Below are 112335 nucleotides of genomic sequence, written 5' to 3' on the forward strand. Positions count from 1 at the left end.
TTGTGGATGATCTGCATCTTCGCCGGCGGCACCGGCGTCCAGAAGAGCGACAGAACCGCGACGCCGACGAGGGCGAGGATGATGACGGCGCCGATGATCAGGTTGGCGCGGCGGAATGCGCGGTAGCGGAAGCGGCGGGTCGGGGAGGGGGCGGCTGTCTCGATCATGGTCATCGGGTGCTCCCGCGAAGCCTGGGGTCGATGACCATGTAGGAAAGGTCGACCAGGAAGTTCACGACGATGACGAGGCCGGCGAAGAACAGCACTACGTCCTGAAGGACGATGATGTCGCGCTGGCTCAATGCTTGATAAGCGAGCCGACCGAGGCCGGGCAGGGTGAAGACGTTTTCGATCAGAACCGCACCGGCGACCAAGAAGGTAAATTGCAGCCCGAGGATGGTCATCACCGGCACCAGCGCATTCGGCACGACATGACCCCAGAGCACTGCGCGGTCAGACAAGCCTTTGGCAACGGCGGTGCGGGCGAAATCCTCATGCAGAATATCGAGCACGGCCGAACGGGTGACCCGCGTCAAAACGCCGGCCTGTGGCAGAGCCAATGCTATCGCCGGCAGGGCGAGCGCCTTCAGCGCCGGCCATACGCCGTTGCTCCAGCCGGGAAAGCCACCGGCGGGCATCCAGCCAAGCGAAGTGGCGAACAGGAGAATGAGGAGCAACCCGACCCAGAAGCCGGGCACCGCAATGCCCATCTGGGAAAACAGCGTGGCAACAATGTCGAAAAAGCCCCCGCGCCGGGCGGCGGCTGCAACACCCAGCGGCACGGCAATGAGCACAGAGAGAACGATGGCGAGGATGGCAAGTGGCAATGTTACGGCCAGCCGCTCGATGATGAGGCCGGCAACCGGCACGCCATAGGTATAGGATTTGCCGAGATCGCCGGTCAGCGCGCCGCCGAGCCATTGGCCGTAGCGAACGATCAATGATTGGTCCAGGCCCATGTCGTGGCGCAGCGCCGCCAAAGTCTCCGGCGTCGCTGACGTGCCGAGTGTAATGGCGGCGGGATCGCCCGGCAGCAGGGCCATCACCGCAAAGACCAGCAACGAAACGGCGATCAGGGTCAGGATGAGACCCATGATCCGACGGGTAAGGAGTACGATCATCGCATGTCCATGGCCGGATCATGTCCGGCATCGAAGCATTTTGCAGCGGGCGAGACGATCCGCCCGGCTGTGTGCGTGGAACTGGTGCATGATCCCGAAAAGTGCGTCGCGGTTTTCGGATAGGATCATGCCCAATCGAATAATTAGCGCGATCAGTCTTCCCAAGAAACGTTGGTCAATACATTCGAGGGGATCGGCTCGTTCTCCCAGAGCCCTTTCAGCTTCTTGTCCCAGACCCCGAGTTTCGGCATGACGAAAAGGAAGAGCGAGGGCACGTCCTCGGCCAGGATCGTCTGCGCCTCGCCATAGAGCTTGTTCTGCGCGGCCGGATCGGCGGTCAGCTGGATCTTCTTCATCAGCTCGTTGAAGGCCGGGTTCTTATAGTTGAAATAGTAGGGGTCGCGCGAATAGATGTCGATGTCCAGTGGCTCGGCATGGGCGACGATGGTCATGTCGTAGTCGCGGCCGGTGAAGACATCCTGCACCCATTTTGCCGGGAATTCTGTCAGCTCGATGTTCATGGTGACGCCGATATCGGCGAACATCGCCTGCATCACCTGGGCGCTGCGCGGCGCATAGGCCATCTGCGGCGTCTTGATGGTGAAGGTGAAGCCGTTGGGATAGCCGGCCTCGGCAAGCAGCGCCTTCGCCTTGGTGGGGTCAAAAGGCAGCGTGCCCGTCAGGTCCTGATATCCAGGGTCGTTCGGTGTGAAGTGGCTGCCGATCGCCGTGCCGAAACCGGACCAAGCGCCCTCGATGATCGTCTTGCGGTCGAGCGCCATCATCAGGGCCTGGCGCACCCGCTTGTCGTCGAAGGGCTTGCGCGTATTGTTCATGCCGGCAACGACCTTGAGCTCGGTATTGCCGATCTTGGTCATCAGCCGCGCATCGCCGTCGAAAGAGCTCATCAGCTCGGGTGCTGCGAATTCGGGAAATGCGTCGAGGTCGCCGGCCTTCAGGGCGGCCGCTTCCGCCTGCGGATCGGAGATGAAGCGGAAGGTCACTTTATCGAGCTTCACGTCGACGGATTTGTTCCAGTAATCCGGGTTCTTTACGAGCTCCACATGGTCGCCCTTGGCCCAGGCCGAGAATTTGAACGGGCCGGTGCCGACAGGCGTCGTCTTGTCGTTGGCGGCAGAATTCGGACCGACCATCACGGAAGAGGGCCAGCCGAGCCAATAGAGCAGACTGCCGGTTGGTGAAGAGAGATGCAGCACCAGCGTTTCGGGATCCGGCGTGTCGATCGAGGCGATGGTCGCGAAGAACCGCTTCTGCGGATTGACGGACTTGGCGTCACGGGCGCGGTCGAGAGCAAACTTCGCCGCCGTCGAATCGAACGCCTCGCCGTCGTGGAATTTGACGCCGGTCTGCAGCTTGAATGTATAGGTGAGGCCGTCGGAAGAAATATTCCAGCTTTTCGCGAGCTGCGGCACGATCTTGCCGCTCTCGTCGATGGCGACCAGCCCTTCGAAGATGTTCTGCCAAGTCACCTGGCCGATGGCGACGGGAGCGGCGATCGTCGGGTCGAGGCCGGTCGGCTCGACGCTCATGCCGATGTTCAGCGTCGTCTTGGCGGCTTCAGCGGGCGTCAGGCCCAGCATCAGCAGCCCGGCCGAGATCGCAGCCCCATAGGCAAGACGGCGAGCAAAATCGCCCAGGCCTGGACGTAAAAACTTGGTCATCTCAGTTCCCTTGCTCCGGCTCGCGGTGCCGGTTTTCCCTCCGGCATACGGCCAATTTTTCAAAATAGTGTCATCTCGCAGGCGCACACACAATTCCGAAAATGTGTGCCCCGTGTAGCTGATATGGCTACACTGAATTTGCTCCGTTGAAATCCTTCATCTCCGGTCAATCGCGTCTTCGCTTGCCGGCGACCTGGTCGCGCATGAAGCGCTCGATGAAATCGAGAAGCTTGCCGGCGGCGAAGGAAAGCTGGCGGTCCGGCGCGACGCAGAGATCGATCGGCGTCCTGACCCCTTTCCCGTCGGCAACCGGCAGGGCGACGAGCTGGCCGGCCTGGATTTCCCGCTGCACGGTCAGCGCCGGCAGCATGGTGATTGCCGCGCCGCGCAACACCAACTCTTTCTGCATCTCCAGCGAACTGGTCTCGAACACCGGATCGAGCACCAGTCCCTCACGCTCGAACAACGCATCGAAGGCCTGGCGCGCGCCGAAGGAGTGGTCGGGTACGGCGAGCGAATGTGTCGCGAGTTCGGCCAGGGAAACGTCCTTGTGCGTCGCCAGCGGATGGCTTGTTGCGGCGATCACGTCATAGACGATTTCAGAGCGCAGCCGGACCTTGGTGCCCGAAAGCGGCGGGGCAAACAACGTAACGGCGATATCGGCTTCGGCGCTGTTGACCGCTTCGATGGCGTTGCGGGCGCTTGTGATGGTCACCTCGAAACGCAGCTTCGGATAGCGCAGGCTGAACTCGGCAAGCGCCGGCGCCAGCAGATTGGCGACGGTGGCGCCATTGGCATAGACGCTGACGCGGCCACGCTGCAGGCCTTTCAGGTCTTCGATGAGCTGGTGCACATGGTCGAGCTCGCGCAGCGTGCGTCCGGCGCGAACCGCCAACAGCTCGCCGGCCGCGGTCAGCTTGACGCCACGGGCGCTGCGTTCGACCAGGGGCGTGCCGAAGTGATATTCGAGATTTTCGATCTGCCGGCTGATCGCCGTCGGCGCGACGTTCAGATTTTCCGCCGCCTGGCGCATGGAGTTGGTGCGCACCAGCTCGTCGAAATAGATCAGCGCCCGGATCTGCATGGATAAATCCCCAGCTAGATCATCCGGTCCGGAAAGCGGTCCCGCCAGGCCGGCAGCGCGCCGTCGACGGGCAGCGCCGTCGCCTCGTAGACGCCGCGCGCAATCGCGCGCGCCATGACGATGGTGGCGAGATGGCAGAGTTCCATAAAGCTTTGCAGGTCGTCTCTTTCGTGTTTGCCGGTGGAGGCAGCAAAAACCGTGTCGCCGTCGAGCGGCAGATGCGCGGGCAAAAGCGCGCGGGCAAGGCCGTCATGGCCGCAGATCGACAGTCGATGCGCTTCCGCCTTGGTCAACGCCGCATCGGTGACGATGGCGCCGATCGTTGTTGCTGTTACATTCGTGCCCTTCAGCCTGAGGCGCGTGTCGATGGTTTTGGGCATGCCAAGGCCGCCGAATTCGCTGCCGACCTCGAAGGGTGCGGCCCAGAAATGCGGTCCCTCGCCGATGGTCGCCGAACCCAGCGCGTTGACGGCAACGATGGCCGCGATCCTATGTCCTCGGCTGCTGACGGCGCTGGCCGAGCCGAGTCCGCCCTTGACCGTTGCTGTCGTCGCACCCGCGCCAGCGCCGGCCGTGCCGAGCGGGAAGGCCCCCTTGCCCGCTGCCTTGAAGGCGGCATAACCCATATCGCGATAGGGCGAATGCAGGCCCCAGTCCTTGTTGCCGCCATTGATGAGATCGAAGAGGATCGCCTGCGGCACCAGCGGCACCCGCGCGGTGCCGACCTGCAGGCCGCGGCCGATGTCGCGCAAGCCCGCCTGCACGCCACCAGCCGCATCGAGCCCGAAGGCCGAGCCGCCCGACAGCACCAGGCCGTCGACCACGCCGACCGTCATCGCCGGATCGAGCAATGCCGTGTCCCGTCCCCCCGGCGCACCGCCGAGCACGGAGCAGGAAGCGACTGCCGGCTCATCGAAGATGATGGCAGTGACGCCGGAGCCTAGCGCAAGATCGGTGCAATGACCGACGGCGACGCCTTCGATATCGGTCAGGAGATTGAGGAGATCAGCCAATGAAAAATCCTTCGCCTTCGAAGCGCGAGGTCGTCATGCCGATAGGATCGCAAAGAGGGGGAAAAGACAAGATGGGTTTGCGGCGATTGATGTTGCCGGGGCCGACCCTTCTGATTCGGGCACCAGCCGTCTGCGCTGTCACTATGTCGGCCGTGCACCTAATCATGAAGGACGGAGCGTGCACGAGCTTTAAGGAACGCTAAATTGATCTGCGGCCTGAGCGACGGGATCAGCCCTCATGGCGAGGTGGCGCGTAGCGCCCTCGAACGACGAGGGCTGGTGATGTGGTCATGTAAGGGAAACGGCTAAGCCGATCCATCAAACGTGGATCGGCTTGGCCTGCTGGCGGATGAGGAGATCGCGGATGGCGAGTTTGACCTCGTCCGTGCTTCTGAAACGCTGTTCGTCCAGATCGTGGACGTGGTACTTCACAGCGATGAACTTCAGCCGGTCTTCATCCGGAACGACGATGCCGACGGGAACGCCAGCATATTCGATGACTTGCTTCTTCATAAAAAATACTCCCTCCGCGCCCTAGCGGCGCAGACATGGCGAATTGACTGTTTGAATCCGATAAGGGGACGAACGTCACATTCGACAGCGCGGGCGGGAGAGCGCGCCCGAGCGGTCATGGCCAAGCACGGACCGCCCAAGGATCGAAGCGATGACTTTAAAATTCAGCATGTCACTTTCCTTAGTTGGCGTTGTACTTGTGTGGGCTCCAATTATGGAGCCCGCGATCCGGTGTGCTATTGTCTATAATCTTGCTAGAGAATAGCAATTCCATCCTCAGAAACATATTCCGAAAGATGTCAAAATATCGACGATCGAGAAAATAAAATTCCGTATCCAACAAGTTGCGAGAAAGGCTGTATCAACTTCCACGCAACCGCCCGTACCGGAACGGCATCGCCGATCACCGACAAACAGATAGGAATAGCCATGAGATTCGACAATGCCCCGAGAGGATTAAAATCGGTTCGTCACCAAATCTTCTCAAAGGTTAACGCTGGAGATGATGGGCCTAGAAGCCATCCTCCAGCGCCTTTTCCAGGGCTTTGACGAAGAAATCCGCGCTATCAGCCGAAAGACAAAGCGGCGGTTTTATCTTCAACACATTAAGGTGATCGCCGGTCGGCTGCATGACGACGCCGAGTTCTAGCAGCCGTTCGCAGATGGCGGCCGTCTCTTCCGTGGCTGGCGTCAGCGTCTCGTGGTCGCGGACGAATTCGACGCCGAGATAGAGGCCCATGCCATGCACCGCACCGATCAGCGGGAAATGCTCCATCAGCGCGATCAATCCTGCCTTCAAATGATCGCCGATGATGCGGGCATTCTCCTGCAGGCCCTCGTCGCTCATGATGTCGAGCACGGTAAGACCGACGACCGAGCTCACCGGACTGCCACCGGCCGACGAGAAGAAATAGCCCTCTTTCTCCAGTGATTCGGCGATCTCCCGCCTGGTAATGACAGCGCCGAGCGGATGGCCATTGCCCATGCCTTTGGCAATGGTGATGACATCCGGCACGACGTCCTGTTGCTCGAAACCCCAGAAGTGGTGGCCGAGCCGGCCGTAACCCACCTGCACCTCGTCGGCGATGCAGACGCCGCCGCGTTTCCGGACGGCAGCGTAGACATCGGCGAGATAGCCGCGCGGCAGGGCGATGCCGCCGGCATTGCCGTAGACAGATTCGGCAATGAAGCCGGCGAGACCCTCGGCCTTCTCGTCGATGGTCTCCAGCAGGGTCGTAACGCCGGCCAGGTAGTCTACCGCTGAATCCGGGCCGCGGAATGGGCCACGATAGGTGTTGGGCGAAACGAGCGGATGCACCCAGTCCGGCCGCGTCGTCAACGCCTGCGGATTGTCGGCGATGGAGGTGGAGACGGCGTCGCTCGCCAGCGTCCAGCCATGATAGGCCTCCAGCAGGCAAAGCATATTTTTCCTGCCGGTATGCGCCCAGGCAAGCCGGATGGCGAGATCATTGGCTTCCGAACCGCTGTTGACAAGGAAGACGCTGTCGAGGCCGTCTGGCGCCAGCGCCGCCAGCCGTTCGGAAAATTCGGCGACGGCGGCATAATGGAAGCGGGAATTGGTGTTAAGCCGCGACCATTGCCGTTCGATGGCGGCCGTCAGCCGCGGATGCGCATGGCCGAGCATGGTCACGTTGTTGACCATGTCGAGATAAGCGCGGCCTTCCGTGTCGAACACGAACTCATGCCAGCCGCGCTCGATCTGCGGCGGGGCGTCGTAATAATGCTTTTGCGGCTTGGCGAAATGCGCTTCGCGCCGCGCCAGAAGTGCGGCACTGTCCAGGCGCGGCGCTTCGCAGGCTTCGCTCAGCAGGATCGCCGGCGAGGGGCATATGGCCGACCAGCCATCGGCCTGATGGGCCGTGGCAAAGAGCGGCGGCACCAGCCCCAGGACGCGGCAGAGCTGCACACGCAGCCCGCCGATGGCGGAGCCCTCGCTGCCGATCGTGCCGATGATCGCGCCTTGCTCGATTCCTGTACCCTCTTCCAGCGCGCACTCGACGCCGTCGAGATGCAGGCTGAGCGCTTCGCCCATCAGCACGAGATGCTGGCCGTGCCATTGGATACGCCCGGCAAATGGGGCAGTGACCGTCGTGCCGGCCGGCAGGCAGACATCGCTATGCAGCGCGAAATTCTGCGGCGGCGTCACGCTTAGGAGATCGGCATGCGACAGGCGGAATTCGCCATACCGAGTCGCAGCCGTGCCGGAAGCTATGGCCGCCTTGGCGAGCAGCCGCCAGTCCATGTCCGGCTTCTGCCAATTGCCGTCGAAAAAATGCGGGCTGGTTGCGGAAAGATCGACAGCGGCAATATGGTCCGGCGCAATGTCCGGCAGCAATGCGGACCAGTGATCGGTAGCGATTGGGGCAATGTCGATGCCGGCGGCCCGGAGGATCGCCGCTTCCATCACTTCCGGCTGCGCGCCGGTGGCGACGTCGAAAATCTCACGCTCGAGTTTGAGATTGCCGCGCACATAGTCGTTGTCGGGGTCGATGGCCAGCTGCTGTTCGCCGCTGGCGGCGAGAATCACCGCACGAGCGACGATCAGTGGCCAGAGCGCCTTCAACTCGGCTTCCTCAAGCGGGTAGACCGCATGATAGGCCTTGATGGCTGGGATGATGTAGAAGGGATCGCCTTCGGCGTGGTGGAGCAGCGAGGCGCAGGTGACGGCGAGGTCGCCCACCAGCCAGCCCTGGATGATGTCGCCGAAATCGATCACCCCATCCGGAATCGGTTGCCCATGCGCATCTGGGTGACTGACGACATTGTCGTCGGTGACGTCGTGATGGACAGGCTGCACGCGAAGCCCGCTCGCAAGCGGCTGGATGCGCTTGACGGCCGCAACCATTGCCTTGGCGATGCGGTCGCGCGCCTCGTGATCGGTGATCGCCGACAGGAGCTGCACGGCGACCGGCCCCGCGCGGCGCAGGTCCCATTGCAGGCTGCGGTGAAGGCCGGGATGGTCGAAATCCGCGAGATCGCGGGCGAGCCGGGCTGAGAGGGCGCCGAGCGCCGAGACCGAGGCGATGGGCAGATGCTTGCGCCGCGTCAGGGATCGACCGGGGAGATAGCTAAGGAGCCGGACGAGATAATCCTGTTCGCGAATGGTAACGGCGAGGATGTCCCGGCCGTTCAGCGAGGGCACGATATTGGGAACGCGCGGCGCATCCGGTTTGGTATGCAGATGGCGGATGGCGGCGTTCTGCGCCTCCAGTTCGACGGTGTCGTATTCCGTCCGGCAGATCTTCAGAACGTAGCTGTTGTCGCCGGCGTCGATGCGGTAGTTGCGGTCCTGCTGGCTGCCGAGTTCGGTGAGCGTTCCGGCCAGACCGTAATGCGTCTGCAAGATCTCCGCCGCCGCTTCCGGCGTGGTATCCGGCCTTGACAGTTGCATGCGATTGACGAGCGCGGCGTCGGTCATGGCACCCCCGAATGGTTCATCTGCGTCGACACTAAACCATTCCGTCCAAAAGAAAATCACCGAAAATAAATTGGGTGATCGAACGATAAGACGAAAGATAGGCCCCCGATTGCAGGTGCCTAGAGCGCCGTGCGTTCAGAACGCACAAAGGTCGCTCTAGCTTTTTTGAATCTTGAGCATCTTATCCGTTTGCAGGTGATTCCACCTGCAAGCGGATGCTCAAGTGCGCTGTGCGTTCATTTGAGAACACCAAGGTCGCTCCAGCTTTTGATCTTGAGCGGACTTTACTCCACCTCGATTGAATAGCTGCAGCCGGCCAACGTTTTACCGGGATGGTAGATATCGGTCGAGACGTCGAGGGCAATGCGCGTATGCAGCACCGTGTCGGAATTCTCCAATTGCTCCTTGTTGGAGAATATCTCCTTTTCGGCAAGGAATTTGTCGAACCTGTCGACCGCGGCGGTGACATCCAGCTCCTTGGCAAGCGGATGCGGGTCGGCCTCGTTGAGCAGGGCAAGTGGACCGGAGGAAGCGAAGGCGATCCTGTCGGTCTGTCGCCCGAAAACGGTGATCGGCTTTGCCAGCTTGAATTCTCGCAGCAGAAGACTGTTCGACGGCTGTTCGGTAATGCCGAACTGCCTCATCGCCTCGGTGCTTTCCGGTCCCGTCAGCCACATGGCAAAGCCGTTAAAGCTGGGCACGTCATACGTCGTGCATTCGATCAGCTTGGCGAGATCGATCTTTGAAGGGTCTTCCTCCGATGTCATCGCGGCAATCGAGACCTGAGTGCTTACAAAGATAGCAAGGGCTGAGAGCGGCAGGACTCTATTCAGATATGATCGCATTTTCCTCCTCCACAACCTTCAAGCGATTCGATATCGGCCGCATTAAATCGCAATTCGGCGGGAAAAGGAAATAGTGGTCCTCCAGACCAAATCGCGCGTTTGCGACGCGGCGTCATCTGGCGACTCGAAACGGTCCGCTAGAGCATCTCGCTTTCAGGATATGTCCTAGGCCGTGTCGCCGGATGCGCCGCGCGCGTCTTACCCCATGCGTTCTGAGGCATAGGAGCCCGGGCTTGCCGGGAAGACGATGGTGCGGTTGCCATTGAGGAAGGTGCGGTAGTGGATATGGGCATGGATGGCCCGGGCCAGCACCTGGCTTTCGACATCGCGGCCGATCGACACATAATCGTCGGCCGACTGCGCATGCGTGATGCGCGCCGTGTCCTGCTCGATGATCGGACCCTCGTCGAGATCGCCGGTGACGTAATGCGCCGTCGCCCCGATCAGCTTGACGCCGCGCTCATAGGCCTGCTTGTAGGGGTTGGCACCCTTGAAGCTCGGCAGGAAGGAATGGTGGATGTTGATGATCCGGCCCGACATCTTCTTGCACAGCGCATCCGACAACACCTGCATGTAGCGGGCGAGCACGATCAGTTCGGTGCCGGTCTGCTCGACAAGCTCCAGCAATTGGGCTTCGGCCTGCGGCTTGTTGTCCTTCGTCACCTTGATGTGGTGGAAGGGGATGTCGTGGTTGACGACCACCTTCTGGTAATCGAAATGGTTGGAGACGACGCCGACGATGTCGATCGGCAGCGCGCCGATCTTCCAGCGGTACAGCAGGTCGTTGAGGCAATGGCCGAAGCGCGACACCATCAGCAGCACCTTCATGCGCGTGTGGGCATCGTAGATCTCGGCCTCCATCTCGAATTTCTTGGCGACCGGCTTGAAGCCGTCGACCAGCGTCTCCTGGCCCACCCCTTCCTCGGAGATGAAGGAGACGCGCATGAAGAACTTGCCGGTATCGAGATCGTCGAACTGGCTGGAGTCGACGATGTTGCAGCCCTGATCGGCCAGATAGTTCGCTATCGCCGCAACGATCCCACGCGTCGATTTGCACGATACCCGTAGAACATAGCTCTTCATGTCTCTTCCCTCGTAACGCGGCTCGTCGTCTCGCCGCTCGCTTATAGCAATCGAAAGGCACGGGAAAGCTCCCCGCCCATTCCTCGCGACAGAGCTTAAGATAGGTGGAGGAAAACTCCGTTCCCATTGCGCCTTTCAGCCGCGTATCCCCGTCGTTCGAAAGGAAAGCCGCAGCAAATCGATGGGCAACGGCTCAGGCGATGGCCGCCTGCTTCTTTTTCCATTTTCCCCAGCGGCTCGGCGTCGTCAGCTCATGGACGATCGCGCCGCCGATCGCCGAGCCGACGATGCAGCAACTAACGAAGACAGGGCCATGCGCCATGATATCGATCTTCAGCACGCCGCAGACGACGCGCAGAAACGCCAGCGTGAAGGCATGGGTGATGTAGATGCTGTAGGAGGCATCGCCGAGATAGCTCAGCCAGCCGATGATGGGCAGCTTGGAGAAATTGATCGAGACCGCCGAGTAGAGAATGACGACGGCCGGAATGCCCCACATATAGGAGCGCATGCTGGCATCGCAAAGCGTCTCGTTGATCAGCAGGAAGGCGAAGCCGACCACCAAGGCAGGCCAGGCCACCGCCTGCGGCAGCAGCAGTTTTTCGAGATAAAGCTTGGCGAGAACGACGCCCGCAAGGAATTCATAGATGATCGGGTCGCCATAAACCGTGGTGGCCGTCGTCGCCACCGGAAACAGCCGGCAGGCGAGGATGATCGCCGTCATCGTGCCGAAGAGGGCATAGAGACGCCATTTTTCGCGCACGACCAGCAACAGGCCGAAAACGAAATAGAAGAACATCTCGTAGTTCAGCGTCCAGCCGGGCACGACGACGGGAGCGATGAGGGCGGGATCGGCGGGATTGCGCCAGGGCAGGAACAGAAGGGAAGCCGCAAGGTGCGGAATGTCGAACACCGTCGATTTCAGGATCGATGGCGCAACGAGAGCGACGGCGGCGGAAAACAATGTCGCCAGCCAATAAAGCGGCACGATGCGCTGGATGCGGCGGCGATAGAAATCGAGCGGGCGCATTTGGCGTCCGGTCGTGGTCAGCCACATGACGAAGCCGCTGAGCACGAAGAAGATATCGACACCGGTCTCGCCGAAGAGATGGAATTGCCAGTCGAAGCCGGAATTGACCTTCGGCACCTGCAGCACCGAATGGAAATAGACGACCATCAGCGCAGCGATGGCGCGCAGATACTGCAATTGAACAAGCATCTCGATCCTCATGCGGCCTTGGCCGACACAATGCAAGGTCAGCCCGGCACTCTGCTGCCATCGACATTTGCCGGCTGTGTCCGGGCAGTGCGCGGCTTTTCAGAAACGCGCATGTAACCGATCAGCAGCCAAAGCAGCCCGGCAATCTTGATGGAAAAGATCGCCGTGCCGCCGATCATCATATTCAGGAAAATGAAAAGAGAGAGTGAATGCGCGCAACGTCTTTGCGCCGCGGTATTGCCTGCAGGGTAGAGACAGATGAACAGCCAGAACACGATCAGGCCCAAAATCGTCGAGCCATAGATCAGGTAGACATAACCGCTGTCGGCAAATTCGCCGATGCGTGTGATATCAAGGCCAATGATCGCCTGAAAATCCAGATCCAACATCTTCTTGATCGTAACGCCGACACGGCCAGTGAAATTGTCACCCACTTCCTCCGGCTTCATGAAATGCACGAAGAAGCCGATGAGAATGATCAATGGCATCAGGATGAGGTCGAAGGCTTTCGGGATTTTCGGGAAGACGAAATAGCCGACCACGCAGGTGCAGGAGAAGATCAACATCGTGCGCGTGTCGTTGGTGAGCAGGATCAGCAGCACAGTCGAAATGCACAAAGTTTTCTCGACGATTCCCAGCTTCGTCCAGAGGGACATGAGATAGATGACGACGACGCCGCAGAAATTGGCAAGCGATACCTGCTCCAGGAAGAGCGACGAGGAGCGGTGATCGATAAGGCCAAAGGAGAAACGGCCTTCGAAGCCAAGCGCATTGGCGAACAGACCGGTATTGTTGAAGCTCGCCTGCTTGATGCCGCGGGTATTCTCGAAATATTCGCCGGGGTGAAAGAGGCTGACATAAAAGGGCGTGCTGACGATCTCGCATATCAGGAATAGCAGCACGAAAAAGCAACCGATGCGGAAGGCGAGCCTCACCGTCCGCTCGCTCGCCCAACTCCCGATGCCGGCAAAACAGACGATGATCAGCACGTTGCGGAACTGGTCGATGAAGGGCACATGGTTCAACACAGTGATGTAGATCGTGATGATCAACGTGAAGATCAGATAAAGGAAGATCGGCAGATCCTCCTCGTAGATGCCTCGTTTCAACAGATAGGCGACGCTGGAAAGCATCATCAGGCCTTCGCAGAGCACGACATGCGAGACGGAAAGCGGCGTGATGTTGTGATTGATATAGGCAAGGATGCAGTTGTAGAGCACTGAAAACAGCGTGATCGCCAGGATCGGGTAATCGATGCGCTGTTTGTCCGTGAGGCTTTTCATGAAATGTCCAGGGCTGCCGCATCCATCGGCCGGCGCAACCATAGCAGCGCCGTGATTCGCGACAAAGCGCTATCCGCCCGTTCGTTTCGGCCTATCAGCCTGCTGGCTTGACGCTGGCGCAGGCCGGCGCAAGTGGCGCCTTCTTGCCGACGGCGGCGGTGACCACCGTCATCTGCGGCCGGTCCTTGCCGCCATGCGGCTGCACGTTCAACGGCTCCTGTGGTGGCCACCAGTCGCCGGCGGCCCAATAGGTCCAGCCGAGCCAGACGTCGCTATTGCCAGCCATGACATCGAAGACCTGCTTCAGCCCATCGAGGCATGGCTCGGTTCCCGGAACGCCGAATTCGCCGAGAAAACCACGCTTACCGTTCTTGCGCAGCCAGGCGGTGACGTCGGTCAGTCCTTGTTTAGCCTGGTCGCTGCCGTCACAGACGGGATGCGTACCGGAACTGTCGGCATCGAGATATTGGTGAAATTCGAATGCATAGAAATCGAGAGGGTCCTTGACGCCGAGCATGACGGTATCGTTCGCGCCGCCGCCGAGTTTGTCGGCAGCCCAGCTCGAGGCGCCGGTCCAATTCGTGCCGGGCACGAGAATGAGGTTACGGGCGCCGACCGTGCGAATGCTGCGGATGGCGGTATTGGCGGCTTCCAGCCAGTCGGGCGCCTTGATATCGTGCGGCTCGTTCATCAGGCCGAAGATCACGCCCTTTTGATTGGCAAATTCGACCGCGAGGCGCGCCCAGAAGTCACCGAAGGCGAGATCGGTTGCAGGCGCCTGCGTGAGCTGGTCCTTGTCGTAATAGCCGAAATTATGCGGATCGAGGACGACGGCCATGCCGTGCTTCTGAATGAGGCCGACGGCATCCTTGAGCCGCTGCAGCTCCCCGTCGTCGAGGGATTGACCCAGCACCGGCTGCAGCCGCTCCCAGCGGAAGGGCAGGCGGACGACGTTCATGCCCTTGCCGGCGAAATATCGCACCGTGTCTTGCGACGGGTAGGTGTAGTTGGTGCCGAGTACGCCGGTGCGGTCGCCATATTCGGCGCCGGAAAGATTGATGCCGCGATAGCAGAGCTGGGATGCGGCAAAGCTGGCATCGGCCTGTGTGGTGAAGGCGAGCAGAACCGTTGCGGCGAGCGATCGGCGCAGCAGTCTCGTCACGAGTCCGGTCATTGCAAGCTCCTGTTCTTCCTCACCGCCAGTGAGCCCGCTTCATAGGAACTTCCCCGTTGAATATTGATGAAGAGAGGGGCTTGGCCGGCTCTCGCCGACGTTTGCCATGGGACTTCCTGGGAACGTCCTTAATGTTCCGTTAGCCAAACATTTCTAAACTCTGGACATCCGCTGCGCAGGATCTGCGCGCGGACCTGTGAAAGTCTGACATGAGCTCATTGGAACGAAGCAAGCGATCGAGCCAACTTCCGGGTTGGCACAGCACCGAGCCGTCCGAAGGACAGCGTGAGGGCTTGCGCCTGCGCAGCCCAGTGGTGCGCCCGCGGGACTTTGTCCATGAAGTTAAGCCACTTGCGACCAAGAAACCGGCCACTTCCGTAGAGCAGTTAATCCACGCCCGCGACGAAGTATATCGCGAGATCGCCCCCAGATCGGACGTCGCGCCACAGCCGATCGTCGAGCCCGTCGCTATCGCGGCACCCCCGGTCATCGAGCCGGCCGTTGTTGTCGCGCCGCAAGTGGTTTCGCCTGCGCCGATGCCTGCGGCCGACACGCCGCTTCTTGACTTGCGCTCCGCCGTCCGATCGATCTGGGCGAAGAAGTTGCTGGTTCTTGCGCTCGCCGCGGTCGGGGCAGTGCTCGGCGCCGGCGTCATCCCGCTGCTGCCGCAGAAATTCACCGCCGAAACCAGCCTCTATTTCGATCCTCGCCAGATGGGAGGCTCCGATTCCTCCCAGTCCGCCACCACGGCGCCGGAACTGATCCTGACGATGATCGACAGTCAGACGCAGATCCTCTCCTCCGGCAAGGTGCTCGGCCGGGTCGTCGATGCGCTGAAGCTTGATCAGGATCCGCAATTCAATGGCGGAGCCTCCGGCGATGCTGCGAAATATGTGGCGACGGTCGTATTGGCGAAAGCTGTGCAGATCGCCCGCGAGGCCAGCACCTATATCGTGTCGCTGAAGGTGACGACGCGCGATCCACAAAAGTCTGCCAAGATCGCCAACCAACTCGTCGCCTCCTTCATGGAAGAAGAAAACAAGGCGGCGGCAAACAGCTATCAGACCAGCAACACCGCGCTGGACGGCAGGCTCGATGATCTCCGTCAACAGGTGCTTACCGCCGAAAAGGCGGTCGAGGCTTACCGCGCCGACAACGACATGGTGGCCGTCGAAGGCAATCTGATTTCCGACAAGCGTCTGACTGCGCTCAACGATATGCTAGTGACCGCTCAGCAAAAGACCATCGAGGCGAAAGCGCGAGCCGATGCGGCGGACAAGCTGAGCTTCGAGGACATCGTTTCGAATGGTCCCTCCGCCAGCGCGACATCCACGTCCACATCACTCAGCAGCCTGCGCCAGCAATATGCAACGCTCGCCGCTAGCGTCGGCAGCTTGCAAAGCCAGCTCGGCGCCCGCCATCCGCGCCTGCTTGCCGCCAAATCCTCGCTCGAAAGCCTCGCCGCCGAAATTCGCAGCGAGCTGCAGCGACAGACGACCTCGGCCCGGGCCGATTACGAGCAGGCGCAGAAGGCCGAGCAGGATATCGCCAAGGAACTGGCGGTGCAGAAGGCATCGCAGGTCAATACATCGGGCAAGCTGGTCGGGCTCAACGAACTGGAGCGCAAGGCAGCCGCTGCGCGAGAGGTTTACGAGGCGCTCTTGAAGCGTTCCGGCCAGACGAGCGACGCACAGGATTTGTCGCAGAGCAATATTCGTGTCATCTCCGAGGCCGAGCCGCCGCTGACGGCGGATGGACCGAGCCGGAAGGTGATGATGGTGGCCGGATTGATCGCCGGCGCCTTGTTCGGTATGGGCCTCGGTGCAGTCTTTGCCATCCTCGCCGGCCTGTTTCGGCACCCCGTGATCCGCGGCTATCTCGGAAAGTGATCTGCGTCGCCATTTTTGCGGCAGGTGGCTCTTTCAAGATCAGGGATGCAATTGCGCGCCGGCTGTTCTAAAAGTGAGTGGATGCAGAGAATGATTGCATTTTGCTAATGAAAGCATAAAGACAATCATTCTGTGTCGTGCAATGCATGGTGGGACAATTTATGCGAGAGAAGCGGTATGCCGTTCCGTTGACTGGCACCGGGGGAAACTGACCCATGGTACCCGCGGATAAGCTCGTCCTGCCGTTCCTGGCGCTGCCGCGTTCGACCAAACGCGCGCTGGCGCTGATTGTCGATTCCAGCCTGTGCGTACTGACCGTCTGGTTTGCCTATTGTCTCCGCTTGGATGACTGGGTGATTCTGGAGGGTGTGGAGTGGCTGCCGGCGATCGTTTCGCTCCTCGTCGCCATCCCGATTTTCATCGTCCTCGGCCTTTATCGCGCTATTTTCCGTTACGCCGGCATGTCGGCCTTCATGACCGTCGTGAAGGCGGTGGCGATCTATGCCCTTGCCTTCATGACCATTTTTACCGCGATCAGCGTGCCCGGCGTCCCGCGTACCGTCGGCATCCTGCAGCCGCTGCTGCTGCTGATCGCCATTGGCCTGTCGCGCATGTGGACGCGCTATTGGCTTGGTAATGCCTATCAGCGGCTGTTGAATCGCAACCAGCTTGCCAAGGTGCTGATCTATGGTGCCGGCGCCTCGGGTCGACAGCTCGCCGGCGCGCTTGCCAACAGCGCCGAACTCAATGTCGTCGGCTATCTCGATGACGACAAGCATCTGCATGGCAGCATCATGGGCGGCCTGCCGATCTACGATCCCACCGATCTGGCGGCGCTGGCGGTCTCGGGCGACATCAAGGGCGTGCTGCTTGCCCTGCCGAACGCGACGCGGCAGCGCCGCAACGAGATCCTGGAAAACATGCGCAAGGCCCGCGTCACTGTGCGCACCATGCCGGACCTGACGGCGCTCGCTCAAGGGCGTGTCGCTGTCTCCGATCTCCGCGAACTCGATATCGAAGACCTGCTCGGTCGCAATGTGATTGCGCCGGATCGCGCGCTGATCGACAAAAATATTCGCGGCAAGGTCGTGATGGTGACCGGTGCGGGTGGTTCGATTGGCAGCGAACTCTGCCGCCAGATCCTGAAGAACGGCCCGTCCTGCCTACTGCTGGTGGATCAGAATGAATTCGGGCTATACGCCATTCATGGCGAGCTGGAAAAATCGGCGGCAACGGCTGGAGACAGCGATATCCGCATCATTCCATTCCTGGCGTCCATCCGTGATGGACAGCGGCTCAGGCAGATCATGGAGGCATGGCGACCGAAGACGGTCTATCATGCGGCCGCCTACAAGCATGTGCCGCTCGTCGAATACAATCCGGTCGAAGGCATTCGCAACAATGTGCTGGGAACGCGGACGACCGCTGAGGTGGCACGCGACTGCGGCGTCGAGGATTTCGTACTGATCAGCACGGACAAGGCCGTGCGTCCCACCAATATCATGGGTGCCAGCAAGCGACTGGCGGAGATGGTGCTGCAGGCCATGGACGCGGACCGCAAGCCCGGTGCCGGCGGCACGAATTTCGCCATGGTTCGCTTCGGCAACGTGCTCGGCTCCTCCGGCTCCGTCGTGCCGCTCTTCCGGCAGCAGATCCGCGACGGCGGCCCGATTACACTGACGCATCCAGATATCACCCGCTATTTCATGACGATCCCGGAGGCGTCGCAACTCGTCATCCAGGCCGGCGCCATGTCCGGCGGCGGCGACGTCTTCCTGCTCGATATGGGTGAACCGGTGCGTATCGCCGACCTCGCCCGTCGCATGGTGGAATTGTCCGGCCTGATCGTCAGAGACGAGGACGAGCCGGAGGGAGACATCGAGCTCGAAATCACCGGCCTGAGGCCGGGCGAAAAACTCTATGAAGAGCTGCTGATCGGCGACAATCCGCAGGCGACGACCCATCCGCGTATCATGCGCGCCAAGGAGGATTTTTTGCCTTGGGCGGAGCTCTCAAAAAGGCTCGCGGCCCTGGAGGCTGCGCTTGATGAAAACGACATACCTCTGGCAAGAACCTTGTTGCAAAAGCTTGTGTCCGGCTACGCGCCCAGTGGTGAGGTGGTGGACCTGGTTTTTCGTGAGCGTGAGGTGGATTTGACAGTCGATGAGCCGGATTTCGGCAGCGTCGCGGGGCTTTAGAGCAATATCAGGAAAAATGTGAATCGGTTTCCATCCGGAATTCTGCGATTCCTTGAAAGCTGAGCCACCCCTGCCTCAGCGTTCGGCGCTTTCCACAACCGACTGGGGCTTGGCCCTGACAGTATAGACCCAGCGACGGAGCTGGTCGCAGGCACGGAACCAGTGCGCCGTGGCCCGCAGCAGAAAATGCCGCTTGACCGCGCGGTAGTGCGCGCGCTTGCCGATCGTCGTATCGGAACGGAATGGACTGAAATCCGCCAGGTTTTCAAGAGTGGAGAAGGTTTCGACCCCTGTTGACCAGCCACGCTCGAGCGCGACATCGTATGGGAGAAGCATCGGTTTCAGCGTGACCAGCAGCTTTTTCGCAGCTTTCCGGTTGACGATGTAGCAGGCGGCCGATCCCTGCGGGCCATGCATGCAGCGGCCGACAATGTCGTTTTCGGCGGTTTCGGATATGGGTCTGAAGCCGACAAGACGATGGTTGACCAGCTTCACCAATCGCGCGCCGCAAACGCTGTCCATGGCGGCGAGCGCACGCGGGATCAGCCGCTGGTTGAGTTCGACATCATCCTCCATGATGATGGCCATCTTGTCGCCGCTGGTAACGAATTGCTGCAGGGCAAGCAGATGGCTGCGATAGCAACCATATTCGCCGGCCAGCAATTTGCGCCCGTTATGATAGACAAATTGCCGCGGCTGGAAATCGACGCGGTCGCCTTCCGGAATCGTGCTGCCGTCGATGGCGGGAATTCGGGTGACGCTCAGCCCATATAAAGTAGCCTGCTCACGCAATCTTTCCCATCGTTCGGGCGAACGGTCGAGATTGATGACGTAGATGCGGACTTGTGATGCCAGACTGTCGACGCTGGGTATCTCCGCACATTGAATGATCCGGTTGGCCCGCTCGAGAATCACATTTACTCCCACAAATAGAAATCCCGACGACTATAAACTAAAGCGACAGTAGTTCCACTATATAACAAGCTCCTCATTATTCGCAAACTCAGATTGCACGCTTGTAGTGTATGCTCAAGTAAAAGCGTTTTCACGAGCGTAATTTGCTGTGAACAGATGCGGTGGGGACCAGCCCCTTTTCCGCGCTCGATTTTCCGACGCAGTCTGTTGGCGCGCCGCACCAGCGTCATTATATCTGGAACATGCGACGCACCGTCATTGCGCCGCGTACTGGAAGGATCCTAGCAATCCATGTGGACGAGACCGAAAATCGTCATTGCTGCTCTGCTTCTCGCAAGCGTTTTGCCCGCACCGAGTTTCGCAGGCAATCCGCTGCTTCCCAAGCCTTATGTCCGTCCGGTCTACCCCTATAAGGACCTTCCCGGGGTGATCGAGCCGAAGATGGCGGCCGACGAAAAATTTCAGTGCCGCACGACCACCGTGCGTATACGCGGTTTCCACGAGGGCATCTTCTACCGCAACTTTCCGCGCCTCGGCTACATCTGCGAACAAAACGGCGTCATCTCCGAAGGCACCAGCAAGCCAAACTATCAGTATTGGCTATATAACGGCCGAGACAGATAGGCTCGGCAAGCCAGAGGAAATAATCGGTAAAGAGGCGAGATCCGATGCAGCCCGCTCGGAAGCGACCATGCATTTCTGCGGGCCAGTCTGAAAATAAATTTCATACTTTGGAGTATTTTCCCGAACCTCGTTGACGAATGCGAAAATTTGTCTCAAGCTGACGAAAATAAATTACGTCGTGGGAACGATACCAGTATGCGAGTGGGGATCATTGGACTCGGATTCCGTCTGGGATATCTGGGTTATGTTTTCAAAGCGATTGATGACAGCTTCGAGATCGCGGGCTATGTCGATCCCGAGCCGGCGGGCCTGCCCAGCTTGAACGAAAAGGGCATTACGGCCGGCAAGGCCTATGCCTCCCCCCAAGACCTGATCGCCAGCGAAAAGCTCGACCTGCTGATGATCGGCTCGCCGAATCACATGCATCTCGACCATATTCGTCTTGGGCTTGAGGCCGGTCTGAAGATCTTCTGCGAAAAGCCGATCGTCTCCACTATCGAGCAAAGCATTGAACTGGCGCATCTGATGGCGAAATATGGTCACGAGCGGCTGATGGTCGGCCTCGTGCTGCGCTATTCGCCGATGTACCGGGACCTTGTGGCCGCCCAGGCCGCGGGAAAGCTGGGTCATATCGTTTCGATCGAAGCCGCCGAGCACATCGAGCCCTACCACGGTGCTTTCTTCATGCGCGATTGGCGCCGCTACGAGCATTATTCCGGCAGTTTCATGCTGGAGAAATGTTGCCATGACCTCGATCTCTACAATGGCATCGTCGGGGCGCGTCCGGAGCGGGTCGCCAGTTTCGGCGGACGAAAAAGTTTCATCCCGGCAAACGATCCTGCAAGGGAAGGGATCAACGACCTTGAACTGTTCCATCGCAAGCCCAGCGGCTGGATGGGTTCGGACAAGGTCTTCGACAGCGATGGCGACATCATCGACTATCAGGTCGCGATTATCGAATACGCCAACGGCGTCGGTATGAATTTTCACACCAATCTCAACGTGCCGGACCAGTTCCGTCGTTTCGCCATCATGGGTTCGCGAGGCATGGCCGAGGGCGATTTTATTCGCGGTTACCTCAATGTTCATGAAATGCTCACAGGCGCCAAGGTGATCGAGAAGAAATACGCGACGCGAACGGTGCTTTCCCAGCACTACGGCGCCGACGAACAGATGGCTGCCGACGTCATAGCGCACGTCAGGTCAGGTCAGGATTTGCCGGTCTCAACCTTGAACGCGCTGGAAGCCGGCATTTTGGCGCTTTCCTTGGACGAGGCACGAATGAAGAGGGCGGTCGTGGACCTGCGCCCGGTCTGGGACAGGTTCGACGAAGCGCTGCATTCGCGAGCCGCATAGAGGGAGGCGCAAGATGGGTGTTCAACGCAGCACAGTCATCTTCGCCTGGATCCTGCTTCTTCCGGCCGTTCTCTACGTCGTCGTCATTGTCGCCTATCCGCTGGTCGACACCGTCATCCTGTCCTTCACCGACGCCTCGCTGAAGAAGCTGACGAACTGGGTCGGCTTCGACAACTATGAGAAGATTTTCAACGCCACCTTCGCCTCGGTGATCGTCCGTACCTTCATCTGGACGTTCTTTTCTGTGTCGATCAAGATGATCATCGGCACCTTCGGCGCGACGATGCTGAATTCGGCGGTTCCCGGTCGCTCGCTGTTCCGCGTGCTGACCATGCCGCCCTGGATCGTGCCCATGGCGATCGGCATCTTCATGTGGGGCTGGATGTATAACGGCCAATTCGGCATGATTTCCGGTGTCCTGCAGAATCTCGGCCTCGTCAGTGGTCCCGTCGCCTTCCTCGCCCATGGCGACACCGCCTTCTGGGCGACGATCATCACCGACGTCTGGATCGGCGTGCCGCTGGTGACGCTCTATATGCTGGCCGCCATGCAGGCGATCCCACAGGATCTCTATGAAGCCGCATGGACCGACGGCGCAGGGCGGGCCTACCGTTTCCGTCGCATCACGTTGCCGCTCCTGGTGCCGTCGTTGATCACCATGTCGATGCTGTCGCTGATTGCCACCTTCAATTCCTTCGACATCATCTGGATCCTGACTCGCGGCGGCCCAAGCGGCGATACGACGACGATGATCATCGATACCTACAACACCGCCATAGGCTCGAAGAAATACGGCGAGGGGGCAGCGCGCGCCGTGCTGATCTGCATCTTCCTCTCGCTGTTCTGCCTCGCCTATTTCCGCACCACCAGCCGTTTTGCCACGGGGGACAAGCGATGAGCCATCCGGCAATGATCAACCGCTACAGATGGTATGAGCTGATCGGCATCTATGCTGGCATCCTGGTGTTCCTGTCCTTCGTGTTGGCGCCCTTCGTCGAGGGCTTCCTGGTGTCGCTGAAGCCGCTCGGGCTGCTTTTCTCGTCGCCCTATCGCTTCTGGCCGGAAAACGGCTCCTTCGAGGCCTACCGCACAATGTGGATCAGCGTACCGGGCTTCGGGCGCTATATCTTCAATTCCTTTTTCATCTCCGTCATCGTCACCGCCGTCGTGCTGGTGCTTGTCGTGCCGGCCGCCTATGCCTTCGCCCGCTTCGAATTCAGAGGTAGCGGCGTGCTGCTCGGCGCCTTTCTGGCGGTCAACATGTTTTCCGGTGCCGTGCTGCTGATCCCGCTCTTCCGGCTGATGCGCAGTATGGGCGTGCTCAACACCTATTTTGCGATGATCGTGCCGGGCGTCGCCTTCCTTATTCCCTCCGCCATCTGGTTGCTGCGCACCTATATGATGCGGATTCCGAAGGAGCTGGACGAGGCCGCTTTCGTCGATGGCGCCAGCCATTTCTACACCCTGCGCCGCGTCATCCTGCCCATCGCCATGCCGGGCATCACTGTCGTCGCCATCACCACTTTCATCGGCTCCTACGCCCAGCAATTCATCTTCGCCCTGACCTTCAATTCCAAGACCGAATACATGCCGCTGCCGGTCGGGCTGTTTGCCTATTTCGGCCGGCAGGAGGTGGTCTGGAATGAGCTGATGGCGGCAAGTTTCGTCGGCATCGCGCCGGCCATGATCCTCATCTTCCTGATGCAACGCTATCTCGTCGCGGGCCTCACCGCCGGCGCCGTGAAACAGTGACTATAACAATGCGCTTCAAAACAAGGGGGACTGAACATGACGAAATTCGCTTCATTGATCGCCGGGAGCGTGGTGCTCCTCGCGAGTACGTCGCTGCCGGCGCTGGCCGCTGACAAGGAGATTAGCTGGATCGTCTGCGGCGATACCATGAACAAGGTCCAGGAGCGGACCATGCATGAATGGGAAGCCGCCAATCCCGGCTACAAGATTGCGCCGGAAGTGGTGGGCTGGGATCAGTGCCAGGACAAGGCGACGACGCTTGCCGCCGCCGGCACGCCGGTGGGCCTGGCCTATGTCGGCTCGCGCACGCTCAAGGAATTCGCCAGCAACGATCTGATCGTGCCGATTCCGATGACGGACGAGGAGAAGAAGGCTTATTATCCGAACGTCGTCGACACCGTGACTTTCCAGGACAAGCAATGGGGCGTACCGGTCGCCTTCTCGACCAAGGCGCTTTACTGGAACAAGGATCTCTTCAAGCAGGCGGGCCTCGATCCGGAAAAGCCGCCGACAACCTGGGCCGAGGAATTGGCCGACGCCAAGCAGATCAAGGAAAAGACCGGCATTGCCGGCTTCGGAGTCGTCGCCAAAACCTTCGACAACACCATGCATCAATTCCTGCATTGGGTTTACACCAACAACGGCTCCGTCATTGACAAGGACGGCAACATCACGCTCGACAGCCCGCAGAATCTGGCGGCGCTGACCGCCCTCAAGGGCATGGTTCCCTATGCCGAGGAAGGTCCGACCGCCTATGAGCAGAACGAAGTGCGCGCCATCTTCCTCGACGGCAAGCTGGGCATGATCCAAGCCTCCGTTGGTGCTGTCGTTCGCCTCGGTGATACCAAGGTCAACTGGGGCGTCACCAACCTGCCGCTCGGTCCGGACGCCAAGGGTCCCGGCACGCTGCTGATCACCGACAGCCTCGCTGTCTTCAGCGGCACCGGCGTCGAGGACAAGGCGATCGACTTTGCCAAGTTCCTGACCGCAGCGAAACCGCAGTTCGAATACGAACTCTCGGAGGGCCTGACCCCGCTGCGTCCGAGCCCGGAGGTCGACAAGCTGGTGGCGGATAAACCGTATTGGAAGCCCTTCATCGATGGCATCTCCTACGGTGGTCCGGAACCGCTCTTCACCGATTACAAGGGATTCCAGAACGCCATGATCGCCATGGTGCAATCCGTGGTGACGGGTCAGGCAGAACCGGCCGCCGCGCTGAAGAAGGCCGCCGGCGATCTCGCCCAGTATAAATAAGCTCGCAGTAACTGGGCCGCGCGCACTTCACGCGCGGCCACTTTTTTTGAGAGCCATGCCTCCCTATAACTGCGCCGCGCGGAGACAGACTTTTGGGACAGCTTCACCTCAACCAGGTCAAGAAATTCTACGGCCACTTCGAAGTCATCAAAGGCGTCGAGCTTGACGTGACGGATGGCGAGTTCGTCGTTTTCGTCGGTCCCTCCGGTTGTGGCAAGTCGACCCTGCTGCGGATGATCGCCGGCCTCGACGACGTCACCAGCGGCGACATCATCATCGACGGCGCGCGCGTCAATGACCTGCCGCCTGTCAAGCGCGGCATCGCCATGGTGTTCCAGTCCTATGCCCTTTATCCGCATATGACGGTGTTCGAGAATATCGCCTTTCCCCTGCGCGTCGAGAAGATGGCGGAAGACAAACTCAAGGCCAGGGTGGAGCACGCCGCCCGCATATTGCATCTCGACCAACGCCTGCAGCAGAAGCCCGGCATGCTGTCGGGCGGCCAGCGTCAGCGCGTCGCCATCGGTCGGGCGATCGTCCGCGAGCCGAAGATCTTCCTGTTCGACGAGCCGCTGTCGAACCTCGACGCGGCCCTGCGCGCCGACATGCGCATCGAGCTTGCCAAGCTGCACCATCAATTGCAGGCGACGATGATCTATGTGACCCACGATCAGATCGAGGCTATGACCATGGCCGACCGGATCGTTGTCCTCAACGCCGGTGAGATCGCCCAGATTGGCGAGCCGCTGGAGCTTTATCATAAGCCGGCAAATAAATTCGTCGCTGGCTTCATCGGCAATCCCAAGATGAATTTCCTGCCGGTGACCTGCAAGAGCGTCACCGAGGCAGGTGTTGAGGTGGATTACAAGGGCCAGACGGCGCTGCTGCCGGTGACACCGCGAGACGGCGTCGTCGGCAGAGAGCTGACGCTTGGCATCCGGCCGGAACATGTGCAGCTCGGCGGCGGCGATATATCCCTGACGATCGTGCCGAGCGTGATCGAGCGCCTGGGCGCGCAGACGGTCGCTTATGCGGCGCTGGAGAGTAACGCCGGCGAGAATTTTTGCGCGACGCTGCCGGGGAGTGTCGCCATCCGCACGGAGATGCCGCTGGTCACCGGCATTCGCATCGCCGATTGCCATCTTTTCGATGAGGAAGGCCTGGCTTTCGAGCGCAGGGTGGAGTTGACGGATATCGATATGGAGCTGTTGAATCCGACTGCGCCTGCCTAGTCCGCCTACCAGACCAGCCCACGTGCTGCGACATCCTCGACGCGGGTCACGATGCCATCGCGGTGAAACACCATGCGGTCGAATAGGTTGGAAACGACGCAGGTGTGGTTGGGGATGATGCGGATCTTGTCGCCGATCCCCGGGCGAGGCCCGGTGCATTTCGAAAGGTCGATCACCCCATGCTCTTCCGAGAGGTTTGTAATGACCGCTTCGGGATAGTCGACCGCGGCGCCGTAGTCCGAAAAGCCGAGGAGATCGGAGGTCAGCGCCTTGGAGCCGGCGTCGATGACGGCGCGGTCCGGCGTGGGGCGCGAGACGACGGTCGCGAGGATATGCATGGCGCAGTCGTCCTCGCCGCAATGGCCTGCACGCACCATCGAGCGGTCGTTGTATATATAGGTGCCGGCCCGATGCTCCGTGGCCGCCGTCACGAGATGCGCCTCGTAGAGGCTCGGCGTACCGCCGCTGCTGACGATAGGACATTCGATGCCGTCACGCTTCAAAAGCGTGATCGTCTCGGCCAGGAGAGCCTGTATGGCGGCAGCGCCGTTCGGCTTTGGATAGGTCATCAGGCCGCCAAAGGTCAGGCGGGGCTTGCCGGCGATATGTCTGGCCAGCGTCGCGGCTTCTCCCGGCGACTGCACGCCACAGCGTCCGCCGCCGGTATCGCATTCCACCAGCACGGTAAGCGGCTTGCGCGTCGCGAAATGGGCTGACAGGCCATCGACCGTAATCGCGCTGTCGGCAACGACTTTCAGTCCGGCGATGCGATCATTGAGGGCGGAGAGGCGGGTAAGCTTTTCGGGGCCGATGATGTTGAAGGTGATGAGGATATCCTCGAAGCCCGCATCGGCGAACACTTCGGCCTCGGTGATCTTCTGGCAGTTGATCCCTTTGGCGCCTGCTGCCACCTGCGCTCTCGCAAGCGCCGGGATCTTGTGGGTCTTGATATGCGGCCGGAAGTTCAGCCCATGCGCGTCCATATAGGATTGCACGCGGGCGATATTCGCTGCCATGCGGCCTTCGTCGATGATCGGGCGCGGCGTCGAGAGATCGTCAATGCGGTCGCCCGGCTTGGGGCTGATGTCCGAGACGATATCATGTGCCATATCAGGCAGCTCCCTCTTATGCCGCGTGCGGGTCGGCAACCATCGGCCAGATGTCCTTCGGCGCGCGGCGATAGGGCGTGCGCGCCGGATTGTTCGGATAGGGCGTTCCCGCCGAACAGTAAAGGATTTCCGACGCGATTTTGGAGAAGGAGGCGTAGAAGTGATTGGTCGACTTGATCACTAGGATCTTCTTGCGCGTGGGGTCGATGCCCATCACCGAAAAAAGGCTCGGATCGAAGCTTTGGGCGCGCGTCGAATTGAGGATGATGTCGATGCCGTCGAGTTCGATATGCGCGGCATCGCCGAAGGGGGCGAAGCTTTCGCCGAAGCGCATTTCGGCATTCGCGACGAGGTGCACAACCTTGACGATCCCGTCGACCGGATTGCCGGTACCCGGCGCCGATTTTGCTCCGAACCGAAGCGGAATTTCCGCGCCTTCGCCGGCGGCCATGCAGATTTGCACCGCCATCGGGTCCCAGATCGTGCCGATCGCCGTGTCGCGCGCGCCTTGAGCCAGCAGCTCTTCGAGGATGACGGTCGCGTCGCCCGCCGTGCCTCCGCCGGGATTGTCCCAGATATCGGCGATGACGACCGGACCCAAATGGGCGGCCATGGCCTCGGCTACTGCCTGCTTTTCGTCGATCTGCGGCATGATGAAGGTGCCGCGCTTGGAAAAGAGCTCCAGGCCAAGGTCTCGGGCGAGGGTAGAACCCTTATCCGGCTTATTATCGCTGACGACCAGCAGTTTCGTGCCCATCTCCGGCACGTCGCCCGCCATGAAACCATGGACGACGGAGATGGACAGGATATCCGCGTCACTTTTCTCGATCGTCATGATCTTGTCGACGAAGGAGCGCATCGGCTCGCGTGAGGTCGGGAAGACGTCGATCATCCGGCAATCGAAGACGGACATGGCAGGTTTTGCGCGTCCCTCGAGCGTATCGACGGCAATGCGCCAGAGGTCTTCGGCGCGATCGACGAAGTCCGTATGCGGGAACTCTTTGAAGTAGACGAAGAAATTCGCCGCCGAGAGGCGCTTTTTCGTCAGATGGCTGTGGGGATCGAGTTCGGCGCAGACAAGGACATCCGGTCCGACGATCTGGCGGACCCGCGAAAGGAAGTCACCCTCGGTGTCCTCATAGCCGTCGGCAACCATCGCGCCATGCAAGCCGAGCACGACGGCGTCGACCGGCATGGCGGCGCGAAGCTGGTCGAGGATTTCGTCGCGCAGATCCTCATAGGTCCTGCGGTTCACCAGGCCTGCCGGGTCGGCCCAGGCAGCGGTGCCTTCGATCAGCTCCCAACCTTTTTCCGCCGTCACCCGCCGACCGACGGTAATCGGCGCGGAACAGAGTGTCGGCGTCTCCGGATGCGTGCCAGGCGGCGCATAAAGAGAAGCCTCGAAGGCGCGCCGATCGACGCAGATCGGAGAAAACGTGTTCGTCTCGGTCGCGAGCACCGCGGTGAAAATGCGCAACGCCGTCGCCTCTATTCCATTGGGTTCGGCAGGTAACCGGTAAAGCCGGAAATCTTCCAGCGGCTTTCGTGCAGGCGGCAATAATAAAGCGTCTGCCATTTCAGCACATCGACGCCACCGTCGGCCTTCTTCAGGCTGCCGTCGAATTTCTTGCGCACCAGCGCCATTTCGCCTTCGATCTCGATGTCTTCCAGCGTCGTCGTGGTGAAGATGGCGGTGCGCGGGTCTTCTGCAAAAGATTGGCCGGCAAAGTCGCGCGCTTGCCGCAACCATTCGTCGCGGTAGGCCGCAAGCGTCGGGAAGGCGAGGCGCCATTTGTCGGGGCTGACTTCGCGGCGGCCATCGATGCCGATAAAGCCGTCTTCCACGAAATCGCCCGATACCAGCGACCAGTCGGCGGCGAGGAAGGCGTCGATGTCGCGCGGCACAAGCATCTCCCAGATCGCGTGCCGGGCAGCATCGTCGGCAGGGAAGGGATTTTTAAAGGGATCACGCATTGTACCAGCCAGTATTGAAATTCTTTTCATAAACTACGATTTTCACTGGCCAAATTCTGCTTTCTATGGTCATTTGTCAACGTATCAAGAAAATATTTTGCAGGATTCAAAAATGTCCATCAAGCGTTATGGCACTGGCCAGACGGGTGCGGGTGGCAAGCCGCTGCCCTTTGCACGCGCCGTCGAAGCCAATGGCTGGCTCCATGTTTCCGGTCAAGTCGCCATGGAAGATGGCGAGATCATCGACGGCGGCATCGTCGCCCAGACCCACAAGGCGATAGGCAATCTCATCGCAATTCTCCATGAGGCCGGCTACGACGTCGAGCACGTTGTCCGTGTCGGCGTCTGGCTCGACGATCCCCGCGATTTCTGGAGCTTCAACAAGATCTATCAGGACTACTTCGGCGCGCATCCGCCGGCGCGTGCCTGCGTGGAGTCGTCGATGATGGTGGATTGCAAGGTGGAGATTGATTGCGTCGCGTATAAGACGCCGGAAGCGTAGGACGGCAAGACCTTTGGGGGAGGCAGCATGATCCCAAAAAATGCGAAGCTGTTTTTGGGCAAGATCATGCGTTGAGAGGAGAAGTCCGTGGATATTTTCACGACCATGCAGGAGGAAAAGGGGCGGTTGTCGCAGTCGGAGAACCGCATCGCCGACATCGTCCTCAACGACTTCGAATTCGCGGTCAACGCCTCCATCATCGAGCTCGCCGGCAAGGCGGATGTTTCGCCGCCGACCGTGACCCGCTTCTGCCGCCGCCTCGGCTGCGAGAGCTTTTCCGACTTCAAGGTGCAGCTCGCTCGCACCGCCTATGTCGGCATGCGCTATATCAAGCCGGAGCCGAAGAGCATCGAGCCGGCGGACGTCGCGCAGGACATCATCACCAAGGCGCAGAATGCCCTGTTCTTGTTGCACCGTGGGCTGGACATCCCCGCTATCGAGCAGGCGTCGAACCGGCTTGCCGGCGCCGAGATGATCTACGCCTTCGGCTCCGGCGGCAATTCTTCGATGATCGCCAGCGAGCTGCAGAACCGGCTTTTCCGCCTCGGCCTGCGCGTCACCGCCAGTTCCGATCACAGCATGCAGTTGATGATGGCGGCCGCCGCCAGACCGACGGATTTGCTGATCGGTTCGTCGCTGTCGGGACGCAATGCCGAGCTGGTGCGGGCCTTCATGCTCGCCCGTGAGACCAAGGTGCCTACAATTGCGCTGACGCAGAGCCACAGTCCGGTGGCGCTCGCCGCCGACATCACCGTGCCGATCGATTTGCCGGAAGGCAACAATATCTATCGTCCGACATCGACGCGCATCGCCTATCTCGCGGTCGTGGATATCCTTGCAAGCCTTGTCGCCTACCGCATCCAGCCGCAAGCGACGGTGACGCTGCGTCGCATCAAGCAGCAGCTCGTTACCCATCGTGACGGCGACGACCGCCAGCTTCTCGGGGACTAAAGCAATTCCAGGAAAAGTGCGCAGCGGTTTTCCGTCCGGAATTGCGAAAGAACAGAAACGCATCAGGGGGCAGAAGCATGACTCGATCCGTCGCCATCGTCACCGGAGCTGCCGGCGATATCGGCCGCGCCATTGCCCGGCGCCTGGCGGATGATCACGATGTCGTCCTGCTGGTCGATATCGATCCGTCCGCCGTTCAAAAAGTAGCGGAAGAACTGGGGCCAGCGGAGCGCTTCGTTGCCCTGAAAACGGATGTCACCCGCGAAACCGACACCGCCGAGATGGCGAAGGCCGCGGCGGGGCTGGGCGTGATCAAGACCCTGGTCAACAATGCGGGCGCGGCCCGCGCGGTCAGCCTGCACGACACCACGCCGGATATCTGGCGCGCCGACAATGCCCTCAATCTAGAAGCCGCCTTCCTCTGCTTTCGCGCCGTCGAGGACATGCTGAAGGCATCGAAGGGATCGCTGATCAACATTGCCTCAGTCAACGGCATGGCTGTCTTCGGCCATCCGGCCTATAGCGCCGCCAAAGCCGGGCTGCTGCATTTTACGCGGTTGGTCGCGGTCGAATACGGAAAGTTCGGCATTCGCGCCAATGCGGTCGCGCCGGGCACGGTGCGAACGCAGGCCTGGGAGGCCCGCGCGAAGGCCAATCCCAATGTCTTCGAAGAGGCTCGCCGCTGGTATCCACTGCAGCGGGTCGTCGATCCCGCCGACGTCGCCAATGCCGTCGCCTTTCTCGCCGGCCCGCTTGCCGCTGCCATCACCGGCGTCTGCCTGCCGGTCGATTGCGGCCTGACGGCGGGACAGGCCGAGCTCGCTCACACATTTTCGCAGTCCGACCATTATTGAACGCTTGTTGTTAAGGGGGAATAGATATGCAGCCGGCTTCCTATCATCTCGAAAACACCTGGTCTCCCGATGGCGGACCGAATGGCCGTCTGACCTTTACGCTGGTCAATCTGTCGGATGCGCCGCTCACGGGTTTCCGCCTCGTCTATACCTCGTTGACACGCGTCATCGATCCCAAGGCCTGCGACAATGCTGTTTTCCTTCGCCGCAACGCCAATTTCCACGAATTCGCCCCGCCTGCCGGCCTCTCCCTCGCGCCGGGCGAAAGCTGGACCTTCAGCGTCAGCGGCCTGAACCGGACGGCGAAGCATTGCACCGATGGTGCAAAATCCGCCTATCTGACACTGTCAGACGGCAGCCACGTCACAGTGTCGGTTTCCGATCTCCTACTCGAGGGCCGTGTCAGCGAGCCGCCGCCGGTATTGTTACCGGAAGGTAAACTCGATCTCCCCTTCGCCATTCAACCCTGGCCAGCGGCGATCGATGCCTGGCCAGGAGAAGGCTTTCCGGTCGTGCTTTATCCCGCCAAGGGAACTGATGGCGCCAGCCTGAAGGCCGTTGCGACAGCGCAGGCGCTCTTCCATCGCCTGTTCCCGGCCAATCACGCACCGTTCAGCCTCATCGCCGCGCCACAGGGCAAGGCTCTTCGCTTCGTCGAGCGGTCGGATCTCGCCAAGGAAGCCTACGAGCTTGCCTTCTCAGCAGACGAGATCGTGCTTGCCTATTCCGCAGACGCCGGCCGTCTTTATGGTTTGACGACGCTGGTGCAGCTTCTGGACGGCGCGCGGCGCGAACCCGGCAAATTCCGTTTCCCGATCGCCGGCACGATTTCCGACCAGCCGCGTTATGGCTGGCGCGGTTGCCATCTCGACGTCTCCCGGCAATTTCACCCCAAGGAGAATGTGAAACGACTGATCGATATCCTCGCCTGGCTGAAGCTCAACATCTTCCATTGGCATCTAACCGACGACGAGGCTTGGCGGCTGGAGATCAAGGCCTATCCGCAGCTAACCTCGACCGGCGTGCTGCGCGGCCCGGACGAACCCTTGCTGCCGCAGCTCGGCAATGGTGCCGAACCGGTCGACGGCTTCTATTCGCAGGACGATGTCAGGGAAATCGTCGCACACGCGCAGACGCTCGGCGTTGAGGTTGTGCCGGAAATCGATATCCCCGGCCACAGCACCGCCGCCCTCGTCGCCCTGCCGGATCTGGCCGACGGCCAAGAGGCGCCGGAGAGCTATCATTCAGTCCAGGGCTATCCCAACAATGCCCTCAACCCGGCCGTGGAGCCGACCTATGAATTCCTTGGGAGAGTGTTCGACGAAATGGTCGAGCTGTTCCCCTCCGATTATATCCATGTCGGCGGCGACGAGGTGGCAAACGGTTCCTGGCTTGCTTCGCCTCTTGCGCGCAAGCTGATGGAGCGGGAAGGCATATCGGGCACTTTCGCGCTGCAGTCCTATTTCCTGAAGCGGGTGAAGGCGATGCTGACGGCGCGCGGCCGCAGGCTCGCCGGTTGGAACGAAGTCGCCCATGGCGGCGGCGTTGCCACGGAAGGCACGCTGCTGATGGCCTGGGAAAAACCCGAGGTCGGCATCGAGCTGGCGCGCGAGGGCTACGATGTGGTGATGACGCCGGGTCAGGCCTACTATCTCGACATGGTGCAGGCGGAAGCCTGGCAGGAGCCGGGCGCGAGCTGGGCCGGCACCGTGCCTCCGGCGCACACCTATGCCTATGAGGCAGAGGGCGAGTTCCCCGAGGAGCTGAAGGATCGGATGAAGGGCGTACAGGCCTGCATCTGGCTCGAGAATTTCCTCTCCCGCGCCTATTTCAATCGCCTCGTCTTTCCCCGGCTGCCGGCTATCGCCGAGGCTGCCTGGACACCCAAGGCCGGCAAGAACTGGGATCGGTTCGCCGCGATCGTGCGGTTGAGTCCGGTTCTATAGCCGTTCCTTGCGAGCACAGTGATTGCGCGGGGTCAGAAATCTCAGGTGGGATCATAGAAGTGGATCGCGCGGAGAACCCCCCCGTGCCACCCTCGATGCATAGGAGCGGCTGATGTGGCGCTCTTGTGACACTGGTGGACCGGAGTGACGGTGGCGGGCTGAGTTCCTCTTGCGGAGCTGGAGTGGTGCTGGTGGACCGGGCTCTGCCTTCGCTCCTTCTGATCATCATGGAAGACCCACACTACAGGCATGGGGTCTTCGGATGCGTAGCCATCGGGCCACACATTGGCCGACCAACGCCCCCACCAATAGTCGACCAATGCGCCCCAAGGGTCACATGCCTAGAGCCGAGGGGATAACTACCTTGACACGTACGTCAGATATTTACAACCACGGTGAACTCTGGTGCACCTGAGCCACCAGGGTCACACCCTGATCAGATCATGATCTTGATACCGATGCCGACAAAAAGGGCTACAAAGAGCAGGGGCCACCATCCGGCCTTACCGCCCCTCAGGCCGCCAAAGGCAACCACAGCCAGCATGGCTATTATGATGAGGTGTCTTTGACACAGAACTGCGCTGTCGGTGGAGGCGAAGCTGACCGCCCAGCGAGCATGCTTTTTTCAGCGAGCGACCTATGAGCGACAGAGCGATGTTTTACCTTTGGCCGGGGCCACCGGGTTGCGGTGCGGAGTTGGCATCTGGGAAAATCCCATCAAATGTACCAACAAAAAATCAGGATGTCAGCAAACGGTCAAGGACAGCGACGGACGCTGAAAACGAAAAAACCCCGGAAATCCGGGGCTCTTCAAGTCATTCAGGGACGTTAGCAAACGTCGGTGAACTTGGGAATGGTGCCCAGAAGAGGACTCGAACCTCCACACCCTTTCGGGTACCAGCACCTGAAGCTGGCGCGTCTACCAATTCCGCCATCTGGGCGACGGACACGCATGTAAGGGGGTGGCTCTCCGGTGTCAACAGGGTTTTTGAAGTTTTCATGGCAATCTCAAAAAAAGCGGTTGAAGCCCGGGTTAGCCCCGGGCTGCCGCCCAGGTGCGGATGAGGCCAAGTCCCTGTTCCAGCAAGGCCTTTGCTTTGTTTTCATCTGCCGCTTCGACATAGCAGCGCATCTCCGGCGCGTTGCCGGAGGGGCGGAAATGGATGATGCGGCCATCGTTCAGCGTCACCCGCAGCCCGTCGATATCGCTCTTTGATGCCACACCCGCGACCGGTGCCAGGAAGGTGGCGAGGTTGGCGTCGGAGGCGCGCAGATAGGCCATCAGCGCCGCGCTGGTTTCGACCGGAAAATTCTCCAGCCGGTCGGCGGCGGCAAAGGGCAGGCGGTAGTTGGCGGCGACTTCCGAGAGCGATTGTTTCGCGCGCGCGGCGGCGTAAAGCGTCGCCAGGATGGGAAGGAAGCTGTCGCGCGTCGGCAGGGCGCGCACCGGCTCGCCTTCGACGATGAAGCGGCTCGCCGTCAGCGTGCCGCCATTGGCCTCGAATCCCATGACATTGGCCTTGCCGGCCGCCAGCGCCTCATCCATGCCTGCGATGACATAGGGCGAGCCGACGCGGGTGCGGGTGACGGAGTAGGAACCGGCGGCCTCGATGCCGGAATTGGAGGTGACCGGCGTCACCACCACCTCCGCTCCGAGGAAATTCGCGGCGATAAGGCCGAGCAGATCGCCGCGCAGCGGCTCGCCGGTTTCATCGGACACAAGTGGCCTGTCGCCATCGCCGTCGGCGGAGACGATCGCATCCAGCCCGTGTTCCGGTGCCCAGCTCTTCAGCAGGAGGATGGTTTCCGCAGAGACCGCTTCGGTATCCACGGGTATGAAGCTTTCGGAGCGGCCGAGCGGCATGACGCGCGCGCCGTAATGCGCCAGCACCAGGCCGAGCAGATCGCGCGCTACCGTGCTGTGCTGATAAACGCCAACAGTGAGGCCGGTGAGGCTGTCGGCGGGCAGCAGGGCTATATTGCGCTCGAAGAACAGGGCCTCGGTTTCCGCCGTCCGGTCTTCGCCGATGCCGGGTGCCCCATCCACGCTGGCTTCGTCGATTGCTACGGCTTCGGCGCTGATCGCCAATTCGTCCTGCTTGTCGATTTCGCCGTCGGGCCGGTAGAATTTGATGCCGTTGCGGTCGGCTGGGATATGCGAGCCGGTGATCATCAGCGACGCGGCCTTGAGCTCAAGTCCGTAAAGCGCCAGCGCCGGAGTCGGTACCGTGCCGCAGTCGACCGGCGTGAGGCCGGCGCGTTTCAGCGCGCCGATACAGGTGGCCGAGATCGACGGGCTGGAATCACGAAAATCGCGGCCGAGCAGGATGAGATCGCCGGGCTGTGCATAGCCGCTTTTCAACAGGTGGCGGGCAAAGGCGGTGGCATAGAGGGCAGACGCCCGTCCCGTGAGGTCGGCGGACAGGCCACGAAGGCCGCTGGTTCCAAATTTCAAGCTGCTCACACGCAATCTCCTCGGACATGTTATGCTCCTTATGGAACAAGCGGAGAAAAGGATCAACTAATCGATAGCAGCCTTGCCCGCACTGGTTTTGCCTCGAGGCAGACCCCAAATATGTCGATGAGCCGTCGGAGCGGTGTTGGGGCGTTTGGACCAACAATAGGAGTCCGTCATGAGTGTTTTCGGCAAAATCGCGCTTGGTTGGGCCTTGTGCCTGGCTTTGCTGGCGTCGCCGGATCTCGCCAATGCAGCCTCGAACAGCCCGACAATCGTCATTCCTCAGCGCAATAGTGGGCCTACGGTTTGCGACGCTCGCGGCTGTTTCGGCTTTGGACCGCAGCAATGGTATCGGCCGCCCGGCTATGCCATTCCGAATCCGCCGCCGCAGCTCAATAACAGGAACCGCTTCGAGCGTCCCCGAGTCTATATCCCGCCGCGCAACAACTATGTCCCGCCGAAAACCAACTATCCCGCGCCGGTCAACAATCGCACCCGCCATCAGATATGGTGCTCCGAACGCTATCGGACCTACAATCCCGGCACCAATCTCTACACCACTCTTCATCATGGGTTCCAGGCGTGCCGCTCACCCTACTATTGAGCAGGAGGCATCTGCGGCCGGCTTCAGCGCGGAGCACATCCATGTGTCATGTCCAGAGGCTGTCGCGAAAATAAATTGCTTGCATTTCGCGCGACTTGGGCAATCCGTAAAGTGTCATCGCTTCCATGTGGTTGCGAGCGAAACAAGGAGCCCAAAATGGCAAAGGGTCAGGTTAGAAGTAATCGTGAGGTGCGAAAACCGAAGAAGGATAAAGCCGCTGCCGCTCCAAAGCCACAGCCGGGTTTTGCAGTCAAGCAGGCAGGCAGCACGGTGAGCCTCGGCAAGAAAGACAAGTGACACGGTGGAGGCGCGCCAGGCAGGCTGCGCCTCCTGTATAGTGTCAGCGGCGCAACGGGAGGTTTCGCCGCCGAGCGGTGCGGTCAGCTTTCCAGCGCTCCGCGGTCCGTATGGCCGAGATCGCGGTCCGGATCGATGACGTCGCGCACCCGCTGCTTCAGTTCCTTCGGGCCGGGAAAGCCCCCGTCGCGCTTGCGCTCCCACAGCAGCTCGCCGTCGATGCGGATTTCGAAGATGCCGCCGGTGCCGGGGATCAGTGCCACTTCGCCCAGGCTGTCGCTAAAGGTTTGCAGCAACTCCTGCGCCATCCAGCCGGCGCGCAGCAGCCAGTTGCATTGCGTGCAATAGAGAATGGTGATCCGCGGCTTATCGGTCATCGTCGGGTTCCTTGTTGTTTGCTGACATTTAGGCTCAACTTTAATCGGCCGCAAGCCGGGCTCTTGCACCGTCGATCGGCTCATGCTCATCTTTGCCCGGATAATTTTTTCGGGAATCATGAGAATGCGGGTCGCAGTCATCGAAAACATGAAAAATACGCCGCTCGGCGCCCTTGGTATCGCGCTGGAAGAAGCGGGAGCGGAGATCGAATGGTTCCGGGCGTGGGACGGCGAGAGGCTTCCGAAGGATGTAACGGCGCATGATGCGCTAGTCGTGCTCGGCGGCGAGCAGAATGCCCGCGACGACGAAACCCACCCCTATCTGCCGGAGCTGGCGCAACTGATGCGTCGGTTCGAAGAGGCCGACAAGGCCGTGCTCGGCATCTGTCTCGGCAGTCAGATTCTGGCGCGCGCCTATGAGGCCGACAACCTTATCGGCACAGCGCATGAATTCGGGTGGAAAACGGTCGGCATCACAGACGACGGCAAGGCCGATCCGCTGCTGTCTGATCTCGCCGACGATTTCACCATCTTCGAATGGCACTCCGACACGTTTTCGCTGCCCACAGGTGCCGTGCGCCTCGCCACCAACACGGTGACCAAAAACCAGGCCTTCCGCATCGGCCGCGCCGCCTACGGCACGCAGTTCCATTTCGAGGCCAATGCCGCCGTAGTCGAAGGCTGGCGGACAGAGTTCAAGGCGACGATCGAACGTAACGAACCCGGCTGGCTGGAGCGCTATCCCGAGATCGCCGCGCAGCATGCGTCTGCGGCTGAGATCGCTGGGCTGGCGATCGCGCGGGCCTGGGTGAGGACGATTGGTGCGGCGGTGGAGCGACACGAGGAGGCCATGCTCTGATGACCGAAAGCCGTCCAACGCCGAGGACCTACGCGTCTGCGTGAGCTGATGTATGCGCGATGGCTCGACGTTAAGCGACCCGGCGCTAAATCTTCGCCAAACGACGATCAGAATCGGAGGAGACGAGATCATGACCCAGCCAGACTTACCCTGGGAAGGCGGATGCCGTTGCCGGCAGGTGCGATTGAAGGTCAGCGCCAAGCCGCTGTTGACCATGGCCTGCCACTGCACCGGCTGCCAGCACATGTCATCCAGCGCCTATTCGTTGAGCGTCGCCATTCCGAGTGAAGGTTTCGAAGTCACCGAGGGCGAACCAGTCATCGGCGGGATGCACGACGAAAACCTGAAGCACTATTTCTGTCCATACTGCATGACCTGGATGTTCACGCGCCTGGAGGGGTTCGACTGGTTCGTGAACCTGCGGCCAACAATGCTCGATGATCCCCGCTGGTTCACGCCTTTCGTCGAGACCTGGACAAACGAGAAATTGCCCTGGGTGACGACGCCAGCCGTTCACAGCTATGCAGCGCTGCCGGCGATGGATGAATATGAGGGGCTGATCAAGGAGTATATGGCGCGGGCATCGTAACTATAGCGATCGGTCCGAAAACCGACCTCACTCATCGCCCATCTTCAGCGCCGCGATAAACGCTTCCTGCGGGATTTCGACCTTGCCGAACTGCCGCATCCGCTTCTTGCCTTCCTTCTGCTTGTCCAGCAGCTTGCGTTTGCGGGTGGCGTCGCCGCCGTAGCACTTGGCGGTCACGTCCTTGCGCAGCGCCTTCACCGTCTCGCGGGCGATGATGCGGCCGCCGATGGCAGCCTGGATCGGGATCTGGAACATATGCTGCGGGATCAGGTCCTTCAGCTTTTCGCACATCACGCGGCCGCGCTTTTCGGCGGCCGAGCGGTGCACCAGCATGGACAGCGCGTCGACCGGCTCGGCATTGACGAGGATCGACATCTTGACGAGATCGCTCTCGCGATAATCTGTCAGGCTGTAGTCGAACGAGGCATAGCCCTTGGAGATCGACTTCAGGCGGTCGTAGAAATCGAAGACGACTTCGTTGAGCGGCAGATCGTAGGTGATCATGGCGCGGTTGCCGACATAGGTCAGCTCGGTCTGGACGCCGCGACGGTCCTGGCAGAGCTTCAGGATCGAGCCGAGATAGTCGTCCGGCGTCAGGATCGTCGCCTTGATCCATGGTTCGCGGAATTCGGAAATCTTGACCACATCGGGCATGTCGGCCGGATTGTGCAGCTCGATCTCGGTGCCGTCGGTCATGGTGAGCTGATAGACGACGGAGGGAGCCGTCGCGATCAGGTCGAGATTGAATTCGCGTTCCAGGCGCTCCTGGATGATTTCCAGATGCAACAGGCCGAGGAAGCCGCAGCGGAAACCAAAGCCGAGTGCGGCTGACGATTCCATCTCGAAGGAGAAGCTGGCGTCGTTGAGGCGCAGCTTGCCCATGGCCGAGCGCAGATCCTCGAATTCCGCGGCATCGACCGGGAAGAGGCCGCAGAACACCACAGGTTGGGCCGGCTTGAAGCCGGGAAGGGCTGCGGCGGTCGGGCGCTTGTCTTCGGTAATCGTGTCGCCGACGCGGGTGTCAGCCACTTCCTTGATCGAAGCCGTGATGAAGCCGATCTCGCCGGGGCCAAGGCTTTCGACGGTCAGCATCTTCGGCGTGAGCACGCCGACGCGCTCGACCTGATATTTCACGTCCGTGCCCATCATGCGGATGGTCTGGCCCTTGGTCATGACGCCGTCGATGATGCGCACGAGAACCATGACGCCGAGGTAGGTGTCGTACCAGCTGTCGACCAGCAGCGCCTTCAGCGGCGCCTTTTCGCCGCCGGGGCTCTTCGGCGCCGGCAGCTTGTGGACGATCGCTTCCAGCACGTCGGGGATGCCAAGGCCGGTCTTGGCCGAGATCAGCACGGCGTCGGAGGCATCGATGCCGATGACTTCCTCGATCTGTTCCTTGATGCGGTCGGGTTCGGCCGCCGGCAGGTCGATCTTGTTGAGGACGGTGACGATCTCGTGGTTGTTGTCGATCGCCTGATAGACGTTGGCGAGCGTCTGAGCTTCGACGCCCTGCGAGGCGTCGACCACCAGCAGCGAGCCTTCGCAGGCCGACAGCGACCGCGAGACTTCATAGGCGAAGTCGACGTGGCCGGGCGTGTCGATCAGGTTGAGGATATAGGTCTCGCCGTTGTTCGCCTTGTAGTGCAGACGCACGGTCTGGGCCTTGATGGTGATGCCGCGCTCGCGCTCGATCTCCATATTGTCCAGCACCTGCTCGGACATCTCGCGCTCGGCAAGGCCGCCCGTCGTCTGGATCAGACGATCGGCCAGTGTCGATTTGCCGTGGTCGATATGGGCCACGATCGAGAAATTGCGGATATGCGAAAGCGGAGTGGTGGAATTGGTGCTCATGCGCGCCATATAGCAGCGCCGCCCCGCGCCGCAAAGCGGTAATTATCCCGCCGTTTACGCTATTTTGCAGTCCGGGAGCGTGCGTTAGACCGGCCACTTCTCCAGCCGCCAGGCTGAATCCCAGAACATCCATTCATATTGGGAGGCACGCACGAAGGCGTTGCTCATCTGCTGGCGCTCTGCCGCCGAAGCTGCACGGGCTGCGATGTCAGTCAAAGCAATGACTTCCCGGGCGCCGGCTGCGAATTGCGGATCCCCATAGGTATTGATCCAGGCCTGGAACACGTTGCCCTCGATCGCCGGCTTGCTTTTGATGCCTTCGCCGACATGCCAGTAGATCCAGAAGCACGGCAGGATCGCCGAAAGCGCAATGGCGTAGGAGCTGTGATAGGCGGTCGCCAAAAGGAAATTTGTATAGGCGAAGCAGGCCGGCGAAGGCTCCGCAGCCGTCACATCCGCGCTCAAAATGCCGAACTGCGTCAGGAAGCCGGCATGCAGGCCCTGCTCGACGGTGATCGCCTTCTGCGCCGACCCGAGGAAACGCAGCACCTGCGCATTGTCGGGGGCCTTGGCGGCGACGATGGCGAGGCAGCGGGCATAGTGCTTCAGATAGATCGCATCCTGCAGGATATAGTGGCGGAAAATCTCTGGCGGCAGCGTGCCGTCCGAAAGCTGTTCCAGTAGCGGCAATCGCTCGATCTCGACCATAATTGGTTTGATCTGGCCCCAGGCGGCGGCCGTGAAGCTTTCCGTCGTCTCAGCGCCCTCCGTGATGCCGTCCATGCTGCTCTCCGCTCTTGAATGCACCGCCATATATCGACGGCGTTATGGTGAAAGCAAGGCTGCTCGCGAGGGCTTGATTCCATCATTAGATCCTGTATTTCTCTTATAGTAGAATTATGGATCGAAAGATGGAACTCGAACAGGCGATCGGCATCCGCATCCGCACGCTGCGGCTGGAAAAGGGCCTCACGCTGGATGATCTCGCCACAGCCTCCGGTGTGAGCCGCGCCATGATCTCCCGCATCGAACGCGCCGAAGCGAGCCCGACAGCTTCGCTTTTGGCGCGGGTCTGCGCATCGCTCGGCCTGTCGCTGTCGGAATTCTTCGCCGAGGAAGGGCAGGAGGCTTCACCGCTTTCGCGCCGGCACGAGCAGCAGGTCTGGCGCGATCCCGAAACCGGCTATATGCGCCGCGCCGTCTCTCCACCGGCTACGGCCTCGGATGTCGATATCGTCGACGTCGAGTTTCCTGCCGGCGCGCGGGTCAGCTTTGCGCCTCATGCGGCGAGCCGCGGCATGACTCAGCACGTCTGGCTCTTCGATGGCGAGTTGGAAATGACTGTCGGCGAAACCTTACACCGCCTGAAGCCCGGTGACTGTCTCTTCATGCCTGTTGGTGACGGCCATGTCTTTCACAATCCGGGCCTCGCGCCGGCACGCTATTGCGTCGTGCTGGATCGTGGCGGCCGTTGAACAATCTAGAGGACCATCATGTCGACTATCCGCCTTCTCTCTGCTCCTGAAGCTCGCGCCGCCATTGCGGATCTCTGCGATGTGCTTGCCGATTGCGTCAACGGCGGCGCTTCCGTCGGCTTCATGCAGCCCTATGGGCCAGCCGATGCAGAGCTTTATTGGCAGAGTGTTGCCGACAGCGTGGAGACCGGGGCGACATTGCTTGTTGTCGCCGAGATAGAAGGCAAAGTGGTCGGCACCGTGCAGATCGGTGCAGCGCAGATGCCGAACCAGCCGCATCGCGGCGATCTGAAGAAATTACTGGTACAGCGCTCTGCCCGCGGCAAGGGGCTTGCGCGGCTGTTGATGACGGCCGCCGAGCGCGAAGCGTCCAGGCGCGGCAAGACCCTGCTGGTGCTCGACACGGCAACCGGTAGCGAAGCTGAAGCCATCTATCCCCGGCTCGGCTGGCAGCGCGTCGGCGTCATTCCTGATTATGCCATGTGGCCGGAGGGCGGCCTTTGCGATACGACGTTGTTCTATAAGCGGACAGTAGCCGACTAACGAAATGGCGCGCTATTTGCGCGCTGCGAACGGAGCGAGCGCGGCGTCGAGCGCAATCTCGCCAGTCCAATGGATCGCTTGCCAGCCAAAGCGCCGCGCGCTCTCGATGTTCTCCTGCACGTCGTCGATGAAGACGATATCGCTTGGGGACGCTTCCGCCCTTTCGCTGGCGAGCGCGTAAAACGCCTCGGAGGGTTTGCGGTGGCCGAGTGCGGCGGAATAGAAAATTCCGTCGACATGCGCCGCCAGACCAAGCTCCTTCATCAGATATGTTGCCCGCATATGCTCCTGGTTCGTCGCCAGGAAGATACGGATGCCAGCGGCGCGATAATGCGCCAGGGCGTCAAGAAAGGCATGGTCGAGACGGGAATCGTTTTCGAACCAATAGGCAGCAAGCGCTTCGGCGCTGAGATGCGGTGCAATTTTGGACAGGACCGATTCCAGTCGCGGCATCAGAGGCTCGCGCCCGACGATGATCTCGCTCCAGTATGGTTTAAAGAATTCCTGCTGAAGACGTTCCGGCGACAGGCCGAGATCACGCTCAAGGAAAGTGAATAGCGGCAGGCCATCCTGCGGGCGTCCGTGAACGAGCACGCCATCGACATCCACCATCAGAACTTTCATGACTCAACCGCTCCGCTGTCTAAAATTTTAGCGAGAATCATGAAGATGCGCCCCGCGTTCAAGAGCTTCTAAACGGCTCTCCCGCTTTCGCATGTGACAGTTCCGTGCAAATCTCGGCCATCGTTGAAATGCAATGAAGAAATCATTCGGGGAGCAGCCATATGCGCGTCATTTATTCGGAAGACCACAAGCTCAGGGATGCCAAGACCGAGTTGCACGACGGTCAGCTTGTGACGCCTTTCGAAGCGCCGTTCCGTGCGGAATGGATTCTGGCGGCGGTGAAGGAAGCAGGTTTTGCCGATGTCGTGTCGCCGGAGGCGCATGGACTGGAAACGGCACGCAAGGTGCATGATCCGGCCTATCTCGATTTCCTGGCAACAGTATGGGAGCGCTGGGTTGCGGCCGGCTATAAGGGGGAGGCGATTGCCAATTCCTTTCCGGTGCGGCGCACCAGCCAGCGCGTGCCGGAAAACATCGTCGGCATGATCGGCCATTATGCCAACGCCGCCGATACCTCGATCACCAAGGGCTCCTACGAAGCGGCGCTCGCGTCGATGCGCTGTGCGCTGACGGGGGCTGATTGGCTCCATGCCGGCAATCGCTATGCCTTCGCGCTCTGCCGCCCGCCCGGTCATCATGCCGGGTTCGATCTCTTCGGCGGCTATTGCTTCATCAACAATGCCGCCGTCGCGGCGCAGCGGCTGCGCGACCACGGTGCGAAGAAAGTAGCGGTGCTCGACGTCGATTTCCATCATGGCAACGGCACGCAGGACATCTTCTATCAGCGCGGCGATGTCTTTACCGCTTCGCTGCATGGTGATCCCATCCATGCTTTCCCCTATTTCCTCGGTCATGCCGACGAGGAGGGAGAAGGCGAGGGGCTTGGGGCGAACCGCAATTATCCGATGCCGCGCGGCACTCCCTGGGAACAATGGTCGGCAGCTCTTGCCGACGCTCTCGCCCGCATTAGAAGCTTCGGTGCTGAGGCGATCGTCCTCTCGCTCGGCGTCGACACGTTCGAGCGTGATCCGATCTCCTTCTTCAAGCTGACCTCGGAGGATTTCATCCGCATGGGCACGCTTGTCGCTGGCGCCGGACTGCCGGTCTTGACCTGCATGGAGGGCGGTTATGGCGTGCCGGAGATCGGCTTGAACGTTACCAACGTGCTGAAGGGCCTGGAAGCCTGAGTTCCTCGAAAGCTGTGGCGAGGGGGTGCCGGTGCATCAACTTGCCTGAACCCAGCATGAAAAGTTTGAATTTGTGTCTCTGCCATCCGCCGCCTAAAAGCCGCTGGGGGACGGGAGCGACCATGGATCAGAAGATTATCGAAAGCGGCACCGATGGCGGCGCGGCGTTGATGCCGCATCCGGATGTGCCAGCGTCTTCCGGCGGCATTGTCGCGGGCGTCGTCATGTGCCTCCTGTCGATGTCCTCCGTGCAATTCGGCGCGGCCCTGTCGTCTTCAGCCATCGCCACCTACGGGCCGGCCGGCGCGACATGGCTCCGGCTCGCATTTGCCGCCATTATTCTGGCGGTCATCGTCCGGCCGAAGGTGACTCGCTACAGCCGTGAGCAATGGATCGGCGCGCTCGTGCTGGGCGCGATGACGGCGATGATGACGCTCTCCTTCTTTTCGGCGATCGAGCGTATCCCGCTTGGCCTTGCCGTCGCCATCGATTTTCTGGGTCCCCTGTCGGTCGCGACACTGGGCTTCGGAATGGGTAGGCAGCTCCTATGGCCGTTGGTCGCCGGTATCGGCGTGCTTCTCCTCGCCTATGACGGTGAAGAGTGGGTCGGCAATCTGCCCGGCGTCCTGTTTGCCTGCGGCGCCGGTGCGGGCTGGGCGTGCTATATCCTGCTGACGAAGAAGGTCGGCAATTCTTTCAAGGGGTTTGAGGGTCTCGCGATGTCGCTCATCGTCGCCGCTATTGTCGCCACACCCTTCGGCTTTGCCTCGGCCGTTCCGCATTTGACGGGCTTCGGCCTGGTCGAAATGGCGGGCCTTGCGCTGCTGGTGCCGCTATTGCCCTATGCTCTGGAAATGGTGGCGCTTCGGCGCATGCCGACATCGTCCTTCGGCATCCTGATGAGCCTGGAGCCGGCGATCGGTGCATTTGCGGGCTTCGTCATCCTGTCGCAACCGATGACCCCGTCGCAGATGTTCGGCACGGCGCTGGTCGTGACGGCCAGTATCGGCGCGACCGTTTTTGCCGCGAAAGGTTAGATCGCCTTCCTCGCGGGATCATCCACCGCCGGATTATAGAACAGCGACAGCGTCAAGCTCTTGGCGATGCGCTCGGCCGTCGCCATGAACCAGGCCTTGGCTTCGTCTGAGGGCGTTATGTCGGCAAGTGTTTCGGAAAACAGCGCCAGCCATTCCGGAAAGAGATCGGGCGCAATGCCTTCGACGCCGAGATGAGCCTGCACCGGCTTGCCGCCATAGGCACCGTTCTTGAAAGCGACCGATGACCAGAAGCGTTTCATCTTCTCCATATGATCCGGCCAGCGGCCGGCAAGACGTCCGTCAAAAACCGGGCCGAGTCGGGGATGTGTCTGAATGCGGCCGTAGAAAGTATCGACAAGCCGATCGATGAAGGCGACATCGATGCCGATGCGCCTCATCTCGGCCTCGGCCTTCTCGCGAATACCGGCCAGATGGGCAGCGCGGCCCTGTATGTCAGTGTTCATGTCATGCTCCTGCCGCCATGCGCAGTACTTTTGTACGCGAACGGGCCATTGTCGGCCCCTATGTATGCCTTTTTGCGACGCAACCAAGGTGTCATGCCGCCGTTGCGGCAATCTGTCAAAGTCACATCGCTTCAGCCGTTTCGCTTCGCGATCCTTCGGTTCGGGATCACGCCTTAGCCCTTGACCCGCGTGATCGTCCACTTTAGATTTAGAATAATTCTAAAGATGGAGATTCTTAATGCTGCTCCGATTTTTCCGCTCGCCGAAACGTTCCTTTACTTCTTTGTCCGAACAGGAAATTCTCGCCGTTGCCATTGCCTCGGAAGAGGACGACGCGCGCATCTATCTCGCCTATGCCGATATTCTAAGGGCTAATTATCCCGACTCCGCCAAGGTGTTCGAGGATATGGCCGAAGTCGAAGATACGCATCGCAAAACGCTGATCGACATGCACCGCGAGCGTTTCGGTGAGCGCATTCCGCTGATCCGGCGCGAGCATGTCAGCGGCTTCTATGAGCGCAAGCCGGATTGGCTGCGTAAGAACCTGTCGCTTGAAGCCATCCGCGATGAGGCCGAGGGCATGGAGCAGCAGGCTTATAATTTCTATGTCGAGGCGGCCAAACAGGTCTCCGACGCGTCGACGCGTCAGCTTCTCGGCGATCTGGCGCTGGCCGAGCAGGGGCATGAAGACATCGCCCGCATGCTGGGCGACAAGCACACGCCGCAATCGGTCAAGGAAGAAGAAGACGCGAGTGCCCGCCGTAAATTCGTGCTGACCTATGTGCAGCCAGGCCTTGCCGGTCTGATGGATGGCTCCGTCTCGACGCTGGCGCCGATCTTTGCGGCCGCCTTCGCGACGCAACAGACGTGGCAGACCTTCCTCGTGGGTCTATCGGCGTCTGTCGGCGCCGGCATTTCCATGGGCTTCACGGAAGCAGCCCATGACGATGGCAAGATTTCCGGCCGCGGTTCGCCGATCAAGCGCGGCCTTGCCTGCGGCATCATGACGGCACTCGGCGGTTTAGGCCATGCGCTTCCCTATCTCATTCCTGATTTCTGGACCGCCACCATCACCGCCGCCGTCGTCGTCTTCTTCGAGCTCTGGGCGATCGCCTTCATCCAGAACAAATATATGGAGACGCCATTTCTCCGCGCCGCCTTCCAGGTCGTCGTCGGCGGTTCCCTGGTACTTGCAGCGGGCATATTGATCGGGAACGGTTAAGCCGGAACGGCTTTAATCATTTTCCGAAAAGCAAAAGGCCGGCAAAATTGCCGGCCTTTTGCTTGGATTCGGTGGTTGTAGCGCTTACTTGACCGCGCCGACCAGGATGTCGTTGCCGTTTTCGATGGTGACCCAGCGGCCGGCATTGTAGCTCGCCTGACGCTTCAGGTAGGAATAGGGGGTCTTGTACCAGACCTTCACCTCGTCCTCGAGATTGTCGAGAATAAAGTCGCCTTGCTTGGTGCGCAGCGTCAGTACGGCGTGGCCTTCGCCATCGGGCTTGCGTACGACGGTCATCAGCAGGTTGGCGGCAGAAATGCCCTTCTGCATCAGAAGTCTGCGCTTCAGAAGCGCGAAATCCTCGCAATCGCCGGCCGTCTTCGGATATTCCCAATATTCTTCCTGGCCATAGACTTCTTCGTCGGTGGCAGGCGTGATGGTCTTGTTGACGCGCAGGTTGATTTGATTGACCAACGCCCAGGTGGTGGCGTTCATATCGAGCGGACCGGCATTGCGCGTCGGGCCGCATTCGTCAGTATGACGCTCGCAAAATTCATAATGCCCGATGGGCTGCGACGTGACGCCGCCGATGGTCATCGAAGCGGTGTTCTGGGGGGCCGGCATTGCCGACGACGACATCGCAACTATAGCTGCGAAGGCAACGAATACGCCCTTAATACGCACGCCCACTCTTCCTTGTATCGTCCTTGCATTTGTTAACAAATTGTTAATGTAAGGGGGTGCGCGAAGTCAATCGTTACTTAAGTGTTAACAGCGGAACCAGCCTTTATGGTTAATTTCAGCGCAATCAAAGAGATAGTTGCCACAATTGCTTGCCTCTTATGATTATGGAGGCGCGCGCAAATTCTACCCGGCGGCGGGGCAATCCGCAGGTTTCACTATAAGCTATCTATCTGTTTTTACGGATGATTATGCAGGGCCAGCGTCTCTGCCGCGCTCAACATGCGCTCGATATCCTGCGGTCGCGACAGCCGGTGGTCGCCATCACGCACAAGTGTTAACACGACATCATCGGCCGGCAAATGTTCGACTAATTTTAACGAATGCGCAAAGGGCACATCCTGGTCCTGCATACCCTGCAGAATATGAACCGGGCAGCCGGTCTCGATGATGCCGGTCAAAACGCGGTTGGCGCGACCGTCCTCGATAAGTGCGCGGGTGAAGATATTCGGTTCGGGGCTATAGTCGGAGGGCTCCTCGAAATAACCGCGTTCGGCAAGCGATCTCCGTTCGACGTCGGAAAGGTTCGGCTCGATGAGGTCGATGGTGAAGTCCGGGGCGGGAGCAATCAGCACCAGGCCTTGGATGACCGTTGTCTTCTTGCTTTTGCGCAGCTCCTGGATGAGCCTGAGCGCGATCCAGCCGCCCATGGACGAGCCGACGAGGACGATGCGCTTCGGCTTGGCATGGTCGATGACCGCGAACGCTTCCTCCAGCCAGCGCGATATCGTGCCGTCGGTGAACGTGCCGCCGGATTGGCCATGGCCCGAATAGTCGAAGCGGATGCAGCCAAGGCCCAGGCGTTCGGCCAGGGCGTCGAGCTCCAGCGCCTTGGTGCCGCTCATGTCGGAACGATAGCCGGAAAGCCAGACGAAGGTCGCACCTTTTGCTCCCTTCCTGGCTGCGCGCAACTGCATAGCAATCTGCCGTTGATCGTCACCGCTGCCAACGGAAAGGAAGATAGGTTCAAGGCTGTCAGCCGCTTCGGACATGAAGAAACTCCTGAATTCTTCCGCCCTATAAAGCAGATTCGCAGGCGCGTTACCCCAAAAATCCTCTCGATTTTTGGGAAAGGTTCACGCGCTATTTTGGGATGTTACTGTGTCCTTTGCGCATCTTACGGCTGCGCGGCACAGTAATGGTACACGGGAGGTGATTTTTTCCTGGCATCATGCTATTGACTTCACCACAGCTTTTACGACATTTCCGTCAGTTGCGCTGACGGGAGCGAGAGGCTGCAGCTATCCGAAACAATTCGTGGAGAGTACGACCATTCGCAGACCCTTTAAAACTGATGCGCCCGTGAAGGATGGGCCACGTTCCAACAGGGAAATTCGCATTCCCAAAGTTCAGCTCATCGCGGCTGACGGCCAGAATATGGGCATCGTCCCGACCGACCAGGCATTGAGAATGGCAGAGGAGGCCGGTCTCGACCTGGTAGAGATTTCCCCCAATGCTGAACCGCCTGTGTGCAAGATCCTCGATCTGGGCAAGCTGAAATACGCGAACCAGAAGAAGGCCGCCGAGGCGCGCAAGAAGCAGAAGGTCGTTGAAGTCAAAGAAATCAAGATGCGCCCGAACATCGACACGCATGATTACGACGTGAAGATGAAGGCGATCGAACGCTTCTTCGAAGAAGGCGACAAGGTGAAGGTGACCCTGAAGTTCCGTGGCCGCGAAATGGCCCACCAGGAACTCGGCATGAAGCTTCTCCAGCAGGTCAAGGAAGATACGCTTGAAATTGCCAAGGTGGAAGCCGAGCCCAAGCTCGAAGGCCGCCAGATGATGATGGTGCTTGCGCCGAAGTGAGGCGCAAGTTGAAGTAAGAGGCCGGAGCCGTCCCATTGGGCGGCTTTTTCCTTTTGTATCGCCGGGTTGATGCCTGTCATCGATCTGCAAAGAATCCCGCGTTGTGCCCGTTGCGCTTATCGGCAACTGCGGTTATAAGCGCGCGTCCGAACTGACCGGCAGGGCATGCCGTGGCAGTTCAGAATGCTGGCGGGGCGGTTCGTCACCGTATCCGCCGTTCAACAACAAACGCTCCGGCACCTTGTTGCAGCCCGGCTTAGCCGGATCTGTGAGAAGGGCTTTTTAACAAAGCGCGCCAGGAAGCATCGAAGGAGTAGCAAAATGCCCAAGATGAAGACGAAGTCCTCTGCCAAGAAGCGGTTCAAGATCACCGCGTCCGGCAAGGTCAAGGCAGCCGCTGCTGGCAAGCGCCACGGCATGATCAAGCGTACCAACAAGTTCATTCGCGACGCCCGCGGCACCATGGTTCTCGCAGAACCGGATGGCCGTAAGGTTATCAAGAACTACTTGCCGAACGGTCTCTAAGACTATTCGTAACGCTATAGACAAGGAGATCATGAAATGGCACGCGTAAAAAGAGGCGTAACCTCGCACGCCAAGCACAAGAAGGTTCTGAAGGCAGCCAAGGGCTTCTACGGCCGCCGCAAGAACACCATCCGTACTGCCAAGGCCGCCGTCGACCGTTCCAAGCAGTACGCTTACCGCGACCGCAAGGTCAACAAGCGCAATTTCCGCGCCCTCTGGATCCAGCGCATCAACGCTGCCGTCCGCGAACACGGCCTGACCTACGGCCGCTTCATCGACGGCCTGACCAAGGCTGGCATCGAAGTCGACCGCAAGGTTCTGTCCGACATGGCTATCCATGAGACGGAAGCTTTCGGCGCGCTCGTCGCCGCCTCGAAGAAGGCTCTGGAATATCTCAAGGACGCCGGTACGAAGAACGAGTTCGAAGCAGCCGTTAACTAACGCCGCTTCGCACGTCTTTCGTAAATTCATTATGAAACCCGCGCTGGCGAAACCGGCGCGGGTTTTGTGTTTTGCAGCATATGCTTTCCATCGTGTCAGGCGGTCCTGTCGGGCGGAACCCCGGAAAACGGATCGCGCATCGGGCGGCAAGTGCCAAGGTCCGCATTCTCCGCGGCTTTTTGTCATTTGCCCGGTTGATTGGCCGCCTGCACATGGGTAGTGATCTGCAACGCTTCATCGTTGCCGCAAGCTTTATGATGCATGCGTTCATCCATTATTCCGCGGACTGAGCGGCGTTCCAAGCCCGCCGCCCGCAAGGCAGGACCAGATGACGGAACTCGTAACACTTGAAACCCAACTCATGGCCGAGGTGGCCGCGGCGACCGACGAGCAGTCGATCGAAGCCGTGAGGGTCGCCGCGCTCGGCAAGAAGGGCTCGGTTTCGGAACTGCTGAAGACGCTGGGCTCGATGTCGCCGGAAGAGCGGCAGACACGGGGGGCGGCGATCAACGCGCTGAAGAACTCCGTCACCGACGCCATCAACGCCCGCAAGGGTGCGTTGAAGGATGCTGCCATCGACGCAAAGCTGAAGGCCGAGACGGTGGACGTCAGCCTGCCGGTGCGCTCTTCTCCGGCAGAACGCGGCCGCATCCATCCGATCAGCCAGATCGTCGACGAGATCACCGCGATCTTCGGCGATATGGGTTTCTCGATCGCCGAAGGCCCCGATGTCGAGACCGACTATTATAATTTCACGGCGCTGAACTTCCCCGAAGGGCATCCGGCCCGCGAGATGCACGACACCTTCTTCTTCCAGCCGGACGAAAAGGGTGAGCGCAAGGTGCTGCGCACGCATACCTCTCCTGTGCAGATCCGTACCATGGAAGCGCAGAAGCCGCCGATCCGCATCATTATTCCCGGCAAGACCTATCGCCAGGACAGTGACGCAACGCACTCGCCGATGTTCCATCAGGTGGAAGGCCTGGTGGTCGACAAGACGGCGAATGTCGCCAATATCCGTTGGGTGCTCGAAGAGTTCTGCAAGACCTTCTTCGAGGTGGACAATGTGACGATGCGTTTCCGCCCGTCGTTCTTCCCCTTCACCGAACCGTCGTTCGAGGTCGATATCCAGTGCGATCGCTCGGGTCCGATCGTCAAGTTCGGCGAAGGCACCGACTGGATGGAGATCCTCGGCTGCGGCATGGTGCATCCGAACGTGCTGCGCTATGGCGGTCTCGATCCGGACGAATATCAGGGCTTTGCCTGGGGCATGGGTCTCGACCGCATCGCCATGTTGAAGTACGGCATGCCGGATCTGCGCGACTTCTTCAACGCCGATGTCCGCTGGATGAACCACTATGGCTTCCGCCCGCTCGACATGCCGACGCTGTTCGGCGGTTTGAGCGCGTAAGCAAGGGATCGATTAGATGAAATTCACACTCTCCTGGCTGAAAGAGCACCTGGAAACGGACGCCACGCTCGATGAGATCTGCGCCCGCCTGACGATGATCGGGCTGGAGGTCGAAGATGTCGATGACAAGGCGATGTTCAAACCTTTCGTCATCGCCAAGGTGCTATCAGCCGAAAAACACCCGCAGGCAGACCGCTTGAAGGTGCTGATGGTCGATACCGGCTCCGGCAAGCCGGTCCAGGTGGTCTGCGGCGCGCCGAATGCCCGCGCCGGTCTCGTCGGCGCGTTTGCCGCTCCCGGCACCTATGTTCCCGGTATCGACGTGACGCTCACGGTCGGCAATATCCGTGGCGTCGAAAGCCACGGCATGATGTGCTCGGAAAAGGAGCTGCAAATCTCCGACAGTCATGACGGCATCATCGATCTGCCGGAAGACGCGCCCGTCGGCACCGGATTTGCAGCCTATGCGGGGCTGGACGATCCGATGATCGAGATCAACCTGACGCCCAACCGTCCGGATTGCACCGGTGTCTATGGCATCGCGCGCGATCTCGCCGCTTCCGGCCTCGGCACTCTGAAGCCGCGTCTGACACCGACCTTCGCCGTTGATGGTGAAACGCCGGTGGATCTGAAAATCGACCTCGACGATATCAGCCTCTGCCCCGGCTTCGCCCTGCGCCTCGTGCGCGGCGTCAAGAACGGCCCGAGCCCCAAATGGATGCAGCAGCGGCTGCTAGCGATCGGCCTTCGTCCGATCAGCGCATTGGTCGACATCACCAACTATATGACCTTCGATCAGGGTCGGCCGATGCACGTCTTCGACGCCGCCAAGGTCAAGGGCAACCTCGTCGTTCGTCGTGCCAGGGATGGCGAGACGGTGTTGGCGCTTGACGAGCGTGAGTACAAGCTCGGCCCGAACAACGTCGTCATCGCCGATGACAACGGCATCGAGTCGATCGGCGGCGTCATGGGCGGCGAGCATTCAGGCTGCGATGAGAACACCGTCGACGTGCTGATCGAATCGGCGCTTTGGGATCCGATGAACATCGCCAAGACCGGCCGCAGTCTCGGTATCATCACCGATGCTCGTTACCGTTTCGAGCGTGGCGTCGATCCGGAATATATGGTTCCCGGCCTCGAGCGCACGACCGAACTGGTGCTTGCCTGCTGCGGCGGCATCGCCGCCAAGGCCAAGGTCGAGGGTTATAAGGGCTATGACGCCAAGATCGTCGATTTCCCGTTCTCCGAGGTCAAGCGTCTGACCGGCCTTGATGTCTCCGTGGAAGAGGGCAGGTCGATCCTGACGAAGCTCGGCTTCTCGGTCTCCGGCTCCGGCGAGCGCGTTTCGGTCGCCGTTCCGTCCTGGCGCCCGGATGTCGACGGCAAGGCGGATCTCGTCGAAGAGATCATGCGCATCCACGGCGTCGACAATATCAAGCCGGCGCCGCTCGCAAGCCACAATGCCGTCAACGGCAAGATTCTGACGACGCTGCAGATCCGCACCCGCACCGCCAAGCGCGCGCTCGCCGCCCGCGGCATGCTGGAAGCCGTCACCTGGTCGTTCATCTCCGAAGATCAGGCCAAGCTCTTCGGCGGTGGTTCCGATGCGCTGAAGCTCGCGAACCCGATCGCCGCCGATATGTCCGACATGCGCCCCTCGCTGTTGCCAGGCCTGCTGTCGGCCACGCAGCGCAATGCCGACAAGGGTTACGGCGACGTCGCGATCTTTGAAGTCTCCGGTACCTATGAAAACGACAGGCCGGAAGGCCAGCGCCGCGTCGCCGGCGGTATCCGCCGCGGCACGGCGACGCTCGTGGGCGCCGGCCGCATGTGGTCGAATGCAGCAACCGGCGCCGGCAAGCCCGTCGATGTCTTCGACGCTAAGGCCGATGCGTTGGCGGTGATCGAGGCCTGCGGCCTGCCGATGGGCAATATCCAGATCGAGCAGGGTGGTCCCGCCTGGTACCATCCGGGCCGCTCCGGAACGATCAAGATGGGTCCGAAAGTCGTGCTTGGCTATTTCGGCGAATTCCATCCGAAGACGCTGGAAGCGCTCGACGTGACCGGTGCGCTTGCCGGCTTCGAAGTCTATGTCGATGCTATGCCGGAGCCGAAGAAGAAGGCGACGCGCACCAAGCCGGCGCTGGAGCTTTCGCCGTTCCAGGCGGTCAAGCGCGATTTTGCCTTCGTGGTCGACAAGACGGTGGAAGCTGGCGCCATCACCCGCGCCGCCGCCGGCGCCGACCGCAAGCTGATTACCGGCGTCAATGTCTTCGATATTTTCGAGGGTGCATCGCTCGGCGACGGCAAGAAGTCGATCGCCATAGAGGTACAGATCCAGCCGGCCGAGCGCACGCTGACCGACGAGGATTTCGAGACGCTGACGCAGAAGATCGTCGCCAACGTAACGAAAACGACGGGTGGCGTACTGCGGGGCTGACGAGGTTCACCTTCTCCCCGTTGGGGCGGAGGTGGAATTCACCGATGCAAATGATAGACCTTATTGACGATGGTCCACCGTCCGTCGATCTTCAGCAATGACAGATAATCCGAAAAGCGCATGCCCGCGAATTCGTCGACGACTTTGACGCTCGCGGCATCGCCCTCGATATCGATCAGCTCGATCTCCATCAGTGGCACCGTACCGGGCGGTGCGCTGCCTTCCTCGACGATCGCAGCGATGAATTCGTCGCGCGTCATCCACTCCACTGCACCTTGATAATTGCCTATGATCGCCACCCGTGGGTGTAGAGCCTTGCGCAGCGCCGGCTCGTTCGCGAATGCCATGCCATCGACATAGAGGTGAACAACCGCGCGGATTGCTTGCTCTTCTGACATCTCGCTATTCCTCGTTTGAGTACTCGGTAAATTAGCACAGGCGCCTATAACTGGCAAAAGATCGACGACGTGATCGCGATGATTTGACGGGTTTTATTCTACGAAAACCCGCACGCTGGCGGCGCGGCCGGCGGCGTCGATGACGGTCAGCGTCGAATAGCCGGCACCATCCGGAACCCACTGATTGGTCCGGCGGCGGGAGAGGTCGGGCAGCGGCTTGCCGTTGGCAAGCCAGCGGAACGGTGCGCGGCCACCCTGTAGCTTCAGTGCCAGCGGCATCAGCGGGCTGGCGCCACCGCGCGCGCCAAGGTCGACGCGCGCGCCTTCCGGCGGATAGACGATCTGCGGCGCCGGCTCGCGGGTCGAGGCCGACAGCAGGCCGGCGGCGGTGACCGAAAAACGCCGCTGGCTGATTGGCAGTTCGGTGGCGGAAATGCGCACCGCACCCATGGGGGCAGGCGGGAACGGCGAGATGGCGACGCCCGACTTGGCGAAACCTTCGAACAGAATGGGTGCGGCTGAGACATAGCCCGCCAGTCCCGGCACTGCGCCATTGTCCGGCCGGCCGACCCAGACGCCGAGCACATGCGCGCCGTCGTAGCCGACGGACCAGGCGTCGCGGTTGCCGTAGCTGGTGCCCGTCTTGTAGGCGATGCCGAGCTGCTTGCTGCCGGCCGGCGCAATGATGTCGGAGAGAATGTCGGTGATGTTCCAGGCCGCCACGGGCTCCATCAGCGGCTCGCCTTCGATCGGTCCCGGCTGATCCTGAATGCCGTCGCCGATCCGCATAGGCTTGCCGCGATTGGCAAGGCCCGCATAGAGCTGCACCAGATCCTTGAGCGTGATGCCGACGCCGCCGAGGCCGATGGCGAGGCCCGGCGCTTCGTTGGGCGGCAATACCGGCTTCACCTCGGCGCGGCGGAAGCGCACCAGTAGCCGCGTCGGCCCGACGGCGTCGAGCAGGCGCACGGCCGGCACATTGAGCGACAATTGCAACGCTTCGCGCACGCTGACATCGCCCTGGTAGGTCATGTCGAAGTTGCGCGGGCGATAGCCGTAGAAATCGGCGGGGCGGTCCTCGATGATGGTTTCCTGGGCAACGTATCCCTCTTCGAAGGCAAGGCCGTAGATGAAAGGCTTCAGGGTCGAGCCGGGCGATCGCAGGACGCGGGTCATGTCGATCCAGCCGGAGCGGCTGGAATCGAAATAGTTGGCCGAGCCGACTTCGCCGACGATGTCGCCGGTATGCGCATCCGCCATCACCATGGCGACCGAGACCTTCGGCCCCAGCCGCTTCGATGCCTCGTCTGCCACGGCTTCCAGGCCCTGCTGGATGTCCCGGCGCAGCGTCGTATGATGCTGGATCACGCCGGGTTCCTTGCGCAGCGCGGCTTCTGCGAGATGCGCAGCATAGGCCGGCAATTGCCGCCGTTTGGCCGGGACGGGGACGAGTGCTGCCCGCTCTGCCTCGCCATCGCCGACGGCAGCCGCAACGGCGGCGCGGTCGAGCACGCGACGGCGGGCTGCTTCGGCGCTCGCGAGATTGCGGTCGGGGCGGCGCTTCTCCGGCAGTTGCGGCAGGGCGACGAGCAGGGCCGCCTGCGCGACCGTCAGATGCCGCGGCTCCTTGCCGAAATAGGCGAGGCTCGCAGCGCGAACGCCCTCTAGATTGCCGCCATAGGGTGCATGCGTCAGGTAGAGGTCGAGGATCTGTTCCTTGCTGAGTCGCCGCTCGATCTGGATGGCACGGGCGATCTGCAGCAGCTTGGCCATCACCGACCGTTCGTTGCGCGGCTCGATCAGGCGCGCCACTTGCATCGACAGTGTCGAGCCGCCGGAGACGATGCGGCCATGGCTGACGAGCTGCAGAAAAGCACGGCCGAGCGCCATCGGGTCGACGCCGTGATGATCGAAGAAGCGCCGGTCCTCATAGGCAACCAGCATGCGCAGGAACTGCGGATCGACATCGGCGACATCGGTCTTCAGCCGCCAGCGTCCCTCCGGCGTGGCGAAGGCGCGGAGCAGCTCGCCATTGGCATCGAGCACTTCGGCCGAAACGATACCGGCCTTGTCCAGCGGCGGCGGAAAGGTATGGTCGGCGGCGTCGAGGCCGAAGGCCAGCGCCACCACCGAGAGGGCGCTCACCCCGACACCAACAGCAATTTTCCACCGCGTCTTCATGTCCTGTTCTTACTGCTGCGCTGCCAGCACCTCCATACGGCCCATCGCCGTGCGGGCCGAGAATTGCGGACGGTACATGTCCTCGACGCTCGCTGCCGGATGATCGTAGGTTCCGGGAGTAACCGCGCGCACGACATAGGCGAAGCTGAGATCGCGGTCGCTGCCCGACGACTGATCGAAGGCGGCGACGAAGCGGTCGTTGCGGAATTCGACATGGGCCGGCTGCACATCGCTCAGCCAGTCGAAGTTCGACAACTGCGCGCTGTTGACGATGCTCGGATTGTCGATCTCGAAGCCGGCCGGCAAGAGGTCGGTGACGAGAATGCGCGACGGCCAGTCGTTGGTCTCCGTGACGTGCAGCACGACCACGTAGCGTTCGTTCTGCTGCGCCTGAGTGATGTTCGCCTCTTCGCCGTCGAGCGTGTAATATTTGCGCTCGATGGTGAAGCCGTCACCGCCGGCCGGCAGCGGTGTCACAGGGGCTGCGACCGTGGTCACGGCAGCCGATAGCGGCTGACGGGTGGTGTTGGTGACGGTCAGCGGATGGCCGATAAGGGCGTCGCCGGTCATCTGAGCCATGTAGGCGCCGGTGTGGGTAGCTCCGTTGACATCGAGCGTCAGGCCGTCATCGCCGTTCTGCAGGGCGCGGGCGGCAAGCAGCATCCAGGTCTGTTCCTGCGTACTGGTGTAGGTCTTGTTCTGCCATTCCTTGGCGACGACACCAGCCAGTTCCGGAATGATCGGCGGCACGGGGCGGCTTTCGGCGGCAAGCGCCAGCACCGCCGCGCCATCGCGCAACGACGAACCGTAGTCGGAACGGACAAAGCTGACCTTCGTCACCGCTGCCTGTTGCGACATCTGCAGCGCATCGACGAAGATGTTACGCGAGCGCTGCGCATCGCCATAAAGCGCTAGGGCCGCCGCCAGATGCGCCTTGGAGAGCGGCGTCGGGAAGTCGTTCAGCATGGTGTCGGCGTAGTAGCGCAGATCGCTGATCGAAGCCTTCTTGTTGCGGGCGAGCACATAGAGCGCATAGGCGATCTCGTTGCCCTGGTCCTTGACGTTGGTGTTGATGCTCAACGAATTCTGCAGGTTTTCCAGCGCTTGCACCATGGCCTGATCCGGCACGATATATTTCTGCTCGCGGGCACGTGTCAGGAAATCGGTGACATAAGCGTCGAGCCAGAGATCGCCGGAGCCCGGACCCCAGAGGCCGAAGCTGCCGGTCGAGGACTGGTAGGACATTTCGCGATAGATCGCGTCCTGAACGCGCTTGTGGATTTCAGTGTCGTCGGCCAGGCCGTTCTTGATTGCCATCTCGCTGAAATAGAGCAGCGGCAGCGCGCTGCTCGCCGTCTGCTCGGCGCAGCCATAGGGATAGCGGCTGAGGCTCATCAGAAGAGCGGGCACGTCGAAGGCGCTGGAACGGCTGACATTGACGCTAACGGAGGCGCCGGGCAGCACGCTGTCCGCGAGCAAGTCGGCATTAACCGTCAGGCTCTTGCCGGGTGCGAGCGTAATCAGCCGCCGTTCGGTCACCGGCAATTGCGCCGGCCGGACCGGGATATCGACCGATTGGTCGAGCGACATTCCCGACGCGTCCGACAGCTTGATCGAGACCGTGCCGGCGCCCGGCTGTCCACCGGTCAGCGGCAGGGTGATATTGTATTTGCCGCCCTGTTGCAGGTTGACCGTCTGCTGCGCGGCGCTGGCATCGACAGTCACGGCCGAATTGCCTGTGACTGCCAGCTTGTAGTCGCCGGCAGGCGCATCGGTGTTGGCGATATCCAGCCGGAGATTGGCCTTGTCCCCCGGAGCGAGGAATTTCGGCAGGCTGGCGGTGACGACGACCGGGTCGCGGATCACGACATCCTGCGTGGCATGGCCGATCCCGGCCTTCGACCAGGCGACCGCCATCAGGCGCGCCGTGCCGTTGAACTGCGGAATGTCGAAGCTGACATTGGCCTTGCCATTGGCGTCTAGCTTGATCGGGCCGGAGAAGAAGGCGATCAGCTTTTCCGTCGGCGGGCTCGCCTGCAAGGCCGCCTGTCCGCCGTCGCCGCCGGTGCGCAACCGCCCGGTCGCGCCGAGCGAGCCGTCGATCAGCCGACCGTAGAGGTCTCGGATTTCAATGCCGAGTTGCCGCTGGCCATAATACCAGTCGTCCGGCGCCGGCGGCTGGTAGCGCGTCAGGTTGAGAATGCCGACATCGACCGCTGCGACCGTTACGTAGGCGTTCTCGTTGGCGCCTGCGCCCGCCACCTGCACGCCGATGTTCAGCGGTTGGCGCGGCAGGGTCTTTTGCGGCGCATCGAGCTTGACCTGCAGCTTGCGTTCGCCGGGATCGACGGTCGCCCATTTGATGCCGATTGCGCGCATCGGCATGCGGCTTTCCTGCGCGTCGCCGGGGCGGAAGAGGGTGGCGGTCACATAGGTGCCGGCGCCCCAATCGGCTGTGACCGGGATATCGACTTCGCCGCCGGTGGCGCCGATGTCGGCGTCGGTCACCGAGATTAGGGTTTCGGAGCCGGCCGTTACCATCAACTGGCCGGCATAACGCGACGTCACTTTCAGCTTGGCCGTGTCGCCGATATGGTAGCTGTCCTTGTCGAGCGCAATTTCCAGCGCATCGGGAGTTTCGGTCGAGGTCGAGGCGACATACCAGCCGGCGTCGAATTCGACGCTGGATTCCGGGCCGTTCGCATCGGCCGTCTCCACCTCCAGCCGGTAACGACCCCAGGTGACCGGCACCGAGATTTCCGCTCCGTCCGTGGTGGCGTTGACCGTACCGGTAGCAACCTGCTTGGTCGAGGTGACCGGCTCGTATTTCCAGCTATTGCCGTCGCGATACCATTGGTAATCGCGCTCGACACCGAGCAGTTTCCAGGTCAGGCCCTGCATGGCCTGCTTCTGACCGTTCTGGTCGACCGCGATGACGTGGAAATTGCCGATCGAATTTTCGCCAAGATTGCCGTCGAATTCCGGCTTGATGCCGATCCGCGGCCCATCCGCTTTGACCGGCAGCGTCAGCGAGCGCTCGACGGCGCGGCCGCCGGCCTCCTGCATGCGCACGGTGACGTTGGCGTTGAGCAACTGCGTCGTCGATGGCGTATCGTTGATGGTGACGTCGAAGGTCGTCTTGCCGTCCTCGTCCAGCGCCTGCAGGTCTTCGAGCGGCACTTGTGAGCTCTCGGCCTTGTTGTCGCTGCTGCTGTCGCTATCGCTGTTGTCCTGCCCGGCGCCCTCGTCGGCGAGGCCGAATTCGTAACCCTTGTAATCGGCGCTTTCACGCGTCGGCTTTAGCGTCACTTCGCCTTCGAGGCTGAGACCGGCGGCCGGCGCGCCATAGAGATAGCGTCCGACGACATTGACCGGTGTCGGCTGGCCGACTTCGATCGCCTTGGCGTCGCTCGTCATGTCGAATTCAATGCGATCCGGCACGAAATCGTCGACGAGGAAGGTCTGCGAGCCGATGGAGGCGCCCTTCGGGTCGGTATAGATGTTCATCGTCCAGGTGCCGCGCATCGCCGTCTGCTGCAGCGGCAGGTCGACATTGTAGCCGCCGAGCTTGCCACCGTCGGTAACGATGCGGCGGTCCTCGACGCCGTCGGGGCGCAGGAAGACGAAGGTGAGCGGCAGGTTCTCGACCGCCATTGAGCTGACGTCGCGGGCAAGAGCCGAGGCATGCACGGTTTCGCCGGCGCGGTAGATGCCGCGTTCGGTCCAGGTAAGCAGATCGATGGCGCCTGGCGCCGTACGGCCAGTGACGCCGCGGTCGGAGAGATCGAAACCAGCGCGGGTCATATCGAGGAAGACGTAGTCCTGATTACCGTTCTGCGCCGTGATGACCGCCGGCGTCATGCCAGCCGTGCCGCGCATCAGGCCGGCGCTGAAGGTGGCGCGGCCATTCGCGTCGGTCTTCGCAGTGCCGAGGATTTCATTGTTCTTGGCGAGCAGTTGCAGTTCGACGCCGGCGATCGGCTTGGCGCTGCCGAGCGAGCGGGTGAAGACGTTCAGGCCGTCGGTGCCGGCATAGGTGGTGACGCCGATATCGGAGACGACGAACCATTGCGTCGCCTGCGGATCCCATTCCTGGCCGCCGCCGTTCGGTGCAACCGCGGTCAGGACGTAGACACCGGGCTTGCGCTGCGGCAGCGCCTCGTCGACCGGGAAGCTGGTGACGACATCCTTGTTCAAGTCCTGCTGGATATCGATCGAGCCCTGCCAGACCAGTTCGCCGCTGCTGTCCTGAATGGTCTGGGCGCTATAGCTGTCCATCTGCGTCAGGAATTGCGAATTGCTGAGCAACTGGGCGATGTTGCGGTCGCCGATGCGGTAGAGCTTCAGGTTGGCGGTGGTGGTGTTGACCGAAACCAAAGGAATGCCGCGCCGCGCCGTCGACGGCAGCACGAAATTATCGCCGGTGAAGCGGATCGAGGCGGTACGGTCCTTGACGTAGACGTCGATGTCCACCTGGGCGGCAAGGTCCTCATCGACGGAGGAGGGCAGGCCGCGGCGCAGCGAAATCTTGTAGTGCTGGCCGAAGTCGAGGCCTTCGACGCAGATCTGGTTGTCCTTGGCATCCACGCCCTTGGGGGCGCCGCCGTTGACGGTGACGAAGGGCGTGTAGTCGACGCCGCTCTTCACCAGCTTTTCGGAGAATTGCAGGCAGGCGCGTGGCGAGGCGTTGTCGTTATCCAGCGTGTTGCCGGTGACACGGAAGCCCTGGCGGGCTCTCAGATCGTCATAGGCGGCCTGTATCGTCGGAGAGCTGACCAGAGCAAGGCTCGCCTTATAGGCGCTGAGCGCCTGGCGATAATTCTGCGCGTTCTGCAGCGAGGTGGCGAGCACGGCGAGCGCATCGGCGCGGCTCCGCGTCGTGCGGGAAAGCTGATAGCCGTTGAGCGCAGCGTAGGCCGCCTGGGTGGCGACGGTGGTGTCGTTTGTTATCGTGTTGGCGGCCCGCGCCATCTCGACCCAGAGATCGCCGTTATCAGGCGCCAGCGACAGCGCGCCTTGGAAGGCGTTCAATGCGTTGTTGACGTTGCCGGAGGTCAGCTCGATGCGGCCGAGTGCTGTCAGGCTTTCGACACCCTGTCCCTTCAGCTCGTTGGCGAGCGTCAGCCTGCTTTTCGCATCGCGTGCGCTTTGCACAAAATTGTCGGAGAGGAAGGGGAGGGCGGGGGCAGCGCCGATATCCGGCTCGTTGGCGGCAGCAGTTTCGACGATTTTGCCGGCGACCGCGCCGGGGAAGCTGTTGAGCTGGTTGAAATCGGACTTCAGGAAGCACCATTTCACCTTGGGATTATAGGTGAAGGCTTTGCAGGATTTATCGCCGATACAGGACGTCGAGCATTGATCCAGCGTTACGTTTTGCTCGGTGCGCAGGTCGAAGCCGAAGTAATCGCCATCCTGCGTGGTGACCACCTGCCGCTTGGCATCGGCGGCGCTCGCCGGCATCAAAGCGGCGAAAGTGGCGAGAAAAAAAGCGGAAAGTCCGATGAACGCGCGCTTAGACATAAGTCCCCCCAACGCTGCCGTTTCGATTGGCCGCACTCTTCAAACTTCGGGCTAATTTGTCAACCGAGCGTCGAGATGTAAACGCAGCGTTTGCGACTATGCCGATCGATCCGGCGCAATCCTTCCGACAAGAAGTCGCTATTTTAGGCCACACTTTCGCAGCTTTCGGAGGCGCGCCTGGCGGCGCTCTTGAAAGCATCCCGGCTGCGTTATCTGGTCGCATGCGTTTGACCGCTCCAAACCCTGCCGTTGTTTCTTTGCAGCCAGCGACGGCTCGATGCTATCGCGTGGTTTCCAACGCATTTTAGCAGATTACGACCAAGGCTTCGCGTTCATCATGCCGACATGAAACCGACACGTTCAGAGGTCCGCACCATTATATCGCACCCGAGGTGGGATTCGTAATACAAATGTCACGTTGAAAAGTATAATTGGAGAGAGCGACATATAATTTGATCGCTCAGTAAATTATAGCGCCGCTATTGGTAGAATAATACAAATATATAACCATACCATCAAGAAAATAGGTTCGCTTCAAAGCATACCTCCTTGATGATTGGTGCGGGAAAATTGGAGACAGCATGCTGAAACTCAGCGCTGTAACAAAGACGTTTGGCTCGTCGACTGCCGTCAATTCTATTGATCTTGAAATCGGCAAAGGACAAATCGTCGGCGTTATTGGCCGATCCGGAGCGGGCAAGTCGACCTTGCTCAGGATCATCAATCGCCTGATCGATCCAAGCAAAGGCGCGATCGAGTTCGACGGCAGAGTCGTCAGCGATCTCAAGGGACGCGAGTTGCGCCTGTGGCGGGCCCGTTGTGCGATGATCTTCCAGCAGTTCAATCTGGTGAACCGGCTCGACGTCTTGACCAACGTTCTCGTCGGCCGCGTCGCCACCAACGGCACGCTGCCGATCCTCTTCAAGCAGTTCTCCGCAGCAGAGCGGACGATGGCGGCAAAGGCGCTTGATCGCCTCAATCTGTTGCCGCAGGCGATGCAGCGCGCCGACACCCTTTCCGGCGGCCAGCAGCAGCGCGTGGCGATCGCCCGCGCTCTGGTGCAGATGCCGGACATCGTACTTGCAGATGAGCCGATCGCCTCGCTCGATCCGCACAATGCCCGCCTGGTCATGGAAGCTCTGAAGACGATCAATCGAGAAGACGGCATCACCGTCATCTGCAATCTGCACACGCTCGATGCGGCGCGCAGCTACTGCGATCGCATCATCGGTCTCGCCAAGGGCGGCATCGTCTTCGATGGCGGTCCGGAGGGCCTGACCAGCGACGTCCTGCAACGGATCTATGGTGGGGATGGCGCTGCGCCCATCGACGAAAGCCTCACCGCCGGCCAGTTCGGGCGCCCCCAGATCATCCCGGAAACCAATCCGGTCTGGGCCGAGCCGCTCCCCACCGTTTGACGGGCGCCTGCCCGTCATATTTTCCGGTCCATTCCACGGAGTTTGTTGTCATATGACCCATTACTTTGCCCGCCGCGTCACTATTGCGAGTTTTATCGCCGGCGCCCTTCTTGTCGCCGCCGTGCCTGCAAGGGCCGATTGGCACGACCAGTACAAGGAGCTGAATTTCGGCATTTCCAGCTCGGAAAACGAGCGCGACGCCGTCGCCCGCTACGATAAGTTCGCCGCCTACATGACCAAGAAGTTCGGCGTTCCCGTCCATATCCTTTGGGGCACGGACTACGCTGCCGTTATCGAGGCTTTGCACTCCAGCAAGATCCAGTTCGCCACCATCGGCGCTGCCAACTATGCACTCGGCCGCAAGGTCATGGGCGACAAGATCACGGCAGTCGCCACCAGCGAAGATAATTTCGGTTCGACGGGCTATCACTCGGTCATCGTCGTCAAGACCGACAGCCCGTACCAGAAGATCGATGATCTCAAGGGCAAGGTTCTGGCCTGGGCCGATCCGAACTCGACCTCCGGCTATGCCGTGCCCCTCTATTTCATGAAGAAGGACGGCATCGATCCTTCGAGCTTCTTCTCCAAGACGCCCTTCTCCGGCAGCCACGAACTGGGCGTCGTCGGCGTCGTCAACGGCACCTTCGATGCGGCCGCCGACGACTGGACCAATCCGCAGAAGAGCAATGCGCTGCGCATGGAATCGAAGGGCATGGTGCCGAAGGGGTCTACCCGCGTCATCTGGACCTCGAATCTGATCCCGAACGGCCCCTACGTCATGCGCACCGACCTGCCGCAGGACCTGCAGGACGCCTACCGCGCCGCCGTCCTCGCCTTCCCGAAGGAAGATCCAGAGGATTTCAAGGCTCAGACCGACGGCACCGAGAAGGACCTCGTGCCGGTCAAGGACTCTGACTACGACGACATCATCGCCATCACCCAGGCGAACGATGCCGACCGCCGCAAGCACTGACGGCCCCATTCGGGCGCAGGCCTTCCGGCCTGCGCCCAGTTTTTTGTCTGCGTGAGCAAAATCCATGACGTTTGAGATCGACGCCGGCCACGCCGCTAGGATCGAAGCTTTCCACCGCTCCTTTGCTATCGAACGGCGCAAGCTGTGGTTTCAGACCGTGATCTATGGCGCGTTGCTCGTCGCGGCGGTGGTCTTCTCAGCTATTTTCAGCGGGTTCAGTTTCGGCGAGCTCATGAGCGGCCTGCCGGATGCTTGGCGCTATATATCGTCCACTTTCCCCGAGCTGCACTACGCCACGCTCGGCCATGACCTCGGCGAATGGTACTGGAATCTGCCGCGCTGGCTGGAACTGCTTGCCGAAACGGCTCTGATGAGCTTCGTCGGCACCATGGCCGGCGGCATTGCGGCGCTGCTTCTCTGCTTTTCCGCCTCGCGCAATCTCATGCGCAACAATACGCTCTATTTCCTGTCGCGCCGTTTCCTTGAACTCGCCCGTACCGTGCCGGACACGGTCTATGCGATGATCTTCGTCTTCGCCTTCGGCATCGGGCCCTTGGCCGGCGTGCTGGCGCTCGCGGTGCATACGACCGGTTCGCTCGGCAAGCTGTTTTCCGAAGTCAACGAAAGCGTCGATACCAAGCCGATCGAAGGCGTTATGGCGTCGGGCGGCAACTGGCCGGTCATCATGCGACTTGCGGTGCTGCCGCAGGTCCTGCCGAATTTCATGAGTTATGCGTTGCTGCGCTTCGAATATAATATCCGCAGTGCCTCCGTGCTCGGCATTGTCGGTGCGGGCGGCATCGGCGAGGAGCTTTATCTTTCCATCCGCCAGTTCGACTATCCCGATATCAGCGCCATCGTCCTCCTGATCATTATCGTCGTCATGGCCGCAGACCTGAGCTGCGAAGCCATCCGCCATCGCATGATCAGCAGCGAATCCCTGCGGTACACGCCATGACCAGCTCGACCCTCATTCCCGAAACCGGTGAAATCGCGGCTTGGCGCTATGCCCATCCGGAGCTTTTCGCCAAATCCTTCGCTGAGCGCTGGCGCACCCGTGGCATCGTACTGCTGCTCGCCGCCGTCTTCATCTTCGGCCTCTGGTGGATCGATGCTACACCGCTGCGCTTCTGGAACGGTGCCGGAAGGTTGGGCTTTCTCATCAGGCTGATGCTGCCGCCCTCGAGCGGCGGCGTGTTCGGCACCTATCTGCAGGCACTGGGCGAAACGCTGGCCATGGCCTTCTTCGGCACATTTCTGTCGACCATCGTCGCTTTTCCGCTCGGCTTCCTCGGCGCGCGCAACATCGTGCCGAACATCTTTCTGCATTTCGGCTTTCGCCGCGTGCTCGACATACTGCGCGGCATCGATATCCTGATCTGGGCGCTGATCTTCGTCAGCGCCGTCGGCATGGGTCCCTTCGCCGGCGTACTCGCCATCGCCTTTTCCGACGTGGCGTTCCTCACCAAGATCTATGCCGAGGCGATCGAGAATGTCGACCGCAAGCCGATAGAGGGCACGCAGGCCGCCGGCGCCAACCGGCTCCAGGCGATCCGCCTGGCCGTCGTGCCGCAGGTGCTGCCCGTCATCCTTTCCAGCGCGCTCTACTTCTTCGAATCCAACGTCCGCGCCGCCACCATCCTCGGCATTGTCGGTGCCGGCGGCATTGGCCTACAACTGTCGCAACAGATCCTGGTCAACAATTGGGATCAGGCCCTGTTCATCATCATCATGATGCTGGTCGCCGTCGCCATCATCGACTTCATCTCGCGCCGGATTCGGTTGAAGATCATCGGCGGCAAATAAAAGCCGGCATTTTCGACGCCGGCCTGTCTACCATCCTTTCGAGTTCCATTAGTAAGTCTGCCGCCCCTCCGTCCATACCGAGCGCACGACCGGCAGGCCTTCGACCATGCTGACACGCACGAGATCCGCGCGTTTGCCTGATGCGATGCTGCCGCGGTCGGTGAGACCGACGGCGGTTGCCGGGTTGAGGGTAACCGTGCGGATCGCATGCGTCAGGTCGTAGCCGATATCCTCCGCGGTCAGTGCGAAGGCGCTTTGCAGCAGGCTGATCGGCACATAGTCCGAGGAAACGATGTCGAGCAAACCACGCCGGGCAAGGGCAGCGGCCCCGACATTGCCGGTATGCGAACCGCCGCGAATGATGTTGGGCGAGCCCATCAGAATCGCCAGACCATGGGCGCGAGCGGATTCCGCCGCTTCGAAGGTCGTCGGGAATTCGCAGATCACCACACCTTCGCCGGAAGCCTGGGTAATGTGATCGGTAGTTTCGTCGTCGTGGCTGGCGAGCGGGATGCCGTTGGCGCGGCCGATCTCGATCAGCGCAGCGCGATTGACAGGGCCGAGCGTGCGCGAGGCTTCTATCAGCTCTTCGATGGCACGGTCGAGTTCTTCCGGCTCGAAAGCGCGATAGGAGAGCTGCTTCTTCTTGTATTTTTCCAGATCCGGCGACTGGCGTTGACCGGGCGAATGATCCATGACCGACATCATCCGCGTCAGTGGGTCGGTGGCGAAGGGCTCGAACATCTCGACCACGCGACCATCGGTGATCTCGCAGCGCATGTGCAACAGATGATCTGCGCGCAGCAGACCGCGGGCGCGGGCGGTGCGAATACCCTCGACCATCGGCATCAGGATTTCGTTGCGCTCGGGATTGCGCAGGCTGGAGCCGATGCAGATGGCGTCGAGCACGGTGGTGATGCCGGACGAAATGATCTGCGCGTCATGTGCCATCGCCGCCAGCACGGTGTTGAAATGCACGCCCGGGCGCGGCATGACATGCTTCTCCAGGCTGTCGGTATGTAGGTCGACAATACCGGGCATCAGATAGTCGCCATTGAAGTCGATCGCGACGGCGGCCGAGCTCGCACCCTCGGCGATATCGTCGATACGGCCATGGGCGATATGGACGGTGCCCTCGACCATCTCTTCGGGAAGGATGATCCTGGCATTGGTCAGGACGAGTGAATCGCTCACGCTGCGCTCCCTTGATAGGCCAGAACTTCGAAGAGGCGGTCGGAGACGGCGTCGCGCACTTCCTGATCGTGGAAGATGCCGACGATTGCCGTGCCGCGCGCTTTCGCTTCGAGAATGATGTCGATGACGGTGCGGCGGTTTTCTGCGTCCAGCGAGGCCGTCGGCTCGTCGAGCAGCAGGATCGGGTAGTCGACCGCAAAGCCGCGGGCGATGTTGACGCGCTGCTGCTCGCCGCCGGAGAAAGTCGCCGGTGCAAGGCTCCATAGCCGTTCGGGGATCCGGAGCCGTGTCAGCAAAGTTCGTGCCTTGGCCTCGGCTTCTTCGCGGGCGGCGCCACGCATCAGGCCCGGTTCGGCCACGATGTCCAGCGTCGGCACGCGCGGAATGACGCGCAGGAACTGGCTGACATAGCCGATGGTGCGGCGGCGAACTTCCACCACCTCCCAGGGCTCTGCCGTGGCGAGATCGACCACGGCGTCGTCATGCTCGACCAGGATCGAACCCTTGTGCGGCTTGTAGTTGGCATAGAGCGAACGCAGCAGTGTCGATTTGCCGGCGCCGGAAGGCCCGTGTAGGCAAACGCATTCGCCACGCCGGACATCGAGGTCGAGGTCGGCGAAGACCGGGATGCGCGTGCCGCCTTGGGTGTGAAGCGTGAATGTCTTTGACAGCGAGCGGACGCTGATCGGAGTGTTTGCGGAATTCTTGTCGTTGTTCATCGCTCAGACCTGCAATACCGAGGAAACCAGAAGCTGGGTGTAGGGATGGTGCGGGTCGTCCAATACTTGGTCGGTGAGACCCTGTTCCACGACATCACCGCGCCACATCACCATCAGCCGGTCGGCGAGCAGTCTGACGACAGCGAGATCGTGGGTGACGACGATCGCGGCTATGCCGAGTTCACGCACCAGCCCGCGCAGCAGGTCGAGCAGGCGCGCCTGCACCGAAACGTCGAGACCGCCGGTCGGTTCGTCCATGAAGACGAGGCGTGGCTTGGTCACGAGGTTGCGGGCGATCTGCAGGCGCTGCTGCATACCTCCGGAAAAGGTAGTCGGCTTATGATCGGTGCGGGCAATATCGAGCTCGACCTTGGAGAGCCAGTCCTCGGCATTGGCGCGGATCTCGCCGTAGTGCCGCTCGCCGACCGCCATCGGCCGCTCGCCGACGTTTCCGCCGGCGCTGACATTCATACGCAGACCGTCGCGCGGATTCTGATGAACAATGCCCCAGTCCGTGCGCATCAGCATCCGCCGCTCCGGTTCGGAAAGCGAGAGAATGTCGATGAGGCCGTGCCGGCGTGTATCGTATTCGATGCTGCCGGCATCGGGCTTCAAGCGAGCCGAAAGGCAGTTGAGCAGTGTCGACTTGCCGGAGCCGGACTCGCCGACGATGCCGATGACTTCGCCGGGATAGAGCGTGAAGGAAATGTCTTTGCAGGCGGCGACGTCGCCGAATGTCTTGGAAACGCCGGTGACGCGCATCAGCGGCGTACGGCGCGGTGTTGAAACAGCAGCCATCACGACGGCTCCTTCTCGGTTTCGTTGAGCGAGGTGAGCGCCAATGCCGTCGGATTGCCGCCTTCCGGGCCGACATGGCCGGCTGCGCGGCGCGTGGCGCAATGGTCGGTATCGGAGCAGACGAACATGCGGCCGCCTTTGTCGTCGGTGACGACTTCGTCGAGATAGCTGTCGGTCGCGCCGCAGAGCGCGCAGCAGCTTTTCCAGCTCTGCACCTTGAAGGGATGATCGTCGAAATCGAGGCTGCGCACCGTCGTATAGGGCGGCACGGCATAGATGCGCTTTTCGCGGCCGGCCCCGAAAAGCTGGATGGCCGGATTGTGTGTCATCTTCGGATTGTCGAATTTCGGAATCGGCGTCGGCGACATCAGATGCCGGCCGTTGACCATGACCGGATAACTATGCGCGGTGACGATCTGGCCGAAGCGGGCGATGTCCTCATAGAGCCTGACCTGCATCAGCCCGTATTCGGCATAGGCATGCATCTTGCGCGTTTCCATCTCGCGCGGTTCGAGGCCGCGCAGGGGTTCCGGCTGCGGCACCTGGTAGACGAGGATCTGACCTTCGGCGAGCGGCGTTTCCGGAACGCGATGGCGGGTCTGGATGACCGTGGCATCCGAGGTTGCCTCGGTCGTTTCGACGCCGGCGACGCGGGTAAAGAAGCGGCGGATGGAGACGGCATTGGTCGTATCGTCGGCACCCTGGTCGATGACCTTGAGCACATCCTTCGGGCCGATGACGCTTGCAGTCACCTGGATGCCGCCAGTGCCCCAACCATAGGCGAGCGGCATTTCGCGGCCACCGAACGGCACTTGATAGCCGGGCACGGCAACCGCCTTCAGGATGGCACGTCGGATCATCCGCTTCGTCTGCTCGTCGAGATAGGCGAAGTTATAGGCGTCGCCGCCTTTGGTTTTTTCTTGGCTTGTGTCTTTTTGGGCCGCGCTCATTCGGCTGCCTCCTTGGTTTGGCGTGCCTCGAATTCCGCGCGCAGTCCGCGCAGCAGCTGGAGGTCGCCCTGGAAATCGACATAGTGGGGAAGCTTCAGATGCGAGACGAAGCCGGCCGCCTCGACATTGTCGGTGTGGTAGAGGACAAATTCCTCGTCCTGCGCCGGAAAACGCGCCATCTCGCCGAGCTCGCGGCAGCGCAGCGCCCGGTCGACTAGCGACATCGCCATGGCCTTGCGTTCGCTCTTGCCGAGCGCCAGGCCGTAGCCGCGGGTGAAGCGGGCGGCTTCCGTCTTGGAGCCGCCGAATTGATTGATCATCTGGCATTCGGTGACGACGATATCGCCGATCTCGATGGCGAAACCCAACTCTTCGGGCACGAATTCGACCGGCACTTCGCCCATGCGGATTTCGCCGACATAGGGGTGGCTGCCGCCATAGCCGCGCATGGTCGAATAGGCGAGGGAGGTGAGAAAACCTTCGTCTCCGCGGGCGAGGTTCTGCAGCCGCTGGTCGCGATTTGCCGGAAAGGCCATGGGCTGGCGGGTCAGGTCGTAAACCGGCTCGCCTTCGCGTACGGGAATTTCGTGCTCCATGAAATCCTCCTGTGCGACGATATCGGTCACGCGCGGCATCAAGGCATCCAGCGGCTGATTGGCGATTTCGGCCTGGGGCGCTGTGTCGTCCGTTTCCATCAGATCGAAATCGAGCAGGCGGTGCGTATAGTCATAGGTCGGACCGAGCACCTGGCCGCCCGGCAGATCCTTGAAGGCGGCCGAGACGCGGCGCTGGATATCCATGGCTGCCGTATCGATCGGCTCAGTGATGCCGATGCGCGGCAAGGTCGTTCGGAAGGCGCGGAGCAGAAACACAGCTTCGACGACATCACCCTGCGCCTGCTTCAGCGCGAGTGCCGCCAGTTCGCGATCGTAGAGCGAGCCCTCGGTCATGACGCGATCGACAGCGAGGCCAAGTTGGCTTTCGATCTGACCGACTGAAAGCTCCGGCTCGGACGTATCGCCACGCCGTTCTTCGGCGATCAGCTTGTGGGAATTCAAAATGGCGCGTTCGCCGCCTTTGACTGCAACGTACATGGGACTATGCCTCCACTCTGATGCCGCGCGGCAGGCCGATGATGTCGCTGCCGCTCACGAAAATCACATCGACACCCATCGGATAGAGCCCGTGATTGTCGTCCCAGTCCTGCCAGAAATGCTCCGGAAGCCCATCGATGCCGCGGGTTGCGGCATGCTGGATGCCCGGCCCGGTCCAACGCATCGGCTTTCCCGACGTCAGCGACGGCACCTGCAGGATGAGCGTGCACGATGTGTCGGGATATTTGTCGTCGCCGAAGGAAAAAGCCGACAACGGCGGCATCTCGCCCGGCGTCGTTACGATGGCGAAACGGCCGTTGGCGGTATCGGAGACTAGCGGCGAACCGGCATGGAAGCGGATATAATTTGTGGCCGCCGAGGCATGGGCGAGGTCGAGCCAGACCGGCGTCTCGAAATCGAGAAGCGTCAGCACGATCGCCGCCGTTGCCGGCATCAGGAGGTCGGGCACATCGGCAAGCCGATCCAGCGTCTGGACACGGCCGGGATAGGCTGTTGCATCAAGAATTCCGCGGAAAGTCGCCTGGGCGTCGAAGATCGGCTCGGCAAAGCCCGGTTTCAGATTTCTTGTATCAATAGCGACGCTCATTTCTTCGTCTCCGCGCGCACCATGGTGAAAAATTCGACTTTGGTGGAGGCAGCCTTCAGGCTCTTCTGCTGCCGCCGTTCGGCCTGATTGCTCTCCAGGCGTTCGATGACTTTGCTGGCGATAGCGAAGCGATGCTCCGGCTTCTGCATCAGCGCGTCAAAAACGGCCGCAAGCTCCGCCTGCCTGGTGTCGCGGCCTTGGACGTAGGCATAGCCGGTCGTGCCGTCGGCAAGCCGCAGGGCACACCGCGTCATGCTCATCTCGGTCATGTTGAAAGCGTCGCCCGTGCCGCCGGCCCGCGCCTGGACCATCACGAGGCCAACCTCCGGCTGACGCAGCCATTCGTAGGTGGGCTGCTCGTGCAGCGTGCCCCAGGCTTCTTCCAGTTCACCACGGCCCGCGCGGGCGAGGATGCCCATCCAGCGCCTCCGGTCGGCATTGTCACCGGCCGCTCTTTCCTGTCTCTCGTCTTGCACCATCTCACCCCTGAGCAAAGCCGTTTACGGTCGTGACCATGCGTCCACCGCGACCGTTTTTCGGTGGCAGCGACATCAGGCAAAACCGCAAACCTAATATAACAAAGGTCCGTACCTTAATTTCGCAGTACGGACCTTTACAGATCGTCTGTTTCACCCTTATGACGATGGCTAAGATGATTTCGGTGAGGCGAAGGTCTCCTGATGAACCTGGCCTGGCGGCCATGCGCAAAGGATCGGAAACATGGCTTCAATGGCAGAAACCGGTGACATCAATGGCGGCGAGAGCCAGGAGCGTGGCCGGCTGTGGCGTAGTGTCGCGTCGTCGCTGAGGGAAGATATCCGCAGCGGCAAGCTCATCGCCGGCATGCAGCTGATGACCGAGCTCGATATGGCCAGCCATTTCGACGTCAGCCGCTTCACCGTCCGCCGTGCGCTGGCCGAGCTGGAAAAGGAAGGCCTGATTCGCATCGAACATGGTCGTGGTCTCTTCGTCGCCGAAGACGCCATTCCCTATGCGCTCGGCGAGCGCACGCGCTGGACCGAAAATATGAGCCGCGCCAGCCTCGAGAGCCAGCGCCGCATCCTGGCGAGCACGATCGAAGAGGCCGATGCCGCCACACTGCGCAATCTCGAATTGCCGCGCGGAGCCGAGGTGGTCGCGATCGATTCCATGGGTGAGGTCAGCGGCCGGCCGCTCAGCATGGCGCGCAGCTATTTTCCCGCTGAACGCTTCCGTGGCATCGACGAATTACTGCGGCTGAATCCGTCGCGCACCGTCGCCTACCGCTCCTTCGGAATCATCGACTATAAGCGCAAGAGCACCCGCATCATTGCCCGTCTGCCGAGTGTGCGTGAAGCCAAGACGCTGAAATTGCCGAAGACGAGGCCGGTGATCGAGATCCACAAGGTCGATATCGACACAGAGGGACGTCCAATTTCCTTCGGCATCTCCTGCTTCTCCGGCGATCGCGTCCAGCTCGTCATCGAATAAGTGCATCCCGCTTTCAGTCTCGATCCGCGCGATTGCGGAACGAAAAATATCGGCACCGGCGAAGATGCCGATGCCGATGTTGCGCGAGAAATCGCTGACGACAATCCTACCGGTTCGTCATAGCCAGCGACGCGTCGGTGTAGCGCTTGCCGGCCACCAGCTCCAGCGGGATGATATCGCTCAATTCCTGAGCTTCTTTGGCCGAGAGCGTGATGTCGGCGGCGGCCGCATTCTGCTCCAGATGGTGCAGCTTGCGGGCGCCGGGGATCGGTACGATGTCGTCGCCCTGGTGCAGCACCCAGGCGAGTGCGAGTTGCGCCGCCGTGACGCCTTTGTCCTTGGCCAGCGCTTCGAGCTTGGCGACGAGCACGACGTTGGCGTCGAAGTTCTCGCCTTGGAAACGCGGCAGGTTGCGACGGAAGTCATCGGTCGCCAGATCGTCCGCGGTGCGGATCGCACCGGTCAGGAAGCCGCGGCCGAGCGGGCTGTACGGCACGAAGCCGATGCCGAGTTCACGGCAGGCCGCGAGGACCTCTTCCTCCGGGTCGCGGCTCCAGAGCGAATATTCGCTCTGGACGGCGGCAATCGGATGCACGGCATGGGCGCGGCGGATGGTGGTGGCACTTGCTTCGGAAAGCCCGAGCGCACGGACTTTGCCCGCCTTCACCAGCTCCGCCATGGCGCCGACGGTATCTTCGATCGGAACATTCGGATCGACGCGATGCTGGTAGAAGAGGTCGATAACATCGGTGTCGAGGCGTTTCAGCGAGGCTTCAGCCACCTCTTTCACATGCTCCGGTCGGCTGTCAACGCCGACCATCGACGCCAGACCGGACTTTGCCAGATCGAGCTTGAAGCCGAACTTGGTCGCGATGACGACGCGATCTCGGACGGGCTTCAGCGCCCGGCCGACCAGCTGCTCATTGGTGAAGGGGCCGTAGGTTTCGGCAGTATCGAAAAAGGTTACGCCTAGGTCGACGGCGCGATGCAGCGTTTTGACGGACTCGTTATCGTCAGTCGCGCCGTAGGCGAAGCTCATGCCCATGCAGCCGAGGCCGACGGCGGAAACAGTAAGTTCCTTGCCGAGTTTGCGGGTTTTCATAGTCGTGTCCTCTTGAGCTAAATTCTGGTCCGCGACGACCATTCTTGCCGGCCGCGTGACAAGGGAGAAATTATGCCTGCCGATAACGAATGAAAATGCATGCAAATCCAAATGGGCTGTTCTATTATTTAGATCAATGAACAGAACTCAGCTCTCCCAATTGGCGGTCCTCGCCGCCGTTGCCGCCCATCGCAGCTTCCGTGCCGCCGGCAAGGAATTGTCGATCGCGCCTTCCGCCGTCAGCCATGCAGTCTCCAGCCTGGAGGAAAGCCTGGGCGTGCGGCTGCTTGCCCGCACCACCCGCAGCGTCTCGCCGACGGAGGAGGGCAAGGTGCTGCTGGAACGTTTGGCGCCCGCACTGGAAGAGATCGATATTGCATTGGAGGATACGCTCGCCGCCCGCGGGCGTCCGGCCGGCAACCTCCGCATCACCGCGCCGCGTTTCGCCTCCGACCTGCTGCTTGCCCCGCGGCTTGGCGATTTCCTGAATACCTATCCCGATATTACCCTGGAGATCGCCAATGAAGACGGCTTCACCGATATCGTCAGGGAGGGCTTCGATGCCGGTATCCGGCTGGAAGAGAGCCTGGAGGCGGATATGATCGCGGTGAAGATATCGCCCGACATCCGCACGGTCATTGCCGGGTCTCCGGCCTACTTCGAGAAGAACCCGAAGCCTCTGCATCCGCGCGATCTCGTCCACCACCGCTGCATCAAGCGGCGTTTCACCAACGGCGCGATTTATCGCTGGGAATTCGAGAAGGACGGCCGCGAGCTGATTGTCGCCGTTGACGGGCCGCTGATTGTAACGGAGGACCGATTGGGGGTGCTGGCAGCGTTGAACGGGGCTGGGCTCGCTTATCTCTTTGACATGCGCGTGCATCAGGAACTGGCCGAAGGCCGGCTGATCCGTGTGCTCGAGGACTGGTGTCCGCCCTATTCCGGCCCCTACATCTACTATCCGAGCCGTCGCCAGATGCGCCCGGCACTCAGGGCGTTCATTGATTTCTTCAAATACACTGGATGAGGCCGAAGGAAGCGGCCGGATGGTCCGGCCGCCTTTCGGGTATTACAATTCAGGCCGCAGCCTTCTGATTGGCGGCGGTCATCGCCAGCTTCGTCAAGGTCTTGTCGGTATTGGTTTCCTGCTGCAGCGTCTGGTCGAGCAGGCTGACGGCATCCTTGAGGCCAAGCGTCTGGGCCCAGGTCTTCAGCGTACCGTAGCGAGCCATTTCATAATGCTCCACCGCTTGCGCCGAGGAGATGAGGCCGGCGTCGAGCGCGGGTGTGCCCTTGAATTCCTCGATAATTTCTTCGCCCTCGGCGATGATTCCCTGGATTGCTTCGCAGGTCTTGCCCTTGGCGCGTTTGCCCATCAGCTCAAAAATCTGCTGCAGGCGTTCGACCTGCCCCTCGGTTTCCTCCCGGTGTTTTTCAAACCCTGCTTTCAATTCGGAGGATTGTGCGGCACGTGCCATCTTCGGAAGTGCCTTCAAGATCTGCCTTTCGGCGAAGTAGATATCCTGCAGCGTGTCATAGAAAAGGTCTTCCAACGTTTTGTCCTTGGCCATGGTTTCCATCCTTGTTTTGGGGCCGTCACTCGTGGTGACCCTCTTACAAGGGTATGGCTGCTCAATTGTTCCCCAGAAAGCGGGTAGCGAAGTTTTGAAAAAGACGGAATGCTGAGCCGATCAAAGGAATCGGGGACGCTACTGATGAAAAAGCCGGGATCGATGAAGGGCCTGGAGGAGCTCGGCCGCGTCAGGCTGTCGAAGAATTTTTTCTTCCGCGATTTCCTACATTCGGAGATCGCCGATTTCCATCGCATTCCGAATATCCCCGACGACCCCGATCTGGCAATCGAGTCCGGCAGCCGGCTTTGCGAGGAACTGCTGGAACCGCTGGAGGCGACCTTCGGCCGACTGCATATCCGCTCTGGCTATCGAGCGCCTGATGTCAACGCCTTCGGCAACAGGAACGGCTTCAATTGCTCGACCAACGCCCATACCGCCGCGCACCACATTTGGGATATGCGCGATCTCGATGGCTGCATGGGCGCAGCGGTCTGTATCGTCGTGCCATGGTTGATCGACAATAGCCGCGAGGAGGGCGATTGGCAGAAGCTTGCGTGGTGGATCCACGATCATCTGCCCTATGCCTCGCTCTGCTTCTTCCCGAAATTATGGGCCCTCAACATCCAATGGCACGAGCGGCCGCAACGGACGATCCAGAGCTATGCGCGGCCCCGCGGCATGCTGACCAAGCGCGGCATGGCAAATTGGGAAGGCGATCATTCCGCCCTCTACGCAGGACTTCCGAAACCGATTATTTGACTGGACATGATCCTATCCAAAAACCGCTTCGCGCTTTTTGTGGTCATGCCTCAAAAGTTGATGCGGTAACGAATGTGTCCGTCGCTCTCGACATAGCTGTCGTAGAGCTTGCGGGCGGTGGCGTTGCTCTCTTCCATATGCCAATAGAGCCGCGCCCAGCCATTCTTCTTGCAGAGGGCGACGAGATCGTCGAGCAGCGCCCGGCCGACGCCCTGACCGCGCGTGCTTTCGTCGACGAACAGGTCTTCCAGATAACAATCCGGTGCGCGGACCCAAGTCCCTTCATGCGTCAGGCAGAGCGTGAAACCCTTGACCTCGCCATCGACTTCAGCGACGCGCATGAAGATGGCGGACGCCGGATCGAAGACCCGGCGCCATGTCTTGTCGGTGATATCGGGTGCGATTCCGACGCCATAGAAAGCGAGATAGTCGGCCCAGAGCTTGCGCCAGCGGGTTTCGTCTTCGGGCCTGGCATCGCGGATCACCACGGTCATAGGTTCATTCCTGCCTACGTTATTCGCCGGCCTTATCTAGCAGGCCCATGGCTTCGTCGGAAAGCGAAAGCTTCGCCGAATTGATCAGAGCGTCGAGTTGGCTGAGGCTGGTGGCGCTGGCGATCGGCGCGGTGACGCCCCTTTTGCGCAGCAGCCAGGCGAGAGCGACATCGGCCGGTGTCGACTTGGTCTCTGCGGCAATGGTATCGAGCGCGGCAAGAATGCGGAAACCCTTGTCGTTGAGGTAAGCCGCGACGCGGTTTTCACGCGCCCGGCCTTCGGTATCGGCCTTGTTGCGGTATTTGCCGGTGAGGAAGCCGGCCGCAAGGCTGAAATAGGTGATGACGCCGATGTCTTCCTTGACGCAGAGGTCCGCGAGCGGGCCTTCGAAGCTTGCACGTTCGTAGAGATTGTATTCCGGCTGCAGCACGTCGTAACGCGGCAGACCCGCTTTCGCGGCGGCATCGAAGGAGGCCTGCAACTGCTCGGCATTGAGATTGGAGCAACCGACATGGCGGATCTTGCCCTGCTCCTTCAGCTTGGCATAGGCGCCAAGCGATTCTTCATGCGGCGTTTCCGGGTCCGGCCAGTGCGAAAGATAGAGATCGATGTAGTCGGTCTGCAGCCGCTTCAGCGAATCCTCGACTGCCTGGAGGATGTAGTCCGCCTTCAGGCCCTTCTTGCCAGGCCCCATTTCCGAGCCGACCTTGGTGATGACGATCGCCTTGTCGCGGGCAACGCGGCTCTGCTTCAACCACTTGCCGATGATCTCTTCGGAATCGCCGCCCTTGTTGCCGGGAACCCAGCGGGAATAGACGTCGGCGGTGTCGATCGTGTTGAAGCCGGCGTCGAAAAAGGCGTCGAGCAACGCGTAGGAGGTCTTCTCATCGGCCGTCCAGCCGAAGACATTGCCGCCGAAGACGATCGGTGCGGTGAATAGGTCAGTTCGTCCAAGCTTACGCATTTCCATAATGACTCTCCAAATCACTTGAGCAAAAAACCGGCGCGGAAAAGGACCGGAAGGGGCGGGAACATCGGGGCAAGTTATCGTCCCGTCACAGGAAATGCCACTAACGATTATTTTATTCGGTCGCTGATCGCCGGTAGTGACTGGGCGGCAGTTCGTTATATTTCGACCAGACGCGCCGCATATGCCGCGGTGAGGCGAAACCGGATTTTTCCGCCACGCGCTCCATATCCAGCCGCGAATTGGTCAGGACATCGCGGGCGAGCGTCACGCGCATCAGATTGACATAAGCGGTTACCGACAGGCCGGCATGCTCCTGAAACAGCCGCGAAATATGCCGCGCGCTCATCGCGCCGATTCCAGCCAGCTCCGAGAGCGACCAGCCATGGGCGGGATCGGCCATGATCGCATCCTGAACGCGATGAATGGCGGGATGCACATGGTTGCGGCCGCTCAGCCACGGCGAAAGCTGCGGATCGGCGCCGGTGCGGCGCATGTAGACGACCATGTGGCGGGCGATCGTCAGCGCCGTCATCGGCGAGGTGAGCTTGGAGACGATGTGCAGCATCAGGTCCGTACCGGTGGAGATGCCGGCACTGGAATAGCGCTCGCGGTCCTCGACGTAGAGCCGGTTGTCGAGAACGCGCGCAGTCGGAGCATACTGCTGGACCTCCTCGATGCAGGCCGCGTGCGTCGTGCAGGCATAGCCTTCGAGCAGGCCGGCGCGGGCGGCAAGCACAGCCCCTGAGCAGATGGTGACGAGCGTGACGCCCGGGCGAATCGCCGTTTTTAGCCAAGTGGCGATGAGCCCATTCTCCTCCTCGATGTCGTCGGCATCGGGCGGCGGCGTGACGCTGCCGGAGACGACGACCAAGGCACCCTCTGGAATGCGATTGGGCAACGGCAGGAGGTCGGAAAGCGTCAGGCCGATCGAAGTGGTCTGCGTCGGCCGGGCGGCAATGAAACGATAATCGAACAGAATATCCTCCTGTTCGATATTGGCGCGGCGCAGAACCTCCACCGGTCCGGCGACATCCATTAGCAGCGTATAGGGCGGCAGGAGGACATAGACGGGAATGGCCCGAAGGTGCCTGTCCGTTTGATTCATGCGGCGCTCCTGGTGGTCGCGGCGGCAAGCGCATCTTCCACAGTGGCGATGCGGGCGAAACGGCCTGATAGCACCAGCTCGGTACGCTTCTTGATGTCGTCGGCACTGAAAACCGTACCGGACGCATGCGTCATCGGGAAAGTCAACGTCGCTTCGGTGACGTAGTCGACTTCATAGCCAAGATCCGAAGCATGGCGCGTCGTCGTCTCGCAGCATTGCTCGGTGCGGATGCCGGAAACAATCAGTTTGCGGATGCCGTTTTCCACCAGCCAGACGTCGAGGCCGGAACCCACCAAAGCGGAATGGCGGGACTTATGGAATACGGCGTCTGCCTCGAGCGCAATCTCCTCGAGCTTGCGAACATACCCGCTCGACAGGCTGAAATGCTCGTCGCCATCGACATGGAAAATCTGGACCACCGGAATGCCTCGGGCCTTGGCGCCGTCGATCAGCACCTGCAGCCGGTCGACGAAATCGGGCAGGTCGTCGGTTCGCCAGTAAGGGCGCTGACGAAAGGACTCTTGAACATCGATGACCAGCAAAGCGATATCGGCATGGGACATTTTTGTATCTCCTATGTTTGAAGGATAACCGAAGCTAGATCCCAACGGATAGACCCAAAAGCCACATGCTGGACAAAATAGGGACAGATCCGGCCAATGTAGCTTCCGGCATCGCAACGAGTTTTTGACTTGGCGCCGCTCCATGCCATTGCGCCTCGGGTAAGGGCCGAATAAAGTTGGCTCCGGTTTCATCGCGGGCAAGATGACCTATCGTTTTGCTCTGCCCATCAATTTCATAAGGACCCATCCGAAAGCCGCTTCGCGCTTGCCGCCCTGCGGTCGTTTGTTTCGGGATCCTGCTCCAGGAGGAAAAGTCATGCTGCGTTTCGGAATTTTATCGACGGCGAAGATCGGCCGCGAACTGGTCGTGCCGGCTATTCAGGATGCGGAAAATTGTGTGGTGACAGCGGTCGCCAGCCGCGACCTAGCGCGTGCTCGCGAAATGGCGGATCGTTTCTCCGTTCCGCATGCCTTCGGCTCCTATGAGGAAATGCTGGCCTCCGACACCATCGATGCCGTTTATATTCCGCTGCCGACCTCGCAACATGTCGAATGGACGATCAAGGCGGCCGATGCTGGCAAGCATGTGCTCTGCGAAAAGCCGATTGCGCTGAAGGCGGACGAGATCGACAGCCTGATTGCTGCCCGCGACCGTAGCAAGGTGCTGGTGACGGAAGCCTATATGGTCACCTATGCGCCGGTCTGGCAGAAAGTCCGGTCGCTACTGGCAGCGGGCGCCATCGGCCGACTCCGCCATATCCAGGGCGCCTTCACATATTTCAACCGCGATGCCGGCAATATGCGCAATATCCCGGAACTCGGCGGTGGCGGCCTGCCCGACATCGGCGTCTATCCGACGATCAGCACCCGCTTCGTCACCGGTCGCGAACCCCTGCGCATCCAGGCCGTCACAGAACGCGATCCGGAATTCGGCACGGATATCTACTCCAGCGTGAAAGCCGATTTCGGCGATTTCGAAATGACCTTCTATATCTCGACTCAGATGGCCAACCGCCAGGTCATGGTCTTCCACGGCACGGACGGTTTCATCGAGGTGAAGTCTCCCTTCAATGCCGATCGCTATGGCGCCGAAGAGCTGGAGCTGACCAATCGGGCCCACTCGGAATCGCAGATATTCCGTTTCCCCGACAGCCGTCAGTACAAGCGCGAGGCGGAAGCTTTTGCCTCGGCGGCATTGGGCAAGGGTACTGAAGTCGTGACGCTCGAAAGCTCGAAGCTCAACCAGAAGGTCATCGACGCCATTTATCGCGCCAGCGAAAAAGACGGCTGGGAACCAGTCTGAACCGGTGTCTTAGGGGTTTTCCCGGCGGCGGAAGACGAAGCGTGAATAGCCGAAAAAGCTGAACGCCGTCGCCGCCGCCGATGCCAGGATCAGTGCGATGATCGGCCGAAGCGTCGGCTCGGAGACGAGCAGAGAGCTATAAAGCGCGTAGTTCAGCAGCGCTGAAGTGATGCCGACCGAGCCATAGCGAAAGCCCTCGACCGCCAGCGATCGCTCGGAATGGCCGAAGGTGAAATTGCGGTTGAGGAACCAGGTGGCGAGCAGAGCACTCGGTATGGCAATTGCACGGGCACCAAAAGGGCCGATCGGTGTAAAGCGAAGCAGAAGCAGCAGAATGCCAGCGTCGACGACAAAGCCGATACCGCCGGCGATCAAGAAGCGGAAGAGCTTTTTCATGCTGCTTTGGCTTTCTTCTTCCGACCGACCGGCTTTTCAAGCGCTCCTATCGATACCGTCTGGTTGGTCCGTTGCTGACGGGATATAGGCTTTGCCAAACTCATATAATGAATTCGAAGCTGTTCGGCGCGGGCGCGTGCGACGGAATCGAGGATCAGGCCGGCCGTGAATAGCATGAAGGAAATCATCATCAGCGCCATGGATAGCACCCAGGTCGGCATGCGGGTGACGAAGCCGGTTTCGAAATATTCGACGAAGACCGGGATCATGAAGCCGATGCTCGCTTCCATGGAGATGGCGCCCAAGATGCCGAAAAAGGCGAAGGGCCGCGTTTCCTTCATCAGCATCGCGAACATCCAGAGGATTTTCCAGCCGTCGCGGAAGGTCGAAAGCTTGGAATGCGACCCCTCGGGCCTGCGTCCGTAGTCGAGTTCCAGTTCGCTGACGGGCAGCTTCAGCCGCGAGGCATGCACCGACATTTCCGTCTCGATCTCGAAACCGCCTGAGACGGCCGGGAAGCTCTTGACGAAGCGGCGGGAGAAGGCGCGGTAGCCGGAGAAGATGTCGGAAAAGTCGGTGCCGAAGATCGTTCGGTAAAGCCAGTTGAAGATCCGGTTGCCGAAGGCGTGTCCCTGCCTGCCGGCATCGTCATGCACGCCGCGGCGTGTGCCCACCACCATGTCGGAACCTTCGGTCAAAAGCGTACGGATCAATTCCTCCGCATCCTCCGGAGCATAGGTGCCGTCGCCATCGGCCATGACATAGATGTCCGCGTCGATATCGGCAAACATGCGGCGCACCACATGCCCCTTGCCCTGTCGACGCTCGCGCACGACGGTCGCACCCGCGAGCATGGCGTGCAGTGCCGTGCCGTCGGTGGAATTATTGTCGTAAACGTAGATATCAGCCTGCGGTAATGCCTTGCGAAAACCGCGGACGACGTCGCCGATCGTTGCGGCCTCGTTATAGCAGGGCAGGAGAACGGCGATATTCAGGCTCTCACTCCACATGATCTCTGGCCAATTCTTACGCATGACTTTCACTAGGGCCCAATGGACAATCCGGAGGAGAACTTATCCTGTGGCGCGTTAATAAGACGCTATGGCTGCGGACGAAAAATGGCCGGTTGTGATCTCCACGGGAACATTATCGTGATATCGGCTGCGGCATAGTCTCGCTTTACCCTTTCTTGATCGACAGCCGTTAGCGTGGCGCCCCTGTATGTCCTTCAAACACGGGGTTTCATCGAGATGGCGCAGGCGGTGGAAATATCGCGTGGATCGACGTTAACGGTGACGAAGAGGGCGCCTTCGCGTTGGTCGCAGCCGGGGCTCGTCTCGCTGATCTACGGCGTCGTTGTCATCGTCGCCCTGTTGATCTTCCATCGTCACGCCACGGACTATGTCGGTGCCGACAATGACGACGTCATGCGCCTGGTCGAAGTGCGCGATTTTCTTGGCGGTCAGGGCTGGTTTGACATGATGCAATACCGCCTCGGCCTCGATGGCGGCACGCTGATGCATTGGTCACGCTTCATCGACCTGCCGATCGCTGGCCTGATTGCCTTCTTCCGTCTGTTTCTTGCGCCGGAAAGCGCGGAAGCTGCAGCGCTTACAGTTTGGCCGCTCATGCTCGTGCTGCCGCTGATGTTCTTCATGGGCGTTGCCGGACGCCGAATTGCCGGTACCGAAGGCATGCATTTCTCGCTTGGCCTGACGTCGCTGTTCGTTCTGACGACGCGTCGTTTCATGCCCGGCTCGATCGATCATGACAATGTGCAGCTCTGCCTCGTCGCGCTCACCGTTGCCATGCTGGCCGATGAGACCTACAGGCCCCGTCACTTCGCCATCGCAGCCATCGCCCTTGCCATCGCCCTCGGCATCGGCGCGGAGACGACGCCGTTCGTCGCCGTCGCCTGCATGGCGGTCGCGGGCCTCTGGGCCTGGGACGGCGAGATTTTCGCACCCGCCGCCCGGGCCTTCGCCTTGACGCTGACGATCGCCGTCAGCGCCGCGTTCCTTGCACTGGTGCCGCCGCATCTTTATTCTACCGTTACTTGCGACAATCTCTCGCTGGGCTTCTACAGCATCACCAGTGTCGGGGGCGCCGGCCTGCTGTTATCAGCGCTGTTTGCCAGCCGTCTGTCGCGCCCGTGGCGCCTGGGGGTGCTGGCCGCCAATGGCATCGCCGTCTTCGCGACGACGCTGGCGATCGCGCCGCAATGCCTGCGCAATCCGTTGGCTGATCTCGACCCAATGCTGGTGCAACTGTGGCTGAACAGCGTCACCGAGGCGCAGTCGATCTTCGCCTTGTCGCGCCATCAGCCGGAAACGCTTGGCGCCTTCTACGCCACGGGCTTTCTGGCGATCGTCGTCTGCATCTTCCGCATGTTACGCGGCGAGCGTGTCCGGTTGCATGCCGTTCTATTGGCCCTGGTGGCCGTCAATTGGGTTATTGCGCTGGTGCAGGTGCGCGGGGCCGAGTTTTCCAATCTGCTTGCCATTCCGCCGCTGGCGCTGTTGCTTGCGGAGCTTCGGCGCATCTCGGCGGCGGATACCGAGGATATGGGCGCGGCGTTCTTCTATGTCGCTGCAACGCTGCTCTCTGCGCCCGCCGTCTGGGCAGTCGGCGGCGCGCTCGCCAACAATGGCATCGCGAATAGTTTCACCGCGGCCCCGGTGGCCAATGCGGACGATACGGGGAATTGCGCCTCGAAAGAAGCGTTCACGCCGATAGCCAGCCTCGATCCCGGCGTCGTCTCTGCGCCGTCCAATATGGGCGCGCATATTCTGCGCTTCACGCCGCATCGAGCGTTGTCCGGTCCGTATCATCGCGACCAGGGCGGCATGCTGACCGAACTGCATATCGGCCTCGCCGAGCCAAAGGAGGCGGAGGCCTTCCTGCGCGGCGCCCATGTGACGCTGCTGGCTTTTTGCTCAAGCGATCCGCAGGTAAAGGAAGTTTCGAAACTGAAGCCGGAGGGCCTCTATGCTCAACTCGGCGAGGGGCATGTACCTGCCTATCTCGAACCGATTCCCGTGGCGGCGAAGTCGGACGTGCAGTTTTTCCGGTTCAAGCCACTGGATTGAAGGCGGAGGATCAAGCCCGGCGATGCTCCAGCACGTCGAGCGTGACGAGATAGCCGATGAAGCCGAGATTGTAGCCACCGAGCGCAATGAACAATGTTGTCAGCGGCGGCGGAACCGCGGAGGCGGCAACGGCCGCCATGAAGGCGATGCTCACCAAGGCTACGCCCAGGATCGAGCCGATGGTCGAACGCTGCAGGCCGGCCGCAATACCGATGATCATGGCGGTTACGAATATCATCGCTCCACCTCCTCTTTACCAAAAACAAGTTTGCACAGAATTGCATGGGGATGGCTAAGAAAGGCTTTGTTGATAGGGTTAACGCGCGATGAAGCACTACTGCGCCGCGCGTCCTATTGGACGCGCAAAGGACGCAGTAGCACTTTAAATCTGCGCACAATCCTTTCCTTAAATCGAATCCGATTTAAGGGGTTATGCGCTAGGCTCCGCATTTGCGGCGACTTCGGATAAAAAGACCTATGAGCAGCTTCTTTGAGAATGATTCGCCGACGAATCTCGCGGAATATTCTGTCTCGGAATTGTCCGGATCGATCAAGCGCACCGTCGAGAGCGCCTTCGATCAGGTGCGTGTGCGCGGCGAAATTTCGGGCTATCGTGGGCCGCACTCGTCCGGTCACGCCTATTTTTCGCTGAAGGACGACCGGGCCCGCATCGACGCGGTGATCTGGAAAGGCACATTCTCCAAACTGAAATTCCGCCCCGAAGAGGGAATGGAAGTGATCGCCACCGGCAAGGTGACAACCTTCCCGGGCTCCTCGAAATATCAGATCGTCATCGAGACGCTGGAGCCGGCCGGCGCCGGTGCACTGATGGCTCTGTTGGAGGAGCGCAAGCGCAAGCTCGGCGCCGAAGGCCTGTTCGATGCCGACCGCAAACGTCGGCTTCCTTTCATGCCGAAGGTGATCGGTGTCGTTACCTCGCCGACCGGCGCGGTCATCCGCGATATCCTGCACCGCATCTCGGATCGTTTTCCCGTTCATGTCCTGGTCTGGCCGGTGAAGGTGCAGGGGGAAGGCTCGGGCGACGAGGTGGCGAACGCCATCCGCGGCTTCAACGAATTTGTGCCCGGAGGCCCCGTTCCCCGTCCCGACGTGCTGATCGTCGCCCGCGGAGGCGGTAGCTTGGAGGACCTCTGGAGCTTCAACGACGAGGTGGTTGTCCGCGCCGCCGCGGCGAGCGAGATCCCTTTGATCGCCGCCGTCGGCCACGAGACCGACTGGACGCTGATCGACTATGCCGCCGATGTCCGGGCCCCTACGCCGACCGGAGCCGCGGAAATGGCCGTACCGGTCAAGGCCGAACTCGAGGCCCAGCTCGCAAGCCTTGCCGCTCGCCTGCGGGGCGGCGTCGGCCGGCAAATGGATCAGCGCCGGCAGGCGGTGCGTGCGCTGCTTCGGGCGCTGCCCTCGCTAGATCAGCTTCTGGCCTTGCCGCGCCGCCGCTTCGACGAGGTCGCCGCCGGCCTGGGCCGTGGGCTGGAACTGAACACGCTGAACAAGCGCCGTGCCTTCGAGCGCACTGCCTCGCATCTGCGGCCCGACGTGCTCTCGAACCGTATTGTCGAGCGGCGGCAGATGCTGGGCGAGCGGATGAGCCGCGCCGAACGCACGGTCGAGCGAATGATCGATCGCGCCCGTGGCCGCATCGGCCGCGCCGACGCCGTTTTCGCCACGCTGCCGTCGCGGCTGGCGGCGCAGACCGGTCGCGCCCGCGATCATCTCGGCAATCTTTCCCGCCATGCCGATACGGCGATACGCCATCAGCTCGCCCGAGCGCGTGGTGATTTGGTGGCCCAGGAACGGATCCTGCAGTCTCTGTCCTACAAGAACGTGTTGAAGCGCGGTTATGCCGTCGTGCGTGACGAGGCCGACCGGCCGGTTTCATTGGCCGCGGCCCTTGCCACTGGTGTCGCGATTTCAATCGAATTCGCCGATGGCCGCATCGGTGCCGTCACCGGAGACAACCCTGTCACTCCATCGCCCGCGCCGCCGCCGGCAGATGCGCCGCCACAGAAGAAGCGCACCGCGAAACCGGCTGATGCCGCCGATCCGCCGAAGCAGGGAAGCCTGTTCTGATGCGCATCCTACTGGTGCTCGCCCACCCGCTGGAGGATAGCTTTGCTGCAGCGGTGGCGAAAACGGCTGCGGAGACGCTTGTCGCGGGCGGGCATCAGGTGGATCTGCTCGATCTCTATCGCGAGGATTTCGACCCACGCCTGTCCGAGGCCGAGCGGCGCGGTTATTTCGACCAGCCTTATGATATCTCCGCCGTCGAAAATATCGTCGCCCGGCTGCAAGCAGCTGACGGGCTGATGCTGGTCTTTCCACAATGGTGGTTCAATTTCCCCGCTATTCTCAAAGGCTTCTTCGATCGCGTCCTTGCTCCTGGCATAGCCTTTGTCCACGATCCCGCCGGCGGCCGCATCGTGCCGCAGTTGAGCAATATCCGCCTGTTCTGGGCGCTGACGACGACTGGTTCGCCCTGGTGGGTCGTGCATCTCTATATGGGCAATCCGGTGCGCCGCCTCTTGAAACGCGGCATTGCTGCCTTCTGCTCCAAGCGGCTCGATTTTCGCATGTTGACCCTGTACAACATGGATCGGATCAGCGAAGCCGGGCGTCTCGCCCATCTCGCTCGCGTCAGGAATGCCCTGGCCGTCCTTTCGCTTTGACCTAACTAATCCCCAGTACCTAATCTGCAATCAATTCGGCTGATATGCGGTTTTGGCGACGGTATGTTATTCTAACGCCATGTTTTTTAGGAGGACCATACGATGAGATTGGCCTCTTATAATGTTGAAAACCTATTCGATCGCGCCAAGGCAATGAACCTCGATACCTGGGAGGAAGGACGCCCAATCCTGGAGAAATTCGCGGCGCTTGAAAGCCTACTCGGCCAGGTGACCTATAGCGACGCCGATAAACGAAAGATCACGGAACTCATCATCGCGCTTGGCTTGGAGAAAAGCGACACCGGTCCTTTCGTCCTGCTTCGGCGAAATCGTGGCGCGCTGTTGACCCGGCCGAAGACCGGCGGTGTCGTCATTGTCGCCAATGGCCGCGCCGACTGGGTTGGCTCGCTGGAGTTGCGCGAAGAGCCGGTGGACGAAGAGGCGATGCGCAACACTGCCCGCGTCATGAACGATATCACCGCCGACGTGTTGGGCATTGTCGAAGTCGAAAGCCGCCCGGTATTGTCCTCCTTCAATTCATTGATCATGCCGGCGGTCGGCGGCCATCCTTTCACGCATGTCATGGTGATCGACGGCAATGACGAGCGCGGCATCGATGTCGGTCTGATGACGCGGAAGGATTTCCCGATCGGTTTCATGCGCAGCCATGTCGATGACCGTATGCCCGACGGTTCGCTGGTCTTCTCACGGGATTGCGCCGAATATCGCATAAGGACGCCCGCCGGTACGACGCTCGTCGTATTGGTCAATCATTTCAAAAGCAAAGGCTATGGCGGCGTGCAAGCCTCCGATGCCCGCCGCAGGGCTCAAGCGAAGCGGGCACGGGAAATCTACGAAGCCCTGCTGGCCGAAGGTATCGATTACGTCGCCTTGATCGGCGACCTCAACGACTTTCCCGACAGCCAGCCGCTGAAGCCGCTGACCACCAGCACCATCAAGGACGCCTTTACCCATCCCGATTTCGACGACGGGGGCTATCCCGGCACTTATGGCCTCTGCAACACCACCAACAAGATCGACTACCTCTTCCTGTCGCCGGCGCTCTTCGGAAAGGTTCAGCGCGGCGGTGTCTTCCGCAGAGGCCTGTGGCCGGGATCGCGGCCAAAACGCTGGGATGTCTATCCGGAGCTGACCGCGGAGAGACAGGGCGCATCGGACCACGCCGCCGTGTGGGTGGATTTGGATATTTGATAAATACCTTCGCTCTAACGAACGAAGATATCTATTGAGCTTACGCCCACTCGCCCTTGCGCATCACCGGAACCCGCGAGCCGTCGGGCTTGATGCCGTCGATGTCGACCTTGTCGGAGCCGATCATCCAATCGATGTGAATCAGGCTGGAATTGCCGCCCTGGGCCTTGATCTGATCCTGGCTCAACGTCGCGCCGTCGATGAAGCATTTGGAGTAGCATTGGCCGAGCGCGATGTGGCAGGAGGCATTTTCGTCGAACAGGGTGTTGTAGAACAGGATGCCGCTGGCCGAGATCGGCGAGGAATGCGGCACCAATGCCACTTCGCCGAGACGGCGGGCGCCCTCGTCGGTATCCAGCACCTTATTCAACACTTCTTCGCCGCGCGACGCCTTGGCCTCGACGATGCGGCCGCCTTCGAAGCGAACCTGGATATTGTCGATCAGGGTGCCCTGATGCGATAGCGGCTTGGTCGAGGAGACATGGCCTTCGACACGCAGCGCATGCGGCGTGGTAAACACCTCTTCGGTCGGAATGTTCGGATTGCAGGTGATGCCGTTCTTGGCGACCGAGGCTCCGCCATGCCACTCATGGCCGTCGGCAAGGCCGATCTTCACGTCGGTGCCCGGACCTTGGAAATGCAGGGTCGCGAACCGCTGGCCGTTCATCCAGGCAGATCGCTTGTGCAGGTTGGCATTGTGCTCGGCCCAGGCGCCGATCGGGTCCGGTACGTCGACGCGCGAGGCGGCGAAGATCGCCTTGGCGAGCTTGGCGACGGCGATCGCTTCCGGATCGTCCGGGAAGACCTGCTTCGCCCAGGAAGGGTTCGGATAGGAGACGATGTTCCAGTTGATGTCGAAATTGGAGATCTTTTCCAGCGCAGGCTTGTAGGCGGCTGAGTTGGCGCGGTTGGCGCGTGCGACCTTGGCCGGGTTCTGGCCGGAGAGCAGCATCGGATTGTCGCCGGAGACGGCGAGCCGCGCCGCATTGTTGGCATACGCCTTGGCCATGCCTTCATAGAGCCAGCTCGAAGCGCGATCGAAGCTTTCGTCATGGCCGTATTCGTAACGGGCAAGAGTGGTTTGTTCGTCGGAATAGAAAGCAGTGACGAGACCGGCGCCGGTCTTATAGGCCTCGCGGGTGATCAGCCGCACCAGCGGCATTGCCACGACCGGCGCGGTGATGACCAGATCCTGGCCCTTCTGCAGTTGCAGCCCGACCTTCACGGCCACTTCGGCCAGCTTTTCCAGCTTGGCGGGATCGACAGGATGGTGGTTGGGGGAGGAGAACGTCATGGCAGGACCTGCATGCTGAGGATCGGAAGAACGGTCCCCAGACTTAGACCGGTTTGCGGCGAAAATGAAGGCAGTTTTGTTTTTCAGGCGTGATCAAGCAATCAGCGGCGCAGCTTTGGCTTTCAAAACCTTCAGCGCATCCTGTGGGTTGAGGCGCACCTGCAGGCCGCGCTGGCCGCCGTTGATGTAGACATGGGTCTCCGTCATCGCTTGTGCCTCGATCGCTGTCGGCACCGTCTTCTTCTGACCGAAAGGGCTGATGCCGCCGACATGGTAACCCGTCAGCCGCTCGGCATCGGCAGGCTTCATCATATTCGCCGATTTGCCGCCGAAAGCGCCGGCAAGCTTTTTCATGCTGACTTCATGATCGGAGGGCACGACCACACAGACCGGCTTGCCGTCCACCTCCGCCATCAGCGTTTTCAACACCCGGTGCGGCTCCTCGCCCAGCGCTTCCGCCGCCTGCATGCCGACGCGCTCGGCAGTCGGATCGTAGTCATAGGTATGAACGGTGAAGGCAACCTTTGCCTGGGTCAGTACTTGCGTGGCGCGGGTGGTTTTGGACATGGTTCAGCCCCTATGCATCGACCTTGAACGCACCCGCATAGATCTCTGGCTTGAAGCCGATCAGCAATTTGCCATCCGCTTCCAGCACCGGACGCTTGATCATCGAAGGTTGGGCCAGCATCAAGGTGATGGCCTTGTCTTTGGTGAGGTCGGCGCGCTCTTCTTCGGGGAGCGCCTTGAAGGTCGTGCCGGCGCGGTTGATGACGATTTCCCAACCGGCCTGCGCTGTCCAGCGCTCCAGATGGTCCCGGTCGATACCGACAGCCTTGTAATCATGGAAATCATAGGCGATCCCGTGGCTCTCCAGCCAGGTACGTGCCTTCTTCATAGTGTCGCAATTCTTGATGCCGTAAATGGTGATCGTCATGCCGAATCCGTCTTTTGCTGCGAGCTATCGCATAGCACGCGGGCGGAGATGAGCGAAAGTCTGAGGACGGCTCGATGGCTCGGCGTTCCATTGCGGTCTCAGCCGAAATTCCTATAAATATGCATAATGCATATTTATAAATTGGGAGTCGCGGCATGACCGTCGATAGAGAGAAATTGCGGCTGGAGAATATTTTCGGCGCCTTGAGCCTCGCTCTGGTCGACAAGATGGAAAGGGCCTTTGCCGATGAAACCGGCTTTGGCCCCAGTGCGATTGCAGCCATCATTCAGATCGGCACCGAGCCGGGATTGACCATCGAGACGTTGCGCAAGCTGATCGCACTGTCCCATTCCGCCACGGTCCGCCTGGTCGACCAGCTTGTCACGGAAAACCTTGTGTTGCGTGCCGGTGGCGTCGAGGGTGACAAACGCGCCAAGTCGCTGCAATTGACCGATACCGGCCGCACGCTTTTCCATAAGAGCCTCGCTGTCCGTCGCGCCGTTATCCATCGCGCTTTCGCAACGCTGGATGCGGAGGAAACGCAGCAGCTTGGCCGGCTGGCGGAAAAACTGCTGCCGACGTTGGTCGATCTCGGAGCAGACCAGGATGTGGTCTGCCGCGTCTGCGACCAAGGGGTCTGCGATCAGGAACGTTGCCCGATCACGTTCATGACGTAAGGTTCAAGACTCATCTGGCTTGACAAGCGCTTCATTTATATGCACTCTACATACATATATCGAGTGTCCGACGAATACTGGTGTCCATCGTGCAATGGATACTCGGGAAACATTGCCTGCATCATCCAGATCGGAGGCATGACCATGGCAAGAAACAGCGCGTTCACCGCAAAAGAGAAATCGATTGGCCAGCAACATCTCGCCGCAGCGCTCAACGCGATCCGCTGCTTTGGCGAGCTCCTCCGTAAGGCGACCGTGATCGCCTTTGCGATGCGCTGCAAGGTCATTGATGGCCGCTGAGGTGCCTCAGTCCTCCAGCGTTCCCGGCTTGCGGGCAGCTGCGCTCGGTTCGTCGCAGCCGATTTTCATCAAGTCGCCGCGGCGCCGCACGAGACGGTCGGAAACGCGGGTGACGATAAGGCCGGTTTGCGGGGCGCGGACATCGATCGTTCCATTTGGCATGCCAGGTGCGGTAATGATCGTCGCCAGCAGATCACCCTCATCGACGCGCTCACCGATATTGCGATGGAAGAGCACGGTGCCAGCCTGCGGCGCGCGGATCATCTCGACATTGTCCAGCGGCACCGCGGGCCCGGCAAAGGCAGGCAAAGTCACGCTGTCGTCGCGCACTGCGCCGCGGGCAGCGAGGAAGCGCCAGAGCCCTTCAGCATCCCTTTTTGCCATCTCCGGATAGACGTCACGCGTGCCGCGCAGTTCGACGGTAACAGATAGTTTTCCCGGCAGCCGCGCCTTCTTCTCGCCGGGCACCTCGTATTTCCAGGCAAAGCTGACGGCTTCCTCGAAGGCCGAGCTTTCGCCGTCCGACAACAGCACGGCGTCCATGTCCAACGCTGCCGCCAGGTCGGCGGCCTCGGGCCAGAAGGCATCGTCGATATAGGCATATTGCAAAGATTCGTCATCGCAATGCAGGTCGATCACCAGATCGGCTCCAAGCGCCATGTGAATCAACTGCCGCTTCAGCCGGTCCGCGGCAGAGTAGCGCTCCAGGTTTTCGACCAGCAGGAGGCGGTCGCGCGCCGAGATCAGGGGAAAGTCGCGGTTGAAATTGGTGCGCGTGCCTAAGTCGAAGCGGCCCTGCATCTCGCCGAAATGCGATTGCGCCGCGCCGATCGGATTGGCATGCGGCACGACAATGATATCGCTCAGAACCGCGCCTTCGGTTTCCGCCTGTCGCAGCCTCTCGCAAAGGAAATGGGCAAGCGCCGTGCCCGGCAGCTCGCCGGCATGCAGCGCCGCCTGGATGTAGACCTTCGGAGCATCCGGCTTGCTGCCTGCAAAATGCAACACTGGCAGCCGCCATGCGATCCCCGGCGTATCGCCGTCGATAACGATCTCTGTGATGTCCATGCGCTTGTCTCCTGCTTGTGATGGTCCGATACCAAGCCGTGGTCGCCTTACGCAATGATTATCGGACGGCGGCGCGCGGATGGATCAGGACTTGTTTCACCGCCTGCCGCAGAAAGCGGTGGCCGGCATCATTATCGAAGCGCGGATGCCAGGCCTGCATGACATCGCAGGTCGGCAGTATCAGCGGCAAGGCGAAATGCTGCACACGCATGCCAAGCATTTCTGCGCCGATCGCCACGCCGCAGGGCATCGTCGCGACGATATCGGATGAGGCAGCGGTGAAGAGGGCGGCATAGAAGCCGGGCACGACGAAATTGACGCTGCGGCTAAGCCCGAGTTGCTCCAGCGCATCGTCGATCGGCCCACGCGTGCGGCCGCGGCGCGAGGCGCTGACATGGCGCTCGGCGGCGAACCGCTCCGGGCTCATCTCGCCTTCCAGCAACGGATGGCCTTTGCGAACGACCCCCACAAAACTGTCGCGCAATACCGACTGGACACGGATCTCCGGGCCGCTCTCGCGCACGACACCGATATCGAGATCGATATGGCCTTCGCGGAGCGCGTTCACGTCCTCCTTGCCTTCAAGGGCGAAGCGCAGGGTGATGTTCGGCGCAGTCTTTGCCATCAGGGCAATCAGCCGCGCGCCGAAAATACCGGCGACGTAGTCGCTCGCGCGCAGGGTGAAGCTGCGGTCGAGCGTGGAAATGTCGGCGGAAGCTTCCGGCCGCATCAGCGATTGCGCATCTTCGAGGAGGGAGCGCACGCGGCCCTGAAGTTCCAGCGCCCGCGGCGTCGGCACGAGATTGCGCCCGGCCCGCACCAGGACGGGATCGCCGAGCGATTGCCGGATGCGCGATAGCGTACGGCTCATCGCAGGGGCGCTAAGATTCATCCGCCGCGCAGCCGCGACTACACTGCCCTCCTGCAGGAGAGCGTCGAGGGCGATCAGAAGATTGAGATCCATGGATTGCATGAAACACACTTATACATTCCAATCATTGCACTGGAAAGCATGGATGTTTGTGGGGATTATCCGCGCCATCAGAAAAGGAGATTCCCATGTCGTCTACTGCTCAGGAAGCAATCCAGGCCGACAGTCCCCCCAGTCGCGCGCTTCTTCATCTTTCGCCCTTTGTCCTCATCATCTTTCTCGGTTACGCCGCAATCGGACTGCCGCTTGCGGCCCTGCCGATCTATGTGCATGAACATCTCGGCTACGGCACGATCGTGGTCGGCCTTGTCGTCGCTCTGCAGTCCGTGGCGACGCTTCTTACCCGCGCCTTCGCAGGCCATCTCTGCGATAGTCGCGGTGGCAGAACCTCGGTTCTGTTGGGCGCGCTCTGCTGCGCAGCGTCCGGGTTGTTCTATCTGGCCGGCCTCTGGATCGGATGGGCCGCTGGAAGCCTGGCGTTTATCCTTGTCGGCCGCCTTGTCGCCGGGCTCGGGGAGAGCTTGGTCATCACCGGCATCCTTGCGTGGAGCATCGCCAGGGTCGGAGCCTCCAATACCGGCAAAGCCATGGTCTGGACGGGCATCGGCATGTATGGCGCTATCGCCGCCGGCGGTGCCGCCGGTCTCGCTCTCTACAATGCCGGTGGTCTTGCCGCTGTTTCGCTTGCGGTTATCGTCGCGCCGCTCGTCGCCATTCTGGTGACGGTCGCCTTACCCGCGGCGCGGGGTGTGGCCGGCGCCCGCCTGCCATTTTATCGCGTTGTCGGGCTGATTTGGCGTCAGGGTACGGGCCTGGCGCTCGCCTCGATCGGTTTCGGTGCCATTTCCGCTTTCATAGCACTTGATTTTCAGGCGCAGGGTTGGAGCGGTACGGGCCTGGGTCTTGCCGCATTCGGTATCGGTTACATCATCACGCGTCTGTTCTGCGGTCATTTTCCCGATAAGTTCGGCAGCGCGAATGTCGTCGTCTGGTCGCTGCTGGTCGAGCTTCTGGGCCTTGCGGCTCTTTGGTTGGCACCGGGGCCGACCGTCGCACAGGCGGGTGCGTTCCTGACCGGCGCCGGATATTCGCTCGTATTCCCGTCTTTCGGCATCGAGGCGGTCAAGCGGGTGCCGGCCGCCAATCGTGGCGCGGCGCTCGGCGCTTACGTGATGTTCTTCGATATCGGCCTTGCCACCGCCGGGCCGGTCACGGGCACCATTGCCGGGCATTTCGGTTATCCGGCAGCCTTCGGCGCCGGAGCGATTTCAGTCGCCCTCGCGCTGGCCACACGATTGGCCGGTCCCGGCCGCAGGGTCTGAAATTGCGTCTTCGCAACGACAAAGGTTCCGGTCTTGGAGCCTTTGTCGTTGCGCCCATTCTACAAGTTGCCGCTCTTGCGCAGGCTCATGATCATGGCAAGGCTGAGCAGAACGCAGCCGACACCGAGGAGGAAGGGCGCGGTGTAGCCGAAGTGATCGGCAAGCAGGCCGGCGATCGGGCCGGTGCTTCCGAGCGACACATCCAGGAAAACCGAGTAGAGGCCAAGCGCTACGCCACGGTTCTGCGACGGAATGCGCGCCATCGCCTCGTTGCCGAGCGCCGGAAAGATCGGGGCAAAGCCAGCCCCGGCGAGCGCAGCGCCGATGATCGCAACGGTTGGCGAGGGAGCAAAGGCAAGCGCCATGAGACCTATGGTCTCCAACACCAGCGAGACTCGTGCCAGCGGCAATCCGCCGAAGCGGGCAACGGCTTGCGCCAATCCCAGGCGAACGCCCATGAAGGCGAGGCCAAAAGCGCTCAGCGCGAACGAAGCCCCATCCCAATCGCGGTTATGGAAAAACAAGGCGACGAAGGCCATGACGACGCCGAAGCCGCTGGAGGCAAGCGCCAGCGCCACGCCGAAAGGCGCGATGCGGCTGAGGACCTGGCCGGTGCCGATGCCCTTTTCCTTGACGCCGGGCACAGCCGGCCGCGTCTGCGCCAGCATCAGGCCGGCAATTGCCAGGCCGATCGTTACGGCGCCTGTGGCGAGGAAACCATATTGTCCCTCCAGCCAGGCGCCGAGGGGGGCGGCAAGCGCGATGCCGCCATAGGTGGCGATGCCGTTCCAGGAGATGATGCGCACGGTTTCGCGCGATCCCATCAGCCCGATTGCCCAAGTGATCGCCGCCGTGCTGACCAAGCTTTCACCGACACCAAGCGCCAACCGGCCGACAAGCAGCAGCGCCAGGCTGAGTGTCGGAATATCGGTCACCAAGGCTGACGCCAGCGTCAGTGCACCGGAAAATCCGTAAGCGAGAAAGCCGAGGAAAACCGAACGGCGCGGCCCGTATTGGTCGCACAGGCGGCCGACCTGCGCGCGAGTGATGATGGTTGCCACATATTGCGCGCTGATGGTGATGCCGGCCCAGACGACGCCGAAGCCGAGACCGCTATCGACGTAGGTCGGCAGCACGGCGAGCGGCAGCCCGATGGCGATATAGCCGAAGAAGGTCAGCGCAACGATGGAAAGAAGAGATAGTGTCGAGGTGGACTGGATAGTTTGGGAGGCAGTGTTCACGAGATATCGCCTGCGGGCACCGGCGCGCGGTGTCCATGCTGTTTGCCATGACGGATCGGGGTTGGTACCGGATAGGTGCGACGGCAACGGCCGAACGACCGTGCAACATCACGCTCAAATTGGTATCAGGCGAGGAGAGGCCGGGTCAATGAAATTGCTGCTTTGCAGCAAAAATTCGTGACGCGTTCAAGCGATTGTGTTTGGCGCTCTCGCTAGCAAGCCAAGCTGCCGGACGCATTTGCCCGCGGGAGGGGATACAAGGTGACGATCGCGCCACCTTGTCCTTGGTTCACATCGTCAACACCACGCTTGCCGTTGTTCGTCCTGCCTCCAAATCGGAATGCGCTCTGGCGGCGTCTTTCAGCGCGTATTCCGCGCTGATCGGATTGATCAGCCCGGCCTGCAATTCCGCCATCAGGGCCTTGGCGCCCTGCCGGTAAAGATCGGGATCGTTGGCGTAGGTCAGCACGCTCGGGCGGGCGAGACCGATCGCACGGGGTGCGGACAGCTCCTCGATCTGGATCGGGGGAATGGGGCCCGCGGCCTGGCCGAGGCTGGCTACTATGCCAAAAGGACGGACGGTTGCGAGCGTCTGCGATAGCATCGCGCCGCCGATGCCGTCGATGGCGAGATGTACGCCCCGGCCGTCGGCGATGCGGCGTGTCTCCTCCACCCAATCCTCGGAATTATGAAGGAGAACGGCATCGGCGCCGGCTTCATAGGCATATTCCGCCTTGGCTCCCGAGCCGACTGTGGCGATGACGTTGGCGCCGAGACGCTTGGCCCAGCGCGTCACGATCTGCCCGACACCTCCCGCTGCCGCGTGTACCAGAACCCATTCGCCCGGTTGCAGTGGATGAACCTTGTGGAGCAGCATATGGGCGGTGAGACCGCGCAACATGGTACTGCCGGCAAGCCGCTCGCTGACATCGTCGGGCAGCCGCACCAGCCGAGAGGCAGGCAGTGTGCGCCCTTCGGCATAACTTCCGAGGGGATGACCGACATAGGCGACGCGATCGCCGACCTTGAGGCCCTCGACGCCGGAGCCGATCGCTTCCACGACGCCTGCGCCCTCGAAGCCGAGGACGGTTTGGCCGGGCGGCAGGGGATAAAGCCCGGTGCGAACATAGATATCAACGAAATTGACGCCGGAAATGCTTTGGCGGATGCGGGCCTGTCCTGGTCCCGGCTCGGTGATGGGGAGATCAACGAGCGTCATTGTCTCAGGGCTGCCGGGACCGGTTATGGCGATGGCTAGGGGCATTGAGTAGTCTCCTTTCAGACGCACCTTTGAGCACAAAGGTGCGTCTGAATAAATTCGGTATGAACTCACGACGTCTGTGCAATAATGCACAGATGATCGATTGGCAGGACCTTCTTCACTTCGCGTCTCTCGTGCGCACCGGCTCGCTCTCGGCCGCTGCGCGCGAGCTTGGCGTCGATCACGCTACTGTCGGCCGGCGAATCGCCGCACTGGAACGCGCGCTTGATCTGCGCCTGATCGACCGCAGGCCGCGTACCTCGCCGCTGACGGCTGACGGTCGGGCGATTGCCGAGCTGGTGGCGGGCATGGAGGACAATGTCGAGGCGATCAGACGTTATTCGAAAAATGCCGTTGCCGGACTTTCCGCCGCCGTCAAGATCAGTGCGCCACCATCCATAGCTGCCCACCTCATTGCCCCGAAAGCGGTCGATTTTCGCGCGGAACATCCCGATATCACGCTGACCATCGCCGGTGTCACCCGCCGGGCCGCCCTCGACCATGGCGAAGCCGATATCGCCGTGCGCATGTCGCGCCCCGAGGAGAGCGATCTCCTGGTGCGGCGCATCGGCCTCATGCGTTTCGGGCTCTATGCCATCCCCGAAATTGCAGCGACGCCGGAAGATAGCTGGGTCTTTATCGGCTATGATGCGGCACTCGACCATCTGACGCAGCAGACCTGGCTGCGCAGCCTGCTGGCCGGCCGCCCCATCGTCTTTCGGGCCGGTGACGTCTTCGGCCAACTGCAAGCGGCGCGCGCCGGCCTCGGCGTCGTCGCGCTCCCCGCTTTCCTCGGCGACGGCGAAGCCGCCCTCACGCGGCTGCCGACGGAGATCCCGTCACCCACACGCGACCTCTGGCTCGTTACCTATCCCGATCTTCGCCGCTCCCCAGCCATCCGGGCGGTGATGGATTTTGTCACTGAAACGATCGGCAGAAGTTGCCCGCTTCGAGACGCGGACGGGGTTGTGTAGGGCAGCAGCTCGCGCCCCTTACTTTCCTGTTGCAGCTAATTAGCGAATCTCTAGACCTAGACAGATTGACGATTCCTATGGTCGGTGATCGATGACGAAGCTGAGTGGCTGGCCAGTGGTAGACAAAGGCGATGTGATCGCGGGCATATCGGTTGCCGGCCTGATGCTGCCGGAAGCGGTCGCCTATGCCGGCATCGCCGGTCTGCCGCCGCACCGAGCCATTCTCGCCGGCATCGCCGGCTGTCTCATCTACGCGATTTTCGGACGCAGTCGTTTCGCCATCGTCTCGCCGACCTCCTCATCCGCGGCCATTCTTGCCGCGACGCTGGCGGTTGTTCCGGGAGATGCCACCGTCAAGGCTGGCCTCGCGACGATCGCCGTCGCGTTGGCCGGCCTCCTCTTCGTCGCCGCCGCTGCTCTACGCCTCGGCGGCATCACTGGCTTCATCTCGCGCCCGGTGTTGCGCGGCTTCGCACTGGGTCTGGCGATCACCATCATCCTGCATCAGCTACCGATTCTCGTCGGCGTCTCCGTGCAGGGCTCCAATATCTTCAGATATGCCGGCGCATTGTTCGCGGCGATGCCGCAATGGAACCTTGCAAGCGTCGCTGTCGGCCTCGTGGCTCTGGCCGCACTGCTGCTGCTCAAGCGACTGCCGGGCGTCCCCGGCGCCTTCCTCGTGCTCGCCGCCGGCATTCTTGCGTCTTCCCTTTTTGGCCTCGGCGGCCATGGTGTCGAACTGGTCGGGACGATCGAGGTTCTGCCGCAATGGCCGTCTCTGCCCAATGCCGGCTGGACTGCTTATTCGCGGCTGGTGCAGTTCACCGTGCCCCTCGTGCTCATTCTCTTCGCCGAATCCTGGGGTACGATGCGGGCATTGGCGCTGCGCTATGGTGATCCTCTGGAGGTCAATCGCGAACTTGGTGCCCTGGGTTTTGCCAATATTGCTAGCGCCATCGTCCAGGGCATGCCCGTCGGCGCCGGCTTTTCCGCGGGTTTCGCCAGTGAAGCCGCGGGGGCGAAGACGCGCGCCACCGCTGTCTTTGCCGCAATCGGCCTTGCCATCCTGATCGCCTGCGCCGGGCCGCTGGTCGCGCGGCTGCCGGAGCCGGTGCTTGCCGCTGTGGTGATTGCGGCCCTTACGCATGCACTCGACCCCGGCCCGATCCTTCGCTTGCGGCAGCTCCATCGCGACTTCTATGTCGCGCTCGGTGCCGCGGCCGGCGTGCTGCTCTTCGGCGTTCTCAACGGCATGTTGCTGGCGATCGGGCTCTCGCTCGCAGCGATGATGCATCGATTGGCTTCTCCCTATGTCGCTCGTCTCGGACGGCTGGGGAGCAGCCATAATTTTGTCGACGTAAGCCGCCACGCGGAGGCGATAGAAACTCCCGGCATTACCATCTGGCGCCCTGGCGAGCCGTTATTTTTCGGCAATGCCGATACGATTTTCGGTGAAATCCTGTCGCGCAGCCGCGGGGAAGCGGGGCTACGGGCGGTCGTCCTCAGCCTTGAAGAAAGCTTCGACCTCGATAGCACCGCTCTGGACGCGCTGACGGAATTCGATGGTGCCATGCATATAGCCGGCATCCGCCTGCAATTCGCCCGCGTCCATGACCGCGTTCGTGACGCCATGGCCATAGCCGGGGTCAAAGACCTTGAAAGTCGCTGCAGCTTCAGCGTTGACGACGCGATTGCGGTGGTTGGGCCGGCGGCGGGAAATGGCCGGCGCCCGCTGAATGAGTGAACAATCGGTCTAGTTCAGCAGCCAGTAGCAAAGATGCTTATGCTCACCTTCCCCCTGCAAGCTATGTATCAGCACAAAATCTCGGACAGTCCACGTCACGGGTTTGTCGAGCATCACTTCCGGAATGAAGTGGCCCCGATATAGCAAGGTCATGTGCGGCTCAAATTTCTTTCCGTCGTCGTTTGCAAATCCGGTGAGCCGCATTGCGTCATCCAGCTCCCGATGCAGCGCCCTCAGCTCTGTATTTCCCTCTCTGCACCACAGAACAAGAGGGCGATTGTCGCCATTACCGAAGCTGACGGCTCGATCGAAGACCACTTGAAATGATGGCTTGCGGACGGTCGATGCTGCTTGCATCGCGGCGAACGCTGCCTCCTCCGGCTGACCACGAAAGGAGCGGATTGTATAAAGCGTGACATGAGACAAATCCGATTGTCGCGGCTTCGTCGAAAAGCCGTATTGCCGGCGCAGATCGCTAGCGAGTTCCAGACCTAGCGAGGCGATCTCCGGGTCAGGCAGAACGGCAAAATACAGAGCATCCTCATAGGCTGGATCGGCCGCCGATTTCTGTGATCCTTCGCCAAGATTGAGCGAAAGCTGCCCGTTGTTCTTCATGAGATCGCTTCAAAGCCAAATGGCTTTGCCTCGTCCTGTTCTTGTCGATCGTGGATATCCTAACGGTGTATAGTCGCAAAATCAAGAACAAATAGAGAACAAAATTGAGCCAGGACAATGGGCTGGGTGATCGAGGGCAGTTCCTCGCATCCCCAATTAAAAAACGGCACCGAATAAAACCGCCCCTTCGGTTGTTCACCGCAGGTCAGGGGCATTTTACGCCCGCTCTCAACAAGGGAATGACCTCACATGTTGATAAAAACCATCTACTCCGCCGTGTTTTTCGCCCTCATTGGCCTCAGCGTTTCCGCCTGCTCGACCACGGGTCAGGGCAATTCCGGCGGCGGCGGTATGACGCAGAATTCTGCTCCGGCCGGCGGCGGATATTAATACGGCCCGATGCTGCGTGGGAAGCGGTGCGGCGAAGGTTGCCCTGGCAGCATCGGCGCCGCTTCCTTCAACCGGCAAATGTTGGCAACGATCGTCCTGCGCAAGAATCGGGTTGAATTCGATCGCCTGACGCACGATTTTCATGGCAAGTGGAAACACGGAGACGCTGCCATGAGCGAGACAACGCAACACTATCTGATCTTCGAAACCGCGGGTGGTTTCTGCGGAATTGCGTGGAACGATATCGGTGTCACACGCTTCCAATTGCCGACGAAAAGCGCTGATGCGACCGAGCGCCTTCTGCTGCGCCGTTTGCCGAGTGCACGACCCGGCGCGCCGACGCCGGAGGTGTTGGAAGCGGTCGCCGCTGTGAAGCGCTATTTCGCGGGTGAAGAGATCGACTTTTCCGGCGTCAAGCTGGATCTCAGCGAGCAGGATGCCTTCTTCAAGCAGATCTATGCTGCCGCACGCCAAGTTGGATGGGGCCACACCACGACCTATGGCGCACTGGCGAAGCAGCTCGGTGCAGGCCCGGAAGCCGCCCGCGACGTCGGCCAGGCCATGGCCAAGAACCCCGTGGCGCTGATCATCCCCTGCCACCGCGTCTTGGCCGCAGGCGGCAAGATCGGCGGCTTTTCCGCGCCCGGTGGTTCAGCCGCCAAGGCCCGCATGCTGGAACTGGAAGGCGCCCAGGTCGCACCGCCAAAGCCTGTCCAGCAAACTCTGGGTTTCTAACGAATGCAGTGGCACACCGAAAATCCATGCAGTCCGGCTCAATCCGATCTATGACGCGGCCGCATCACCGGTGAGGAAACGCGCTGCCTTGGGCTGAGAACGCACCAGCAGATAAAAGGCGGCAAAGTGCGTGACCATCAGCAAGGGCACATAGATGATCGGGATCCAGTATGTGGCGCCCAACTGCCCCGCGAGTGCAGGAAGGCCGAGCTGGGCGCCGTGGTAATAGTTGACGAGGATGTCAACTGTCCCCAGGAGATTGAAGGCAACAACAAACGACCAAAAGAGCGGGCGCCTTCTCACTGTGAGAAGCGCGAGCATGGCCAGCAGCCCAACTGCGAAATCGCCATAGGCGGCGAACGTGCTGAAGCCGGCGGGCAGATTGGGGCCGACAACGCCAGGGACAATGAAGACGAGACCGAAGAAGCGAAAACTGTGCAACGTGGCGATGGCGCGTTGCGCTTCGACCCCGTCCATTGATTTAAGCCTCGGCCAGACATATGCGCCGAAGCAAAGCAGCCACGGGATGTAACCGAGAACGAGATGGATCTGGAATACGATTGCTGGGGACATTTGATCTCCTGTCAAGTTTGGTTCAGGTGGCCTCGAACACCGCGGTCAGGATGCCGAGCCGACCCTCCATGAGATTTCGTCCCAAGTTGGCGGCAAGCTGCGCGAAGTCCGGTCCCATCACCACGCCGAGATTTGGCGAGGGCGGCGGCCCTGACGCGCGCAGTTGGGCGATCCAGGCCTTGGCGGCCTCGGTGTCGTCTTGCCAGGCAAGCACGCCGAAACCGGCCGGTTCAATCGCTTCGCGCGTCGCGGCAGCGGTTAAGAGAAAGCTCGTTGCCAGCGTTCGCGCCCAAGGGACGGGATAGTGCGGCTCACCGCCGTTCAACACGACGTCGAAGGTCGCAAACCTGCCACCTGACTTCAGCACGCGCCGGATCTCTCGGTAGAGCCGCGTCCGGTCGGAGATGTTCATCGCCACATGCTGCAGCAACACGACGTCGAAACAACCGTCGTCAAATGGAAGCTCCAATGCGCTGCCGGTCTGGAACGACACCTGCGCGCTCTGTCCCGTCCGCTCGGTCAGATAGCGCGCAGCATCGACGAACAGCTCGCTGAGGTCGATACCCGTAACCTGGCAGCCAAAGGCCGAAGCCAGAAAGCGCGCCGGCCCGCCCACGCCCGAGCCGACATCCAGGACCGACATGTCGGCCGTGATCCCAGCCAACCTGGCAAGCTCTGCGGTCGCTGCGAGGCCACGCGTGTGAAACTGGTCGAGGGCAGCGAGCTGCTGGGGCGTGAGCCGCTGATCCTCCGGACCGAGGGCAGCGAGCGCCGCCCTTAGCCTCTCGGTTAGACCGGTCGCGCGATAGTGATCGCGCACGCCAACAAGAACATCGTTCATTGCAAGGTTCTCCTCCTAGCCTTCAGGCAGTGCCGTGGAGATTGGGCCCCAACATCGGCCTGACGTCTGATTTGCAAGCCAGATCTACTACCGCTTCCCGCGAGCGACTATTCGCGATAATATCGACGTGGTATGAAGCAGAACTTCACAGTCAGACAAGGTGCGCTCGACGGCGTAGAGGCGTTCTTGAGCGTTGCTCAGCACCGCAGTTTTCGCAGAGCAGCTGCGGAGCTCGGGGTGACCCCATCGGCGATCAGCCAGGCGGTACGCACTCTCGAGGCGCGTGTCGGGGCAGCACTCTTCATACGCACGACGCGCAGCGTCGGCCTGACCGAAGCCGGCGAGCGATTCCTTTCGCGTGCAAGGCCCGCCTTCGAGGAGCTGGTCGCCGCAGGCGAGGTTGCGCGTGACCTTGGGCAGCGACCGGCCGGGCTGCTGCGCCTTACGGTGCCGCGGGCGGTGGTGCCGATCCTGCTGGAGCCGCTGATCGCATCCTTCTGCCAAGCCTTCCCCGAGGTCGAGGTGGAGATCGCCGCAAATGCAGAATTGGTTGATATCGCGGCCGAGGGATTTGACGCCGGCATCCGGCTTGGCCAGTTCATCGCAGCGGACATGGTCGCGGTCCGGCTGACGCCGCCTTTCCCGTTCGTCGTCGTTGGCAGCCCCGAGTATCTAAGCCGGATGGGACGGCCCGAGCGTATCGACGATCTGCGTCAACATGCTTGCATACGCATTCGCCGCTCGAATGGGTCCATCGCGCCATGGTCGTTTGTCAACGGCAACAAGCCGATCGAGGCCATTGTCTCGGGGCCGCTAATCGCCCACGACTTTCCCACCATGCTTGGCGCGGCCGTGGAAGGTATGGGGCTTGCGCAAGTGCCTGAGCCAATCGCCGCTGGACCAGTTAAAGCGGGAAAACTCGTACACGTCCTGGAGCAGTTCGCGCCGATGGCGCCGGGTGTGTTTCTCTACTATCCCAGCCGCCATCAAGTGATGCCGAAGCTGCGTGCCTTCATCGATCACGTGAAGAGCCGCGCGGACGAGCGGCGTGAAGGGTACACTCCGAGCGCCCAGTCTGCCAAAAATCTTCGGTCTTGAATTCAAAGAGAAAATTCGCTGAATCGGAATTTGCTCGGTTGCAGAATCTATCGGTATCGCCGAGCAGATTCATCGACATATAAGGGATAGTCGGTGTAGCCGGCGGGACCCTCACTATAAAAGGTATCGGAATCCCATACGTTGAGGGGCCAGTCGTTGCGTAGCCGCTCGACCAAGTCGGGGTTTGCCAGAAAGGGTTTCCCGATCCCAATAAGATCTGCCTCGCCCGCATCAATTGCAGTCTGCCCATTTTCCTTGAGGTAGCCGCCAGCGAGGATCACAGGTCCCCGAAAGGCGCTACGAAACGCCCGGAGAAAATTCTCGGGAATGGAGACGTCGTCAGCCCATCGGGTTTGGTCGCTGAAGTGCGCATAGGCGATGTTACGCTTGGAAAGCTCGGCCGCGAGCGTCAGATACGTTTCGGCCTCGTCTTCAAACGCCGGCATCTCATTGTATCGGCCGAAGGGTGAAAGTCGGATACCTGTGCGTTCGCCGCCAATTGCGCTTATCACCGCGTCGACCGTCTCCAGCGTGAAGCGAATACGATTTTCAATCGAGCCACCGTAGCGGTCGTCGCGTGTGTTGAGCGCCCCGTTGATAAACTGATCATGAAGATAACCGTTGGCAGCGTGGATCTCGACGCCGTCCAGTCCAGCCTCACGAGCATTGCCCGCAGCCTGAGCGAACTCGCCAACGATTTGCGGCACTTCCTCAGTCCGCAAAGCGCGTGGCCTGCTCTGCACAAGGAAGGCCGGCAGTCCGTCCTCATCGAAGGCCATGGCGATTGCTTTCGTCGCTCCCGTGTCGGTGGAACTGACGGTCGCCTGACCGTTCGGTTGATGTGAAAAATGGCTTGCGCGACCGCCATGCCGGAGTTGGCCGAAGATCAAGCCGCCATGGTCGTGAACCTCGTTGGCCACATAACGCCACGCTTCGATTTGGGTCGGCGTGTAGAGGCCAGGCTCGAACGCCCAGGTGCGCGCCCACTCGCTTATGGCGATGCTGCCTGTAACAATCAGCCCGGCGCCCGCGCGCTGCGAGAAATAGCGCGCAGTGTCGGCCTCCGGTGCCCAGTCGCGGTTTCTCGCACGCGATCTCTCCATCGGTGCCATGACAATGCGGTTCTTGAGGTGGATAGGGCCCAGATCATACGGGTCGAATAGCGAGGGCATAGAGAAAGCTCCATTAGTCGGGACGAGATTTGATGTGCCAATGGATTTAATCCCGATTATGATCGCTTATTAGATGACCTCGGATCGACTCACTGTTGCGCCTGGAGCTACAAAGAGCAGATGGACACGCGTTTTGACGGTATCGCGGAATTCGTCGCGGTGACGCGGTTGGGTAGTTTCACCGCGGTGGCTGCAGAGCTTGGCATGACCAAGTCCGCGGTCGGACGGGCGGTGTCGCGGCTTGAGGCTCGATTAGGATCGAAGTTGCTGCACCGAACGACGCGTCGTCTGATTTTGACGCCTGCTGGAGAGGCTTGGCTTGAGCATTGCGTCGCAGCACTGGCCGAACTCGATCGCGGCGAGAGCGCACTCATACTCGCTCGCGATACGCCATGCGGCGAAGTGCGGATCGATCTGCCGACAGCATTCGGCCGGCTGCATGTGATGCCAGTGCTGCTCGAAGTGGCTGAACGCTACCCAGCACTACGTCTCAACGTGAGTTTCACAGACCGACGGGTCGACCTTCTTAGCGAAAACATCGACCTCGCGGTGCGAATTGGCAATCTTGACGACTCGACTGACCTGCTCGCCCGTCTGATTGGAGTCCAGCACATGGTGATCGTTGGAGCGGTCAGCTATATCGTGAAGCGAGGCCTTCCTCGGTCCCTGACGGACCTTGAAGCTCACGATTGCATCGTGGGGCGACGGCAGGGAAATCGCATTGCTTGGTTGCTGAAACAACCCGATGGCTCGATCGCACGGCATGCTGTTTCCGTCAAACATGAAATTCAGGATTTCGAGACGGTGCAGAGGGCAGTGAGAGCGGGACACGGCCTTGCGCAGCTTCCATTATGGATGGTTCAAGATGACATTCGGGATGGAAAGCTGCTGACCGTCCTGGATGGGATGTCCGGCGGCGAGGTGCCGGTCAACATCCTTTGGCCGCGTACAAAGGCGCTGCCGGCCAAAATAAGAGTTGTCATAGACGGTTTGGTTCGAGGGGCGCGTGAACTATCGACTGCTATCGCTTAGGCGATATCGCATTTCCCATTCTATTTTTGCCATTCTACTCCCCGTTACTCCCACGCGATCGTTCCTGGCGGTTTCGACGTGACGTCATAGACCACCCGGTTGATGCCGCGGACTTCATTGATCACACGGGTCGCGGCGTGGCCGAGGAGTGTCTTGGAACTAATGACAGGCGAAACTGTTCAGCTATAACTTTAATACGACGCTGACGTGCCCGGCGGTCTGGGTAAGCGGCGATCTTTAGGAGCTCTCACTATGAAGATTTCGTCCATATTTCGTTCAACCGCGGTTGCCGTCATCGCCGCCGCGGGAATTAGTTTTGCCAGCGCCGCGCATGCCGACAGCGGTACGATCCGCTTCGCCGTCTACAAGGCGGCCTTCTTCGTCGGTGGCTCCGGAGGCGAGGGCACGCTGACCTTCCATGGTCGCCGATATCCGATCTCGATCGGCGGCATCTCGGGCGGCCTCGCCTTCGGTGCCTCTAAGACCTATTTCAGTGGTACCGTGCGCCACATTCGCCGCGCCCAAGATGTGACTGGCGTGTACGCTGCAGCGGGCGGTGGCGGCGCGGTCGGCAAAGGGGCTCAGATGATCGTCATGACCAATGACAAGGGCGCCCAACTCGAACTTACAGGCAAGCAGGTAGGCCTGCAAATCAACGCCGATATCAGCGGTATGAGCATCACGGTGAAGTAAGGGCGCCACTCCATTCGTCATTCCTTGGATAGGCCCGATTTGCTAAATTTAGCGATCGGGCACTTCCAGGAAAATAACCAAGGGAGTGCCGTTCGCCCTCTATTCCCACTCGATCGTTCCCGGCGGCTTCGACGTGACGTCGTAGACCACCCGGTTGATGCCGCGGACTTCGTTGATGATGCGGGTCGCGGCGCGGCCGAGGAATTCCATGTCGTAGTGGTAGAAATCCGCGGTCATGCCGTCGACCGACGTGACGGCGCGCAGTGCGCAGACGAACTCGTAGGTACGCCCGTCACCCATGACCCCGACGGTCTGGACCGGCAGAAGGACGGCGAAGGCCTGCCAAATGGCGTCGTAGAGGCCAGCCTTGCGGATTTCGTCGAGATAGATGGCGTCGGCTTCGCGCAGGATTTCCAGCTTCTCGCGGGTGATGCCGCCGGGGCAACGGATGGCGAGGCCGGGGCCGGGGAAGGGATGGCGGCCGATGAAGCTGTCGGGAAGGCCGAGCTCCTTGCCGAGCGCACGCACTTCATCTTTGAAGAGCTCGCGCAGCGGCTCGACGAGCTGCATCTTCATGCGCTCCGGCAGGCCGCCGACATTATGGTGCGACTTGATGGTGACCGAGGGACCGCCGGTGAAGGAAACGCTTTCGATGACATCGGGATAAAGCGTGCCCTGGCCGAGGAAATCGGCGCCGCCGAGCTTCTTCGCTTCCTCTTCGAAAGTCTCGATGAAGAGCCGGCCGATGATCTTGCGCTTGGTTTCGGGGTCGGAAACGCCCTCCAGCTCGCCGATGAAGCGGTCGGAGGCGTCGACGTGGAGCAGATGCAGATTGTAGTGCTCGCGGAACATGGCGACGACACCAGCCGCCTCGTCCTTGCGCATCAGGCCATGGTCGACGAGGATGCAGGTCAGCTGGTCGCCGACCGCTTCATGGATCAGCAGCGCTGCGACAGAGGAATCGACGCCGCCCGACAGCGCACAGATGACGCGTTTTTCGCCGACCTGGTCGCGGATCGCCTGAACGGCCTTGGCGCGATAGGCCGACATCGACCAGTCACCCTTGATCCCTGCGATATTGTGGATGAAGTTACCGATCAGCTTGGCGCCGTCCGGTGTGTGCACCACTTCCGGATGGAACTGAACGCCGTAATATCTGCGCTTCTCGTCGGCGATGAAAGCGTAAGGCGCGTTCGAAGAGGTGGCGACGACCTCAAAGCCTTCCGGCAGCGCGGTCACGCGATCGCCGTGGCTCATCCAGACCTGATGACGCGAGCCGGAGGACCAGAGGCCTTCGAACAGTGCACAATCGGTGTTGACGTCGAGGAAGGCGCGACCGAATTCGCGGTGATGGCCGCTTTCCACCTTGCCACCGAGCTGCATGCACATGGTCTGCTGGCCATAGCAGATGCCGAACACCGGCAGGCCGCTGTCGAAAATGATCTGCGGCGCTCTGGGCGAGCCTTCGTCCACGGTCGAGGCGGGGCTGCCGGACAGGATCACGGCTTTCGGCTGCAGCCGTTTGAAGCCGGCTTCGGCGGATTGGAAGGGGACGATCTCGCAATAGACGCCCGCTTCGCGCACGCGCCGTGCGATGAGCTGCGTCACCTGGCTGCCAAAATCGACGATGAGAACGGTATCTGGATGTGCTGTCTGGGTCATGGCGAGCCTTTAATGAAAAGCGCTTTCCCTGGCAATCGGGCAAATCGCGGTAAAGCCGATTTTATTGTCCCGATTGTATCAGCCGGCACGCTGTTCAGAACCAGAAAACTCCGTCTTCCAGCGCCGTAAACAGCCCGTCGACGGCATAGGAAAGTTTGCGGTCGATGACATGCAGATATTCCGTCCAGCCGGAAATGTGCTGCAGCTCGACCAGGCCATCGGAAATGCCGCGCAGCCCGATCAGCGGCCGGTCGAAGATCTGGCAGACGCGCAGCACGGAGAAGGTTTCCATATCCACCATATCGGCCGCGATCTGGCCATAGGCGTCCGCGCCTGAGATGACATTGCCGCCCGTCGAGAGGCTAGCTTCCGGGATACCTGGAATGCGCAGCGGCAGCTCGATCGTGGCGGGCAGGTCGAGGAAGGGTGTGCGGCCCTTCTCGAAGCCGAGCGGCGAGGCGTCCATGTCGCGATAGGATACCGATGTGACCTGATAGACTTCCGTCTGTTCCAGCTTGGAGGATCCGGCCGACCCCAGCGAAACCACCATATCGGGCAGGTCGTCGTGCGCTTCGAGCTGAACCAGCGCCCGCGTCATGGCGATGGCCGCTTCGACCGGGCCGACGCCGGTCATCAGCGGATCGATGCGGGAGCGCAGGAAGGGCCCGTATTCCGCCTCCGCGGCCATGACGAACAGGATCGATTTTCCCGATACGCGTTTCAGTTCGAATTTCATCCGGTAATTCCCTCTCGGCCTCTGATGACCATCATTGTCCCGGTCATGGAGGCAATCAGCTTGGCAGGCCCGTCGCCGATGGCATAGGCCCTTCCGTCGGCAACGATGATGGTGGTGCCGGGCTTGGTGATTTCGCCGCGAAAGAGAAAACGCTCGCCGCGCCCCGGCGACATCAGATTGACCTTGAACTCGATGGTAAGGATCGAAGCCGAAGGATCGATGACGCTGTAGGCAGCGAAACCACAGGCCGAATCCAGCGCGGCCGCAACGATGCCGGCATGCAGGATGCCATGCTGCTGCGTCAGCTTCACGTCGAACGGCAGTTCGATCTCGACCATGCCATGCTCGACGCGCGTGAGCTCCGCGCCGATCGTTGCCATCGCCGCCTGCCGCTCGAAACTTGTCCGAATGCGCGCCCGAAAGTCGCCGCTGTTTTCCCCGGTCATCCTGTTCCCTTTCGCGGGTGCGAAATTGGCATGGCAGGGTAATTTGGACAAGGGTTATGCGGTGGAATTCGACCTTAGGAATGATGGGCCATCGACATTGTTTTCCCACGATGATCGGTTTTCAGTATGTTCATCAAGAAATTGGAGATGGAACCGAGATGACGACGATCCTGCAATCGGCGAAAGCCTACGAAACCTGGATGCGGACGCAGCTTGGCGCTGATCTCGACGAATCCGATCTCGACAAGAAATACAAAAAGATGAAGAGCGGCGGTTTCGTCTTCCTCCGGGCCACCTATTGGCGCTGGGCCGAGACGATCTTCGACATTTGCCCTGATCTTGCGAGCGCTCCGCAAGTGCTGGCCATTGGCGATACACATCTGGAGAATTTCGGCACATGGCGCGACGATGAGGGGCGGCTGGTCTGGGGCGCCAACGATTTCGACGATGCCGCCGTCATGCCCTATGCGCTCGATCTCGTGCGCCTGACTGCGAGCGCGATCCTGGCGCGGAACGACGCCGACTTGCCGCCGCGCGCCATCGCCGAAGCGATCCTCGGCGGCTATCGCCGCGGGCTGAAAGCGCCGTCGCCGGTCATTCTTGAACGTGATTACAAATGGCTGCGCAACGCCGTGATCCTCTCCGATGCCGAGCGCAAGGCATTCTGGGACAAATACCGTGATCTGCCGCCCCCGGCCAAACCGGTGCCTACGCCTTATGTTGAAGCGCTGCGGCGGTCGCTGCCGGATGAGGAGCTCCCTTTCGTCGCCAAGCCGCGCACGGCCGGCACCGGCAGCCTCGGCCGCCCACGCTTCATTGCCGACGTCGAGTGGCGCGGCGGGCCGGTCATCCGCGAGGTCAAAGCGCTCGCCCAGTCCGCATGGTCACTCCGGCACAATCCGTCGGATACGATGATCCGCACGGCCGTCATCGCCTCAGGCCGTGCCCGCTCTCCCGATCCGCGTTACCAGGTGACCGACAACCTGCTGGTCCGCCGCCTGTCGCCGAATAGCCGCAAGATCGAAGTTGAAGGCGATGCGCAGATTCTGCTGTCGCCGGCTATGCTCGACTTGATGGGCCTCGAGATCGCCAATTGCCATTCCGACGACGCGTCGTGCGTTCCTGGGATTCTGGCGGATCTCGATAAGCGGGAGGTGGACTGGCTGAGGAACTCCGCCAGGGCGGCTGCGGCTGCGATCAGTATGGAGCAGGCGGAGTTCGCGATGAAGGGCTAGAGCGGTTCAGCTTTTCACGGAAACGCAGAACCGCTCTATCTTTTTGTTTTTTCGCAATGCCGGACGGAAAACCGCTTCGCACTGTTCCTGGAATTGCTCTAGTCCGGCAAAAAATCGGTCAATACCCGGCGGCTTCCAGGATCAGATGGGCGATCGTATCGGGATGCGAGATCAGCGAGAGATGGCTTGCCTTCACCTCGATGGTCTTGGCGCCCATGCGCTTGGCCATGAAGCGTTCCAGATCCGGATTGATCGTCCTGTCTTCGGTGGAGACCGCATACCAGCTGGGCTTGGTGTGCCAGGCGGCTTGAGTCGTCTTCCCGGTCAGCAAAGCCTTTTGGAACGGCTGCTGCACGGCATAAAGCACCTCTGCCTTGGCCTTGGGCAGGTCGCCGGCGAAGTCGCGCAGGAAGGCTTCCTCAGTCAGTCGTCCTTCGTCGCCATCGAAGACAATGCCTGCCGATGCCGGAGGCGTCGGATATGTCTTGGCGAGCGCCGTATAATCTTCGCCTGCATCCGGTGCGCGGGCTGCGACATAGACCAGAGAAGAGACCTTCGGATGCACACCGGCTTCCGTCACGATCATGCCGGAGAAGGAATGGCCGACAAAGACAGTCGGGCCGTCCTGGCGATCGAGAACGCGCTGTGCCGATGCCACCGCTTCGGGAAGCGTCGTCAACGGATTCTGCACCGCCGTGCAGTTCAGCCCCTTGGCCTGCAGCCGCGCGATGACTTCCGTCCAGCAGGAGCCGTCTGCGAAGAGCCCATGTACAAAGACGACGTTGCGAGCCTTCGGTGGTGCCGGGATCGCCGCGCCCGAGGCCGGTTTGCTGGCGGCCATGCCGCGCGTGGAAATTAGGGAGGCGGCGGCGCCGGCAACGAGCGCGGTCGAGAAATTCCGTCTGGTCATCATCATCATCGTGATCCTTATGGCGTCGAGGACAAATGGGCGACAGAAAGCCGTCCGCGCCGGATGTCGGAGCGGTGAGCTTCTGGAGGGTTTTGTATTTC

Annotated in this window: 107 protein-coding genes, 1 tRNA gene and 1 pseudogene (1 of these 109 only partly in view); 49 read left to right on the forward strand and 60 right to left on the reverse strand. The window is 60.9% G+C overall.

The window, feature by feature from the left end:
• The 12 genes from FHT86_RS17230 to FHT86_RS17285 all read right to left on the reverse strand — a co-directional run.
• On the reverse strand, window positions 1-173 hold the beginning of the coding sequence (locus FHT86_RS17230; RefSeq protein ID WP_133708048.1) for an ABC transporter permease. 694 nt of this gene lie to the left of the window's left edge; 173 of the gene's 867 nt are visible here — the first part of the coding sequence; it begins with the start codon at window positions 171-173; the stop codon falls past the left edge of the window.
• Window positions 170-1120, reverse strand: coding sequence for an ABC transporter permease (locus tag FHT86_RS17235; RefSeq protein WP_133708049.1), 951 nt, complete (start codon window positions 1118-1120; stop codon window positions 170-172). Before FHT86_RS17235 ends, FHT86_RS17230 begins: the two co-directional genes overlap by 4 nt.
• Window positions 1121-1272: 152 nt before the next feature.
• The gene (locus FHT86_RS17240; protein WP_133708050.1) at window positions 1273-2802 is read right to left on the reverse strand and encodes an ABC transporter substrate-binding protein; all 1530 of its coding nucleotides are present in this window, start codon (window positions 2800-2802) and stop codon (window positions 1273-1275) included.
• 166 nt (window positions 2803-2968) lie between these two features.
• Window positions 2969-3886 (reverse strand): LysR family transcriptional regulator, encoded by a 918-nt coding sequence (locus tag FHT86_RS17245; protein WP_133708051.1) that lies wholly within the window; start codon window positions 3884-3886, stop codon window positions 2969-2971.
• Window positions 3887-3900: 14 nt separating this feature from the next.
• Window positions 3901-4899, reverse strand: a complete 999-nt coding sequence (locus FHT86_RS17250) for a P1 family peptidase (protein WP_133708052.1) — start codon at window positions 4897-4899, stop codon at window positions 3901-3903.
• Between the two features lie 318 nt (window positions 4900-5217).
• Complete coding sequence (locus FHT86_RS17255; RefSeq protein ID WP_133708053.1) at window positions 5218-5412, reverse strand: hypothetical protein; 195 nt, start codon at window positions 5410-5412, stop codon at window positions 5218-5220.
• A 511-nt stretch (window positions 5413-5923) separates the two neighbouring features.
• Entirely contained in the window at window positions 5924-8851 is a 2928-nt protein-coding gene (locus tag FHT86_RS17260; RefSeq protein ID WP_133708054.1) for an aminotransferase, read from the reverse strand.
• A gap of 284 nt (window positions 8852-9135) precedes the next feature.
• Complete coding sequence (locus FHT86_RS17265; RefSeq protein ID WP_246779571.1) at window positions 9136-9696, reverse strand: hypothetical protein; 561 nt, start codon at window positions 9694-9696, stop codon at window positions 9136-9138.
• Window positions 9697-9894: 198 nt separating this feature from the next.
• The gene (gene purU, locus FHT86_RS17270; protein ID WP_133707447.1) at window positions 9895-10779 is read right to left on the reverse strand and encodes a formyltetrahydrofolate deformylase; all 885 of its coding nucleotides are present in this window, start codon (window positions 10777-10779) and stop codon (window positions 9895-9897) included.
• Window positions 10780-10972: 193 nt separating this feature from the next.
• Window positions 10973-11998, reverse strand: coding sequence for an acyltransferase family protein (locus FHT86_RS17275; RefSeq protein WP_133708055.1), 1026 nt, complete (start codon window positions 11996-11998; stop codon window positions 10973-10975).
• A 38-nt stretch (window positions 11999-12036) separates the two neighbouring features.
• Window positions 12037-13281 (reverse strand): hypothetical protein, encoded by a 1245-nt coding sequence (locus tag FHT86_RS17280; RefSeq protein ID WP_133708056.1) that lies wholly within the window; start codon window positions 13279-13281, stop codon window positions 12037-12039.
• Window positions 13282-13375: 94 nt separating this feature from the next.
• Window positions 13376-14455, reverse strand: coding sequence for a glycoside hydrolase family 5 protein (locus tag FHT86_RS17285; protein WP_133708057.1), 1080 nt, complete (start codon window positions 14453-14455; stop codon window positions 13376-13378).
• Between the two features lie 209 nt (window positions 14456-14664).
• Here FHT86_RS17285 and FHT86_RS17290 point away from each other — a divergent pair, with 209 nt between their 5' ends.
• Together FHT86_RS17290 and FHT86_RS17295 are read left to right on the forward strand one after the other, a co-directional pair.
• A complete protein-coding gene (locus tag FHT86_RS17290; RefSeq protein WP_133708058.1) occupies window positions 14665-16344 on the forward strand; it encodes a GumC family protein in 1680 nt (559 codons plus the stop codon).
• A 215-nt stretch (window positions 16345-16559) separates the two neighbouring features.
• The gene (locus FHT86_RS17295) at window positions 16560-18542 is read left to right on the forward strand and encodes a polysaccharide biosynthesis protein (RefSeq protein WP_133708059.1); all 1983 of its coding nucleotides are present in this window, start codon (window positions 16560-16562) and stop codon (window positions 18540-18542) included.
• A gap of 75 nt (window positions 18543-18617) precedes the next feature.
• Here the strand turns inward: FHT86_RS17295 and FHT86_RS17300 are convergent, their stop codons facing one another.
• Window positions 18618-19457, reverse strand: coding sequence for a glycosyltransferase family 25 protein (locus FHT86_RS17300; protein ID WP_133708060.1), 840 nt, complete (start codon window positions 19455-19457; stop codon window positions 18618-18620).
• 291 nt (window positions 19458-19748) lie between these two features.
• Here FHT86_RS17300 and FHT86_RS17305 point away from each other — a divergent pair, with 291 nt between their 5' ends.
• The 6 genes from FHT86_RS17305 (at window position 19749) to FHT86_RS17330 (ending at window position 25675) form a co-directional block, all read left to right on the forward strand.
• Window positions 19749-20081, forward strand: a complete 333-nt coding sequence (locus FHT86_RS17305; RefSeq protein ID WP_133708061.1) for a hypothetical protein — start codon at window positions 19749-19751, stop codon at window positions 20079-20081.
• 195 nt (window positions 20082-20276) lie between these two features.
• Window positions 20277-21437, forward strand: coding sequence for a Gfo/Idh/MocA family protein (locus tag FHT86_RS17310; protein WP_133708062.1), 1161 nt, complete (start codon window positions 20277-20279; stop codon window positions 21435-21437).
• 13 nt (window positions 21438-21450) lie between these two features.
• Window positions 21451-22335 carry a carbohydrate ABC transporter permease gene (locus FHT86_RS17315; RefSeq protein ID WP_133708063.1) on the forward strand — a complete coding sequence of 295 codons (885 nt, stop codon included), beginning with the start codon at window positions 21451-21453 and terminating at the stop codon, window positions 22333-22335.
• Entirely contained in the window at window positions 22332-23189 is an 858-nt protein-coding gene (locus tag FHT86_RS17320) for a carbohydrate ABC transporter permease (RefSeq protein ID WP_133708064.1), read from the forward strand. The genes FHT86_RS17315 and FHT86_RS17320 overlap by 4 nt, the downstream gene beginning before the upstream one ends.
• Window positions 23190-23225: 36 nt before the next feature.
• Window positions 23226-24443, forward strand: coding sequence for an extracellular solute-binding protein (locus FHT86_RS17325; protein WP_133708065.1), 1218 nt, complete (start codon window positions 23226-23228; stop codon window positions 24441-24443).
• 92 nt (window positions 24444-24535) lie between these two features.
• Window positions 24536-25675 (forward strand): ABC transporter ATP-binding protein, encoded by a 1140-nt coding sequence (locus FHT86_RS17330; protein ID WP_133708066.1) that lies wholly within the window; start codon window positions 24536-24538, stop codon window positions 25673-25675.
• A 5-nt stretch (window positions 25676-25680) separates the two neighbouring features.
• On the opposite strand, the gene FHT86_RS17335 is transcribed toward FHT86_RS17330, so the two are convergent.
• From FHT86_RS17335 to FHT86_RS17345, 3 genes are read right to left on the reverse strand one after another with little or no spacing between them, the layout of a single operon-like run.
• On the reverse strand, window positions 25681-26784 hold the full coding sequence (locus FHT86_RS17335) for a D-TA family PLP-dependent enzyme (RefSeq protein WP_133708067.1): 1104 nt from the start codon (window positions 26782-26784) through the stop codon (window positions 25681-25683).
• A gap of 16 nt (window positions 26785-26800) precedes the next feature.
• On the reverse strand, window positions 26801-28261 hold the full coding sequence (locus FHT86_RS17340; RefSeq protein ID WP_133708068.1) for a M81 family metallopeptidase: 1461 nt from the start codon (window positions 28259-28261) through the stop codon (window positions 26801-26803).
• 11 nt (window positions 28262-28272) lie between these two features.
• Window positions 28273-28758, reverse strand: a complete 486-nt coding sequence (locus FHT86_RS17345; protein WP_133708069.1) for a hypothetical protein — start codon at window positions 28756-28758, stop codon at window positions 28273-28275.
• A 112-nt stretch (window positions 28759-28870) separates the two neighbouring features.
• Here FHT86_RS17345 and FHT86_RS17350 point away from each other — a divergent pair, with 112 nt between their 5' ends.
• The 4 genes from FHT86_RS17350 (at window position 28871) to FHT86_RS17365 (ending at window position 33011) form a co-directional block, all read left to right on the forward strand.
• Complete coding sequence (locus tag FHT86_RS17350; RefSeq protein WP_133708070.1) at window positions 28871-29260, forward strand: RidA family protein; 390 nt, start codon at window positions 28871-28873, stop codon at window positions 29258-29260.
• 87 nt (window positions 29261-29347) lie between these two features.
• Complete coding sequence (locus FHT86_RS17355; RefSeq protein WP_133708071.1) at window positions 29348-30211, forward strand: MurR/RpiR family transcriptional regulator; 864 nt, start codon at window positions 29348-29350, stop codon at window positions 30209-30211.
• 77 nt (window positions 30212-30288) lie between these two features.
• Window positions 30289-31065: an SDR family oxidoreductase gene (locus tag FHT86_RS17360; RefSeq protein ID WP_133708072.1), complete on the forward strand. Its 777-nt coding sequence runs from the start codon at window positions 30289-30291 to the stop codon at window positions 31063-31065.
• 26 nt (window positions 31066-31091) lie between these two features.
• Window positions 31092-33011, forward strand: coding sequence for a beta-N-acetylhexosaminidase (locus FHT86_RS17365; protein WP_133708073.1), 1920 nt, complete (start codon window positions 31092-31094; stop codon window positions 33009-33011).
• 854 nt (window positions 33012-33865) lie between these two features.
• Here the strand turns inward: FHT86_RS17365 and FHT86_RS17370 are convergent.
• Together FHT86_RS17370 and FHT86_RS17375 are read right to left on the reverse strand one after the other, a co-directional pair.
• Window positions 33866-33952 (reverse strand) — tRNA-Leu (locus FHT86_RS17370).
• Between the two features lie 92 nt (window positions 33953-34044).
• Entirely contained in the window at window positions 34045-35466 is a 1422-nt protein-coding gene (locus FHT86_RS17375) for a phosphomannomutase (RefSeq protein ID WP_183868854.1), read from the reverse strand.
• A gap of 178 nt (window positions 35467-35644) precedes the next feature.
• Here FHT86_RS17375 and FHT86_RS17380 point away from each other — a divergent pair, with 178 nt between their 5' ends.
• Together FHT86_RS17380 and FHT86_RS17385 are read left to right on the forward strand one after the other, a co-directional pair.
• Window positions 35645-36073: a BA14K family protein gene (locus FHT86_RS17380; RefSeq protein ID WP_133708075.1), complete on the forward strand. Its 429-nt coding sequence runs from the start codon at window positions 35645-35647 to the stop codon at window positions 36071-36073.
• A 156-nt stretch (window positions 36074-36229) separates the two neighbouring features.
• Window positions 36230-36370: a hypothetical protein gene (locus FHT86_RS17385; protein ID WP_166656850.1), complete on the forward strand. Its 141-nt coding sequence runs from the start codon at window positions 36230-36232 to the stop codon at window positions 36368-36370.
• An 83-nt stretch (window positions 36371-36453) separates the two neighbouring features.
• Here FHT86_RS17385 and FHT86_RS17390 read toward each other — a convergent pair whose 3' ends face one another.
• On the reverse strand, window positions 36454-36747 hold the full coding sequence (locus FHT86_RS17390; RefSeq protein ID WP_133708076.1) for a SelT/SelW/SelH family protein: 294 nt from the start codon (window positions 36745-36747) through the stop codon (window positions 36454-36456).
• Window positions 36748-36871: 124 nt separating this feature from the next.
• Between FHT86_RS17390 and FHT86_RS17395 the strand changes: the two genes are divergently transcribed.
• Both FHT86_RS17395 and FHT86_RS17400 read left to right on the forward strand, forming a co-directional pair.
• Window positions 36872-37606 (forward strand): type 1 glutamine amidotransferase, encoded by a 735-nt coding sequence (locus FHT86_RS17395; RefSeq protein ID WP_133708077.1) that lies wholly within the window; start codon window positions 36872-36874, stop codon window positions 37604-37606.
• A gap of 130 nt (window positions 37607-37736) precedes the next feature.
• The gene (locus FHT86_RS17400; protein ID WP_133708078.1) at window positions 37737-38195 is read left to right on the forward strand and encodes a GFA family protein; all 459 of its coding nucleotides are present in this window, start codon (window positions 37737-37739) and stop codon (window positions 38193-38195) included.
• A gap of 27 nt (window positions 38196-38222) precedes the next feature.
• On the opposite strand, the gene lepA is transcribed toward FHT86_RS17400, so the two are convergent.
• Both lepA and tenA read right to left on the reverse strand, forming a co-directional pair.
• Complete coding sequence (gene lepA / locus FHT86_RS17405) at window positions 38223-40055, reverse strand: translation elongation factor 4 (RefSeq protein ID WP_133708079.1); 1833 nt, start codon at window positions 40053-40055, stop codon at window positions 38223-38225.
• 75 nt (window positions 40056-40130) lie between these two features.
• On the reverse strand, window positions 40131-40829 hold the full coding sequence (tenA, locus tag FHT86_RS17410) for a thiaminase II (protein ID WP_133708080.1): 699 nt from the start codon (window positions 40827-40829) through the stop codon (window positions 40131-40133).
• Window positions 40830-40957: 128 nt separating this feature from the next.
• Between tenA and FHT86_RS17415 the strand changes: the two genes are divergently transcribed.
• Window positions 40958-41521 carry a helix-turn-helix domain-containing protein gene (locus tag FHT86_RS17415; RefSeq protein ID WP_246779572.1) on the forward strand — a complete coding sequence of 188 codons (564 nt, stop codon included), beginning with the start codon at window positions 40958-40960 and terminating at the stop codon, window positions 41519-41521.
• 18 nt (window positions 41522-41539) lie between these two features.
• Window positions 41540-42064, forward strand: coding sequence for a GNAT family N-acetyltransferase (locus tag FHT86_RS17420; protein ID WP_133708082.1), 525 nt, complete (start codon window positions 41540-41542; stop codon window positions 42062-42064).
• A 12-nt stretch (window positions 42065-42076) separates the two neighbouring features.
• On the opposite strand, the gene FHT86_RS17425 is transcribed toward FHT86_RS17420, so the two are convergent.
• Entirely contained in the window at window positions 42077-42688 is a 612-nt protein-coding gene (locus FHT86_RS17425) for an HAD-IA family hydrolase (RefSeq protein ID WP_133708083.1), read from the reverse strand.
• 161 nt (window positions 42689-42849) lie between these two features.
• Here FHT86_RS17425 and FHT86_RS17430 point away from each other — a divergent pair, with 161 nt between their 5' ends.
• Together FHT86_RS17430 and FHT86_RS17435 are read left to right on the forward strand one after the other, a co-directional pair.
• On the forward strand, window positions 42850-43875 hold the full coding sequence (locus FHT86_RS17430; protein WP_133708084.1) for a histone deacetylase family protein: 1026 nt from the start codon (window positions 42850-42852) through the stop codon (window positions 43873-43875).
• A gap of 122 nt (window positions 43876-43997) precedes the next feature.
• The gene (locus tag FHT86_RS17435; protein ID WP_133708085.1) at window positions 43998-44912 is read left to right on the forward strand and encodes a DMT family transporter; all 915 of its coding nucleotides are present in this window, start codon (window positions 43998-44000) and stop codon (window positions 44910-44912) included.
• On the opposite strand, the gene FHT86_RS17440 is transcribed toward FHT86_RS17435, so the two are convergent.
• Window positions 44909-45376: a group III truncated hemoglobin gene (locus FHT86_RS17440; protein ID WP_133708086.1), complete on the reverse strand. Its 468-nt coding sequence runs from the start codon at window positions 45374-45376 to the stop codon at window positions 44909-44911. The two genes, FHT86_RS17435 and FHT86_RS17440, sit on opposite strands and share 4 nt — an antisense overlap.
• 238 nt (window positions 45377-45614) lie before the next feature.
• Between FHT86_RS17440 and mbfA the strand changes: the two genes are divergently transcribed.
• On the forward strand, window positions 45615-46598 hold the full coding sequence (mbfA, locus tag FHT86_RS17445; RefSeq protein WP_133708087.1) for an iron exporter MbfA: 984 nt from the start codon (window positions 45615-45617) through the stop codon (window positions 46596-46598).
• 84 nt (window positions 46599-46682) lie between these two features.
• Here the strand turns inward: mbfA and FHT86_RS17450 are convergent, their stop codons facing one another.
• Together FHT86_RS17450 and FHT86_RS17455 are read right to left on the reverse strand one after the other, a co-directional pair.
• A complete protein-coding gene (locus FHT86_RS17450) occupies window positions 46683-47282 on the reverse strand; it encodes a transglutaminase-like cysteine peptidase (protein ID WP_133708088.1) in 600 nt (199 codons plus the stop codon).
• Window positions 47283-47518: 236 nt separating this feature from the next.
• Window positions 47519-48331: a carboxylesterase gene (locus FHT86_RS17455; protein WP_133708089.1), complete on the reverse strand. Its 813-nt coding sequence runs from the start codon at window positions 48329-48331 to the stop codon at window positions 47519-47521.
• Between the two features lie 280 nt (window positions 48332-48611).
• Here FHT86_RS17455 and infC point away from each other — a divergent pair, with 280 nt between their 5' ends.
• From infC to pheT, 5 genes are all read left to right on the forward strand, one after another.
• Window positions 48612-49148, forward strand: a complete 537-nt coding sequence (gene infC / locus FHT86_RS17460) for a translation initiation factor IF-3 (protein WP_183868856.1) — start codon at window positions 48612-48614, stop codon at window positions 49146-49148.
• A gap of 321 nt (window positions 49149-49469) precedes the next feature.
• Window positions 49470-49673: a 50S ribosomal protein L35 gene (rpmI, locus tag FHT86_RS17465; protein ID WP_133708090.1), complete on the forward strand. Its 204-nt coding sequence runs from the start codon at window positions 49470-49472 to the stop codon at window positions 49671-49673.
• A gap of 36 nt (window positions 49674-49709) precedes the next feature.
• Complete coding sequence (rplT, locus tag FHT86_RS17470) at window positions 49710-50114, forward strand: 50S ribosomal protein L20 (RefSeq protein ID WP_133708091.1); 405 nt, start codon at window positions 49710-49712, stop codon at window positions 50112-50114.
• Window positions 50115-50442: 328 nt separating this feature from the next.
• Entirely contained in the window at window positions 50443-51525 is a 1083-nt protein-coding gene (gene pheS, locus FHT86_RS17475) for a phenylalanine--tRNA ligase subunit alpha (RefSeq protein ID WP_133708092.1), read from the forward strand.
• 16 nt (window positions 51526-51541) lie between these two features.
• Window positions 51542-53965 (forward strand): phenylalanine--tRNA ligase subunit beta, encoded by a 2424-nt coding sequence (gene pheT / locus FHT86_RS17480; RefSeq protein ID WP_133708093.1) that lies wholly within the window; start codon window positions 51542-51544, stop codon window positions 53963-53965.
• 38 nt (window positions 53966-54003) lie between these two features.
• Here the strand turns inward: pheT and FHT86_RS17485 are convergent, their stop codons facing one another.
• The 3 genes from FHT86_RS17485 to FHT86_RS17495 all read right to left on the reverse strand — a co-directional run bounded on the left by FHT86_RS17485 (window position 54004) and on the right by FHT86_RS17495 (window position 62064).
• Entirely contained in the window at window positions 54004-54363 is a 360-nt protein-coding gene (locus FHT86_RS17485) for a nuclear transport factor 2 family protein (protein WP_133708094.1), read from the reverse strand.
• Between the two features lie 93 nt (window positions 54364-54456).
• Window positions 54457-56544 carry a penicillin-binding protein 1C gene (gene pbpC / locus FHT86_RS17490; protein ID WP_133708095.1) on the reverse strand — a complete coding sequence of 696 codons (2088 nt, stop codon included), beginning with the start codon at window positions 56542-56544 and terminating at the stop codon, window positions 54457-54459.
• A gap of 9 nt (window positions 56545-56553) precedes the next feature.
• Window positions 56554-62064: an alpha-2-macroglobulin family protein gene (locus FHT86_RS17495; RefSeq protein ID WP_133708096.1), complete on the reverse strand. Its 5511-nt coding sequence runs from the start codon at window positions 62062-62064 to the stop codon at window positions 56554-56556.
• Window positions 62065-62645: 581 nt separating this feature from the next.
• On the opposite strand from FHT86_RS17495, the gene phnC reads away from it, so the two are divergent.
• From phnC to phnE (FHT86_RS17515), 4 genes are all read left to right on the forward strand, one after another.
• Window positions 62646-63482: a phosphonate ABC transporter ATP-binding protein gene (gene phnC / locus FHT86_RS17500; protein WP_133708097.1), complete on the forward strand. Its 837-nt coding sequence runs from the start codon at window positions 62646-62648 to the stop codon at window positions 63480-63482.
• 52 nt (window positions 63483-63534) lie between these two features.
• Window positions 63535-64455, forward strand: coding sequence for a phosphonate ABC transporter substrate-binding protein (gene phnD, locus FHT86_RS17505; RefSeq protein WP_166656851.1), 921 nt, complete (start codon window positions 63535-63537; stop codon window positions 64453-64455).
• A 64-nt stretch (window positions 64456-64519) separates the two neighbouring features.
• Window positions 64520-65413, forward strand: a complete 894-nt coding sequence (phnE, locus tag FHT86_RS17510) for a phosphonate ABC transporter, permease protein PhnE (protein WP_133708099.1) — start codon at window positions 64520-64522, stop codon at window positions 65411-65413.
• A complete protein-coding gene (gene phnE / locus FHT86_RS17515) occupies window positions 65410-66261 on the forward strand; it encodes a phosphonate ABC transporter, permease protein PhnE (protein ID WP_133708100.1) in 852 nt (283 codons plus the stop codon). The genes phnE (FHT86_RS17510) and phnE (FHT86_RS17515) overlap by 4 nt, the downstream gene beginning before the upstream one ends.
• A gap of 48 nt (window positions 66262-66309) precedes the next feature.
• On the opposite strand, the gene FHT86_RS17520 is transcribed toward phnE (FHT86_RS17515), so the two are convergent.
• The 7 genes from FHT86_RS17520 to phnG are packed head-to-tail and all read right to left on the reverse strand — an operon-like array spanning window position 66310 to window position 72102.
• Window positions 66310-67455 carry an alpha-D-ribose 1-methylphosphonate 5-triphosphate diphosphatase gene (locus tag FHT86_RS17520; protein WP_133708101.1) on the reverse strand — a complete coding sequence of 382 codons (1146 nt, stop codon included), beginning with the start codon at window positions 67453-67455 and terminating at the stop codon, window positions 66310-66312.
• Window positions 67452-68174 (reverse strand): phosphonate C-P lyase system protein PhnL, encoded by a 723-nt coding sequence (gene phnL / locus FHT86_RS17525; protein WP_133708102.1) that lies wholly within the window; start codon window positions 68172-68174, stop codon window positions 67452-67454. Before phnL ends, FHT86_RS17520 begins: the two co-directional genes overlap by 4 nt.
• 3 nt (window positions 68175-68177) lie before the next feature.
• Entirely contained in the window at window positions 68178-68972 is a 795-nt protein-coding gene (phnK, locus tag FHT86_RS17530; protein WP_133708103.1) for a phosphonate C-P lyase system protein PhnK, read from the reverse strand.
• Window positions 68972-69922 carry an alpha-D-ribose 1-methylphosphonate 5-phosphate C-P-lyase PhnJ gene (locus tag FHT86_RS17535; RefSeq protein ID WP_133708104.1) on the reverse strand — a complete coding sequence of 317 codons (951 nt, stop codon included), beginning with the start codon at window positions 69920-69922 and terminating at the stop codon, window positions 68972-68974. Before FHT86_RS17535 ends, phnK begins: the two co-directional genes overlap by 1 nt.
• Window positions 69919-71016, reverse strand: a complete 1098-nt coding sequence (locus tag FHT86_RS17540; protein WP_133708105.1) for a carbon-phosphorus lyase complex subunit PhnI — start codon at window positions 71014-71016, stop codon at window positions 69919-69921. Before FHT86_RS17540 ends, FHT86_RS17535 begins: the two co-directional genes overlap by 4 nt.
• A 4-nt stretch (window positions 71017-71020) precedes the next feature.
• Entirely contained in the window at window positions 71021-71623 is a 603-nt protein-coding gene (gene phnH / locus FHT86_RS17545) for a phosphonate C-P lyase system protein PhnH (protein WP_133708106.1), read from the reverse strand.
• Window positions 71620-72102, reverse strand: a complete 483-nt coding sequence (phnG, locus tag FHT86_RS17550) for a phosphonate C-P lyase system protein PhnG (protein ID WP_133708107.1) — start codon at window positions 72100-72102, stop codon at window positions 71620-71622. Before phnG ends, phnH begins: the two co-directional genes overlap by 4 nt.
• 241 nt (window positions 72103-72343) lie before the next feature.
• Between phnG and phnF the strand changes: the two genes are divergently transcribed.
• Entirely contained in the window at window positions 72344-73093 is a 750-nt protein-coding gene (phnF, locus tag FHT86_RS17555; RefSeq protein WP_133708108.1) for a phosphonate metabolism transcriptional regulator PhnF, read from the forward strand.
• Between the two features lie 106 nt (window positions 73094-73199).
• Here the strand turns inward: phnF and FHT86_RS17560 are convergent, their stop codons facing one another.
• Complete coding sequence (locus FHT86_RS17560; RefSeq protein ID WP_133708109.1) at window positions 73200-74195, reverse strand: aldo/keto reductase; 996 nt, start codon at window positions 74193-74195, stop codon at window positions 73200-73202.
• A gap of 136 nt (window positions 74196-74331) precedes the next feature.
• Here FHT86_RS17560 and FHT86_RS17565 point away from each other — a divergent pair, with 136 nt between their 5' ends.
• The gene (locus FHT86_RS17565) at window positions 74332-75222 is read left to right on the forward strand and encodes a LysR family transcriptional regulator (protein ID WP_133708110.1); all 891 of its coding nucleotides are present in this window, start codon (window positions 74332-74334) and stop codon (window positions 75220-75222) included.
• Between the two features lie 49 nt (window positions 75223-75271).
• On the opposite strand, the gene FHT86_RS17570 is transcribed toward FHT86_RS17565, so the two are convergent.
• Window positions 75272-75766, reverse strand: coding sequence for a ferritin-like domain-containing protein (locus FHT86_RS17570; protein ID WP_133708111.1), 495 nt, complete (start codon window positions 75764-75766; stop codon window positions 75272-75274).
• A 144-nt stretch (window positions 75767-75910) separates the two neighbouring features.
• On the opposite strand from FHT86_RS17570, the gene FHT86_RS17575 reads away from it, so the two are divergent.
• Complete coding sequence (locus tag FHT86_RS17575) at window positions 75911-76528, forward strand: hypothetical protein (protein WP_133708112.1); 618 nt, start codon at window positions 75911-75913, stop codon at window positions 76526-76528.
• Window positions 76529-76578: 50 nt separating this feature from the next.
• Here FHT86_RS17575 and FHT86_RS17580 read toward each other — a convergent pair whose 3' ends face one another.
• The 4 genes from FHT86_RS17580 to FHT86_RS17595 all read right to left on the reverse strand — a co-directional run bounded on the left by FHT86_RS17580 (window position 76579) and on the right by FHT86_RS17595 (window position 79660).
• Entirely contained in the window at window positions 76579-77022 is a 444-nt protein-coding gene (locus tag FHT86_RS17580; protein ID WP_133708113.1) for a GNAT family N-acetyltransferase, read from the reverse strand.
• A 19-nt stretch (window positions 77023-77041) separates the two neighbouring features.
• Window positions 77042-77992 (reverse strand): aldo/keto reductase, encoded by a 951-nt coding sequence (locus tag FHT86_RS17585; RefSeq protein ID WP_133708114.1) that lies wholly within the window; start codon window positions 77990-77992, stop codon window positions 77042-77044.
• Window positions 77993-78104: 112 nt separating this feature from the next.
• Complete coding sequence (locus FHT86_RS17590; RefSeq protein WP_133708115.1) at window positions 78105-79097, reverse strand: GlxA family transcriptional regulator; 993 nt, start codon at window positions 79095-79097, stop codon at window positions 78105-78107.
• Window positions 79094-79660 carry an isochorismatase family protein gene (locus FHT86_RS17595; protein ID WP_133708116.1) on the reverse strand — a complete coding sequence of 189 codons (567 nt, stop codon included), beginning with the start codon at window positions 79658-79660 and terminating at the stop codon, window positions 79094-79096. Before FHT86_RS17595 ends, FHT86_RS17590 begins: the two co-directional genes overlap by 4 nt.
• Window positions 79661-79976: 316 nt before the next feature.
• Between FHT86_RS17595 and FHT86_RS17600 the strand changes: the two genes are divergently transcribed.
• On the forward strand, window positions 79977-80963 hold the full coding sequence (locus FHT86_RS17600; RefSeq protein ID WP_133708117.1) for a Gfo/Idh/MocA family protein: 987 nt from the start codon (window positions 79977-79979) through the stop codon (window positions 80961-80963).
• A 9-nt stretch (window positions 80964-80972) separates the two neighbouring features.
• Here FHT86_RS17600 and FHT86_RS17605 read toward each other — a convergent pair whose 3' ends face one another.
• Together FHT86_RS17605 and FHT86_RS17610 are read right to left on the reverse strand one after the other, a co-directional pair.
• The gene (locus FHT86_RS17605; protein WP_133708118.1) at window positions 80973-81359 is read right to left on the reverse strand and encodes a GtrA family protein; all 387 of its coding nucleotides are present in this window, start codon (window positions 81357-81359) and stop codon (window positions 80973-80975) included.
• Entirely contained in the window at window positions 81356-82369 is a 1014-nt protein-coding gene (locus FHT86_RS17610) for a glycosyltransferase (protein WP_133708625.1), read from the reverse strand. Before FHT86_RS17610 ends, FHT86_RS17605 begins: the two co-directional genes overlap by 4 nt.
• A gap of 240 nt (window positions 82370-82609) precedes the next feature.
• Here FHT86_RS17610 and FHT86_RS17615 point away from each other — a divergent pair, with 240 nt between their 5' ends.
• On the forward strand, window positions 82610-84448 hold the full coding sequence (locus tag FHT86_RS17615) for a hypothetical protein (RefSeq protein WP_133708119.1): 1839 nt from the start codon (window positions 82610-82612) through the stop codon (window positions 84446-84448).
• Window positions 84449-84458: 10 nt separating this feature from the next.
• Here FHT86_RS17615 and FHT86_RS17620 read toward each other — a convergent pair whose 3' ends face one another.
• On the reverse strand, window positions 84459-84686 hold the full coding sequence (locus FHT86_RS17620) for a homogentisate export protein (RefSeq protein ID WP_133708120.1): 228 nt from the start codon (window positions 84684-84686) through the stop codon (window positions 84459-84461).
• 239 nt (window positions 84687-84925) lie between these two features.
• Here FHT86_RS17620 and xseA point away from each other — a divergent pair, with 239 nt between their 5' ends.
• The 3 genes from xseA (at window position 84926) to FHT86_RS17635 (ending at window position 88350) form a co-directional block, all read left to right on the forward strand.
• Window positions 84926-86542, forward strand: a complete 1617-nt coding sequence (gene xseA, locus FHT86_RS17625) for an exodeoxyribonuclease VII large subunit (protein WP_133708121.1) — start codon at window positions 84926-84928, stop codon at window positions 86540-86542.
• A complete protein-coding gene (locus FHT86_RS17630; RefSeq protein WP_133708122.1) occupies window positions 86542-87138 on the forward strand; it encodes an NAD(P)H-dependent oxidoreductase in 597 nt (198 codons plus the stop codon). The genes xseA and FHT86_RS17630 overlap by 1 nt, the downstream gene beginning before the upstream one ends.
• Before the next feature lie 102 nt (window positions 87139-87240).
• Complete coding sequence (locus tag FHT86_RS17635) at window positions 87241-88350, forward strand: endonuclease/exonuclease/phosphatase family protein (RefSeq protein ID WP_133708123.1); 1110 nt, start codon at window positions 87241-87243, stop codon at window positions 88348-88350.
• A 40-nt stretch (window positions 88351-88390) separates the two neighbouring features.
• On the opposite strand, the gene FHT86_RS17640 is transcribed toward FHT86_RS17635, so the two are convergent.
• The 3 genes from FHT86_RS17640 to FHT86_RS17650 form a co-directional block, all read right to left on the reverse strand.
• Window positions 88391-89644: an aminopeptidase gene (locus FHT86_RS17640; RefSeq protein ID WP_133708124.1), complete on the reverse strand. Its 1254-nt coding sequence runs from the start codon at window positions 89642-89644 to the stop codon at window positions 88391-88393.
• 93 nt (window positions 89645-89737) lie between these two features.
• Window positions 89738-90211 carry a Cys-tRNA(Pro) deacylase gene (gene ybaK, locus FHT86_RS17645; protein ID WP_133708125.1) on the reverse strand — a complete coding sequence of 158 codons (474 nt, stop codon included), beginning with the start codon at window positions 90209-90211 and terminating at the stop codon, window positions 89738-89740.
• 10 nt (window positions 90212-90221) lie between these two features.
• Complete coding sequence (locus tag FHT86_RS17650; protein ID WP_133708126.1) at window positions 90222-90578, reverse strand: ArsC family reductase; 357 nt, start codon at window positions 90576-90578, stop codon at window positions 90222-90224.
• A gap of 155 nt (window positions 90579-90733) precedes the next feature.
• Between FHT86_RS17650 and FHT86_RS17655 the strand changes: the two genes are divergently transcribed.
• The gene (locus tag FHT86_RS17655; RefSeq protein WP_133708127.1) at window positions 90734-91255 is read left to right on the forward strand and encodes a MarR family winged helix-turn-helix transcriptional regulator; all 522 of its coding nucleotides are present in this window, start codon (window positions 90734-90736) and stop codon (window positions 91253-91255) included.
• Window positions 91256-91399: 144 nt separating this feature from the next.
• Window positions 91400-91555: a hypothetical protein gene (locus FHT86_RS17660; protein ID WP_166656845.1), complete on the forward strand. Its 156-nt coding sequence runs from the start codon at window positions 91400-91402 to the stop codon at window positions 91553-91555.
• A 6-nt stretch (window positions 91556-91561) separates the two neighbouring features.
• Here the strand turns inward: FHT86_RS17660 and FHT86_RS17665 are convergent, their stop codons facing one another.
• Both FHT86_RS17665 and FHT86_RS17670 read right to left on the reverse strand, forming a co-directional pair.
• A complete protein-coding gene (locus FHT86_RS17665; protein WP_133708129.1) occupies window positions 91562-92623 on the reverse strand; it encodes a succinylglutamate desuccinylase/aspartoacylase family protein in 1062 nt (353 codons plus the stop codon).
• Window positions 92624-92681: 58 nt separating this feature from the next.
• Window positions 92682-93596 (reverse strand): LysR family transcriptional regulator, encoded by a 915-nt coding sequence (locus FHT86_RS17670; RefSeq protein WP_133708130.1) that lies wholly within the window; start codon window positions 93594-93596, stop codon window positions 92682-92684.
• 86 nt (window positions 93597-93682) lie between these two features.
• On the opposite strand from FHT86_RS17670, the gene FHT86_RS17675 reads away from it, so the two are divergent.
• The gene (locus FHT86_RS17675) at window positions 93683-94876 is read left to right on the forward strand and encodes an MFS transporter (RefSeq protein WP_133708131.1); all 1194 of its coding nucleotides are present in this window, start codon (window positions 93683-93685) and stop codon (window positions 94874-94876) included.
• A 59-nt stretch (window positions 94877-94935) separates the two neighbouring features.
• On the opposite strand, the gene FHT86_RS17680 is transcribed toward FHT86_RS17675, so the two are convergent.
• Both FHT86_RS17680 and FHT86_RS17685 read right to left on the reverse strand, forming a co-directional pair.
• Complete coding sequence (locus FHT86_RS17680) at window positions 94936-96117, reverse strand: MFS transporter (RefSeq protein ID WP_133708132.1); 1182 nt, start codon at window positions 96115-96117, stop codon at window positions 94936-94938.
• Window positions 96118-96406: 289 nt separating this feature from the next.
• Window positions 96407-97381: a quinone oxidoreductase family protein gene (locus tag FHT86_RS17685; protein ID WP_133708133.1), complete on the reverse strand. Its 975-nt coding sequence runs from the start codon at window positions 97379-97381 to the stop codon at window positions 96407-96409.
• 92 nt (window positions 97382-97473) lie between these two features.
• Here FHT86_RS17685 and FHT86_RS17690 point away from each other — a divergent pair, with 92 nt between their 5' ends.
• Both FHT86_RS17690 and FHT86_RS17695 read left to right on the forward strand, forming a co-directional pair.
• The gene (locus tag FHT86_RS17690) at window positions 97474-98352 is read left to right on the forward strand and encodes a LysR family transcriptional regulator (protein WP_133708134.1); all 879 of its coding nucleotides are present in this window, start codon (window positions 97474-97476) and stop codon (window positions 98350-98352) included.
• Between the two features lie 91 nt (window positions 98353-98443).
• On the forward strand, window positions 98444-100096 hold the full coding sequence (locus FHT86_RS17695) for a SulP family inorganic anion transporter (protein ID WP_133708135.1): 1653 nt from the start codon (window positions 98444-98446) through the stop codon (window positions 100094-100096).
• A 9-nt stretch (window positions 100097-100105) separates the two neighbouring features.
• Here the strand turns inward: FHT86_RS17695 and FHT86_RS17700 are convergent, their stop codons facing one another.
• Window positions 100106-100711: a 2'-5' RNA ligase family protein gene (locus FHT86_RS17700; RefSeq protein WP_133708136.1), complete on the reverse strand. Its 606-nt coding sequence runs from the start codon at window positions 100709-100711 to the stop codon at window positions 100106-100108.
• Between the two features lie 249 nt (window positions 100712-100960).
• Here FHT86_RS17700 and FHT86_RS17705 point away from each other — a divergent pair, with 249 nt between their 5' ends.
• Both FHT86_RS17705 and FHT86_RS17710 read left to right on the forward strand, forming a co-directional pair.
• Window positions 100961-101101 (forward strand): hypothetical protein, encoded by a 141-nt coding sequence (locus tag FHT86_RS17705; protein WP_166656852.1) that lies wholly within the window; start codon window positions 100961-100963, stop codon window positions 101099-101101.
• 171 nt (window positions 101102-101272) lie between these two features.
• The gene (locus tag FHT86_RS17710) at window positions 101273-101836 is read left to right on the forward strand and encodes a methylated-DNA--[protein]-cysteine S-methyltransferase (protein WP_133708137.1); all 564 of its coding nucleotides are present in this window, start codon (window positions 101273-101275) and stop codon (window positions 101834-101836) included.
• 48 nt (window positions 101837-101884) lie between these two features.
• Here FHT86_RS17710 and FHT86_RS17715 read toward each other — a convergent pair whose 3' ends face one another.
• A complete protein-coding gene (locus FHT86_RS17715; protein ID WP_133708138.1) occupies window positions 101885-102409 on the reverse strand; it encodes a hypothetical protein in 525 nt (174 codons plus the stop codon).
• Between the two features lie 22 nt (window positions 102410-102431).
• Window positions 102432-103250 (reverse strand): class I SAM-dependent methyltransferase, encoded by an 819-nt coding sequence (locus tag FHT86_RS17720; protein WP_133708139.1) that lies wholly within the window; start codon window positions 103248-103250, stop codon window positions 102432-102434.
• 132 nt (window positions 103251-103382) lie between these two features.
• Between FHT86_RS17720 and FHT86_RS17725 the strand changes: the two genes are divergently transcribed.
• A complete protein-coding gene (locus FHT86_RS17725; RefSeq protein WP_133708140.1) occupies window positions 103383-104348 on the forward strand; it encodes a LysR family transcriptional regulator in 966 nt (321 codons plus the stop codon).
• Between the two features lie 47 nt (window positions 104349-104395).
• On the opposite strand, the gene FHT86_RS17730 is transcribed toward FHT86_RS17725, so the two are convergent.
• Window positions 104396-105520 (reverse strand): alkene reductase, encoded by a 1125-nt coding sequence (locus FHT86_RS17730; protein ID WP_133708141.1) that lies wholly within the window; start codon window positions 105518-105520, stop codon window positions 104396-104398.
• Between the two features lie 120 nt (window positions 105521-105640).
• Between FHT86_RS17730 and FHT86_RS17735 the strand changes: the two genes are divergently transcribed.
• Window positions 105641-106552: a LysR family transcriptional regulator gene (locus FHT86_RS17735; protein WP_133708142.1), complete on the forward strand. Its 912-nt coding sequence runs from the start codon at window positions 105641-105643 to the stop codon at window positions 106550-106552.
• Between the two features lie 44 nt (window positions 106553-106596).
• Here FHT86_RS17735 and FHT86_RS17740 read toward each other — a convergent pair.
• Window positions 106597-106698: pseudogene (locus tag FHT86_RS17740) on the reverse strand (GMP synthase); the annotation flags it as partial.
• A gap of 106 nt (window positions 106699-106804) precedes the next feature.
• On the opposite strand from FHT86_RS17740, the gene FHT86_RS17745 reads away from it, so the two are divergent.
• Window positions 106805-107245 carry a hypothetical protein gene (locus FHT86_RS17745; RefSeq protein ID WP_133708143.1) on the forward strand — a complete coding sequence of 147 codons (441 nt, stop codon included), beginning with the start codon at window positions 106805-106807 and terminating at the stop codon, window positions 107243-107245.
• 99 nt (window positions 107246-107344) lie between these two features.
• Here the strand turns inward: FHT86_RS17745 and guaA are convergent, their stop codons facing one another.
• The 3 genes from guaA to FHT86_RS17760 form a co-directional block, all read right to left on the reverse strand.
• On the reverse strand, window positions 107345-108907 hold the full coding sequence (guaA, locus tag FHT86_RS17750; RefSeq protein WP_133708144.1) for a glutamine-hydrolyzing GMP synthase: 1563 nt from the start codon (window positions 108905-108907) through the stop codon (window positions 107345-107347).
• Between the two features lie 94 nt (window positions 108908-109001).
• Window positions 109002-109643, reverse strand: a complete 642-nt coding sequence (locus FHT86_RS17755; protein ID WP_133708145.1) for a 5'-methylthioadenosine/S-adenosylhomocysteine nucleosidase — start codon at window positions 109641-109643, stop codon at window positions 109002-109004.
• Window positions 109640-110089, reverse strand: a complete 450-nt coding sequence (locus FHT86_RS17760) for a PaaI family thioesterase (protein ID WP_133708146.1) — start codon at window positions 110087-110089, stop codon at window positions 109640-109642. The genes FHT86_RS17755 and FHT86_RS17760 overlap by 4 nt, the downstream gene beginning before the upstream one ends.
• A gap of 158 nt (window positions 110090-110247) precedes the next feature.
• Here FHT86_RS17760 and FHT86_RS17765 point away from each other — a divergent pair, with 158 nt between their 5' ends.
• A complete protein-coding gene (locus FHT86_RS17765) occupies window positions 110248-111324 on the forward strand; it encodes a DUF2252 family protein (RefSeq protein WP_133708147.1) in 1077 nt (358 codons plus the stop codon).
• A 118-nt stretch (window positions 111325-111442) separates the two neighbouring features.
• Here FHT86_RS17765 and FHT86_RS17770 read toward each other — a convergent pair whose 3' ends face one another.
• Window positions 111443-112240 (reverse strand): alpha/beta fold hydrolase, encoded by a 798-nt coding sequence (locus FHT86_RS17770; protein ID WP_133708148.1) that lies wholly within the window; start codon window positions 112238-112240, stop codon window positions 111443-111445.
• Between the last annotated feature and the right edge of the window lie 95 nt (window positions 112241-112335).

The organism is Rhizobium sp. BK313 (assembly GCF_014193655.1).
Lineage (GTDB): Bacteria > Pseudomonadota > Alphaproteobacteria > Rhizobiales > Rhizobiaceae > Rhizobium.

What these genes read in the sequence shown, in the direction of transcription:
- FHT86_RS17305 (WP_133708061.1), top strand. Translation starts at nt 19,749, where the DNA reads ATGTGGACGAGACCGAAAATCGTCATTGCTGCTCTGCTTCTCGCAAGC.
- FHT86_RS17395 (WP_133708077.1), top strand. Translation starts at nt 36,872, where the DNA reads ATGCGGGTCGCAGTCATCGAAAACATGAAAAATACGCCGCTCGGCGCC.
- FHT86_RS17335 (WP_133708067.1), bottom strand. Translation starts at nt 26,784, where the DNA reads ATGGCACATGATATCGTCTCGGACATCAGCCCCAAGCCGGGCGACCGC.
- ybaK (WP_133708125.1), bottom strand. Translation starts at nt 90,211, where the DNA reads ATGTCCAAAACCACCCGCGCCACGCAAGTACTGACCCAGGCAAAGGTT.
- FHT86_RS17665 (WP_133708129.1), bottom strand. Translation starts at nt 92,623, where the DNA reads ATGGACATCACAGAGATCGTTATCGACGGCGATACGCCGGGGATCGCA.
- FHT86_RS17240 (WP_133708050.1), bottom strand. Translation starts at nt 2,802, where the DNA reads ATGACCAAGTTTTTACGTCCAGGCCTGGGCGATTTTGCTCGCCGTCTT.
- purU (WP_133707447.1), bottom strand. Translation starts at nt 10,779, where the DNA reads ATGAAGAGCTATGTTCTACGGGTATCGTGCAAATCGACGCGTGGGATC.
- FHT86_RS17655 (WP_133708127.1), top strand. Translation starts at nt 90,734, where the DNA reads ATGACCGTCGATAGAGAGAAATTGCGGCTGGAGAATATTTTCGGCGCC.
- phnK (WP_133708103.1), bottom strand. Translation starts at nt 68,972, where the DNA reads ATGGCTGCTGTTTCAACACCGCGCCGTACGCCGCTGATGCGCGTCACC.
- FHT86_RS17610 (WP_133708625.1), bottom strand. Translation starts at nt 82,369, where the DNA reads ATGTGGAGTGAGAGCCTGAATATCGCCGTTCTCCTGCCCTGCTATAAC.
- FHT86_RS17385 (WP_166656850.1), top strand. Translation starts at nt 36,230, where the DNA reads ATGGCAAAGGGTCAGGTTAGAAGTAATCGTGAGGTGCGAAAACCGAAG.
- FHT86_RS17575 (WP_133708112.1), top strand. Translation starts at nt 75,911, where the DNA reads ATGAAAAAGCCGGGATCGATGAAGGGCCTGGAGGAGCTCGGCCGCGTC.
- FHT86_RS17265 (WP_246779571.1), bottom strand. Translation starts at nt 9,696, where the DNA reads ATGCGATCATATCTGAATAGAGTCCTGCCGCTCTCAGCCCTTGCTATC.
- FHT86_RS17715 (WP_133708138.1), bottom strand. Translation starts at nt 102,409, where the DNA reads ATGTCCCCAGCAATCGTATTCCAGATCCATCTCGTTCTCGGTTACATC.
- FHT86_RS17650 (WP_133708126.1), bottom strand. Translation starts at nt 90,578, where the DNA reads ATGACGATCACCATTTACGGCATCAAGAATTGCGACACTATGAAGAAG.
- phnE (WP_133708100.1), top strand. Translation starts at nt 65,410, where the DNA reads ATGACCAGCTCGACCCTCATTCCCGAAACCGGTGAAATCGCGGCTTGG.
- pheT (WP_133708093.1), top strand. Translation starts at nt 51,542, where the DNA reads ATGAAATTCACACTCTCCTGGCTGAAAGAGCACCTGGAAACGGACGCC.
- FHT86_RS17285 (WP_133708057.1), bottom strand. Translation starts at nt 14,455, where the DNA reads ATGACCGGACTCGTGACGAGACTGCTGCGCCGATCGCTCGCCGCAACG.
- FHT86_RS17325 (WP_133708065.1), top strand. Translation starts at nt 23,226, where the DNA reads ATGACGAAATTCGCTTCATTGATCGCCGGGAGCGTGGTGCTCCTCGCG.
- rplT (WP_133708091.1), top strand. Translation starts at nt 49,710, where the DNA reads ATGGCACGCGTAAAAAGAGGCGTAACCTCGCACGCCAAGCACAAGAAG.
- FHT86_RS17620 (WP_133708120.1), bottom strand. Translation starts at nt 84,686, where the DNA reads ATGATATTCGTAACCGCCATGATCATCGGTATTGCGGCCGGCCTGCAG.
- FHT86_RS17585 (WP_133708114.1), bottom strand. Translation starts at nt 77,992, where the DNA reads ATGGAAATGCGTAAGCTTGGACGAACTGACCTATTCACCGCACCGATC.
- FHT86_RS17390 (WP_133708076.1), bottom strand. Translation starts at nt 36,747, where the DNA reads ATGACCGATAAGCCGCGGATCACCATTCTCTATTGCACGCAATGCAAC.
- FHT86_RS17260 (WP_133708054.1), bottom strand. Translation starts at nt 8,851, where the DNA reads ATGACCGACGCCGCGCTCGTCAATCGCATGCAACTGTCAAGGCCGGAT.
- FHT86_RS17345 (WP_133708069.1), bottom strand. Translation starts at nt 28,758, where the DNA reads ATGCGTGATCCCTTTAAAAATCCCTTCCCTGCCGACGATGCTGCCCGG.
- FHT86_RS17605 (WP_133708118.1), bottom strand. Translation starts at nt 81,359, where the DNA reads ATGAAAAAGCTCTTCCGCTTCTTGATCGCCGGCGGTATCGGCTTTGTC.
- FHT86_RS17255 (WP_133708053.1), bottom strand. Translation starts at nt 5,412, where the DNA reads ATGAAGAAGCAAGTCATCGAATATGCTGGCGTTCCCGTCGGCATCGTC.
- FHT86_RS17360 (WP_133708072.1), top strand. Translation starts at nt 30,289, where the DNA reads ATGACTCGATCCGTCGCCATCGTCACCGGAGCTGCCGGCGATATCGGC.
- FHT86_RS17560 (WP_133708109.1), bottom strand. Translation starts at nt 74,195, where the DNA reads ATGAAAACCCGCAAACTCGGCAAGGAACTTACTGTTTCCGCCGTCGGC.
- FHT86_RS17770 (WP_133708148.1), bottom strand. Translation starts at nt 112,240, where the DNA reads ATGATGATGACCAGACGGAATTTCTCGACCGCGCTCGTTGCCGGCGCC.
- phnC (WP_133708097.1), top strand. Translation starts at nt 62,646, where the DNA reads ATGCTGAAACTCAGCGCTGTAACAAAGACGTTTGGCTCGTCGACTGCC.
- FHT86_RS17400 (WP_133708078.1), top strand. Translation starts at nt 37,737, where the DNA reads ATGACCCAGCCAGACTTACCCTGGGAAGGCGGATGCCGTTGCCGGCAG.
- FHT86_RS17365 (WP_133708073.1), top strand. Translation starts at nt 31,092, where the DNA reads ATGCAGCCGGCTTCCTATCATCTCGAAAACACCTGGTCTCCCGATGGC.
- FHT86_RS17730 (WP_133708141.1), bottom strand. Translation starts at nt 105,520, where the DNA reads ATGCCCTCGCTATTCGACCCGTATGATCTGGGCCCTATCCACCTCAAG.
- FHT86_RS17600 (WP_133708117.1), top strand. Translation starts at nt 79,977, where the DNA reads ATGCTGCGTTTCGGAATTTTATCGACGGCGAAGATCGGCCGCGAACTG.
- FHT86_RS17485 (WP_133708094.1), bottom strand. Translation starts at nt 54,363, where the DNA reads ATGTCAGAAGAGCAAGCAATCCGCGCGGTTGTTCACCTCTATGTCGAT.
- FHT86_RS17415 (WP_246779572.1), top strand. Translation starts at nt 40,958, where the DNA reads ATGGAACTCGAACAGGCGATCGGCATCCGCATCCGCACGCTGCGGCTG.
- FHT86_RS17295 (WP_133708059.1), top strand. Translation starts at nt 16,560, where the DNA reads ATGGTACCCGCGGATAAGCTCGTCCTGCCGTTCCTGGCGCTGCCGCGT.
- FHT86_RS17310 (WP_133708062.1), top strand. Translation starts at nt 20,277, where the DNA reads ATGCGAGTGGGGATCATTGGACTCGGATTCCGTCTGGGATATCTGGGT.
- FHT86_RS17765 (WP_133708147.1), top strand. Translation starts at nt 110,248, where the DNA reads ATGACGACGATCCTGCAATCGGCGAAAGCCTACGAAACCTGGATGCGG.
- xseA (WP_133708121.1), top strand. Translation starts at nt 84,926, where the DNA reads ATGAGCAGCTTCTTTGAGAATGATTCGCCGACGAATCTCGCGGAATAT.
- FHT86_RS17705 (WP_166656852.1), top strand. Translation starts at nt 100,961, where the DNA reads ATGTTGATAAAAACCATCTACTCCGCCGTGTTTTTCGCCCTCATTGGC.
- FHT86_RS17700 (WP_133708136.1), bottom strand. Translation starts at nt 100,711, where the DNA reads ATGAAGAACAACGGGCAGCTTTCGCTCAATCTTGGCGAAGGATCACAG.
- FHT86_RS17720 (WP_133708139.1), bottom strand. Translation starts at nt 103,250, where the DNA reads ATGAACGATGTTCTTGTTGGCGTGCGCGATCACTATCGCGCGACCGGT.
- FHT86_RS17690 (WP_133708134.1), top strand. Translation starts at nt 97,474, where the DNA reads ATGATCGATTGGCAGGACCTTCTTCACTTCGCGTCTCTCGTGCGCACC.
- phnE (WP_133708099.1), top strand. Translation starts at nt 64,520, where the DNA reads ATGACGTTTGAGATCGACGCCGGCCACGCCGCTAGGATCGAAGCTTTC.
- FHT86_RS17760 (WP_133708146.1), bottom strand. Translation starts at nt 110,089, where the DNA reads ATGACCGGGGAAAACAGCGGCGACTTTCGGGCGCGCATTCGGACAAGT.
- rpmI (WP_133708090.1), top strand. Translation starts at nt 49,470, where the DNA reads ATGCCCAAGATGAAGACGAAGTCCTCTGCCAAGAAGCGGTTCAAGATC.
- FHT86_RS17435 (WP_133708085.1), top strand. Translation starts at nt 43,998, where the DNA reads ATGGATCAGAAGATTATCGAAAGCGGCACCGATGGCGGCGCGGCGTTG.
- lepA (WP_133708079.1), bottom strand. Translation starts at nt 40,055, where the DNA reads ATGGCGCGCATGAGCACCAATTCCACCACTCCGCTTTCGCATATCCGC.
- FHT86_RS17685 (WP_133708133.1), bottom strand. Translation starts at nt 97,381, where the DNA reads ATGCCCCTAGCCATCGCCATAACCGGTCCCGGCAGCCCTGAGACAATG.
- FHT86_RS17725 (WP_133708140.1), top strand. Translation starts at nt 103,383, where the DNA reads ATGAAGCAGAACTTCACAGTCAGACAAGGTGCGCTCGACGGCGTAGAG.
- phnD (WP_166656851.1), top strand. Translation starts at nt 63,535, where the DNA reads ATGACCCATTACTTTGCCCGCCGCGTCACTATTGCGAGTTTTATCGCC.
- FHT86_RS17590 (WP_133708115.1), bottom strand. Translation starts at nt 79,097, where the DNA reads ATGAATCAAACGGACAGGCACCTTCGGGCCATTCCCGTCTATGTCCTC.
- FHT86_RS17615 (WP_133708119.1), top strand. Translation starts at nt 82,610, where the DNA reads ATGGCGCAGGCGGTGGAAATATCGCGTGGATCGACGTTAACGGTGACG.
- FHT86_RS17675 (WP_133708131.1), top strand. Translation starts at nt 93,683, where the DNA reads ATGTCGTCTACTGCTCAGGAAGCAATCCAGGCCGACAGTCCCCCCAGT.
- FHT86_RS17245 (WP_133708051.1), bottom strand. Translation starts at nt 3,886, where the DNA reads ATGCAGATCCGGGCGCTGATCTATTTCGACGAGCTGGTGCGCACCAAC.
- FHT86_RS17695 (WP_133708135.1), top strand. Translation starts at nt 98,444, where the DNA reads ATGACGAAGCTGAGTGGCTGGCCAGTGGTAGACAAAGGCGATGTGATC.
- guaA (WP_133708144.1), bottom strand. Translation starts at nt 108,907, where the DNA reads ATGACCCAGACAGCACATCCAGATACCGTTCTCATCGTCGATTTTGGC.
- FHT86_RS17595 (WP_133708116.1), bottom strand. Translation starts at nt 79,660, where the DNA reads ATGTCCCATGCCGATATCGCTTTGCTGGTCATCGATGTTCAAGAGTCC.
- FHT86_RS17430 (WP_133708084.1), top strand. Translation starts at nt 42,850, where the DNA reads ATGCGCGTCATTTATTCGGAAGACCACAAGCTCAGGGATGCCAAGACC.
- FHT86_RS17315 (WP_133708063.1), top strand. Translation starts at nt 21,451, where the DNA reads ATGGGTGTTCAACGCAGCACAGTCATCTTCGCCTGGATCCTGCTTCTT.
- FHT86_RS17380 (WP_133708075.1), top strand. Translation starts at nt 35,645, where the DNA reads ATGAGTGTTTTCGGCAAAATCGCGCTTGGTTGGGCCTTGTGCCTGGCT.
- FHT86_RS17565 (WP_133708110.1), top strand. Translation starts at nt 74,332, where the DNA reads ATGAACAGAACTCAGCTCTCCCAATTGGCGGTCCTCGCCGCCGTTGCC.
- FHT86_RS17570 (WP_133708111.1), bottom strand. Translation starts at nt 75,766, where the DNA reads ATGGCCAAGGACAAAACGTTGGAAGACCTTTTCTATGACACGCTGCAG.
- phnL (WP_133708102.1), bottom strand. Translation starts at nt 68,174, where the DNA reads ATGAACAACGACAAGAATTCCGCAAACACTCCGATCAGCGTCCGCTCG.
- FHT86_RS17275 (WP_133708055.1), bottom strand. Translation starts at nt 11,998, where the DNA reads ATGCTTGTTCAATTGCAGTATCTGCGCGCCATCGCTGCGCTGATGGTC.
- FHT86_RS17635 (WP_133708123.1), top strand. Translation starts at nt 87,241, where the DNA reads ATGAGATTGGCCTCTTATAATGTTGAAAACCTATTCGATCGCGCCAAG.
- FHT86_RS17630 (WP_133708122.1), top strand. Translation starts at nt 86,542, where the DNA reads ATGCGCATCCTACTGGTGCTCGCCCACCCGCTGGAGGATAGCTTTGCT.
- phnH (WP_133708106.1), bottom strand. Translation starts at nt 71,623, where the DNA reads ATGAGCGTCGCTATTGATACAAGAAATCTGAAACCGGGCTTTGCCGAG.
- pbpC (WP_133708095.1), bottom strand. Translation starts at nt 56,544, where the DNA reads ATGAAGACGCGGTGGAAAATTGCTGTTGGTGTCGGGGTGAGCGCCCTC.
- FHT86_RS17535 (WP_133708104.1), bottom strand. Translation starts at nt 69,922, where the DNA reads ATGAGCGCGGCCCAAAAAGACACAAGCCAAGAAAAAACCAAAGGCGGC.
- FHT86_RS17755 (WP_133708145.1), bottom strand. Translation starts at nt 109,643, where the DNA reads ATGAAATTCGAACTGAAACGCGTATCGGGAAAATCGATCCTGTTCGTC.
- FHT86_RS17735 (WP_133708142.1), top strand. Translation starts at nt 105,641, where the DNA reads ATGGACACGCGTTTTGACGGTATCGCGGAATTCGTCGCGGTGACGCGG.
- FHT86_RS17235 (WP_133708049.1), bottom strand. Translation starts at nt 1,120, where the DNA reads ATGATCGTACTCCTTACCCGTCGGATCATGGGTCTCATCCTGACCCTG.
- FHT86_RS17710 (WP_133708137.1), top strand. Translation starts at nt 101,273, where the DNA reads ATGAGCGAGACAACGCAACACTATCTGATCTTCGAAACCGCGGGTGGT.
- FHT86_RS17280 (WP_133708056.1), bottom strand. Translation starts at nt 13,281, where the DNA reads ATGAAAAGCCTCACGGACAAACAGCGCATCGATTACCCGATCCTGGCG.
- phnG (WP_133708107.1), bottom strand. Translation starts at nt 72,102, where the DNA reads ATGGTGCAAGACGAGAGACAGGAAAGAGCGGCCGGTGACAATGCCGAC.
- pheS (WP_133708092.1), top strand. Translation starts at nt 50,443, where the DNA reads ATGACGGAACTCGTAACACTTGAAACCCAACTCATGGCCGAGGTGGCC.
- FHT86_RS17495 (WP_133708096.1), bottom strand. Translation starts at nt 62,064, where the DNA reads ATGTCTAAGCGCGCGTTCATCGGACTTTCCGCTTTTTTTCTCGCCACT.
- FHT86_RS17660 (WP_166656845.1), top strand. Translation starts at nt 91,400, where the DNA reads ATGGCAAGAAACAGCGCGTTCACCGCAAAAGAGAAATCGATTGGCCAG.
- tenA (WP_133708080.1), bottom strand. Translation starts at nt 40,829, where the DNA reads ATGGACGGCATCACGGAGGGCGCTGAGACGACGGAAAGCTTCACGGCC.
- FHT86_RS17420 (WP_133708082.1), top strand. Translation starts at nt 41,540, where the DNA reads ATGTCGACTATCCGCCTTCTCTCTGCTCCTGAAGCTCGCGCCGCCATT.
- FHT86_RS17320 (WP_133708064.1), top strand. Translation starts at nt 22,332, where the DNA reads ATGAGCCATCCGGCAATGATCAACCGCTACAGATGGTATGAGCTGATC.
- FHT86_RS17640 (WP_133708124.1), bottom strand. Translation starts at nt 89,644, where the DNA reads ATGACGTTCTCCTCCCCCAACCACCATCCTGTCGATCCCGCCAAGCTG.
- FHT86_RS17540 (WP_133708105.1), bottom strand. Translation starts at nt 71,016, where the DNA reads ATGTACGTTGCAGTCAAAGGCGGCGAACGCGCCATTTTGAATTCCCAC.
- FHT86_RS17425 (WP_133708083.1), bottom strand. Translation starts at nt 42,688, where the DNA reads ATGAAAGTTCTGATGGTGGATGTCGATGGCGTGCTCGTTCACGGACGC.
- FHT86_RS17670 (WP_133708130.1), bottom strand. Translation starts at nt 93,596, where the DNA reads ATGCAATCCATGGATCTCAATCTTCTGATCGCCCTCGACGCTCTCCTG.
- FHT86_RS17745 (WP_133708143.1), top strand. Translation starts at nt 106,805, where the DNA reads ATGAAGATTTCGTCCATATTTCGTTCAACCGCGGTTGCCGTCATCGCC.
- FHT86_RS17440 (WP_133708086.1), bottom strand. Translation starts at nt 45,376, where the DNA reads ATGAACACTGACATACAGGGCCGCGCTGCCCATCTGGCCGGTATTCGC.
- FHT86_RS17290 (WP_133708058.1), top strand. Translation starts at nt 14,665, where the DNA reads ATGAGCTCATTGGAACGAAGCAAGCGATCGAGCCAACTTCCGGGTTGG.
- FHT86_RS17455 (WP_133708089.1), bottom strand. Translation starts at nt 48,331, where the DNA reads ATGTCCGAAGCGGCTGACAGCCTTGAACCTATCTTCCTTTCCGTTGGC.
- FHT86_RS17580 (WP_133708113.1), bottom strand. Translation starts at nt 77,022, where the DNA reads ATGACCGTGGTGATCCGCGATGCCAGGCCCGAAGACGAAACCCGCTGG.
- mbfA (WP_133708087.1), top strand. Translation starts at nt 45,615, where the DNA reads ATGCTGCTCCGATTTTTCCGCTCGCCGAAACGTTCCTTTACTTCTTTG.
- phnF (WP_133708108.1), top strand. Translation starts at nt 72,344, where the DNA reads ATGGCTTCAATGGCAGAAACCGGTGACATCAATGGCGGCGAGAGCCAG.
- FHT86_RS17350 (WP_133708070.1), top strand. Translation starts at nt 28,871, where the DNA reads ATGTCCATCAAGCGTTATGGCACTGGCCAGACGGGTGCGGGTGGCAAG.